The following is a 115343-nucleotide window of genomic DNA, read 5'->3' on the forward strand; positions in this document are numbered from 1 at the left end:
CCGGACGTCTCGTACTTCAGGGTCGCAAAATCCGTCATCATCGGTCCTGTCGACAGAGCGCGCCTCGCTCGGAACGAGTTGCGCTAGTTCTGGGTGAGGAGCAGGCGAACGACGCCTGCCCATTGACTGATCGAACGACGCGCAGACGCGTCGCTCTTCTGCACTGCCCGGGACAGCGCCAAACCACGGAGCATCAGCACCGTCAGATCTGCAATCTGCGAATAGTTCTCGGAAGCAACAATTTCGGGACCGAAAGCGTCGTGGACAACTCGCCGCAGATCCCGTCCGGCGATTCGCTCCGATTCCCGGAGCACCTCGGCCAACACCGGATCCGTCCGCGCTGCGGACCACAGTTCGAGTTCCGCTTGAAATGGCGGCTGAGTCAACGCCGAATACAGAGCGGAGATCGAGTTCTCGATCGTGTCAACCGACGAATCCTGCCGAGACATGGCAGCTCTTACCGCCACCTCGTTCCGTACGACGATGTTCGACACCAACGCCGCAGTGAGCTCCTGCATGTTCGGAAAGTGGTGCAGCAGAGCGCCCCGACTGACTCCGGCAGCGGTTTGCACCGACTGCGCCGTCAGAGATGAATAACCGTCCGCTATCAGTAAATCCGTTGCCGCATCGAGAATCCGGTGGCGCGTCGCTTCGCGCTGCGCATCGCGCAGGGTCACGGTCTCACCTCCAACTTCTCGAGTGGCATGGATCACAGTTTCACAGTCCATTCAGACTGTCAATGGCCGAAAGCCTCCGGCGTACTCTCGATGCACCGGCCCTTCGGACTGATCGGAGCAACACGTGACGACCTCACCGCCGACCGTCTCGCTGACGCTCGACCAACTTGCTTCACGCGCTGCTTCCCTGATCACCGACGACGGTCGGAGAATCCTCGGCATCACGGGCGCACCGGGAGCCGGAAAGTCGACGGTGTCACAGGCAATTGTGCGGAAATTAGGTTCTCGTTGCTCCATCGTCGAGATGGACGGTTTTCATCTTGCCAATCGGGAACTCGACCGACTCGGCAGGCATGAACGCAAAGGCGCACCGGACACCTTCGACGTCGACGGCTACGCGGCTCTACTACGCCGACTCCGAGCCTCGAACTCGACGGTCTATGCTCCGGTCTTCGATCGCGAGTTCGACGAATCAATAGGCAGCACAACGGCTGTCGATCCATGTACACCGCTGGTAGTCACCGAGGGGAACTATCTCCTCCTACCCAGTGGTGGATGGCAGGAAGTGCGAGCAGCACTCGACGAGGTCTGGTATCTCGACGTTCCGGAGGAAACTCGGACGAAGCGCTTGGTGAAACGCCACAGCCGCTTCGGAAAGAGTTCCGAAGCGGCTGCAGAGTGGGTGAAACGGGTAGATCAGCCGAACGCCGAGTTGATCAGCGCAGTCAGGCCACGCGCGGATCTGATCGTCAGAATCGAACGGTCCGAGCCTCACTGATGTCAGCTGAAAACCTAAGAACCGCCGCCGGTTCCGAGAAAAGTGGCCAGCCCGGCAACTCCGGCGATTCCGCCGAATATCGCCGCCAATGCACCGGCGACGGTGATAACGCTGTCGAGCGCTTTGAGATCGGTGTCGGATGAACCCATGGCAGTCTCCTGGAGTCAGAATTGAAAGTGGGGTTGAATGTGCGCCGAAGTGCGCAATGTTGCACACGTCACTTTACCGGCATTCGCGACCCGAATCAACGAAAATTCTCTCTAAACATGTTGCACTGCAACATATTCAAACAGCAGCTTGCAGGTCCACCGAGGCACGACGACGGCCACCGTCCCGCAGCGCGGGCAGGTGGCCGTCGTTGGATATTGCCGAGGAGTCAGACGCTCGTCACATGCATGACGTGCTTGGCCCTCGTGTACTCCGCCAGTGCGAGCTCCGACAGATCCTTGCCGTAACCCGACCCAGCGAAGCCACCGTGAGGCATCTCAGCGGCGAGCATTCCGTGGGCTCCCACCCAGACGCAGCCGAAGTCCAGTTCGGCCGTCATCCTCATCGCGGTGCCGTGGTCGGACGTCCACACGCTCGACGCGAGAGCGTACTTGGTCCCGATCGCAAGTTCGATCGCTTCAGCCTCGGTGGAGAACGACTGTACGGTGACAACCGGCCCGAATATCTCTTCCTGGACCAGTTCATCTTCCTGCTGCACCCCGGAAATAACAGTCGGCAGATAGAAAAACCCTGGTCCAGCTGGCTTTCCCCCGCCAATACATACGTTCGTATTTGCTGAGCGTCTCTCTACCAACTCCGCCACTCGATCACGGTGAGCGCGGCTGACCAGGGGGCCGAGACAATCGCCCGATTCCGGTCCGCCCAACCTCAAGTCCGCGGCCGCAGCCGTCAACTTCTCGGTGAACTCCTCCGCAACCTCCTCTTGAACGAGAATCCTCGTCGCAGCGGTGCAATCTTGACCGCTGTTGTAAAAGGCCCCGGCAACAATCCCCGCGACTGCGCCGTCGAGGTCCGCGTCGGCGAAAACAACGGCGGGTGCCTTGCCTCCGAGTTCGAGATGCAACAGCTTGACGTCTTCCGACGCGGCCTTTGCGACCGAAATACCCGCTCTCGTCGATCCCGTCAGCGCAATCATCCGAGGAACCGGATGAGCGACGAGCGCGGCTCCGGTATCGCGATCGCCGCACACTACGTTCAACACCCCGGGCGGATAGATCTGCGCTGCAAGCACTCCCAGCATCACCGCGGTTTCCGGCGTCTCCTCGGCCGGCTTGAGCACGAGGGTGTTTCCCGTCGCGAGTGCCGGCGCGATCTTCCAGACCGCCATCATCAACGGGTAGTTCCAAGGAGCGATCGCACCGATCACGCCAATGGGTTCACGTCTGACATAAGACGTAGCACCCTCCGTGTACTCCATTGCGGCAACGCCCGGCAGAGAGCGGGCAATACCCGCGAAGTACCGCAGAAAGTCAACACACTGCGGGATCTCGTCGTCTCGCACCTGCCTGAGAGGCTTGCCGGTACTGCGGCATTCGACCTCGAGGAAATATTTCGCGTTTGCTTCCAGCGCGTCCGCGAGGGCCAGCAGCAACTCCTGACGGCGCGCAGGGGTGGACCGGCGCCAGGACCGCGCAGCCTTCTCGGACGAACGGCAGGCTCGGTCGACGTCATCGGCGGAACCGACGGCAGCACGGGCGTATACATTGTCGGTCACCGGATCGACCAGCACGGAAAGTCTACCTGCCGGGCTCTCGCACGTTCCGTTGATCACGTGACCAAACGCTGCGACAGTCATCGAAGTTTCCACCGTCATGAGCGCGATCCGGGGAGCGCGACGAAGAACTTCTTCGACGGCTCAACCGTCTCCCAGGTACCGCGAAACGACTGCGGCACGAAAAATGCTTCCCCAGCGAAGAATTCGCGACGGTTTCCATCGAGGTCGATCAGCGCCACCCGGCCGCTGATCATGATGCAGACCTCGTCGTACGGATACGGGTCGCACAAGAGCGTGCCGGGCTCGCCTTCCCAACCACCGCCGAAGTATTCCCCGTTCGGATCTCCGAATGACCTCCATTCGGATTCCGACCAGTTCGGGCTCGCGTCGTCACCCCACTCCGGGATGAACCGCGTCCCCTGCCCTGGCCCGAACATTCGAATGTCGTTGACACTCATGTCATTTTTCCTTCGTGTTGGAGCTGGAAATTCGTGCAGCAAACAGATTCAGTACGTTTGCAGTTATTCGTTCGGTGAACGGATCGTGATGGATCAGCCCGTTCACCCATTCGGTGGAACCTGCGTTGAACACGGAGCCGAGACCTCGCTTGTGACAGGCGACCATTCCCGATCCGTATTCGAGATCACGAAGGTGATCTGGAGGCTCACTGCCATAGAAGCATTCGATGATTCCCTGCACTTCGGCGAAAGGCGCACCGATCGGAACTTTCCCGTTCCATTTGTCCCGCGAACCCGAAACTGCCGGCGCCATCGCGATGATCTCCAGATCCTCGGGAGCGCCGTCGACGCCGGTCGCATACGGCTGGCCCTTCCGGAACGTGAAATCCACGCCGTCCATCTCGAATCCGGCAACACAGATCGGGGCGATCCCGAAGTTGTCTCCGTAGTACAGGTCGGTTCCGTTCAACGCCCAATGATCCGGCCGGTATACCGTGAAACCGCCCGAAGACCTGGGAGTTGTTGCACCGTAACGATTGTAGACACCGGCCATGCCGGTCAATCCCATCGTCCACGCCCCCGGTCGGGCAACCTCGGGCGAATCCCACGCCGTCGTCACCCGGGTCGGGTCGACTTCTCGCATCGGATCGTCGAACGGATTCTTGTAACAGACTTGTGCGTCGTTTTCGAGGCGTACCTGCCACAGGAAGTTCCCGCCGAATCGCGCCAGACCACCACCCTCTTCGACGAAATCATCTATGCGGTCACGCATCTCCCAGGACCAGTACTCGTCGTGACCGACGACAACTGCGCATGAATATCCATGCAGCGCTGACGGATCGTTATGCAGATCGTGTTGTGTCACGTGGTGGACGCGGAACCCCTGCTCTTCCGCCCAGACCGTGAACGGCCTCTCGTAAGTGGCCCAGAAGGCGTCCGCATGGTGACGCGAGTAGCCGTTCACCCACGCCCATTCGTACGGCGGGTGACGGGGTATCCATCCGATTCCCGGTGTGTCGGTGTGGATGTTGCGTGCTGCGCCCTCGGGTTTGCGCAACATCCCCCGCGCGACGGGACGCTGCGTCGAGGAAATCGGTGTCGGCACATCGCCGGAGCCGTCCGGAACACCTCGGTAGTGGTTTGCCCCACCCCAGTCGTTGTAGGCCAACATCGTGCTGGTGGTGTGAATGAGTACGAAGTCGGCATGCTCGGGTTCGCGCGCCTTGACGACGAAGAAGCCCTCCCGCTCAATAGTCACCCCTTCGTGGAGCATCCGGACCAGAACCAAGTACATGCCGGACGTCCACTTCGGATCTATCTCGACGGCAAGGGATTCCGACCAGTCGCAGCCCACTGCGTACGCGTCGGCAGGCGTCTGCTGCTGCTTGCCCGGCAGACCGACGTATTGCGCGACCTGTTGCGGCCGGGCGCCGTCTCGAACAATTTCGAGGTCGTATTCTTCTGCGGTGGTATGCACTCGGATCGAGACGGTGTCACCACCGAAGTACGAGAACCTGTCCGCATAGACCCATATCTCGGGAGCGCCCGGAACAATTCCGGGACGTTCGACCAACCCTCCGGGGACCGACCATGCGTATTCGCTCATGCCGACAACTCCTCGACCGAGTGTTCACGTACGCGCATCCCGCGTCCCACGCCGAATGCGAAAGCCAACAGCAATGGCACTGCCAACAAGAAGTTTTGCGCGGTGGTCAACCCGGTCAGGTCACTCATGTTCATCAAGAGGTATCCGAGCGCGACGATCAACGCCACTGCAGCGAGCGAGGGTGCAATCAACCTCTGCCACAGACCTTCACCGCGAGAATCCTGCGAGAAGAACCTGAGCACGGCGACGGAAGTGAGAACCTGCAACACCAGCACACCGATGATCGTTGGTGTATTCGTCCACACGACTACTTGGGTGTACGGGTCTGCGGGCGTCAGCGCAAAGCCGGCGATTGCCGCGAATACCAGTGCGCCTTGTGTGATTCCGGCGACGCTCGGCGTTCCAGTGGTCGGCGAAACCCGTGCAAGCGCGGCAGGAAAGACTTTCGCGCGCCCCATGGTGAGCAGATAGCGACTGCAAGCATTGTGGAGGGCAAGGCAACCCGCGAAGAAGCTCGTGACGATCAACAGATGCATCACGTCGGTCATCATGGAGCCGGCAAATTCATTGTTGAGATCGAAGATCAGCTCGGACGGGTCACCGCCGAGTAGGTCGCCCATCCGACTCGGGCCGACGGCCTGCACGATCACCCAAGCACAGAATGCGTAGACCACGGCCAGAACAGTGACTGCTGTGTAGGTCGCACGCGACACTGTGCGTTTGGAATCGACAACTTCCTCGCTGTAGATCGCCGTCTGCTCGAAACCGACGAAGGAGGTGAAGGTCAACACGAAGACGCTCGCCAGTCCGGCTGTCATGAAGGTCGACGGCGAAAAACTGTCGAGCGACAGTCCTTCGTGGCCGCCTTTCAACAGAACCGCCACACAGAAGACTGCGAGGACGCCGAGCTCGAGCGCCATCAAAACGGCCAGCACCTTCGCGCCGATATCGACCCTGCGATATCCCACCACCACGACCAGAACTGCGACCGCCAATGCGCAGGTGTAGACGGAAACGGTTACTCCCAAGAACAACTCGATCGTCGACGAGAGAAAGATGCCGCAAGCGACGACGAATCCGATCTGGCCACCGAGATAGCCGATGTAAGCCAGCACAGAGGCGCCTGCGCCGACTGTTTTTCCGAGCCCTTCGGTGATGTAGGCGTAGAACGCGCCCGCGCCGCGGATATGCCTGCTCATCGCTGTGAAGCCGACGGCGAACAGTAGATAGACGATCCCGGGAACGACGTACCCCACCGGAAGCGCAGCGCCGGAAACCATCAGGCCCAGTGGCGCGAATCCCACCAGGATCGTCAGTGGCGCCGCTGCGGCGATGACGAAGAAGACCAGATGACGGCTGTTGATAGTTCCGGCGCGCAGGCCCGAGGATGACGTGGGAGAACCGGATTCAGAATGCGTTCCTGCACCGGGAGGGTCGGTTTTTTCGGTCATGGGGAGGCTCCGCGAGTTAAGGCAAGTATGCGCCTGCCTGGTCAGGTTTCCCGAGGTTCGCCCGAATTTCTCTCGACGTTCGCCCGGTGTTCCTAAGAGAGTGCCGAATCGTTTCACCAGTGTCAATACCTGCGCTGAAACGATTCGACGTTTTGTTTTGAGGTGCCCCTCACCGGTGCACGCAACATGCCGAAACGATTGATCGATAGGCTGGAGACAAACCGACCAACGAGTAGAAACGATCCGCAGTGGCTACCCCTGTTTCGCCGACGCTTCGTGATGTCGCCAACGCCGCCGGCGTCGCGGTGTCCACGGTCTCCTATGCACTCAACGGCAAGGGCCGGGTCGACGCGGCCACTCGCGCTCGGGTTCAAGAGGTTGCCGACCGCCTTGGATACCGTGCCAATCGGTCGGCCCAGAATCTCAGGTCGGGTCGGACTGCCACCCTCGGGCTGATGCTCCCCGCTCCCGACCAACTGTCATCGGCCGAGTACCTCAATTTCGACTGGTACGGGCGCGTGGCGACCGCCGCGACCCAGGCTGCATTCCACGCCGATCACTCACTCCTCCTACTACCGTCGATGAAAGATCCGAACGGACTGCGGCGCATCGAGATGGACGGCGTACTGGTCGTCGACCCGATGGTCGACGACCCGCGCGTCGAGGTTCTGCAGAAGATCGGAATCCCCTCTGTCGCAGTGGGTCCTGGACAATCCGGGCAATTCGGATACTCCACCTCACCGGACCTCGTCTCCACCACGGAGACTCTTCTGAACCACCTCGCCGAACGTGGCGCAAGGGACATTTTCGTCCTCACTCCCGGAATGCATTCGGAGTGGACCCGCGCAACGACTTTCGCTTACTTCGAGTGGTGCCGCGCCCGAGGGGTGGCACCACGCACCAGCGAGGAATTGACGTCGTTTCCGGGCGCCAGCACCGTCGGAGGCCTCATCGGGGCCGCGTATGCGGCCACCCGCGAGGCCCTCGACTCCTCGACTCCGCCTGACGCGATCCTGTCGTTGATTCTCGGTTGCGCCCCGGCAGCGGCGCGAGCGGCCCTCGATCTCGGGCTGTCGATTCCGGGTGACGTCTTGATTGCACAGGACAGTGACGAACCCGCCCTGCTGGTTTCCCAGCCCCCGATCACTGCCTTCGACTTCTTCCCCCAAGAACAGGCGGCAGCGGCCGTAGATGCACTGTTGGCTCTGGTCAACGGTGACGAACCCCCAGTTCAGAGCTATACGCGTAGCGAACTCCGCGTGCGAGCGAGCACGGCCCATTCGCTCACACCATAAATTCACCTGGCACCGATAGACTGATTTCCGAATTATCGTCCGTCGCCTGCCGAGAGGAATCAGGTCATCGCGCACCGCTCCCGCGACCGCTTGGCCGGGTATCTCGCCGTAGTGCTGGTCTGTGCACTCGCCCTCCTCGCATCTGTCAGCAGTGCGACCGGCCTCGACCGCGACGTCGCTCCGGTCCGCATCGCCTACGCCGCGGCCGCAGACACTTTCGGCGATCTGTATCTTCCAGAAGGATCGGACGGTGACCTGCCGGTCGTCGTACTCATTCACGGCGGTGGATGGGCCCAGAAGAGCAATCTCGAATACGCGGGCGCGTGGGCAAAAACCCTGACCCCGTACGGAATTGCGGTCTGGAACATCGAATACAGACGCGTCGGCGGTCAGGGTGGTTGGCCGACCACGCTCTCCGATACCGTTACGGCCACCAACGCCCTGGCCGGCATCGTTCAGGAAAAGGCCTCCGGGCGACTGGATTTGAGCCGTATACACATCGCCGGCTACTCCGCGGGTGGACAACTTGCCGCCTGGGTCGCATCGCGATCCCAACAGGGTGCAGACGCCCCGGAACCAAACCTCTCGGTGCCGGTTCGCTCGACGACGATCATGGCCGGCGTCTTCGACATGACGCTCGCCGCAACCGCGGGCAAAGATCGATTTGTTCGAAATCTTCTGGGCGGCATGCCTACCGATCATCCCGATCGCTACCGCATCGCATCACCGATCGAGCACCTCCCCACCGGCCTCCCCGTCACGGTGATCCACGGACTCGGAGACAAGGTCGTGTCGGTCGAACAGAGTCGGCGCTATGCCCGTGCCGCCCGAGCAGCAGGCGATGTGGTCGATCTGATCGAACTTCCCGGCGTCGGCCACGGCGAGTTCGGCAACCCGACGACCGACGCCTGGGCTATCACCAAGCAAGCAATAGTCGGCCACGTAAACGCCTATTGAGCAGGTAATACGGGCCACAGTGCTCTCAGCCGCTCGAAATAGAATTAGCTGAAACTCGATCGATGACGTACGGTGGGGTTATCAGAGGGCAGCCGTCAGTCAGGCAGCCGGTCGCTTCGCCCGGAACAACAGTTCCAGTATTCGTTCCAGGGGCAGACTTCCAGTTCGGTGCAAATCCGCGCCTTTGATCACTACGCACTTTCATCAGTCCCGCAGATTGTTGACCAGGCCGAAGGCTCCGACGGAGTCCGCCGCCAATCGCGTACCGACTGCACCAGTATCAACATGCGCTACACACCGCACGGGCCCAAAACCCATGTGGTTCAAAGGAATACCTTGTACAACACCATGATTCACCCCGACGACACGAACAACCAGACGAACAGTGTCCCGACAAACGGACTACGGATCCCGACTACTTCGGGCCGTCTCCGCGAACGGGCTCTCGAAATTGTCTGCACGCTCTACCGCTGCAGCACCGACGAAGCCGCTGACCTGCTGGTACGACATTCTCAGACCAACAACCTCAAGGTCACCAGCCTGATCAAGGCGCTTGTCGCCTTGATCGACGAGGACACCTCCGGCACCGGCTACGGAAGCAATAACGCGCTGGCGTCTCACTTCTGGCTTCGCGAGATCAGGAATCTCAGCCAGGCCCACCGACGCAGCGATCACTTTCACCGCCATCTCGTCGGCGCGTAACAGTCGCTGAACGACAACTGACCTGAAACGACAGCTGGGGCAGTACACGGAAATCGTGTACTGCCCCAGCTTCGTGTTTTCAGTTGTCAGGCGGAGGCCGATTCTCGGCAGTCAGGCGGAAGCCGATTCTCGGCAGTCAAGCCGAGGCCGATTCCTTGTTCAGGCCCTGCGGAGCACCGTCGGTATCTGTCGCCTCGTCCACATGCTGCGGAGCGAAGAGCAGGCAGACGATGCTCAGGACGCACATGCCGATCAGCAGTGCGATGACCGGCCAGATGCTGCCGGTTGCCTTGTACATCAGCGTCGACACCAGCGGAGACAACCCACCGAAGATCGCGCCTGCACCCTGGTACGCCAACGAAATGCTCGTGTAGCGGGCCTGCGGCTTGAACATCTGCGACAGGACGGCGGCGATCGGGCCGTACGTGGCCGCCAGCACCAGTCGCATGACAGCGAAGGTCAGGAAGATCAGGAACACGGATCCGGACTTCAGCACCAGGAACTGCGGCGCTGCGAGAATCGCGACTGCCGCAAGGCCCCAGATGACGACGCGGACGCGTCCCACCTTGTCGCCGAGCCACGCCACGCCGAGAGTCGCGATCAATTCGACCACTGCAGCGACACTCAGCGCGTTGAGAATCAACGTCTCCGACAATCCGACATCGGGGTCGGTTGCGTATGCCGTGATGAAGGTCGTCACGAGGTAGTAGCCGCCGACTGCGACGGGCAGAATGCCGATGCCCAGGATGATCGGGCGCCAGTTGGTCACCAGCGCGTACTTGAGCGGGAGCATTTCCGGTACGTCCGCGGACTTCACCTCGGATTCGAAAACCGGGGACTCTTCGACCTTCAGGCGAACGACCAAGCCGACGAGAATCAGCAGCGCCGAGCAGAGGAACGGCAGTCGCCAAGCCCACTCGCGCAGAGCGTCGTCGCCGAAGGTGGAGAGAATGCTGAAGAAACCTGTGGCCAGGAGCGCGCCGGCCGGGTTGCCCAGCTGAGCGAAACCGCCGTAGAAGGTCTTCTTGTCCTCGGGTGCATGCTCGACGGCCATCAGGACCGCGCCGCCCCATTCGCCGCCGACGGCAAAGCCCTGGACGAAGCGGAGCAGTACCAGCAGTAACGGCGCCCAGAACCCGATGGACGCGTAAGTGGGCAACATGCCGATGAGGAACGTGCCTGCACCCATCAGCGTCAAAGTCACAACCAATGCGGTGCGTCGGCCCATCTTGTCACCGACATGGCCGAACACGATTCCGCCGAGCGGGCGAGCGAAGAAACCGACGGCGTATGTCGCGAACGCCGCCGCAACGCCGGTCAGGCGATCGGTTCCAGGTGGGAAGAAGATGTCACCGAACACCAGGGCTGCTGCCGTGGCATACACGTAGAAGTCGTACCACTCGATAGTTGTACCGACGAAGGCTGCGAATCCCGCCTTGCGGGCCTTCACGATCTGTTGCTCTCGGTTCATTACTTTTCCTCGGTGGTCGAAGTGCTCGACAATAGGTGGTTATGACCTGAATGTGCGAGTTCGCCGTCGATCCAGGTCTCTCGGACCTCGATCTGCGCAATCGCGTCGGCCGGAACCTCGAGGGGATCCGCGCCCAGAATGACGAAGTCGGCCCGCTTGCCGACCGAGATGCTGCCCAGCTCTGCTTCGCGGCCCAGCGCACGCGCACCGTTGAGGGTGTGAGCCTGCAATGCCTGGTCGGCGGTGATGCGGAGTGCATCGGAGCCGAGCTGATGGCCCTGACGCGTCACACGAGTAACGGCTGCCTGAATTGCTTCGAGCGGCTTCGGCTCTGCGACGGGGGCGTCGGAGCTGATGGTCACGGGAACTTCGGCAGCGATGAACTCGCCGAGCGGGTTGAACCGCTCGCCCGGAGTGCCGATCGCAGCGGTGACGCCCTCGCCCCAGTTGTAGTAGTGCTGTGGCTGGTTCACCGGGTAGACACCGGCCAGGTTCATCCTTGCGATCTGCTCGGCCGTCGGGAGTCCGCAATGCTCGATGCGGTGACGAGCGTCGGCGTCGGGGTGAGCCTTCTGCGCAGCTTCGATGGCATCGAGCACCATGTCGATGGCGGTCGGTGACTGAGCGTGCGTGGCGGTCTGCAGACCCACCGAATGTGCCTTGGCAATCAGCTCCGAGTAGTCCGCCGGCTCGTGGTAGAGCTGCCCGGTGCGGCACGGGTCGCCCACGTAACCGTCGGGGAAGTATGCGGTCCAGCCTCCGAGTGTGCCGTCGGCGTAGAACTTGATGCCGCCGAACGCGAGCCGCGAATTGCCGAAGGCTCCGTGCATTCCCGTGTCGATGACGTGATCGAGGAGGTGGCTGAGCATGTACATGCTGACGCGGGTCTTGAGCTGATCCTGCTCGGCCAGACGCAGGTACATGTCGAATTCACGCCGGGTCACCTGGCAGTCACCGATGGTGGTGACGCCACCGGCCAGGAACTTGTCCTGAGCGACCGACAGCTGGCGAAGGTGCTCTTCCGGCTCGTCCTCGAGATGGAAGTTGGGGCCGTGATGGCCGACCTTCACTCCGTTGACGCCGGTGAGAATGTTGCACGCGGCGTCGGAGAGCTCACCGGTGAGTTCGCCGTCTTCATCTCGGAAGAACTCGCCACCGGCCGGATTCTCGGTGCTCGCGTCGATACCGTGCTTGTCGAAAGTGAAGGAGTTGACGACGCCGCCGTGACCGCTCGCGTTCATGAGGTAGACCTCGCGATCGGTGGCCACCTGATCGAGCTCTTCCTTGAGCGGGTGACGCCCTTCGATCAGGTTGCGGTGCTCGTAGCCGTATCCGCGAATCGGGACGCCCGCAGGTGCTGTGAGCGCCGCTTCCTGAAGTAGCGCAATGATTCCGGGGATGGAATGTGCCTTCTCCGGCCCACAGTCCACCCAGCTGAGCATCTGCCCGTACATCAACGGGTGTGCATGTGGATCGACGAAGCCGGGGACGACGGTGGCGCCGTCGAGTTCGACCACCGCGGTTGTGCGAGTGCTCAGCCGACGCGCCTCGGTGCGGCATTCCTCGAGCGTTCCCACCGCTGCAAAGCGGTTTCCGAACACCAGGAACGCTTCAGCTCCCGCCGTGCTGTCGTCAACGGTGTGAATCTTGGCGCCGGTGAAGATCGTGCCGGTGGCGTCGAGAGGCGAGGCTTCGTGCGTGTGCAACTTGCGCATGGTGGTCCTTCGTCGAGATGGTGGTGCAGGTCACTGCGTGTTGAGCGAAAACTACGCCCTGACCTGGAGCTATGCAATGCATCAAAGTTTCAGACCAGGCGGTATACAACTTTTTTGTATGAGTTTTCGAGCATTTCTGCACTTATCCACATCATTCATGGCCACATGCGACTGTTCTAATAGGAAGCTCATACAGAAAAATCTCTGGAAAAGTTGGGGCAACCATGACGGTCGATCTCGATTCCAAGCTCATTGCCGCACTTCAGCGCAACGGGCGAGCGACGTACCGCGAACTGTCCGTGGCGGTCGACGCCCCACGAGCGGCGGTGTCCACCAGAGTGCAGGCGCTACTCGACTCGGGAACGGTGTCCGTAGTGGCCGTCGCGCACCCCGAACTTCTCGGGTTGAAGGCGCTTGCACACGTCTCGATCGCAGTGTCCGGACCGATGACCCCGGTACTGGACGCGTTGATCGCATCCGAGGCCGCCGTCTACATCTCGGCAGTCAGCGGGCAGTACAACGTGATTGCGGAACTTCGGGTGCCCAGTCACGACGATCTGTACCGTGCCATCGCCGAACTCCGCTCACAACGTGGCGTTCGATCCGTGAGCACGCTGGTCTACGTCGACGTCATCAAGGGAATCTTCATGCCCGAGACCGCTTTACAAGCCGATATCCGACTCGACTCGACAGATGTCGCGTTGATCGAACTGCTCGAGCGCAACGGGCGAATGCCCTTTCTCGAGCTGGCCGAACACACCGGACTGTCGCCGAGCGCCGTGCGCAACCGGGTCAATCATCTGATCGCGAGCACGGCACTGCGCGTCGGCGCTGTCGTCAAGCGGCGAGGTGGTGGCCGAACGCTCGCGATGGGCATCGGCGTCAATCTGGGCTCACGGGACGACAACGCGGTATCGGAGATCGAGTCGCTGCCCGGAATCGAATTCCTCGCCCGGACCCTCGGACGATACGACGTGATCGCGACGGTCGCCGCCAACTCGTCCAACGACCTCCATGCCCTGTCCGAGCGAATCCGGGGCATCGACGGTGTCAGCGGCTTGGAATCGTGGGCGCATCTCGAGGTCTTCAAGGAGCACTACGCCCGCAGCCTGGACGTACGCGGATAATTCCCAAGTCATTGACCCACTCGTGAGAGCACGCTAACCTCGGGCAAAGTCATTGACTCACTTACCCGAGGTGGCACACATGTCCGACTCCGGACGCAAGGTAGACATCGTCGCTGCGGCGATCGAGGAGGCGATATCGACCGGCCGATGGCCCGTCGGATCAAAACTCCCGCCGGAGACCGCATTGGTCGAGGAATTGGGAGTCGCCCGAAACACCATGCGCGAAGCGGTACGGGCGCTTGCACACGCCGGAGTTCTGTCCGTTCGTCACGGTGGCGGCGTGTACGTCATGGCGGCGTCGCCGGTCGAAGGATTACTCGGGCGCCGGCTCGCCAGAGGTGACGTTCTCGACGTACTGAGCCTGCGACGCGGACTCGAGGTCGAAGCCGCGCGACTTGCAGCGCAGCGCCACACCCCCGAAGATCTCGCGCGGATACATGCAGCCTGGAATGCCCACCCCGGTCACGTCGGCGGCTTCACTGTCGAAGCCGGCATGGCCTTGCACCTTTCGATCGTCGAGGCGTCCCACAATTCCGCACTGATCGACGTCTACCGGGGAGTCCTTGCCGCCGTGACGGATTCGCTGTCCGCCGTCAGTGTCGGTCCAGGTTTCCACGTCGACGAGCACCGACCCTTGATCGCTGCCATCGAGGAACGCAACCCCGGCGAAGCAGCGCGTGCGGCAGGCGCAGCGCTCGATACGGTCATCGACGCAGTCGAAAGGAGCTTGTCGTGAATCGGGGAAACTGGAACGGTGCGGCATATTCCCCTCTTGCCGAACAACTCTCACCTGCATCGACAGAGGCGCTGCGCTCGATCGGGCACGTGAGCACGGCGTACGACGTCTGCGCCGGAACGGGGAACTTTACGCTCCCGGCGGCCCAGTCCGGGATCGCGGTCCACGCACTCGACCTCTCCGCCAGCCAGCTGGAGGTCGCGCGCGAACGCTGGATTCCTCGCCCCGGAACTACCGAACCCACTTTCACGATCGGCGATGCACAGTCTCTGCCGTGGTCGGATTCGAGCGCCGACGCCTGTGTCAGCATCTTCGGGATCATCTTCTGTCCCGACCCCTCGATTGCCCTCGCAGAGATGATGCGGGTGACCCGGCCAGGCGGAAAGATCTGCGTCGCAACGTGGTCGGAGAACGGGTGGGCAGCAGCACTCCGCCGGGAGGCCGCCTCGGCGTGGAATGGCATCACACCACTACCGACGACATGGTCGAGCTCGAGCGAATTCGAGAAGGCAGCAGCCGGATTGGAGTCGGTGAGCTCGGCCTCCCACCTGCTCGAGTGGCAACTACCAGCCGGATCGGATCCCATCGAGGAACTGTGCGACCAGGCACCGGCGTTGAAGGACTTTCGCGAGGCCGTTCGAAGCACAGGGAATTGGGCTTCGATGTCAGCGCACCTCCGCTCGACGCTCGAGCCCTATCTCAGGTCGAGCGCGGCCGGCCCCGTCGCCACCAGCGAATACGTCCTCCACACGGGCACTGTCCCGAACTCTGACACCGCGCTCTTCCGAACGCGCGGGTAACCCTCTTTGCCGGATACGGTCTCTTCACCGTCCACCGAACCGAAGAGGCCCGCTTGATGTCTGAATCGAACTCCCTACCTGAATTGAAGCAAGCATCGCAGCAAGCATCGAAACAAACCTTGTCCATGTCCGTCCTCATGACGCCGGACATGTCAAACTTCTCGGGCAACGTGCACGGCGGAACGATTCTGAAGTTTCTCGACCAGGTTGCCTATGCGTGCGCGAGTCGATATGCCCAGACCTACGTCGTGACTCTGTCGGTGGATCGTGTGGTGTTCCGCGAGCCGGTGCATGTCGGCGAACTCGTCACGTTCAGCGCTTCCGTCAATTACACCGGGCGCACCTCGATGGAAATCGGAATTCGAGTCGAAACCGAAGACATTCTTCTCGGAAAATCTCGCCACACCAATAGTTGCTATTTCACGATGGTGGCGATGGGAAGCGACGGGAAACCGGCTGAGGTACCCCAACTCCGGCCGACCGGAACAATCGCCAGGCAGCGATTCGAGGCCGGGCGACGGCGTCGTGAACTGCGCAGAGAGAACGAGCTTCGTGAACAGTCCATCCGGGCCGCAGTTCGGGACTTAACGCCCGAACACGATGACTGAATCCAGTCATATTTAAGTTATAACCTTATGCATTAAGCTGATCGAGTGACTTCGAAGGCACGGGAAAAGTATGACGTTGTGATTGTCGGCGCGAGCATCGCGGGATGCGCGGCCGCCATCATGTACGCCCAGCAAGGTCTGCGGATAGCGCTTCTCGACGCTCGCTCCGACATCCGGGCGCACAAAGTCCTGTGCACTCACCACCTGCAACCGTGCGGTGCCCCGATCTTGCAACGACTCGGCGCCACGGAAAAACTGCTCGCCCTGGGAATGGTGGAAACCGTTCCGACATTCTGGACCCCTTGGGGAGTGATCACCCCTGACGCGGCAGAGAACTCACCGCCACCTGGGTTCAACGTCCGAAGGGAAACTCTCGACCCCCTACTGCGCCAACTCGCGAACGACTACCCGAACGTCGACCTTCTTCTCGGGTATCGCGTTTCCGGACTGCTGACCGAGAACGGCACTACTGCAGGCGTCTACGGCACCGAACAGGGTTCGGTCTTCACTGTCGAAGCACGATTGACCGTCGGAGCGGACGGCAAGGATTCGACCGTCGCACGATCCGCTCGTTGCGACTCCGTGACTGCATCCAACGGGCGTTTCAGCTATTTCGCCCAGCTCTCCGGACTCGAACGACCCGGCGGAGAAACGTCATTGTCGTGGTTCATGGATCCCGACGTCGCCTATCTGCTCCCCAACGACGGCGGAATCAGCGTGCTGGTCGTCTTCCCTGCCCTCGACAAGCTCGGCTCGTTCGCTGACGACCTGTCTACTGCTTTCCTCGAGTACGCCAACGCATTACCCGGCGCTCCGCTTGTTCGGCGAGAGCACATCGTCGGGAAGATCGTTGGTACCAAACACTTCTCCACAACCCTCACCGAACCCGTAGGTAACGGGTTCGCACTCATCGGCGACGCTGCGGCAACCAACGACCCGTTGTGGGGTATCGGATGCTCGTGGGCACTCGAGACCGCTCAGATGCTGGTCGATGCGACCGCGCACATGCTGACGGAGACGCCGGCAGACACACTCGACTCACATCGGAACGTGAACGCTGCATTGACCGAATACCGTAGCGCCAGAGCGAGTATGACGAATCACATCGACTACATGAGTGGTTACGCCGGTGGGCGAAAGTTCACCGCGATCGAACGTCTGCTCATCTCCGCGGCCACCCACGACCACGACGAAGCCCGAAGGTTCTACTTGTTCGGTTCCCGGTTGATACCGGCCGAACAGTATCTCTCGACTCGCTCGGTCGCGCGGGCAGCACAAAAACATCTCAGGCACCGTCTGCGTCGTAGATCTGTGGCCGGGACGTAATCTGACAAGCGTTTTTTCGGCGCCGGCAACGGGGAACCCTCCGATCGCAACCGAGCCGGAGGAGCGACCATGCGTGCACACATCGCCATTCCGAGTGAATCGACTTGTCACAGGTACGTAGTCGCCGTCGCCAGCTCCACCTTCGCCGAATCGGTCATCTGGTGCGACGGCCCCGCGTTCGACGCAGTACTCGTTCTGGGCAGCGAGATTCCGCAGCACAGTGGCCACCGAGCCATACTCGCCTGGAATCACTACTTCGGGTGGGCGCTCGGCGTGGAAACGACACCGGATACGTCGTTCGCCGTTGTCGAATGCCTCGGTATCGGGAGAATGCCGGATCCTGAACTGTGCGCCGACCGCGCTGTCGAGTTGATTGCCCAGGCGGGTAGTTAAGGAACTCGTCGCGCGGCGCACAATCCGGCGGGCATAAGATCGAGCGCGAGTTTCGCACGCCCGACGAAAGAGAGCCCGACATGGACCCGCTGAACAGGCCTGCCGGTCAGCTGGCTCTCGAGAACGAACCGGACGGCAGGGCGACTTTGCGGGCGCGTCAGACGCCCCGCAGTGAGCGTCGCAAGATCGGGAAAGGCCTGCGCAAGCGAGTGGCGCGATCGTCGCTCGGCGACTGGACGCCCCCACCCGATCGACGTGACCCGGTCGATCAGGTCAACACGGCACACGAGGGAAGACTCGACTGGTTGGTTCCGATCCGTGTGGGGCGAATGGTCGCTTCGCCATACGGATTCCTGCGCGGTACCGCCGGATTGATGGCAGAGGATATGGCGCAGCTGCCGTCCACCGGCATCACTCCCGTCATCTGTGGAGATGCGCACGTCGGAAACTTCGGGTTCTACGGATCTCCGGAACGCGAACTTGTCATAGACCTCAACGATTTCGACGAAGCACATCCCGGCCCCTGGGAATGGGATCTACGAAGGCTGGCTGCGAGCATCTGGGTGGCCGGTCGGCAGAACGGTCTCACCGAAGCTCAATGCGAAACAGCAACAACCTCGTGTGTGTCCGCGTATCGCCTCCACTTGGCGAAGCTGTCCGAGCGTCCACTGTTCGATCGCTCCTTCGACCGGGTCGATCTCGACGGACTCACCGACCACGTCACCGATCCTGGGTTGCTGGCCGAGATCAGGCGCGCCGCGGAGCGCGCCCGGCGGCGTACGAGTGACCATGCGGTGCCGCGGTTCACCGTCGAGGATCACGGACGGCGCCAGTTGGTCGAGAACCCGCCGCTCACAACACGACTCACGCCGCAGGACACCGACTTCCTCCTGGAGGGTCTGGACGAGTATCTCGAAACCCTTGCACCACACTGGCGCCGAGTCGTCTCGGGATACAACGTCATCGACGTCGCGCACCGGGTTGTCGGAGTCGGGAGTGTCGCTCTGCGCGCCTATGTGGCCCTGTGCGAAGGGAGCATCCCGGACGACGTCATCTTCTTGCAGCTCAAGCAGGCTCGCCGATCCGTCGTTGCGCCCTTCGTGCACGGCGACTCGGCCTGGCACGACCACCAAGGACGACGCGTCGCGGAATACCAGCAAGCTCTCCAGACGGTCAGTGATCCACTGCTCGGGTGGTGCACCGTGGACGACCGCCAGTACTACGTCCGTCAGTTCCGGAACATGAAAGGTTCTGTGGACCTGAACAATATCGATGCAGCAGCCTTGACCGACTATGTCGCGATCTGCGGTCGCCTACTGGCCAAGGGACACGCACGAACCAGTGGCGCGTCACTGATTTCCGGTTACCTGGGAACCTCGGACACGGTCGACACCGCCCTCACCCGGTTTGCTCGGCTCTACGCCGATCAAACCGAACGTGACCACGACGCTCTGTGCCGGGCGGTATCGGCCGGTACGATCGCCGCGGAGCCGGGAATCTGATCCCTCACGCCGCGACGATCCTGCCCTGCTCGAACTTCACTCCTCCCCAGATTCCGGTCTGGCCAGTGGCAGAGGCGAATTCGCGACACGATTCCGCAATCGGGCACCTGTTGCACACGTCGGTCGCGTAGTCGTATCCCTCGGACGGAAAGGGAAACCAGCGGTCCGGCTCGGGGTCTCCTCGGCATTCCGCCTGCCACCACGTCCGGTCGTCCGAGATCGGCAAAAGCTCAGCCAAATTGGAGATTTCGTCAGCGCACATCACTGGCTCCCTTCGACTGTCACGTCCGACTCAATTCACGCCAGATCTCCTGCTGCACTTTCTCGATGCGCCGAGGTGCCTTCGGCTCCCACAGCAGCCGCATACCGGCCTCGGCCGGAGTGCGATCCGCCTTGCGCTGATTGCAGGAACTGCAGCACGCCACCAGATTTCCCCACGTGTTGGGCCCGTTACGGCTCCGCGGCTGGACATGGTCGATGGTCGTTGCCCGGGCGGCGCAGTACGCACATTGACGACCGTCCCGGTCGAAGACACCGGCAAAAGTGGCCCGACTGGAATCGGTGACCGTCACCCGGTGAGCAACGTACACGTACTCGGCGAGCAGGATCGTCCTCGGAAGTGGGATTTCGACGTGCTTGGAGCGCACCGGAAATATCGGGGTCACGTCTTCGGTGGACTGCGCGGAGCCGGTGGCGATCAGGACGACCGCACGATCGGCGCTCACTTCACCGAGGTACTCGTACGTGGCGTTGAGTACCCGGACGGGGCGGTTCATCCAACTGTGAGCAAGTGCGCGGTTCGGGTTCCGCATGAGAGTTCTCAGTTCGTGTCGAGGAGTGAAACTCCTGGACACGAAGACGGGTCAGGAGCAAATGCAAGAAATGGGGAACGGCATATATCCAGCGCCGCTCTGTTCCCCGAATGCGGGATGGGAAATACCGCGGGGTGAGTGCCCGCGCAGGTGCAACGCTTGCTTCCAGTCGCGCATGCCTGTCCCCTTCCACTTCTTGTTCTCGTCACCGGCTATTGCCGACGCTCATCATCACACGGAAGGCATCCTCAGCGATATCGATTTATCAGGCCGGAAGAGCCGTCCTGGAAATACCGCGGTTTGACGCCGGAACACGCGGCTTGATCGAATGAGCCATGACTTCGTCGTACATCGACCTACGCTCGGACACCGTCACCAAGCCTGATGCGGAGATGCGGAAGGCGATGGCCGACGCCGAGGTCGGTGACGACGTCCTCGATCACGACCCGACCATGGCGGCGCTCGAGGAAGAGGTGGCGCACACTCTGGGTTTACCGGCGGCACTGTGGGTGCCGAGCGGATCGATGGGCAACCTGATTGCGCTGATGCTGCACCTTCACCGCGGCGATCAGTTCCTGGCACCGGAACACTCTCACGTCTTGGGCTCCGAATTGGGCACCGCTGCCTGGCTCGCCCAGGGAATGCCGATGGCGTTGCCGCACGACGGCGGACCCGGACGTCCCACCCCCGAGACTGTTGTGAAGGCGGCGGGCTCCCCCGGCCCGTACTTCGCGTTGAACACCACGCTGCTCTGTCTCGAGAATACTCATAACTTCGCCGGCGGTGCCGTCATGAATCAGACCGAATGGACGAAGCTGGTCGACGCAGCGCGATCACGCGGCTTGAAGATTCACCTCGACGGCGCCCGTCTCTGGAATGCCGCTGCTGCACTCGATGTTTCGCCCACCGAATTGACTTCCGGCGCCGATACCGTACAGGTGTGCCTGAGTAAGGGACTCGGTGCGCCGGTCGGCTCGATACTCGCCGCATCACCCGAATTGATCACCGAAGCCCGAAGGATCCGCAAGATGCTCGGCGGCGGCGTTCGTCAGGGCGGAGTGCTGGCCGCAGCCGGCATCGTCGCGTTGCGCTCACAAGCTCGCCTCTCCGACGATCACGACAACGCGCAGCGCCTCGCGTCGGGGCTTCGTGAACGCGGTTGGGCCGTCGACGAACCTGCCACCAACATCGTTCTGGCCGCGACAGCTGATCCGTCGGTCACCGTTGCTCAGCTCGCCGCTGTCGATGTCGGCGCGGTCACCGTTGCCGGGAAGGTTCGGTTCGTGACACATCGCGACGTGAGCACTGCCGACATCGACGCGGTTCTGTCCAGAGTAACCTTCTGAACTACGCCACCAGGGGTTGAACCTCCTGCGCGACAAAGCGAATGAACTCGCGGACATCCGGCTCGTCAACAGTCGGTTGGAGTACCACGGTGGTTGCACCTGCTGCAACCCATCGCCGTGCTGCTGCCGCGACTTCGGCCGCGTTGCCCACGGCAATCGCATCCTCCGGCGACTCGCTACCGGACGCTGCGGCCTCGGCAAGGGCGCGCTCACGACCGCCGGAACCGAAAGCACAGATGACGTAGACGACAACCTCGTGATCCGACGCCCCGATGTGAGCGATCGCCCGACGCACGCCGTCCGGGGTCGTCCCACCCGAGAGCACGGTGCCCTGCGCCAACTCGCCACTGAGTGCCAAAGTCTTTGGCCCCGTGGCGCCGACGAGCAACTGCGGCACCGTCTCCGGTGGCCACGCCAGCGTCACGTCCGTGAGATTCACGTATCGACCGGACACCGTCACCGACTCACCGCGCAGTAGCCTCTCCACCGCTCCGAACTGCTCCCGCAGGAGGGTCAACGGCGATTCGGCTTTGGCCCCGATCTGCCGCATCCAACTCTGAACGCCGTGACCGAAGCCAACCCGTAGTCGATCCGGATGAACTCTGACCAGCGCTGAAATCTCCATCGCCGTGATCGCGGTGTTGCGCATCGGGGTCGGCAGCACACCGATCGCCACACCCACGCGATCGGTCTCAGCCAATACAGTTGCAGCAGTGGCTATTCCTCCGCCGAAGAAGCAGTCTTCCCACAACCAGACCTCGTCGATACCGACTTCGTCTGCATACCTGGCATGTCGAACCAGATCTTCCGGAGATTGCTCCGGGCGCACGACGACGGCAATCCGTGCGGCGCTCATGCCGTCACCAGAAACGCGGCGATCTCGTCGGCGGTTCGACGGCCCTGTTCGCGGCCGAGTTCGGCTGCGGGGCGCCTGGTTGTCGGTGAAAGCGAGTTCGTTCCGATCGCTTCGACGACGGCGTCGTCGGCGAAGACAGGCAGCACGGGCAAGGGCGTCATCACGTCGATTTCCTCTCGTAGACTGCCGCCCAGAAGATTCGGGGCGGGGTCGGCTGCGGGTGAAAGAACCACGACCACATCGCAGTCGGCAGCCAGATGAACATTCGAGCCACTCGCCATTCCGCCGTCCATGTACCGCTCGCCCTCGATCACGACTACCGGCCACACCCCTGGTACGGCGCAACTTGCTCCGACTGCGTCGATCAGTTCTACGCCGTCAGCGTTGCCGAACACCCTCAACTCACCGGTCTGTGCGTTGATCGCCGGGATGCGCAACTCCCGGTCGGGCCACAACCGATTGGGCAGCCTCGCCTCGATGACCGCGCGACGCACGGCAGGTTCGACGGTATCGGCTCTCATCGCTGCTTCGCCGAGCAAACGGAGCTGCTCGGCCCGGTCCTGCGATCCTGCGATCGCGTCGACGAACATCTGACCGAGTACCTCGACATCGACCTTCGGGTCGAGCTCCCCGGTGGCCTCCGCTGTTTGTGCGTCGAAAAGCTCTTGCAGTGTCACGCCGCTCGCTATCTGAGCGCTCACCGTGGAACCTGCGGAAGTGCCGATCAACACGTCCGCCGTCAGCAGCGCAGCGGCAGTGTCCGGTGATTTGTCCTGAAGGCCCAACAGAAAACCTGTTTCCCAGGCGATTCCCGCAACGCCGCCACCGGCAAGTACCAACCCCAATTTCACGCCGTCCACCTCTCGTCGATCGTGATCCGTGCCCGAAGTCGACGTTAGACCTACTCTGAAGTGATGTTCATGCGCAGCGCAAAGACATTTGTTCCCGACGCACTCCGTGGGTTGATCGCATCCACCGACGACATCGCGTGGAATCCCGACCCTGGGTACCTCACACGCGCAAGGCCACTTCCCCGCGGACGGGTCGCGCTCGTCTCCGGCGGCGGTTCAGGCCATGAACCCATGCACGCCGGATTCATCGGCGAAGGAATGCTCACAGCCGTCTGCCCCGGATTGGTCTTCAGCTCACCCAATGCACTTCAGATCCACGAGGGATCCAAGGCTGCCGACGCCGGCGGCGGCGTCCTTCACATCGTGAAGAACTACACCGGCGACGTGATGAACTTCGGTATCGCCCGAGAGTTGCTACGCGAGGACAAGATCGATACGGACGTCGTCCTGGTCGACGACGACGTCGCGACCGAACGCGCAGACGGCAGTGGCCCGGGGCGACGCGGTACTGCGGCAACCATCGTGGTGGAGAAGGTCTGCGGCGCATCCGCCGCCCGCGGCGACGACCTGGCCGAGGTGACCCGGATCGGACAACACGTCGCGCACTCCGCTCGGAGCATGGCCGTCGCCCTTCGCCCATGCACATTGCCGGGGGCTGACGAGCCGTCGTTCGACTTGCCGGCGGGTCAGATGGAACTCGGTATCGGCATCCACGGCGAACGCGGCACAGAACGCGCGGACGCCCTGCCCGCACCGGAATTGGTGCGGCGGCTGACGGACCCGATCATCAAGTCCCTGAGTCTCGCCGAAGGCGACCGCGTCATCGCCGTCGTCAACGGTCTCGGCGCCACCCACCCGCTGGAGTTGCAACTTCTGTTCGCCGAACTCGGAGATTATCTGGACGAACAGGGAATTCACATCGAGCGGACACTGATCGGAACCTTCGTCACTGCATTGAACATGGCAGGCGCGTCCATCACCCTTGTTCGCACAGACAAAGAAATCCTCGAATTATGGGACGCACCAACAAAAGCGCCCGCCTGGCCGAATGCTATAGCGCGTGAGTACACCGGCATGGGCACGCGCGAATCTTTCGGTCCCACATTCACACCCGACACCTCACGCACCGCCGAAAGCAGCTTCGTCGGAAGCTGGATTGCGGACTGGGCCGAGAAGGTACTGGATCAGGAACCGGCACTGACCGATCTCGACCGACGAGCGGGCGACGGCGATTTCGGGACCAACATGGTGGCCGCACTGGATCAACTCGACATCTCGGCGATCCGTGACACGTACTCCACCGCAACGATATTCGATGCAGTCTCACAGGCGTACCTCGGCCACGCTGGTGGCACCTCCGGCGCATTGTTCGGCATCTGGTTCCGGCATTTCTTCCGCGTTGCCGCAGACTCGGCGGACTCCGAACTCGACCTCGGCGCGATCGCGGCTGCAGCGCGAGCGGGACTCGACAACATCACCTCGCTCGGCGGCGCACGCGTCGGCGACAAGACGATGGTCGACGCGATAGTTCCGGCGGTCGAGTCGTTGGAGCAATCCGTGAGCTCGGAAGCCGATCGAGATGCTGCGCTGGCGAGCGCAGCGGAAGCCGCAGCGGCCGGGGCGGAGTCGACCGAAACCATGCTCGCGAACCGCGGACGTGCAAGTTATGTGGGCGAAGCCGCTCGCGGAGTAGTCGATCCGGGAGCGCTACTCATAGCGTGGTTCTTCGCCAGTGCAGTGGGTCACTAGCGAGCACTTCGGGGCTGTGACTAATCTGGCAGCCACAGCACATCGTTTGTGACGACCCGTGGGCAAAAGCACCGGTCTCACACACCACACAGGAGCAGCCCATGCTGAGCACCATGCAAGACGCCCCCCTCTCCATTGCTCAACTTCTCCGCCACGGTGCCTCCGTTCACGGCGCCTCCGAGGTTGTCACGTGGACCGAGTCCGGCCCGCGCCGTGTGTCCTACGCTGACGTCGGCAAGCGCTGTGCTCAGCTCGCGCACGCCCTGCGCGGGCTCGGCGTCGAGGGCGACGAGCGAGTCGCCACGTTCATGTGGAACAACTCCGAGCACCTCGAGGCGTACCTGGCGATCCCCTCGATGGGCGCTGTGCTCCACACCCTGAACATTCGTCTGTTCCCCGAGCAGTTGATCCATGTCGCCAATCACGCCGAGGACCGCGTGATCATCGTCGACCCGTCCCTGATTCCGCTTCTCTCTCCGCAGCTTCCGTCGCTGACCACCGTCAAACACATCGTCGTCACCGGCTCCTCCACTGCAGGACTCGAAGCTCCCGAGGGAGTGCAGGTTCACACCTACGAGGGCTTGATCGCCGATCAGCCCACCGAGTTCGACTGGCCCGAGGTCGACGAACTGAGCGCTGCCGCAATGTGTTACACGTCCGGCACCACGGGTGACCCCAAGGGCGTCGTCTACTCCCACCGTTCGATCTACCTGCACTCCATGCAGGTCTGCATGAGCGACGGCCCCAACCTCGCGCAGGGCGATCGTGCACTCGCCGTGGTGCCTCAGTTCCACGCCATGTCGTGGGGACTTCCCTACGCCGCATTCATGATCGGTGCTTCGCTGATCATGCCCGACCGCTTCCTCCAGCCTGCCCCGTTGGCTGCGATCATCGCCAGCGAGAAGCCGACGTTCGCCGCAGCCGTCCCCACCATCTGGCAGGGCCTGCACCTCTACCTCGAGCAGAACCCGCAGGACATCTCCTCGATGCGCGAGGTTCTGATCGGTGGGTCCGCGGTACCGCCGGCCCTCATGCACGCATTCGAAGCCGATCACAACGTCTCGGTCCTGCATGCCTGGGGCATGACCGAAACCTCCCCGCTCGGATCCGTTGCCCGCCCGCCGGCCGGCGTCACCGGCGACGCAATGTGGAAGTACCGCTACTCCCAGGGGCGATTCCCGGCATCCGTCGAGGCACGTCTCATCGACGACGACGGCAAAGTTGTTGCACACGACGGCGTTTCCGTCGGCGAGCTCGAAGTGCGCGGCCCCTGGATCACCGGGTCGTACTACGGCGTCGATGCGGAAGACAAGTTCAACGACGGCTGGCTCAAGACCGGCGACGTCGGATCCATCACGGCCGACGGCTTCCTGAGCCTGTCCGACCGCTCCAAGGACATCATCAAGTCCGGCGGCGAATGGATCTCCTCGGTCGACCTCGAGAACGCCGTCATGGGTCACCCTGACGTCACCGAAGCTGCCGTCATCGGCGTGCCGGACGAGAAGTGGGACGAGCGCCCGTTGGTTGCGGTTGTCCTTCGCGCCGGTTCCGAAACCACCATGTCCGAACTGCAACAGTACCTTTCGGACAAGGTTGCCAAGTGGCAGCTGCCCGAGAACTGGGCCGTGGTTCAGGAAGTCCCGAAGACGAGCGTCGGCAAGTTCGACAAGAAACGCCTTCGCGCCGACTACCACGAGGGCGGACTCGAAGTCACGAGACTCTGACACGGAGTGAATGCCGAAGTATGAATACTGAAGGTGGGCAACAGGTTTTCGACCTGTTGCCCACCTTCGTTCACGAGCGATGCACTTTACGGCCGATAGCCGACCGTGTGAAAAGCGATGTCGACGTACTTCTGCGCCAATTGCGACGGTGACATCGGACCGCCGGTCTGGAACCAACGCGGCAGTGACTGCGCCATACCGAGTATTGCCCGGACGGTCTCTTCGGTATCGGTGACCGCGAAATCTCCCGATGCCACACCGTCGTCGACGATCCTGCGCATCAGCAACTCGAGCCGCTTACGACTGGCGGCGTATCGACTTCGGCTTTCCGGTGAGACATGCCGGATCTCGGTGTCCAACGCAGCATGCCGCGACCGGTGGGTCATATAGAGAACTATCGCCTCCACCACCAAGGCGAAGCGTCGTACCGGATTTTCGCCGGCCTCCGCTTCTGCCGCTTCGGTTCTGGTATTCAGCTCACTCATCGAGACCTCGAACAAAGCGACGAGAATTGCCTCTTTGTTCGCGTGGTGATAGTAGAGCGCGGGAACGGTTACCCCGACATGATTGGCAATCTGGCGCACCGTCGTGCCGTGGTAACCATTCTCGTCGAACAGCTCGAGCGAAGCCATCAGGATGTCGGTCATCACCAGCGGCGGGAAGGACCTCCAGTCCACTGCCACCGAGCTCACCGACTCCACCTCGCCAGTCATGTGATAGCCGAAATTACCGCGGTGCCATACGGATTGCACCGTCGAGGCGGATCGTCTCACCATTGAGCATGGGGTTGGAAACGATGTGCGCAGCAAGCGCGCCGTACTCGCTGGGATCACCCAGGCGAGAGGGGTGAGGCACCTGCTGACCCAACGACGCCTGGGCTGCTTCGGGCAGTCCGGCCAGCAACGGGGTCTTGAACAAGCCTGGTGCAATGGTGTTGACGCGGATCAGCAGCGACGCGAGGTCACGGGCGATGGGAAGCGTCATACCGACGACGCCGCCCTTCGACGCGGAGTACGCAGCCTGCCCGATCTGGCCGTCATACGCTGCGACCGAAGCGGTGTTGATGATGACGCCGCGTTCACCGTCGATCGGCTCGGTCTTCGAAATACGTTCCGCAGCAAGACGAAGGACGTTGAAGGTGCCGATCAGATTGACGTCGATGACCTTCTTGAACGCGTCGAGCGGGAAAGCGCCCTTCTTGCTGACCGTCTTGACTGCGTTGCCGATTCCGGCGCAGTTGACTGCCACGCGCAGGGGTCCGAGGGACTCGGCCACGTCGAGTGCCGCGGTGACCGCAGCCTCGTCGGTGACGTCTGCAGCCGCGAAGCGGACCCGGTCGCCAAGTTCCTTGGCGATGGCTTCACCGTTGGACGACGGAAGGTCGATAATGACGACGCTGGCACCGTCGGCAAGAAGGGCTTTGGTCGTAGCCAGGCCGAGGCCGGATGCTCCACCGGTGACGACGGCGACGCTGTCGTTGACGATCATGAGAGTTCCTTTCGAAAGGTTATGTGTTTCAGATGCGTTCGATGATTGTGGCGTTGGCCATGCCGGCGCCCTCGCACATGGTCTGCAATCCGTAGCGTCCGCCGGTGGCCTCGAGGTGGTTGACCATCGTGGTCAGCAGACGAGTACCCGAGGACCCCAGGGCATGGCCGAGTGCAATCGCGCCGCCCCACGGGTTGAGCTTTGCCGGGTCGGCGCCGAACTCGTGAGCCCAGGCGAGTGGAACGGGAGCGAAGGCTTCGTTGACCTCGTAGGTGTCGATGTCGTCGATGCTCAGACCCGCGCGAGCGAGCACCTTGTGGGTGGCTGGGATGGGTGCGGTGAGCATGAAGATCGGGTCATCGCCCGCAACGGAGAAGGAATGGAAACGAGCTCGCGGCGTCAGCCCTAGCTTCGACGCCATTTCTTCGCTCATGATCAGTGCTGCGGACGCGCCGTCGGTGAGCGGCGACGAGTTACCGGGAGTGATCGACCACTGCGCCTCGGGGAAGCGCTGCGCGTACTTCTCCGAGTAGAACGACGGCTTCAAACCGGCGAGTCCCTCGGCGGTAGTAGACGCGCGAACCGTCTCGTCGACGATATGCGAGACGGTCTCACCGGCGGCGTTGGTCACCGAGATCGGCAGAATCTCCTTGTCGAAGAGCCCCTTCGCCGCTGCCTCTGCTGCCCGCTGGTGGGACTGCGCGGAGAATGCGTCGAGAGCGTCGCGGTCAAGCTTCCACTTGGCGGCGATCAATTCTGCAGAGATTCCCTGGTTGACCAGGCCTTCGGGGTAGCGAGCCGCGACGCCCGGACCGGAAGCGTCCTTCCCCATCGTCGTGGTACCCATCGGGACACGACTCATGGATTCGACGCCTGCCGCGATCACGATGTCGTAGGCCCCGGCGATCACGCCCTGCGCCGCAAAGTGCGCAGCTTGCTGACTTGATCCGCACTGGCGATCAATCGTGGTGGCGGGTACCGACTCGGGGAACCCTGCCGACAGGACCGCGCTGCGGGTGATGTTGAGCGCCTGCTCACCGGCCTGGCCGACGCAACCGCCGATCACGTCGTCCACCAGGGCGGGGTCGAGGCCGTTTCGCGAGGTGATGGAACGCAGAACGTGGGCCATCAGTTCGACAGGGTGCGTCCCGGACAGTGCTCCGCCCGGCTTTCCCTTGCCGGACGCGATCCGGACTACATCGACGATCACTGCCTTGGTCATCTTCGTTCCCTTCGAGGACGTGCATTGCTGGGGCGGTCCGGCACCCGTGTTTCGTGGCGCCGGGTACCGGACCGAGATCGAGGGAGCACCCTGACTTAGCGCTCGCTAAAGAACTACCACCGACTTGATCCTCTCGTCAAGAGGGGGCCTCCGAACTCGAAACAAATGCGGCCGACTAAAAGCTGGGCGATCAGTGACCTCGCCTGGCCCACGCCATTCATTAGTACTTTCGAATGATAGGTTTTCAATCTTCGCCCGAAATGTCCGGAATCGGATAACCTTCCGCCACAAGCAATCCAAGCCACAGGGGATTCGGGGCGTGGCACCAATCGATGACAACCGCAGGGGGACTGACTGGGAGGTTTGGCGTGGACCTGCGATACGTTGCCTTCACGCGTGCCGACCCGCATTTCTACGACCGAATCAGAACGGTCACCCGACCAGATACATCAACTGACCAGCACTTTATCCCCGCGAAGTCGGTGGATTGGTCGCTCTGGCGGCGCGGTCCCCAAAGTGGACCGTGGAACTACTTCCAACCGCCCGACGGTCTGCTGCCAGAACAAGGATGGAAGATTCACTGCTCCGCTACCCAAGCCAACGCGCAGGAGCTGCTCGATACCGTTTCCGTGTATTGCGGTCACAATCATGTGCCGTTCAAATTTCTTCGGACGGCAGCAGACCTCATGTTGTCCAACAGCAAGCAGGCCAATCGAACTTCCAGCGGAAAATTCATCACGATCTATCCGGCGGATGGTGTTGCCACACAACGTGTCATCACCGAACTGGACAAGCTTGTCACCGGTGCCGACGGGCCGTACATCCTCAGCGATGTGCGATGGAACCGGGGACCGCTCTACTTACGGTACGGCGCGTATCTGCCCATGCAGACCTACGATTCATTCGGCGATCGCGTCCCCGCAATTCGGCGTCCTGACGGATCGCTCGAACCCGATGTGCGCGGCACTTCCTTCAGAACTCCGGACTGGGTACAAATCCCGGACTTCGTTCGCGCGCAGCAAGACAAGCTGAAATCACATGACGAATTCCCCTATTCGATCAATGAAGCCCTGCACTTCAGCAACAGCGGGGGGATCTACTCCGCGTTCGACGACGCCGGCATCGATCTGGTCATCAAAGAAGGCCGTCCCTTTACCGCCCCGGACGCCAACGGCCGGTACGCAATCGACCGCATCCGTAACGAGTACGACAAGTTGACCCACCTTGCCGACAACCCGTACGCACCTTCTGCGATCAGGTTGTTCGAGCGCGAGGGACACCACTTCCTTGTCACCGAGCGCGCTGCCGGCACTCCCCTGAATCAGGAAGTTGCGCTCCGCCACCCACTGATACGCGCGGACCAGACACTCAGTTCCCGAACGGAATACAGAACCTGGGCACTCGACATTGCACAACAGTTGACTACCTCAGTCGAGAGCTTCCACAACGCCGGAATCGTTCATGCCGATCTTCACCCTGGCAACGTCATGTGCTCACCGTCCGGTATTCGGATCATCGACTTCGAGATGGCCCACAACATCGACGAGCATCCGCCCCGGTCCACCGGAGCCCCCGGATACACAGCACCTCGACAGTTGACAGGAATCGCGGCGGATCGATACTCGTTGGGCTGCATCGAGCTGGGACTCTTTGTTCCACTTACTACATTGTTCCCTCTCGATCGCAACAAGATTCCCGAACTCATCGACTATGCGGTGTCTCGATTCGATCTTCCCCGCGCCTTCGGTGCCTCGCTCTATTCGATGCTCGACGTACAGGCGCCGGCGCCGAAGAATCGCCCGCATCGTTGGGACACGTCGTCGAACGAAACCTTGCAACGCACGGCCGCTCTATTGCGCTGCGGCATCCTCGCCTCGCTTGATCTCGCCCGCGCTGATCGACTCTTTCCCGGCGACATCGCCCAGTTCGAGGTGAACGGCTACGGCATTGCGCACGGCTCGTGCGGAAACCTGCTCGCCGATGTACTTCCCGCAGACACCTTGGAGTCAGTTCTGGAATGGACTGAACATCAAGTTGATTCGGATACTCAACCAAAGTTCGGCTTCTTCGACGGGCTCGCGGGTGCGGTGCACACCTTTCGGCATCACGGGCGACATTCGACAGCCGACAGGTGGGTCGAGACTTTGCGTCGAGCCCCACTCGACGACATCGACTCCAGCCTTTTCAGCGGCCTTTCCGGAATCGGTTGCCTCCTACTCGAGGAATCGGTTTCACGACCGACTGTGTCACCCACTCTCGCTGTCGTGACCGAGACTCTGCGCGAACGAATTTCAGCTGCTCGCTTGCATGTCCGCGACGCCGGCGGAACACCTTGGGCAGTGGCCGGCCGAGGTGGGCTGATGCGGGGACCGAGCGGACAAGCACTGTTCTGGACTCAACACTACGAACTGAGTGGTGATCCTCGATCGCTGGAACACGCACGCCAGCTCGTCGACATCGATCTGTCTGTGATGTCGATGTGCCCTGACGGGTCGATGCAGCTGAGAGAGGAGCGCCGGACGATGCCGTATCTCGGATCCGGGTCTGTCGGTGTGGGCCTGGTACTTCTTCAACTTGTTCGACATGTCGACGAGCCGCGCTACGCGTCTGCGCTACTTGCCATATCCCGCGCTGCCGCCGTCGAATTCACTGCCCAAGCCGGACTACTCAACGGGCGAGCCGGGCTGATTCTGTTTCTCAGCGAACTCTCCAAGACTCCATACGCCGGCGCCGATTGTGAACAGACGCTTGCACAGCAGTTTCAGCTTCTGGGCTTGCACAGCCTCAATCACGCAGGAGGCCTGCACTTTCCAGGTGAACAGAACCTGAGACTCTCGACAGACTGGGCAACCGGATCTGCAGGAATACTGGCGTTGCTCCGATATACCCGATCGGCAACTGCCCGACAGTCGTTTCCACTGATGTGCGCGTCGAACTGCCACATCGCCTAATTGTTCGGAAGTTATCACCCACGGCAGATTGGAGCACAGAAGTACCAGGCGAAAAACCTGGAATTAAATCAACACCGCAAGCAAACTCGATCGATCAAATCCATCGGCAAGAACGCCGATCAACAAAGGAAATGACAATGGACGCTATTCTCTCCCTTCAAGATCTGTCAGTCGCCGCCGGCAACGTCGGAGATGCCGGCCAACTCGAGCAGAACGCGGCAATCAGTTCCCTCAGTTTCTTCTGCCTCTGACCTCAGGCCGATACCTCGGAGCAAGTCCGGGGTATCGGCTTTCGGAATCCGTGCGGATCATCAGACGAACAATATTGTTTCATCATGAGACGCATCCGCACTTCACCGAGCTGTATTCGCCGATGATGTGTGCGGCCTGGCGGGCAATGCCGAGGGTAGATCGCATGGTCACTGGCGACGATATTCCTACTGATCCTGACAGCCGCACTTTCGGGCTGGTTCGTTCAGCGTTGGGGCGAGAGTTGGGACTTCAGGGACATCTGCTCGCGCTGGTACGACGGGGGGTGGCGGTTGCCGCGCCGCCACCGCCTTGACCTTCACGACGCTTTTCGTACTCCTACTTCCCTTCGCCTCAGGAATGCTGGTCGGCGTCACCACATTCGCCCGAGACTTCGAGCGGAGGGTCTGGTGGTTTGAGTTTCAATAGCTGTCAACGACAAGATGAGGGAATCGGTACCATCCGCCCCCGATGTCTTCCAGCCGGAGCTGATTGAAGGTCTTGTCGGACACACCATCGGGTGCATACACCCAGCCGGGATTGTCCAAGATGTCCAATCCATCTCGTGCGTCATAGAAATAGACGTGGGCTTCACTGCTGACGTTGGCATAGGAGATATCGAATCTGCCGATTCGTAGATCACGATGATACCCATCGGAATAGGGATCGTCAGGTTCTTGAAGTAGTTGCTGTGCAACGGTTTCGAAGTCTGCCCGATACTGATCGAAATGTGGCTGCCCCGCGGCCGCGATCCCGAGTGCGATCACCACGAGAACCGGAACAGCGACATCGGACCACAACCATGGGCGTCGCTGCCACCAGCACACTCCGAGCAGCACGATTGCAACACTCGCCGTGAGGACCCAGAGAACGACCGCACCGGCGATCGAGAGTGCACTATCCGCAGGTTCGGGCCAGGTGAGATGGCATTTCGCTGCGACATACATCGCCGACGCCGACGCTGCGATAAGTGCGTTTACCAAAACAACCCAACGAAGAGCACCGGACCTTCTCGTTGCCTGCGAGTTCGACACTGCCTGATCCATTCGATGAGAATAGCGAGCTGTTTGTCGCGGACTAGCAGTAACCACTTCCCCGATCTCACGATCGATTGTTTCTCGGCACGGAGAAAGTGTCCACGGTGCTATCTTTGCTGACTATGGGAGGCAGGGCTGCGAGGATGGTCGATTTGAACTACCGATGTCAGGAGAGCTCGGCGACTCCCAAAGTCGACAGGTCAATTTTGAGCACGGCTGGATTCGGTGGATCGCAGCAACCAATACCATCGTCACCTCATGATGACGTGACTGTTGCGGGCGAGTCGTGAAGATTCGATTATTACGAGCAAGCCAAGCGTCTTTAGCAATATCGCTGATCGCACTAACCTTGGTCTATTTGTTGGACGCATTTTCTTTGCGCCTCCAACATCAGCCCAGCTGGTGCATTGATCACTATGGAATCCCATCACGATTCAATTATCTCCTTCCCGACCGGGCGGAGAGGGTAGCGGCAGGAATTACAGACTTCTGGGGATGGTTCCCTCCAGGCATAAGCTGTACATTCACTGATGCAGTGACCAAAGAAAGCGAAACGGTGGCACCGGCCGCGGACAGGTCGCACATCGTCGTCGTTCTTGTGGCGCTGATCATGATCTCGGCTGTCGGCGTATTGTTCGGCCGCCGGAAGCGCTGAAGATTGGTTTTGGCTCGGGACTGCAGATGCGCACTCGACACCAGACCGATGAGTAATAAATCGGTGTCCGTCGTGTCCGGCGCTTCCACTACTCGTCGATCTTCGCGAATCCACCAGCCTTGTTCGAGGGCATTTCTTGCGGGTCCTGGTGGTCTTCGTTCCCATCACGCTGGCGATGACACTCCTGGGCCTGGTGCTCGGCTGGACCCATGCGCTTGCCGGGGACAGGCGGCAACATGATCGACGCCGATTACACAATGTGCTGGGGCTCAGACAATTCCGACGTGATGCTGTTGTGCTCCGGGTTGATGGTGGCGCTCGCACTCGTCGGCGCACGTGGACGACGTCGGCGACCCGCCTATAACCGACTGTCCGAAATGTCGAAATCGATTTGATAGCAGCAATTTTCGATCCACATTCTCTTGTGTTCGAAACTTTGTTCGATTATGCTTTCGGCATGGACAGTCGGGATGCGTGGCAGCTGGATGGCGAGGGCCTCAAGGAGGAGGTTCTGGATCTGGTGCGTGTCCGGCACGAGTTGCAGTCGCGGTTGGTGTTGCTGATCGTGGAGATGTTTTCCCGTGAGGTTCTCGGCGGGAAGGGTTTTCGGGCGATCGCGCAGTGGTTGCATGGTTCAACGAATTTGGAGATCGGTGAGTGCAGTCTGCTGGTCGGGTTGGCGCGGTTGTTGATGCTCGAACCTGTTGTCGCGGATGCGTTTCATCGCGGTGACGTGGATGCGTTGAAAGCCCGGCAGGTGGCGTCGTTCTGTCAGCATCCACCGAAGAACATGACCCCGGCGGATGTGGACAAGGCCCGCGGGATCCTGCTTGGCCTGGCGTCGCAGAACATCGCCGATTGTGATGCAGCGCGGGCAGCGATCCGCCGAATCGAGAAGCAGTACGGCAAGCGCGAGGACGGCGTCCCGGTCGGCGAGGATTCCGAACGTAACGAGTTCTACGCCTCGAAAGGCTTGTACGGGCGGGTCACTGTGAAGGGGGATCTGGATGCGATCAACGGGGCCCGGTTGATCACGTTGTTGTCGAGTCTGTCGGCTCCGACGCCGGAGAAGGACGGCGTGAAGGACACCCGTACGCCGGCATTACGACGGGCGGACGGGTTCTGCGAATTGTTGCGGCGGTACGAGCGGGCGGGGTTGGGTCCGATCGAGGGCGGGGTGAAACCGCACATCACGGTGACTGCGTCCGCGAAAGACATGACGGACCTGCAAGCGTTGAAAGACCTCTTGCCGTCGACTCAGGAACTGGGTTTCGCGTGGACGGATTGGGTGGGCCCCATCAGTATCGATACCGCGCGGATGTTGGCGTGCGACTGCACCGTGACGCGAATTTTGTTGGATGAGAACGGTGTTCCGCTCGACTGCGGCAAGGAAGCGAGAACAGCGACGGTTCCGCAAAGGCGAGCACTGGCCGTCCGGGATGGCGGGTGCGCGTTTCCGGCGTGCGGGACTCCGTCGGGGTGGTGCGATGCCCATCATATTGTTCACTGGAACGATGGTGGCCCAACAGATCTCGACAACCTGGTTCTGTTGTGCGGTCATCACCATCGGACGCTGCACCACACGGAGTGGCGGGTGGAGATCGGCCCGGATCGAAAGACGGTGTTCTATCCACCGATGTCGATCGATCCGTATCAACAGCCGATCGGCGGGAACAGCCCACCCACAGCAGCCTGAACCGCGACAATCGAATACATCAGCACCGGGGACGAACCATGCCCCGGTGCTGGTGCACGTTTCTGGTCAGATCCCAACCCCTCAAATCCCAACCCCTCAAATCCCAGCCCCTCAGATCCCGGCCCTTCGCACGAGAGCGTCAGTGGCAGAAGGGGATACAACGTCAATCGCTCGTAACAGCCCCGCGTACCGCGGATACAGCTCGACGGGACGCGTATTGATCGCCCTCAAGATCCACGATGCAGCTTGATCGGCCGTCAGCGCCGGCTGGCTCACGTAATCCGCCGTCGGCGCGATCATCGGTGTTCGTATGAGTGGGAATTGCACTGTGGTGACATCGACACCGGTGCCGTGACATTCCGCGCCGAGGCTTCGGCCGAATGCACTGAGAGCAGACTTCGACGCGTGATAGGCGCTGAACCTGGGCATCACGCCCGCAGTGACTCCCCAGGTTCCGACGTTGATGATGTGTCCGGACTTCGCCTCGAGCATCGCGGGCAGTAGCCGCAGCGTCAGTCTTGTCGGCCCGAAGTAGTTCAGCGCCATGGTGCGCTCGTAGTCATGGAATCGGTCGACCGAATCCAACGCGGTACGCCGGATCGAGCGACCCGCATTGTTGACGAGGATGTCGACCGACCCGAATCGATCCGCGATCGTCTCCGCGAGTTCGTCGACGGCTTCACCGCTGGAGAGGTCCGCAGGCACGATGTGTGCCCATCCTCCCCTGCGGTGAATCTCGTCCCGTACGTGTTCGAGGTTTTCCTCACCGCGCGCGACCAGGATCATCTCGGCTCCCCGACGAGCCAATAGATGAGCTGTCGCCTCACCGATCCCCGACGAGGCTCCCGTCAGGACGATGGTCTTGTCGGAAAGCGTGACGCCGCGAGACGGAACAAGGGAGCGCAGACGCGTCGGCGGTCTCAATGCAAGATTGCTGAGAATCGATCTGATCACGTCGGCCTCGGTTCGATCTTCGCGTGCGATTCGGTGCGAACCCGTCCCTGAACAGCCCACTTCGGACGCACCGCGGAAATTACTCAAAAGTAAGTTATGGCGCCGTTTCGGCCGTGTCAAGAATTCGTCGGGATTCAGGAGTATCTGCCACTAGCTTTTCCTGATACCTCGGGTTACATTAAATCCAGACCGAGTGCCAGCGATCACACAACCGGCCCTCGATTCCACCGAACACCGCGAGAAATACCAGCGGTGACCGAAACGAAGAGGAGACGCCATGACGCTCACATCGCCGCTCGACAAGCGCGGAGAAGCATCCGACGACTCGTACAACGAGACGCTTCGACTCCTGTCCGAGGGCTCGGTGCACAAGCACTTCGACCCGTACCTCGACATCGACTGGGACTCCCCCGAGTTTGCCGTCGTCCCGAACGATCGCCGCTGGATCCTCCCGGCCGAGACTGACCCGCTGGGTGCACACCCGTGGTACCAGTCGCAGTCCGAGGCCAGGCAGATCGAAATCGGCATGTGGCGCCAGGCCAATGTCGCGAAGGTCGGTCTCCAGTTCGAGAACATTCTGATCCGCGGCATGATGCAGTACGTCTTCTCACTACCCAACGATTCGGCCGAGGCGCGCTACTGCACGCACGAGTCGGTCGAAGAGTGCAACCACACGATGATGTTCCAGGAGATGGTCAACCGCATCGGTGCCGACGCTCCCGGGATGAGCCGTCCGATGAAGATGCTTGCACCCTTCATCCCCCTCGCTGCGGGTCCGTTCCCCGAACTGTTCTTCGTCGGTGTCCTCGCAGGTGAAGAGCCGATCGACCACATTCAGAAGAGCATCCTGCGCGCCGGCGGCCAGATCCACCCGATCATGCAGTCGGTCATGGCCATCCACGTAGCCGAGGAAGCGCGTCATATCTCGTTCGCGCACAAGCTTCTGAGCCGTCGCATCCCGCTGATGTCACGCCCGAACCGGTTCGTCCTCTCGCTGCTGTTCCCGATCGTCATGCGCATTCTCTGTGACGCCATCGTCATCCCGCCGAAGTCCTTCTGGAAGCAGTTCGACATCCCGAAGTCCGTGAAGAAGGACCTGTTCTGGGATCTGCCCGAGTCGCGCCAGACCCTGCGCAACTACTTCGGTGACGTCCGCATGCTGGCCACCGACACCGGTCTGATGAACCGTGCCTCGCGCCTGGTGTGGAAGGCCTGCAAGATGGACGGCCGCGCATCACGCTTCCGTAGCGAACCTCACCGCAGCTCGCACAACGCCGCCGCGTAGCTCCCGGACAGTCGAGATCGGACTCATAGCGCCATGCCACACGTAGTCACGCAGTCCTGTTGCAGCGACGCCTCGTGCGTCTACGCCTGCCCGGTCAACTGCATCCATCCGACGCCGGACGAGCCGGACTTCCTCACCGCCGAGATGCTGCACATCGATCCGCAGGCCTGCGTCGACTGTGGCGCATGCGTCTCGGCCTGCCCGGTCGACGCCATCGTCCCCGAGTCGAAGCTGACCGACCCGCAGCGAGTCTTCCTGTCCATCAATGCGGACTTCTACAAGGAAGAGCGACCCAGGCCGCTTCTCGCCAAGGTCATCCCGGCAGCCCACGTCGACAAGGGCCGACCGCCGTTGCGCGTTGCGATCGTCGGTTCCGGACCGTCGGCGATGTACGCCGCGGACGAGTTGCTGACTCAGCCTGACGTGCAGGTCAACGTCTTCGATCGCCTTCCTGTGCCTTACGGCTTGGTTCGCGCCGGCGTTGCTCCGGACCATCAGAAGACCAAGCAGGTCACTCGCTTGTTCGACAAGATCGCCGCACAAAAGGGTTTCGAGTTCTACCTCAACGTCGAGATCGGCAAGCACATCTCGCACAGCGAACTGCTCGAAAATCACCATGCGGTGCTCTACGCAGTCGGCGCTTCGTCCGACCGTGGTCTCGGCATTCCGGGCGCTGATCTGCCTGGCACGGCCTCGGCCACCGACTTCGTAGCCTGGTACAACGGCCACCCCGATCACGCCGACGACGTCTTCGACCTCTCACATCGCCGCGCGGTCATCATCGGAAACGGAAATGTCGCGCTCGACGTCGCTCGCATTCTGACGGCCGATCCCGAGAAGTTGGCCGGTACCGACATCTCCGCTCACGCACTCGCCGCTCTGCGGAAGAGTCGCGTCGAAGAAGTTGTCATCGTGGGTCGACGCGGAATCGCGCAGTCCGCGTTCACGGTCCCCGAGTTCACCGGCCTGATGGCACTGCCGGACATCGAACTCTCTGTCGGACCCGACGACATGGTTCTCGACTCGGCCACCGAAGAACTGGCAAAACGCGGCGAACTCCCGCATGCCGTCGAGCAGAAGTTGCGTCTCCTCGAAGCCCTGAAGAACCGCGATCACGTCGACGTCGGCAACAAGCGCATCACGTTGCGCTACCTGCTCACGCCGACCTCGATCACCGGCGACGATCAGGTCAGCGGAATCGAGTTCGCTCGCAACGCTCTTGTCGACGCAAACGGAACCGTGCAGATCGAAGCAACCGGCGATACTGAGACCATCGATACCGGCTTGGTCCTCACCTCGATCGGCTACCGCGGAGTGCCCATCCCCGGCGTCCCGTTCGACGAGCGTGCGTCGGTCATTCCGAACGAGAACGGCCGAGTCCTCGAAGCTCCGAACGGTGATCCCGCCACCGGGGTCTACGCGACCGGTTGGATCAAGCGCGGACCGAGTGGGTTCATCGGCACCAACAAGTCCTGCGCGCAGGAAACGATCAGGATGCTCGTCGACGACTTCAACGACGGACGCCTGACCAACCCGGTCGCCGACGACTCCGCAGTCGATCGTCTGGTCCGGGCGCGACAGTCCGACGTCGTCGACCGCGAGGGCTGGCATGCCATCGACAAGGCGGAACTGGAACGCGGCGCTGCGCACGACCGTGTCCGCGAAAAGGTTCTGGATCAGGTCGAGATCACCTCCATCCTCGACGCTGCGGCCCGGGTGAAACCGACGCGTCGATTCGGTCGACCCGTTCGCGCTCGCTGATCCGCTACAGGTAAACAGCTACTTTCACGCACACGGCCCCGCCTGCAGACTCGTCTGCCCGGCGGGGCCGTCTGCGTTCCGGCAGCGTCCCACTCAGCGAAAATTTTTGCCCGTCAGCGGCCGAAATCGTGTAATACTGCAACCTGTTCCAGTAAGCGGCACAGCGGGCCCACGATCCCCCCGGATCAGGCTCGCCAACCAGATGAGGATTGCATGAGCGAGACTGCAACGCCGGCGCCGAACGGGAGTGTGACGCCTGCAGTAGAGGGTTGGTTCACCACCGGCGACGAACCTGCTCTGATCGGCACGAAGTGCCAATCCTGCGGCACCATTTCCTTCCCTCGTGAGGCGACGTTCTGCAAGAACCCGAGCTGCTTCAGCGAGGAGTTCGACGACGTGGAACTCTCCCGCCGCGGCACTGTCTGGTCGTACACCGACGCGCAGTACCAGCCCCCGCCGCCGTACATCCCGCGCTCGGATCCGTACGAGCCTTTTGCTCTCGCAGCAGTCGAACTGCCCGAGGGCATCGTCATCCTCGGCCAGGTGGCCGACGGATTCGGCGTCGACGATCTCAAGGTCGGCAATACCGTCGAATTGGTTGTCGAGCCGCTGTACACGGACGAAACCGGAGTACGTACGACGTGGCGCTGGAAGCCTGTCGCCGCCGATCAGGAGTTGCAGTCATGAGCAAGGACGTCGCAGTACTCGGTGTCGGTATGCACCCCTGGGGCAAGTGGGGGCAGTCGTTCGTGAAATACGGCGTTGCGGCCGCTCGCGCCGCGCTCGCCGATTCGGGTGTGAATTGGCAGGATGTCGACTTCATCGTCGGCGGCGAGACCGTCCGCAACGGGTACGGCGGATACGTCGCCGGAGCCACCTTCGCCCAGGCACTCGGCTGGAACGGCGCTCGCGTCGCCACGTCGTACGCCGCGTGTGCGACGGGAGCCCAGGCACTCGACACCGCTCGCGCACGAATCCTGGCCGGCCTCAGCGAAGTTGCCCTGGTCGTCGGCGCCGACACCACGCCGAAGGGCTTCCTCGCTCCCGTCGCCGGTGAGCGTTGGGACGACCCGGACTGGCTGCGCTTCCGCCTCATGGGTATGACCAACCCGGCGTACTTCGCGCTCAACGCGCGTCGTCGCATCGACCTCTACGGCGCCACCGCGGAGGACTTCGCCAACGTGAAGGTCAAGAACGCCAAGCACGGACTCAATAATCCGAATGCGCGCTACCGCAAGGAAGTCACCGTCGAGAACGTGTTGGCCTCCCCCGTGGTGTCCAATCCCCTTCACCTGCTCGACATCTGCGCGACGTCCGACGGCGGCGCCGCAATCTTGCTGACGTCGATGGAATACGCCCGCAAGATGGGCATCGCGGAACCTGTTCGCATCAAGGCTATTTCGACGGTCACGCCGACGTTCCCCCAGACGATCATGGACATGCCGAACTTCTCCACCGATTCCAGCTCCGCCGTTCCCGCTCCGGAGCGCACGTTCAAGGAATCCATCGGCTACGCCGCATACGAAGAGGCCGGGATCTCTCCCGAGGACGTCGACGTCGCCGAAGTCTACGACCTCGCTACCTCCGTGGAACTGGACTGGATCGAAGACCTTGCCCTCTGCAAGCGGGGCGAGGCCGAGCACCTCCTGCGTGCGGGTGACACCAGTATTGGAGGCCGCATCCCGGTCAATCCGTCCGGCGGTCTCGCGTGCTTCGGCGAAGCCGTTCCCGCACAGGCACTTGCGCAGGTGTGCGAGCTCACTTGGCAGCTTCGTGGACAGGCCGAAGGCCGTCAGGTCGAAGGCGCCCGCATCGGTATCACCGCCAACCAAGGTCTGTTCGGACACGGCTCCTCGGTAATCGTTTCCGCCTGACCCTGTTCTACTTTCGTGGCGGTCGCACACTCACCCGTGAGCGGCCGCCACGATCACGTCTGCCACTGCCCCTGGCCGGGAAACCAGCGATGCGTGCGAGGTCGGGAGTTCGCTGGTGTTCGCGCCCATCCGGTTTGCCATGAACCGCTGCGCCGATGCTGGGATCACGCGATCCTCACCGGCAACCAGATACCAGCTCGGTGTGTTCGCCCACGACGGTGGCCCGCCGAGCTCGAGGTTCGCCCACAAAGCCGCAGACTTCTGATGCGCCAACATCGTTGCCGCTGTCTCGTCGGAAACATCCTGAGCGAAGACGGAATGGAAATACTCGTCCGTGACGTAGCCGTCGACGTTCTTCCCGCCGATCGCGTGAGGATCGTCGACGATCTTCAATCCCAGAGCCGGAGGAAGCAATTGGCTGCCAGGAAACCTGATGGGATCGATCGTGATCTGCACCGGCTCACCCTGAACCGGAGCAAACGCCGCGATGTACACCAACGACTGCACCTTCGGGTCGTGAACATTGGTGATCACCGCGCCGCCGTACGAGTGTCCGACGAGCACGACAGGTCCGTCGATGTCCGCAACCGTCTTCTCGATCACGGACGCGTCGTAAGCGGGCCCGCGTAGAGGATTGTCCGGCGCCATGACGCGATAGCCACGCGAACGTAGGTCGGCGGCAACGCCGTCCCAACTGGTCGCGTCGGCAAAAGCGCCGTGGACGAGAACGACGGTTGGCTTGGGGCTCGCCACCGCAGCGCCGGAGCCGAAGATCACTCCAGCCGCGACTGTCATGAGTAACGCCAGAACTGCGGTGAATACACGTGAGATCTTCATGCGTTTCCTTCACTCTCGTCGAAAAGCGAGAAACTGCGGTAGGCCGGGACACGCCCGTTTCGATCCTAGAAATACCTGCTGCGACGGACGTGACTGTCCGTGCAGACTTTTGAGCTCACACTGCAGAACTTCTGGTTGAGCGTCCGCATCGCGGGGTATCAGGGCTGCATGGCTTTGCTCCTGGATACTTCCGTGTTGGAGCCTGACCAACGCGCGGACGCCTTTGTCGACGCGATGGGTCGTGCCTCGGTCCCGTGTGCAATCCACTTGGAGAACCCGGAACGGGTGAGCGCGAGAATGAACGTGTGGAACCTCGGTGCAGCATCACTGTTCCGCTCCGAGTCGACCGGTATGCGGTTGACCCGAACACCACGTCACGTCCGGTCCGCGTCGATGCCCGTCCTTGCGATTGCCCTGCAGGAGATCGGGATCGGCCATCTAGATCAGCACGACGAACAACGCAGAGTGCCCGCCGGTGAGCTGTTGATGACGGACCTGACGTCGACCTACGATTTCTCCTGGCCGGGAACGGGCGCTTCCCAGTGCCTCTACGTTCCGATGGATCGGCTGGGACTGCCGATCGACACCGTGCGGGACGCAGCTACCCGGCCTCATCACAGCAATCTGTACCCCGTGATGATCGCGCACGTTCGTGAATTGTTCCGCAGCGCCGCTCTGTTGGAGACCGATCCTGCCGCCGAACAATTGGGCGAGGCCTCGATCGAACTCGCACGTGCTTTGGTCGCTTCGATCGCACATGCGAATCCTGACGCATCCGCTCCGAGATCGGCCCTTGCCATGACTTCGATCCGTCGATACATCCGTGAACACCTTCACGATCCGACACTGAATCCCGCACGAATTGCTCACGCCCACAACATCTCACTGCGACAGCTGTACAAGATCTGCTCGGACAACGGCTTTCGGATCGAACAGTGGATCATCACCCAGCGCCTGCAGAAGGCTCGGGACGAACTGGCTCGACCCGCTACCGTCGATCTGCCGATCGCGACCGTTGCGCACCGGGCGGGGTTTGTCGACGCCGGACACTTCAGCCGACGCTTTCGACAGGCCTACGGGCTGAGCCCGACTCGTTGGCGTCAGCTCCGCGATTGAAGCAGCGCCACAACGTCTGACTGACCACGACTTTCGGCATTGTCCAACGCGGTCTTCCCCGATGCATCCCGGATCGAGGGATCTGCCCCCGCGTCGAGAAGCTGAGTGATCACGTCGATATAGCGCGCCGAACCATCGCCGTACACAACGGCTTCGAGTAGCGCCGTCCACCCGGGATCGTTGACGTGATTGACCGGAACCCCGGCAGCAATCAGCATCCGGACGGTCTCGACATGCGCGTGTTCACTCGCGGGAATCAGCGCCGTACCGCCGTAACGGTTCACGCTGTCGACGTCCGCGCCGTGGGCGAGCGTGAGCGCCAGAATCTCGTTCAAACCCTCGGCTCCGGAATACAGGAAGGCCGAATCCTGCATGGAATCCTTCGCGTTCACGTCTGCTCCGGCAAGAATCAACGTAGAAGCCGCAGCGACGGCGTTGTTCTTGGTGGCCTCGACGAGTGGAGTCCGTTCGCCCTCGCCGCGCGCTTCGATGTTCGCGCCGGCAGTCAGGGCAGCGGTAACAGCTGCGGGATCATTGCGGTCCACAGCATCGAAGAGCGCGCGTTCGGATTCCGGCGTCGATGGTGGATTTACACCCGTAGGCGGTACAGCTGCCGTTGTTGGTGCTGACGCCGCGGTTGTCGGCGTCAGCGGGGTGTCGGACGAACTGCAGCCGGCCAACGCCCCGGTCACTGATACCGCGAGGATAACGCAGACGAGGACAGACCTACCCGGAAGCGCCGTCACAGCGGATTACTTTCTTGGACAAGAGTTTCAAGCGTCATCCTGACGGCGTCCAGATGTTCGGCCATCGCCCTGGAGGCGTGGTCGTAACTGCCGGATGCGATTCCTTCGACTATTCGTTCGTGTTCCTCGTTCGACCTTTCCTGGCGACCGGCAACAAGATTGAGTGTCTCGGACTGCCTTGTCAACGCTTCACGAATATCGACGATTACCGACTCGAAGACCCGATTCCTACTGGCTTTCGCGATCAGTCCGTGGAACTGCGCATCGAGTGCGACCCATACGAGCGGATCATCCTCGTCACGCATCTGCTGGACCAGTCCGCGGAGGGCCGTCAACTCCTCCCCTGTGTGCCGTTGGGCAGCCCATCCTGCGGCCGGAATTTCGACATGCGGCCGCGCTTCGACCAACTCGTTGGCCGCGTAGCTGCCGAAGTCGAGGTCTCGCGCTATCGAATCGCTGACGACGAAGGTGCCGAGCCCGGATTTCGTCTCGGTGAGCCCGAGGGCATGGCACGAGCGCAGGGCTTCACGGATGACCGATCGACTGACCCCGTGTCTTTCGGCCAGGGACGCCTCGGACGGGAGACGCTCTCCGACTGCCAGTTCGCCGGAGGTTATTGCGGCACGGAGGTCGGCGAGAACCGCCTCGGCAGCACTCACCCGCGAGGCGACGGGTCGCCTGGTGGCCCAGCTGTCTGACAGGTTCATGCCGTCATTGTTGCGACTGTCGAAGACCCGCGTCAAACATCGCACCTGATGAAGGGTTGACGTGCCGGAGTGAGCGAGGTAACAATTACACCTGTCAGACAGCCTGATAGCCCGATAGCTGGGCGGGACTATAACTCGACCGTCAGCGCTGCGATCCCGAAATACACCCACCGCGCAGAGTGATGCTTGCGCGAAGAGACACGAGGAATTGATCAAGTGCTCGAAACGCGAACAGAACACGATCTGCTCGGCGATCGCGAGGTTCCAGCCGATTCGTACTGGGGTATCCACACCTTGCGCGCAATGGAGAACTTCCCGATCACTGGTCGAACAATCTCCACGAACCCGCATCTGATCCGCGGCATCGCTTACGTCAAGTGGGCCGCAGCCAGCGCAAACGAAAAGCTGGGCATCCTCGACCGCCCGCGCGCGGAGGCCATCTCACAGGCATGCAAGGAGATCGTGGACGGGCGGTGGCACGAACAGTTCGTGGTGGACGTCATCCAGGGTGGCGCCGGCACGTCGACGAACATGAATGCGAACGAGGTCATCGCCAATCGCGCGTTGGAAATCCTCGGCCACCAGCGCGGCGACTACGAACGGCTTCACCCCAATGAACACGTGAACCTGAGCCAATCGACCAACGACGTCTACCCCACGGCCGTGAATATCTCGACGATCTTCGCGATCGATGACCTGCTGGATGCACTTCTTACACTCCAGAACGCATTCACGACCAAATCTCTTCAGTTCGCCGACACAGTGAAGATGGGACGCACCCAACTGCAGGACGCCGTGCCGATGACTCTGGGTCAGGAGTTCGGCACCTACGCGGTCATGATCGAGGAGGATCGGGCGCGTCTGGCTGAGGCCGCTCTTCTCGTTCACGAGATCAACCTCGGCGCGACTGCTATCGGCACTGGCCTCAACGCACCCGCCGGCTACGCCGAGGTGGCCTGTTCCGACCTGGGCGCACTGACCGGACTGCCGCTGGTGTTGGCAACGGATCTGGTCGAAGCGACCCAAGACGTGGGCCAGTTCGTCCACCTCTCCGGCGTCCTCAAGCGGGTCGCTGTGAAGTTGTCCAAGGTGTGCAACGATCTCCGACTGCTCTCTTCGGGCCCGCGAGCGGGATTGAACGAGATCAATCTTCCACCGGTGCAGGCAGGTTCGTCGATCATGCCGGGCAAGGTCAACCCTGTCATTCCCGAAGTCCTCAATCAGGTCGCGTACGAAGTCATCGGCAACGACGTGACGATCACGATGGCTGCGGAATCCGGTCAGCTCCAACTCAACGCTTTCGAGCCGATCATCGTGCACTCACTGTCCGAAGGAATGCGACACCTCGGTGCGGCTTGCCGCATTTTGGCGGACCGGTGCGTACTCGGCATCACGGCTAACACCGAACTGCTGCGCGCCCGAGTCGAAGACTCCATCGGCCTCGTCACCGCGCTCAACCCCTACATCGGATATACCGCGTCCACTCGGATCGCCCAGGAGGCGTTGATTTCCGGGCGTCGCGTCGCCGATCTCGTAATCGAAGCCGGCCTGCTCGACCGCGAGGAACTCGATCGGTTGCTCAGCCCCGAACATCTCGCCAATCTCCGCGTTTCGGGGGAGAAGCCTCATGCCACCGCTGTTGCGGAGGAGGTTTGATGACCGTCGAACGGGAAGAGACAGGCCGCGCCGAAGTTGCCACTGAGGAGGATCTCGGATATCAGAAGGCGCTCGGCCCCAGACAAATTCAGATGATCGCGATCGGTGGCGCGATCGGAACCGGCCTTTTCATGGGGGCGGGAGGGCGACTGCAACAGGCGGGCCCGGCCTTGGTTCTCGTGTACGCGCTGTGCGGATTCTTCGCGTTCCTGATCCTGAGGGCGCTCGGCGAACTGGTGATGCACCGACCGACTTCCGGATCCTTCGTTTCCTACGCACGCGAATTCTTCGGCGAAAAGATGGCTTTCGCTGCGGGCTGGTTGTACTGGATGAACTGGGCAATGACTGCCGTGGTCGACGTCACGGCTGTGGCGTTGTACATGAACTTCTTCAAAAAGTACTGGGCGCCACTGGGACACATCGATCAGTGGATGTTCGCTCTGATCGCGGTGTTGCTGGTTCTCGGACTGAATCTCGTGTCCGTGAAAGTCTTCGGAGAGTTGGAGTTCTGGTTCGCGTTGATCAAGGTCGTGGCCTTGACCGCATTCCTCGGGTTCGGTGTCTATTTCGTACTCTTCGGCACGCCCATCGAAGGGCATTCCTCCGGATTCAGCCTGATCGCCGACAACGGTGGGCTGTTCCCCAACGGAATACTGCCGGCAGTCGTGGTGATTCAGGGCGTCGTGTTCGCCTACGCTTCAATTGAACTCGTGGGGACCACGGCTGGAGAGACCGAAAATCCCCGGAAGGTGATACCCAAGGCGATCAACACAGTGATCATTCGGATCCTCGTCTTCTACGTGGGGTCGGTCCTGCTGCTCTCACTGTTGCTCCCGTACACCGAATACCACGCCGGTGAAAGTCCATTCGTCACATTCTTCGGTTCGATCAACATCCAAGGCGCAGATGCGATCATGAATCTGGTCGTTCTCACGGCGGCGTTGTCTTCCCTCAATGCCGGATTGTATTCGACCGGACGAATACTCCATTCGATGGCGACGGCCGGTTCGGCGCCTGCCTTCGCTGCCAGAATGAACAAAGCCGGAGTGCCATACGGGGGAATCGCACTCACCGGCGTGGTCATCCTGTTCGGCGTCGGGCTCAATGCTGTTGTCCCAGCGCAGGCCTTCGAAATAGTCCTCAATCTTGCGGCACTGGGCATCATCAGTGCATGGGCGGTAATTGTGCTGTGCCAGTTGAGGCTCTGGCAACTTGCGAAACAAGGCAAAGTCACTCGCCCTTCCTTCCGCATATTCGGCGCACCGTACACCGGGATCGCGACACTGGTCTTTCTTGCGGTCGTTATCGTGTTGATGGCATTCGACAACCCTGTTGGAACGTGGACCGTCGGATCCATCGCGATCATCGCACCGCTCTTGATGATTGGTTGGTACGCCGCCAGGAATCGTATTCGCGAGTTGGCCATCCACCACCCCGCAGCTTGACGTGAAAGGACCACAGTGTCGAAAGTCGCAGTTGTCACTACCGGTGGCACCATCGCCAGCACCCGGGATGCGCATGGAATCAGCCGGCCCGCAATCACCGGTGCAGATCTGGTCGGCAACGAGCAGACCGACATCGAGCTTCGAGTCGTCGACGTGATGTCGAAGGACAGCTCGAGCATGACCTTCGCGGACATGGATCGTGTTCGCGACGCCGTAGCCGATCAATTGAAAGATCCCGGACTCGACTCGGTGGTCGTGCTTCACGGCACCGACACGATGGAGGAAACTGCGTTCTTGTTGGACCTGCACCACGACGACCAACGCCCGGTGGTCTTCACCGGCGCGCAGCGCACTTTCGACCATCCCGAATCCGACGCTCGTTCGAATCTCGCCGCGGCGATCTCAGCCGGACTGGACATCTCGTCACACGGGCGTGGTGTCCTCATCGCCTTCGGCGGTTCGGTCCATCCAGCCGCAGGTACGCGAAAGTCCGATACGACGGCACTCGATGCCTTCCGCCGCGTGCACATCGATCAGCTCCTGCTGCGTACTCCCGAACCATTGCCGTGGCATCCGATTTCGGATACCCGCGTCGACATCATCGCCGTATATCCCGGGGCAGACCGCGTACAGATCGACGCCTGCGTGCACGCCGGGGCGCAGGGACTTGTTCTCGACGGACTCGGTTCGGGAAATGCCAATCCGACGATAGTCGAGGCCGTACGAGACTGCGTAGGCGCTCACATTCCGGTAGCCGTGACAACTCGGGTGCCCTCGGGGCCAATCTCCCCGGTTTACGGTGGCGGTGGTGGCGGGCACGACTTGATCGCCGCAGGCGCTGTATTTTCCACCGATCTTCGAGCCGGGCAGGCACGTGTACTTCTGGCAGCCTTGTTGTCAGATCCGGATCTCGTGGGCCTGGAAAAGGTATTCGACCGCTATTCGAGGTTTGCTCGCACCCCGCCGTTCGGGCGGTAGAACTGGCGACACCATTCATTGTTCGAAATTCACTCCGCTAAATCAGGGACTTTGGTCCGAATATTCGACTTGGACGCTTATTTGGTGTCCGAATTGGGTAGTTTCACATCATCTAACTCGTTCAAAATTTCGATCCAGCGGTCACGTCCAGTGCAGCCAGTCGAACAGGAGTCGGATGAGCAGCCCATTTCGTGATGCCGCTGCAGTAACGCTCGACGCGTCTCACCGCGTCGGGCAAGCGCACGTGCCAGGCGCCGCACTCAACGGTCGTTTTCACCCGCCAACTGCCGTGAAAGGACTGGTGGCGCGTCCGCGCCTGCACCGCAAACTCACCGCATCCACTGCCACCAAAGGCTCAGGCCCCGGGCCTGTCGGGTTGCTCTCGGCTCCGGCCGGTGCGGGGAAGACCCTACTTCTGGCCGATTGGGCTCGCGAATATTCCCGAGCCTCCCCTGATGTTGCGCTGGCCTGGCTGACGTTGGCCGAGCGCGACAACAACGTGTCGATACTGTGTGAATACCTCGCCGAGGCGATCGCGACCTCCGTCGATGCGGCCCGCCAGAGGCTCCCCGTGCAGACCGGATCCAGGCCGCCCGTCGAGCAGTGGCTCGCGCACTTTGCGGAAACCCTCGAAACGCACGAGCGCCGAACAACGTTGATCCTCGACGACGTTCACACCCTCCACGATCCGATGTCGATCGGTCTCCTCGACCGGATACTCACACAGACCCCGGGCAACCTGTCGATTATCGTTGCCGCCCGCTACGAACCACCGCTCACGTGGCATCGTCTGGCTCTCGACGGCCGACTCACCCGCTTTGCATCCACCGATCTCGCTTTCGATCGCTCCGAGATCACCGCGATATTCGGCGAGTACGACATCACGCTGCGCGACGACGAACTCGCAATCGTCGAGAACTTCACCAAGGGGTGGGGCGCCGTCGTTCGCCTGACCGCCGCGTTTCTGGCCGGCCGCAGTGACATCGGCGATGCACTGAACGAGTTCACGCACACACCCCGCCCGATCGCCGACTTTCTCGTCGACGAGGTACTGACGTCCTTGCCCGAACATGTCACCTCGTTCATGTTGCGAACATCGGTGGTCGATTCTTTCTCCGCCCAACTGGCGGAAACTCTGACGGACTCGAACGCTCTATCCGAGATCGACTCGCTGATTCAGTTCAACTTCCCCGTGACCCGTACCGATTCCGCCGACCACACAACGTGGTTCAGCTATCACCCTCTCTTGCGCGAGCACCTTCGGGCAGAGTTCCGTCGCGTCGATCACGTCGAGAGAAACCGCGTACACCTGCGAGCAGCAAGCTGGTTCGAAAGCAATCACTTCGAACTCGAGGCGCTCGAACTCGAGGTGTCGATCGGAGACCCACACCGCATTCTCGCGTTTCTCGAACGCTGCGGGCTGGGCCTCGTACTCGACGGGCACTGCGGGGACGTCGTGCGAGTCCTGGAATCGGTGTCGACGCAGGTTTCGGAATCCCCGATCACCCGACTGGTGCTGGCGGCGGCCGCCCTCCACTCCGGTGACGTGACCTCGGCGACCACGTGCCTCGATCTTCTCGAGGCAACTCATCCACCGATTGCAGAAGATCCATTGTTCCTGGCGATGAGCCTGGAAATCTCCTGCGTTACGGCGACTTCCGACAACGAGCCGCTGGCGGCACGTCTGGAGCGGCGTCAGAAAAGCACCCACTCCGACATCGAAGCCTACGCACACATGGAATTGGCGACGGCACACTTACTGCGACGTGAGTTCGACAGGGCGACTGTCGAATACACTCAAGCCGTCGCACTCGGGACAATACGGGGCAGGGCGCGATTCGTCTTGAAGTCGCTGACCGGACTGGGCTACGTAGCTTCTCTCAGCGGAGACATCGGGGCGATGAGGGCTCACTCCGTCTACGCTCTCGACTACGCGGTCGAACATCGCATCACGACGACTGCGGAGTACGAGTTGTCCGCGTCGGTGGCCGCCTTTGCCACATATCTCTGCGCTTCGAGCGAACTCCCGTACCGCATCCCGACAATCGGAAACTACCGGAGCACAGACGTTCTCGGCGCCAGCGCGCCGGTGTTCGGGTGGCACTCCGTCGTAACCTTCGGCCTTCACAGTCTCGACGGCTCGACCGACCGACGCTCGACCGCCGCCGATGTCCGCGACGCGATGCTCAGCGCGATCGAATTACGTACCTTTGCGTTCGCGACCTTGGCTCTTCTACCACCCGTCGTCCACGCATGCCTTTCCGTCGGCGAAGTGGAATGGGCAGCGAGACTCGTGCGTGACGCAGCCGATCAATTCGGAGAAACGTCGGAGATACATCTCGCACGGGGTGCCGTCGCCTTCTCGTCCAACAAGTTCGCGGAAGCACTCGTCGAAGTTTCCGAAGCTCTCGGGTCCTCCGAAATCCCGTTGCTCGCACATCACGTCTACGCCTGGACACTCGAAGCCGGGATCCACGCTGCAACAGGTCACGAGCGCAAGTCGTTTCGCTCCCTCCACAAAGCGCTGCGCGCCTCGGAAGCCGGTAGCCTGCTACGCCCCTTCCTCGACTACGGCGCATCCCTGCGGCCGGTGTTCGACGAGTTCAGTGGACATTTCGGCGATCAGGAAGCATTTGCCGAACAGGTACGTAGCCGCATTCGCCCACAAGAATTGGTGAGTGCACCGATCCTCACGCCAGGCGAATACACCGTGCTCCGTGAACTGGCTTCCGGAGACACCACCGAGTCCATTGCCGACACGCTGTTCCTTTCCGTCAACACCATCAAGACGCATCTTCGCGGGATCTATCGCAAGTTGGAAGTGAGCAACCGACGCGACGCGCTCAAGGCTGCGCGACGCGGCGGACTCATCTGAGCAAGACTGCTTCCATGCCCCCGAAGCTGTATTCCGATACGCGCGATCGATTGACCGTGTGGGCGAGACGTACACCCAGTCGACGGTTGGCGACTGATGCAACCATCGGGGTCTTCGAAGTCGGGCTCGTGGACAGCGCCATGACTTTGGCGGCCCAGGCCTTTACGTCATTGCTCCCGGTCATGATTGCAGCGTCGACCTTGGAGAAGCTGAAGCCGTTGGCTGATGCCGCCAAAGACGAGCTCGGCGTCCAACTCCCCGACACCGTATTGACCAGTACCTCTACCGCGGCAGCGTTCGGGATTGTCGGCTTGCTCATGCTGCTGATCAGTTCCACGTCCTACGCTCGCGCTCTCGGCCGGATGTACGGACGGATCTGGAGGGTGCCGACGGCGACACTCCGTCAGGCGTGGCGGTGGTTCGCGGTAGTGTGCGTCGTGGCCGCGTCGGTGGTCGGTGCGGCCCTGTGCCGTGAACTGAATGGTGTTCCGGGAGTAGGCAGAGTCCTGGAGTTCACAGCGGTCTACGTCGTGTGGGCACTCGTGTGGACAGCCGTGCCCATGCTGCTGACGGCCAATCGCATGACCACTCGAATGTGCGTCGGGTCAGGATTGCTCACCGCGACGGGCCTGACCGGACTGCACGTGGCCGGCACTCTTTTCCTCCCCCGAATGACAAAGACGTCGCAGGACGAGTTCGGTCTTCTGGGCGTGATGTTCACCGTCATCGGCTGGCTGTTCATCTTCTCGGCCATCGTGGTTGTCGCGTCGTCGATCGTCGGATCAGTGGCCAAAGATTCCGGTCCCCTGGGAATCTGGCTACGGACATCACGCTGAGGTGTTGTCTCGACCTGCAAGCGCTTTCGAGACGGTCGGATAGACGTCGACCTTCAGCGCGCCCTGGTCGGCACCGGACAGAACGTCGCGGAACTGCCCGATGTCGCGTGCCACTCGGAAGCTCACATTTCTGCGTGCCAACGAATCTCGAAGCTGAGCCAACATCTGCGCAGCGCTGACGTCGATGAACGGTGACGTCTCGGCGTCGAGAACGACCATGGTGGTGCCGGCGGTCACCAGACCGGTGATCTGATCACGCACGTGATCGGCATTGGCGAAGAACATCCCCGCTTCGACCCTGACCACTACGACGCCGTCGAGTGTCTTCAGATCAGGATGCCCACTGATGTCGACCCAGCGCGTGCCGTCCTTGGCCAGAGCGGCCACGTGCGGTTTGGAGACCCGATACAGGAGCAGCAACATCGAGACGGCGATTCCGATGATCAGACCGGGCAACGTGTCGAAGAGGAGAACCCCGAACATCGCCGCGATCGCCGCCGCGAAATCGGCCCGGGCAGCGTGCCCGTAGATACTGCCCAACCTCTTCGTCCACACCCGGTACAGCGCTGCGAGGGAGGCGAAATCGACCAGTTCGATCACTGCTGCGATGACCACAGCCGAGAGCGTCGCCTCTGGCAACTTCTCGAACAGGCCGGTGAGAAACAGCAGTGTCACCAGCGTCAGCGCCGCGACCACCAGTCCGCTGACCTGAGATTTGGCGCCCGCTCCTCCGTTGACGGCGGTCTTCGACAGGCTGCCGTTGACCACCATTCCCGAGCAGAGACCCGATCCGAGATTGGCCGCACCCAGTCCTGCCAGTTCACGATTGGCGTCGATGGTGTAGCCGGCTTTGGCCGCGTATGTCTTTGCAGCGCCAAGACCTTCGGCGAAACCGATGAGCAGAACGCCGACCGCAGGTCCGACCAGGTCGAGGTAGTCCTCGGCTCCCACACCACTCGGCAGACCCATCGACGGCAGGCCCGAGTCGATGTGTCCGACAATGTCGATGCCACGATCGTCGAGGCCGAACAACGCTACTGCGGTAATGCCCAGCAGCACGACGAGGAGCGAACCCGGTACGAGCGGAAGCCATCGCTTGACGCCCAGGACCATTGCCAGGCTGAGCAATCCGATGATCACGGTCGGTAGGTCGACCTCACCCAGTTCCTTCACCACTGTCCACGTCTGGACGAAGAAGTTTCCCTCCCCCTTGTCCACGCCCAGGAGTTTGGGTACTTGACCGATGATGATCGTGAGCGCCAGACCGACGATGAATCCCTTGAGAACCGGCTCGGAGATGAAGGACGCGATGAATCCGAGGCGCATGAATCCTGCGAGCAGTCCGACGAGCCCGGTCACGATCGCCAATGCCGCCGACAGCGCGATGAATCGGCCGTCGTTTCCTGAAGCCAATGGCGCAATCATCGCCGCGGACAACGCTGCGGTCGCCGACATCGGCCCGACGATCAGATGGCGCGAACTGCCGGCTGCTGCATACAGAATCAATGACGGAACCGCAGCATAAAGCCCGACCACCGGCGGAACTCCGGCGATGGTGGCGTACGCGAGCGCTTCCGGAACAAGGACAGCCCACACCGTAAGGCCCGCAATGATGTCGGGGCGAAGCCAAGCGCGTTGATAGTCGGACAACGACCCGAAGACCCACCAGGTCCGCGTGTGCGGAGCACTCATAGTCCTTGCACCCCTTTACTGATCTGCATCGCCGCGATCAGGACGAGGAGCCCGACGTTCAGCAAGTGCGTGTTGGTGGCTATCCAGGTGCGGATCTTCAGCAGCGGTTCGGTTGCCTCGTCCTTCTTGATCAGCAGGAGGGCAACAGGTACCGCGACCGAGGTCACGGACACCAGCGAGAAGATCACGGCCGAGACGATCTGCGACGTCGGTGCCACGGTGCTGAGACGAAGGTTCATCGCTGCTGCGATGGCACACGACATGTCGATGGGGTTGAGAACGAACAGCGCGAAACCGAGCACACCGGATCGCATTGGTTGGAAGTGCTCAACCGATTGCAGCATCTTCGGCAGCTGAGGGGCCGCAGCCACAACGTCGCCAGGGGCAACTGCAGCCGCCATCGCCTGAACCCCGCGACGACTGCGTGAGTAGACGAACCAGGCACCCGCCAGCAGAGTTGCCCCGAGAACGAGATGGATGATGGGCACCCACAGCGGAGGGTGTGTGCGCTGATGAACCTGGAGTGCGGTCAAGATGACGTACGAACCGGCCAGCGCGACAACTATTCCGAGATACCACCCGATCAGGTACGCAATGCTGTTGATACGCGCTCGTTCGGAAAACAGTACGGCCACAACGGCGACAACCGCCAGCGGGCTCATGATGATCCCGAGCGCCAGCGGGATCTGTTGCAGTAGCAGCGATCCCATAACTACCTCCAGTTGTCAGAGACCGCCGATGCCCTTGCCGATGAGAACAACACCGATAACCAGGATCAACACACTCATCACCGTGGCGTTGTTTTCCTGCAACCACACCTTCAGCTTGGCCAGCGGACCACGCAGTCGCTCCGCGGCAACGAGGTAGCCGATCACGGGCACGCACACTGTGCAGGCCGCGATGATCGTGAAAACCAGAATGGCGACAACAACTTCTCCGGAGCCCAATGACGCGGATCCGATCGAGATTCCGGCCGCGATACACATCATCAGATTCTTCGGATTGATCGCAGCCAGAGCGAAGCCCAAGCCGAGGCCTTTGACAGCGGTCATGTCATCGATGGCGTGCATCCACTTCGGGGTTTCGTGCTCGCCTCCGCGTCCGCGCCATTGCTTGACTCCGAACGCAAGAAGCAATACACCCAACGCCAGCTTGATCCACGACACTGTCGCTGACGGATCACCTTCGGAGTCACCGAGCTTGCTGGACAGAAGCACGAAGATCACGGTGGCGACGACGATTCCCAGTATCCAGCCCAGCGCGAACCCGACGCTCGTGCTGCCGGCACGCTTGGACAACAACATCAAGATTGCCGCGATGATCGGGATCGGCGATACCGCAACGCCGACCGCGAGGGGTAACAGATCCCCGATGACAGATCCCATGCCGACCTCTTCTCTCTCCCGGTCGACACTAGGGGTGGCGACTCTACGGAGCCTCACACAAAAGGGATGAACGGACCCGCGACGACATTCACCCGTAGGGGATGACGCCCCGAGCGCGTACGGGAGTAAGACTGGATCCCACGGATGCGGAGTCCTGGATCGGGCAGCGACGCCGATTGCACTTGACGACATGCGATTTCGAGGCTCGGAGCGCTGCCTTCTCGAACCTCATGGCCCTACGAAATGGAGCGGATACTGATGAATGCTCCCACTCGGTATCAATTCCTCATCGACGGCGAAGTGTCGGACCGCGTCAAGGCCGCATTTCCTGAACTCAGTGTCGCCAGTGCGGCCGGCGGGTTCACCAGTTTGTACGGACCCGTCGCGGACCACACGGCTATGCGGAGCATCATGGCCCGTCTCGATTCCCTCGGCCTGACCGTCGCCGAAATGCGTCGACTCCCAGACTGATCCGAGCCACACCCTGTCGAAATGTCCCACGCACGAGCGATGGTCCCGACCGAGTCGACTCGGTCGGGACCAACTGCTCTCGGGTTGTTCGGTGCCTAGACTCTGTCCCTGTCCCAGGTCGCGACCGCCCAGATCACAACGACATCGAGCGCGATGACCAGGATCGACCACAGTGGGTAATACGGCATCCACAAGAAGTTGGCGATGATCGAGAGCGACGCAATGACGATTGCCGCCGCCCTGGCCCACACTGCACCGGTGAAGAGGCCGAGGGCCACCACGATCCCGATGATGCCCAAGATGATGTGGATCCAACCCCACGTCGTGATGTCGAACTTGTACGTATAGTTGATACCCACGACAAACAGATTGTTGTCGGCAACGGCCGCGATGCCCTGAAGCAGAGCGACAATGCCTGCGGTGAGCAGCAGAATTGCTGCTGCAAACGTCGTACCTACCGCGAAACCCTGCCGGACAGGGTGATTCGCGGGTTCCCGCGGTGGAGCAGTCATCAGCGTTCCTTTCGACAGAATGCACTTCCCTTACTCAGTCTCGAGGGGCTGGAAGGCGAAAACATCACCCGTCGCGGATGAACCGCAGGTCACCGACCCGTACCCGCTTGCCGGGATCGCAAACCAGGCTTGACACCCTTTTCCTCGACTGAACACAGGCTGTGGCGTACTTGTGGGGGTGTTCACTCAGCTGAACCTGTGCCCACTCAGCAGTAGTCGCACTCGTCATCGCTCTCCGACACGTCTTCGACGTTCAGCCGGGTGGGTGGACGCGGATGCATGACCGCTTCACGGTTACGGCCCCCTTCGGGGCGCTCGGACACCTGGCACTGAGGTTGGCTGTCGGCCCGTATCTGCGGCGCCTTCTCGAGCAACGCGCCGCGCACATCAAGGGCCGCGCAGAAGTCGGCACGCCTTTCATCGAGTGAACACCCGCTCTGACGCACCGCAGCGAGTGCTCACTCGACAAAACCTGTGTTCACTCAGCAGCAGTCGCACTCGTCACCGCTCTCGGGCACAGCCACAACCGGGCAGCACGGATCACCCTTCCACGCGTTGATGCCTTCTTTCACCGCGATGACGGCGATGACCAGTGCAGCAATCGGATCCGCCCACGACCAGCCGAGCAGCGAGTTGAGCAGCAAACCGACCAACAAGACAGCAGAGAGGTAAGTGCAGAGCAGCGTCTGCTTCGAATCCCCGACCGCCGACAGCGAACCCAACTCCCGACCCGCTCGGCGTTGCGCATAGGACAGGGCCGGCATGATCACCAAACTCACCGCAGCCAAGAGTATTCCGACGCTCGTGTGCTGAGCTTCCCCCAGACCGAACAGCGACCGAATCGCGTCGAACGAGACGTACGCAGCGAGCCCGAAGAACGAGAATGCGATCACTCGCAGTGCCGCCTTCTCACGGCTCGTCGGATCCGGCGCCGAGAACTGCCAGGCAACAGCTGCCGCCGAGGACACTTCGATCACCGAATCGAGGCCGAAACCGAACAGTGCTGCGGACGACACTCGTGTGCCCTCCGCCAGCGCGATGATCGCTTCGACGACGTTGTAGCTGATCGTGATCGCCACGAAGATGCGAATTCTTCTCGACAAGAGCGCACGCCGGTCAGTCGAGAGCCCGACACCGTCAACGGGCGCAACCATCAGCAGCACCCCTCTGATTCGCTGTCCGGGCAGTACGACGGATCCACCGCGAGTACGACCCCGAGCAGGTCGTCGAGAGCCTGACCGATATGTGCGTCGGCGAGTTCGTATCTGGTCCGGCGCCCTTCCGGGACGGCCACCACCAAGCCGCAACCGCGCAGGCACGCCAGATGGTTGGACAGCTTCTGCCTGGTCACAGCAAGTGTTTCAGCGAGGTCGGACGGATACCGCGGGGCGGTCTTCAGTTCGAGCAGTATCCGTGTCCGAGTCTCGTCGGACAGTGCATGCCCGAACCTCGCAAGCACCGCCACGTTGGTCACCACATCTACGCCCTCGATATCCATACATGCGACAGTACATCGAAAACTGGATTCAGAAAACGATGAACTCCGATGGTTCAAGATCCCACCATCGGGTAACGCAAGCGTGAAGCCACCCAACCAAGCGAACACCGGGAGCCCACATCCGATGAACCGTACAAAAGTCGACGACCACGTAGCGCTGGCCGAACTACCGACAACCGGAAGCATCTTCCAGGCCTCGTGGCCGGTGCGTACGGGTGACATCCACACCGACAAACAACTGCGCCTCGACGCGATCGCGCGCTACCTCCAAGACGCGGGCTTCGATAATCTCGTCGACCGCGGCGCCATGGATACACACCCGCTGTGGATGGTACGAAGAACGGTGATCGATGTACTCGAACCGGTCGTCTGGCCGGATCGAGTTCACCTGCAGCGCTGGTGTTCAGGCCTGTCGAACAAGTGGTGTTCGATGCGAGTTCGCATCAGATCCGATGGCGGCGGGTTGATCGAAACCGAGGCGTTCTGGATCAACATCGACCCGAAGACGGGAATGCCGGCATCCATCAGTGAGAAGTTCACCGCTGCCCTGGCATCAACGGCCGTGGACCAGCATCTTCACTGGCGTCGGTGGATCGACCCGACCCCGGACACGACGCCGTCAGCGGATACGCCGTTCCCGTTGCGCTCGAGCGATTTCGACCCCTTCGATCACGTGAACAACGCAATCTACTGGCAGCCCGTGGAAGATGCGCTGCCCGACAGATTACGAAGCGGGCCCTTTCGCGCGATCCTCGAGTACACCCAGCCCATCAAGAGAGGTGAGCAGGTGAGCGTGCGAACCGGCACGAACACGCTGCACATCGACGCAGGCGACGAGGCACGTGCGTCGGCGCGGTGGTTCGCCTTGTCTCCGAAGAGCAACGATCAGGGGTGAAGTTTTCCGAATCCCACGACGGCAGAGTCGGATTGCCAGTCCAGATCATGAACCCGCACCTTGCCGAACTCGTTGCCGCCAACCGTGACCGCAGAGTTGCCGTCCACTGCCACAACGATGTTGGTGTGCTGACCGACCCATCTCGAACTGTCGTAGATCACCACATCACCCACATTCGGGGTGTACCCGCTGCCGTTCTCGGCGTACGCGCCGATCCCTTGGTAATACTCCTGCAAGGTGTACACCCCCGGGATGCGCCAACTTCCGGAGTTCGGGTTGGACAACGGTCGACCCGCTTCCCTCATGATCCAGCTGACAAAGTCGGCGCACCACTCTTCGTCGATGCCGTCGGAATAGAAGGTGCCCGGACGGTCCTGCTCATGCTCGGATTGCAGTAGCTCGAGCACCCGACCTTGATCAGACGTGAGCGCACTCGCGTCCACCGCCGGGAACTCAGCCGTGTCCCAGGGCAGGTACCGCGATGGTGCGATCGCGACGACCACCACCCCAACCACGATCACGACGCCGAGCACCCCGGCAATCCAGAGCACGATGCGGCGTCGGCGGTTCGATTCGGCAGGACTCACCCTTACGAGTGTGCCAGCCTGCCGCGGACCGAATCGCCAACCACCCCGATGACCTGGCAATTCTCACCAAATTCACACGAATGTGCCACCAAACTATTGCGGTGGCACCAAAGTGGTGCCATAGTGATGCCATGGACTTGACACCGTACGTAGACAACCTTCGCCACGAACTCGCGGTGGCGGCCGAAGCAGGCGGAGAAGACGCAAAGGCACTCGCCGATCGTTTGACCGCACCGCTGGAATCAGCAGTGCGACTCACCCTTCTCGACGCATTGTCTGCGGCAGCCGCCGAGATCACGCGTGACCTCGCCCCGGGTTCGGTGGACCTGCGCCTGCGGGGACGCGAACCCGAATTCGTGGTGGCACCAGCCATCAGTGAACCGGTTCCAGCCCCCGTCGAAGAGGACCCGACTCCGGCACCGCGCCCCGTCACGGAGTCCGACGACGCCTCGATGACTCGAATCAACCTGCGGCTGGGGCAAGACCTCAAAGACCGGATCGAGGCGGCGGCCCGGGAAGCCGGGATCTCCGTCAACGCGTGGCTGGTTCGCTCGGCTGCAACGGCTCTGGAAGGCGGCGCGAACAGAAGCACTCCGAGACAGCGCACGTCCCAAGGTTCCGAAAGCTTCAGCGGCTGGGTGCACTGACACCGGCTTCATCTTTCGCACCACCCTCTTTCATCAACCGAGACAACCTCATCGGGAGTATCACCATGCCTACATTCAGCACACCTGACCCCATCACCTTGAACTTCGACGTGGCAGTCGGACACATCCGGATCACGGCGAGCAGCCGCAACGACACTGTCGTGGAAGTGTTGCCCAGCAACTCGTCTCGCGAGGTCGACGTTCGAGTCGCCGAACAAACACGCGTCGAATTCGCAGGTGGCCGGCTGCAGATCAAGACTCCGAAACAGCGCGGCCTCGGCATCTTCGGGAAGACAGGATCTGTGGACATCTCCGTTCAGCTTCCCTCCGGCTCGGAACTCGAAGGCACTGCCGCAGTTGCCAACCTCCGTAGCGAAGGCACTCTCGGACGATCACGGGTGAAGGTTTCCGCGGGCGATTGCACACTGGAAACCACCGGGCCGCTCAACGTCAGCACCGGGGCCGGCGCGATCATCGTCGAGCACGTGGCCGGTGACATCGACACGAGCACCGGGTCCGGAAGCATCCGCATCGGCCGCGTCGACGGCAACGCGGAGGTCAAGAACTCCAACGGCGACATCAACATCGGCACGATCACCGGCGCACTGAAGGCGAAGACCGCCAACGGAAGCGTCGCCGTCGAGCATGCCGAATCCGATGCGAGCGCCGCAACCGCCAACGGCGACATCCGCTTCGAGGCCATCGAGAGTGGAGTCGTATCCGCCAAGACGGCCGCCGGACGAATCCATATCGGTGTTCGATCCGGAACCGCCGCGCGATTCGACGCTCATACGTCCTTCGGCCGCGTCGACAACCAGATGAATGCCACGCACGGTCCGGCTTCCACTGAACGCCGGGTAGACGTCCGGGCACACACCAGTTACGGCGACATCGTCATTCGACGTTCGGAGCCTCGAGAAGAATCCAACAAGAAGATCTAGCGAAAGGAACGCTGATGTCCCGTAAACCAGCCATCACCGCGACGGGCCTGAAGAAGGCCTACGACGACAAGACGGTACTGGACGGAATCGACATCTCCGTCGACCGCGGAACCGTCTTTGCACTCCTCGGCCCCAACGGCGCCGGCAAGACCACCATCGTGGAAATCCTCTCGACCCTCGTTCCCGCAGACGGCGGCGACATCCGCATCGCCGGGTACAACCCTTCCGACGATCCCGACGCGGTGCGTTCGCGCATCGGCGTCACCGGGCAGTTCTCAGCAGTCGACGACTATCTGTCCGGTGAGGAAAACCTTCTCCTCATGGCCGACCTGCACCATCTCGGCAAGGACGAACGTCGAACGCGCACTGAAGAACTCCTGAAGAAGTTCGATCTGATCGACTCCGCGGACAAGCTGGCGTCGACCTACTCGGGCGGCATGCGTCGACGGCTCGACCTGGCAATGACGTTGATCGGACGACCGGAGATCATCTTCCTGGACGAGCCCACCACCGGCCTCGACCCCCGGAGCCGACGCACCATGTGGCAGATCATCCGGGAGTTGGTCGAGGGCGGTGTCACCATCTTCCTCACGACCCAGTACCTCGAGGAAGCTGATCAACTGGCCGACCACATCGCCGTCCTCGATCAGGGACGGATCGTCGCCCAAGGTACGGCAGCGGAACTCAAACGGCACATCCCCGGCGGCCACATTCGTCTTCACTTCTTCGACCGAGATCAGCTCGATTCTGCTGCAGCTGTTTTCGACGAATCTTCACGTGACGATGCCGCCTATGTCCTCCAGGTCCCCAGCGACGGGGGTGTCCGCTCGCTGCGCTCTCTTCTCGACCAACTCGACGCTCACTCGATCGACGTCAAGGAACTCTCCGTGCACACACCCGACCTGGACGACGTGTTCCTGACTCTGACCGCCACCGAAAGGACCGACGCGCGATGACCACCATGACGCTTGCCTATCAGGACTCGAAAACCATGCTGCGTCGCAGTATTCGACACATCCTTCGATATCCGTCGATGACGGTGATGCTCGTCGGAATGCCAGTCGTTTTCCTACTGCTGTTCGTCTACGTGCTCGGCGGAACGCTCGGGAACGGCCTCGGCCCCGGCGGTGGCGGTCGAGCCGAGTACGTCAATTACGTTGCACCGGCGATCATTCTGATGACCGTGGCATCAGCGGCACAAGGTACTGCCATCTCCGTCGCAACCGATATGACCGCCGGGATCATTGCACGATTCCGAACGATGGCGATCACGCGCACGTCCGTCCTGACCGGTCACGTTCTCGGCAGCCTCCTTCAGACGATCGTGAGCCTCGTTGTCGTCATCGCCGTAGCGATAGCCGTCGGCTTCCGGCCCACTGCAGGCTTCGTGGAGTGGGCCGCGACGTTTGCACTCCTCGTCCTGGTCTCCATCGCCATGATCTGGTTGTCGGTCGCCTTCGGCCTCGTCAGCAAGAGTGTCGAGACGGCCAGCAACCTTCCAATGGTGTTGATCCTCTTGCCGTTCCTGGGAAGCGGCTTTGTCCCCACCGACTCGATGCCGACCGTGTTGCGATGGTTCGCCGAGTATCAGCCGTTCACTCCGATCATCGAGACTCTTCGAGGACTTCTTCTCGGCGAAGCCATCGGAAACAACGCGATACTCGCGATCGGATGGTGCGTCGCAATCACCTTCCTCTCCTACCTCTGGGCACGGAGTTTGTTCAACCGACGCCCGGTGCGCTGACCTCGAAACACACGATCTTCGAGAACAGGTACGGTGTCGCTGTCGTCGAGTTCCGAGGCGATGGCGACGTCGTGTGGAAACCCCATGGCGATCAACTCACGTCCTGAGGCACAGTCCCGCAGGCGGTCCTCGTACGAATCCGCCACCGCCGCCCACGCATCCGCCGCCATCCGAGCCTCGGGCGATACGTGGCCGTCCCAACCAGCAGCGGTCAGCGCCGTGACAACTGCACCGGCGCCCCACAGATCCTCCACCGCCGGGCGCAACTCTCCACCGGGCCACTTCTCCCCGGATGCGACTATCGCAACCCGCGATCCCGGACCATGTTCGTGCACAATCCAATCCGCGACGGCATAAGCGTTCCTCAAGGAAGCGCCGACACACACCGCAACCTCGGACGCCAACGCAAACGCGATAGTCGACCCGTTCGGAGACGGCAGCACCAGCCGACTTGGCGCCTCGGTCTCGCGAATCGTCTTGGGAGACAGACTGATCTGACCCTCTCTGGCCACACTTCGCCGTACAGCCAGAACCGCATCGGCATCACGCGCGTAGTCGACCGCACTCTCGTCATTCCAGGAAAAGGGAAGTACGTCGATTCCCGCGTCGGCGGCGACGCTCAGCGTGGTCGTGAACGAGAGGACGTCGACCACGACGGCTACATCGACGCCCGCCGCGATCGCCTCGGCGCCGCGCAACCCCCAGTCGAATCGAAGTCCGTAATCGAGTTGGCGATGCTCCGGATTCATCGCACCAGCATCTCAGAAACGAATCAGCTTGTCCGGCACGCGCAAGTCATCGTGCTCGTACAGTGCTCGCACGGCAACGGGATCGTCGCCGGCGCACACCGCGGCGATATCGTCGAGCAGTAGGTCGTAGTCGGCGCCGGTCTTTCCGTCGTAGGCGTCCGTCATACGACCCCACTCGTCCCACGGCAGGGTTTCGACCTTGTTCATCGCGGCGAGCTCCTTCACTGCGTTGCCGCGGATCTCGGCAGGCCCCCAGTTCTCGGTGCCGTACACCCCGAACTGGGACGCGTCGATCTCGCCGCGTCGATATGCCAGCCACGCCTCACCACCACTGAGGAATTCTCCCGGCTGCAGATCATGGGCGTGAGGAAGGACGTTCTGTCCGAGGATCTCCGAATCGATGCGGATCCACCGCTTGCCCGCGTCGTCCCAGTACTCGGTGATCCAGTGGTCCACGCCCTGTCCCGGTTGAAAGTAGGTGGCGAAACCACAACGGACCCGGGCGGCAAAACCGCGGTAGCGCAGAAACGCACAACTCAAAACTGCAAAGTGCCGACAGGTTCCGACGAGCCGCTTGTCGGGTTCACGGGCGGAGGTCACCGGTGCCGGATCGAGCGCAAGCAGGTGTTGGAGCAGAACGCTTGCCGGCCGGATCTGGTTTTCGTCGAATCGGTCGGCAGGCAGATTCAGCGACTGAGCATCGGTGGGTTGGACCACCAGGTACGGCACTACCCGGCATATTTTCACGGGGTCGGTGGAGAGCGACTCGAGGGCGAGCATGTCCACCCCGTCGATGCGGGTGAACGGTCCTGCTGATGTGTAGTCGAGAACCGCCGTCATGGGCGGAGGTTAACAAACACTGCCGACACAGCAACTCCACTATGGTTAGGGTCCCATAACCATGAAACCCGAGGTTGCCGTGAACCCTATGTTGAGCCGCCGTGCCATGCTGTCCGTCACTTTCGCAACAGCAGCCGGTTTCGCCCTTGCTGCCTGTGGCGACAGCGCGAAGGACGAATCCACTCCCGGCACCGAAGGTGCTCACGCCGAGGCCAACGCCTTCCCGGTGACGATCGACCACAAGTTCGGCTCCACCACCATCGGGCAGGCACCCAGCCGCATCGCAGCGGTCGGTATCGGCGACGCAGACGTTTTGCTTTCCCTCGGGCTGACGCCCGTCCTGGTCCCGGTGTGGAAGGGATCGACCGACGACGGAATCGGCGTCTGGGCCGACTCTGCAGTCCAGGGCGCCGAGCCGACGCCATTGGCCAACGCCACCACCGATTTCGACATCGAAACGATCGTGGCTGCAGCGCCTGACTTGATCATCGCCGTCAACAACGCGATCGACGAGGATCTGTACAAGCAGCTCAGCGCCATCGCGCCGACGGTGCTGCACGCCGCCGATCAGACGGATTGGGTTCTGCCCTGGCAGGAAGTCACGACTCGTATCGGTACGGCTGTGGGCGTTCCCGCGCAGGCAAAGCAGGAGGTCCAGGAAGTCGAAGACCTCATCGTTCGCACCCGCGCGGAGAACCCCCAGTTCGAAGGCAAGACAGCAGCTCTCGTCATTCGCTGGAGCGATGGAAATCTTCGAGCGTTCAGCCCCGAGGCTGCGCGCGCTCAGCTGCTCACGCAACTGGGATTCACGGCTCCTGCCGCATTGAAGGATCGGTTCGCGGGCAAGCTGAACTACGAGATCTCCGCCGAGAACTACGACCTCCTCGAGTGCGACTACCTGCTCTTCGACAACTACGAGAAGGCTCGCGCCGAGATGGAGTCGCAGCCGGCGTTCACCAATCTGAACGTGGTCGAGACCGGAGGCCTGATCAGCTTGGACCCCATCGTCAGTGACGCGGTGTCCATGCCGAACCCGCTCACCATTCCGTTTGTGCTGGAAGATTTCGTCGCAAAGATCAATCAGACGATCGCGGGTCGATAACTTTCGTTCGGCCTGACCACACCCACAACACCACAGCCGACACGGCCACGCAGAGCGCAACGATCACCCATGGTGACGCCGGCGCTGCGTGGCCGTTGTCGACGAGGTCGTACACGAATCCGACTCCCACGGTTCCCAGGAGCGCGAGCAGACCGCCGATCGTGTTGAGCATGCCGAAGTGCGCTCCGAGGTTGCTTTCACGACCGAGGATCGCGATGGTGTCTCGCATCGGCGGCACCATCAACATCTGTCCCAGGTGCAGCAGCCCGATCCACACCGCCAGACCGACTATCTGCGTCGACGCCGAAGCTGCGGAGTCGACGCCGGTGACCAGCGGAACCAGGAACGACACCGAAATGAGCACAAGCCCGAAGGTGATCGCGCGCCGATGCCCGATGCGGTGGGCAACCGCGACCGTCGGTCCCTGCCCGACGATCACCAACACCGCCGCGCCCACGTAGAACCATCCCAGCGCCGACTGCGAACCGATTCCGCGCTCGAGCTGTTCCGGAAGCATCAGGTACAGCTGGCTGTACGCAACCAGCTGAAAACTGCAGAGCGTCGCGAAGAGCAGAAAGTTGTTGTTGGTCAGGACACTTCGCCAGACGTCGCGCAGCGTATAGGTCGACACCGGGCCGTCGTGGGCATCGCCCGGTCGGGGGAACCAGATGAAGAACCCGACCCACATGATCGCGAAGAGCAACGCGGCGCTCGACGCCGTCCACGAGAACGGAAACATCAGGAGAGCAGCTCCCAGCGCCGGGCCGATCACGGTTCCCAGGCGGCTGCACATCTGTTCCACTGCAAACAAATCGGTACGACGCATAACTCCGGCGGACTCGAGTTCGCGTCCGTACTCTGCGTTGGCCGACTCCACTGCGGGCGCGAAGAGCGCGGCAGCAAAGCCGACCAGGAGCACGCCGACGATCACCGCGCTCATGCTTTCTGCCAGACCGAGCATCAGAAAACCGACCACACGAACCGCTATGCCCAGCAGGATGATCGGACGCTTGCCGAACCTGTCGGCGAGGCTTCCACCGATGAAGAACATGCCCTGCTGACTGAACATCCGCAATCCGAGGACGAGGCCGACAATCCAGGCTGCAAATCCGAGGTCCTCCGAAAGGTGCACCGCCAGAAAGGGGACAACCAGATAGAACCCGATGTTGAACAGCACCATCGAGAGGAGGAGCAGCTTCACCACCGGCGGCAGGACACGAACCTTCGCGAAGGTCTTGTTACCGGGGAAACGCTCACTGAGTACCACGATCAGAAGACTATTGCCCGCACGGCGTTCTGTGGAAATCTGCCATTTTGCAATTGGTTAACTGTCCGTTTAGGTAGCGATGGTAATCATCTTCCGGGGGTTCGAGCACACGACAACGAGAGCCGGGATTTGATGAATGGATTGACGCGCCGCCAGATGGTCAAGGCGATGGCGGTAGCCGCGGGCACAGTCACCGCGAGCGCATTTACATTGGGTGCCAATACCTCCGTCGCGGGGGCGAGCCCCGCGCAGGAGATCAAAGTGCTCTCCCTCAACACCTGGCACGGCGGAACCAAGATCAACGGTGGCCTGCAGCTGATCGCCGACATGATCATCTCGACACAGGCGTCGATAGTTCTCCTGTCGGAAGCCGGCACTGCGACAACTGCATTGGCCGACATGCTGACCAAATCAGGAACCACCTTCTACGGAGCAGCGTCCTCCGACGTGGGGATTCTCTCCAAGTTTCCGATCGAGGAAACAGCCGACCTGAACTCGATGATCAAGGCAGTCGTGACGGTCGACGGCAAACAAATCGCTGCGTACTCGGCACATCTGGCCTACACGTCCTACGCGACGTATCTACCGCGCGGATACGGCGCGGGTGTTCCCAAGCCCGGAGAGTTCTCCGAGTTCGGCTGGAACAAGATGTCGTCCGGTCCGGTCACGGACCCCGAGACGGTTCAGCGCGTGAACATCAATTCGGGACGACCCAAGGCAATTTCGACGTTCGTCGACGATGCGGCACAAGAACGGGCCAAGGGCAGATCCGTCATCCTCGGTGGCGATTTCAACGAACCCTCGGCCCTGGATTGGACCGACGGCACGCGAAATCTGTTCGACCACAACGGTGTAGTCGTTCCTTGGGAATCCACCCGCCTGCTCGACCAAGCCGGATTCGTCGACGCTTACCGCAGTAAGTACCCGAACCCGGCCACACACCCGGGCTTCACCTGGCCGTCCGACAATCCCGACGTCGACACCTCACAGCTCACCTGGGCACCCGAGGCAGACGAACGCGATCGGATCGACTACATCTTCGCCGACCGCGCTTCCGACCTGAAGCTGGGATCCGTCGGGATCATCGGCCCGCGAAAGACGATCGTGCACAACAAAAGAGTGGAGGAGAACTCCCAGGACAACTTCATCGCTTCACCGACGCCGTGGCCGACCGATCACAAGGCCGTTCTTGCGACGTATCGTTTTGCCAGCTTCGGCGGCGGATCATCGACCGGTTCGTGGAGCGGTTCCTGACAGGGCATCTCGTAGCCACTCGATCATCATCGGCGTCAACTCGGGCAGCTTGGTCACTGCGCAGTGCCCCGCATCCGGGATGACGTGTACCTGCGTGTTCGGGCGCTCCTCGAAGAGAGTGGTGTCGGAGAGCGGGATGTGAACGTCGTCGGCCCCGTTGACCACAAGCATCGGGGTCCGGCCGTCGTCGGCGGTCATCAAGACACTGCGATCGAAAGCACGCAGACCCTGTACCAGCGCCTCTTTGGTTGCCGGTGCATCGAAACCCAGTGCGTTTCCGACGATGTCACCCATGCCGTAGACCAGGCGCTCCGCGTTCGCGGTCTCGAACGCGCCCTTGACCGGGGCGCCGATGTTGATCACGGCATCGACGGCGCCGGTCAACCCCGACCGCACGGCGAAGTTGCCACCGAAGGAGACTCCCAGGTGTGCCACCTGGCCATTGCCGAGGGCGCGAGCCGTCGCCACCAGTCCGTCGATCACCTCGTCACCGAAAGCGTCGAGAGGAACCGGTGATTCACCAGTTCCCGGCTGGTCGAAGGCAACAACAGTCACTCCGGCGTTCTTCGCGAACGCACTGACCAACGGATGCATGTCCATCTTCCAGCCGTCGACGCCGCCGCTGAGCAACAGGACGGGTGCATCCTCGTACCTCCCGTCCACGGAGAGAATGTGCACCGGTAGCTCGATCTCGCCGGATCGGTAGGGCAGGGACAGGATTCGACGCTCGAACTCGAGCCCGAATCCCGGTGCTGCCTTGACGTATTCGTCCACCTGATTCTGCAGGGCCCGGCGCCGCGAATCGTTGGCCAGGACGGGGAACTTGGCGATTCCGTAGATCATCGCCGCGAGTGAATGATTGCCGGCCGCGGAGTACTTTGCTGCCAACGCCGACCACTCGTACGACCAACCACCCGGCGCGTCGGCCCAGGTCGAGTGGATGGACGCGCGCAGTTCCTCGAGATCCGAGACGGGGAGCCCGAAGCTCAGAAACTGTCCTGTGCGCTCTTCGAAGAGGCCTCGGTGATCGACAGGAAATTCGTATGACATGGGAAACACCCCTCAATTCATCTCTAATGCAACGATCAGTTGCATTAGCTCAGTGAACCACGTGCCTCCAGCTAACACAACACCTTGTTGCGATAAGGTTGACTCATGACTTCGACACCACAACGGCCCGGAGGGCGTAGTGCCAGGGTGCGCGAGGCCGTCCTGGCAGCCACGGCGGCCGAATTGTCCGAACGCGGATTCGCCGCGATGACCATCGAGGACATAGCCACCCGCTCCGGAGTCCACAAGACCACGATCTACCGGCGATGGAGCACGCTGTCCCAACTGGTGGCCGACGCGGCGATCGAGGTATCGGCAACCACCGTTCCCATCCCGGATACCGGTTCCATCGAATCCGATCTGCGCGAGATGGCCAGATCGATAGTCGCACTGGTGACCAGCGAGTCAGGCGGCGCGTTGGTGGCTGCACTGTTCTCCGATGCGGTCCGCACGCCCGAGGTCGCGAGACTCAAGCGCGAGTTCTATTCCGCACGTTACGAACTGGCAGACATCGTCGTTCGCCGAGCAGTCGAGCGCGGGGAGATCTCCGAGAAGGTCTCGGCCGCGGATCTTCTGGCGGCCGTCGCCGCACCCATCTACTATCGCCTGCTGGTCGCCGATCTACCCGTCGACCAGTCGGTTGCCGATCGTGCTGCTGCCGGCGCGCTCGCCGCGGCCCGCGCCGGGGCACTCGATCAGATCGAATGAGCCAGTGAATTCAGAGCTTCCACGATTGCCTCGTTGAATCCGCCACCGCCATGCCCGGCGTCGTCGAGCACCACCAACTCACTACCCGGCCACCGCTGGTGGATCGCCCAGGCAGTGTCGAGTGGCCCGGAAATGTCATACCGTCCGTGCACGAGAATCGCGGGAATCTCAGCGAGGCGGTCCATTCCGTCCAAGATCTGATTCGGCGCCAGGAAGCAGTCGTTACCCCAGTAATGCGTGACCAGCCTGGTCATCACCCGGCGGAAGTCCGGATTCTGGTATCGAACACTCGGAGTCCACCCCGGCATCAGCGAGACGTGCACATCCTCCCAACGGCACCACTGCAACGCGGCATTCTCGCGCACAACAGGATCCGGATCGGCAAGCAGTCGCGCGTACGCCGCGGGGAGGTTTCCGTCACGCTCGTCCACCGGCAACGGCGCCACGAACTCTTCCCATTCACGCGGAAATACCCGGCCCATGGCACGGGTGATCCACTCGATTTCGACCCTCGTCCCGCCGGTGATCGCGCCCAGGGCCATCGCTTGCACCCGCGCGGGAAACGCCTGCGCGTACACCAGACCCAAACTCACGCCCCAGGAAAGTCCCGTGACGATCCATCGCTCGATACCGAGATGCTCACGAAGACGCTCGATGTCTTCCACAATGTGCGCCGTGGTGTTCACGGTCAGATCGACGTCCGGACTGCTCGCTAGCGGAAGACTGCGCCCACAGCCTCGCCGATCGAACAGAACTGCGCGAAAGACTTCGGGATCGAAGAAACGCCTGGCGCCGACAGTGCATCCCGAACCGGGACCGCCGTGGAGGTAGAGAACCGGAATGCCCGCAGGATTGCCGACTGTCTCCCAGTACAGACTCTGACCATCCGCCACTTCCAACAGACCGGACTCGTACGGTTCGACGGGCGGGTACAGGACAGCAGTCATAGGCGGTGATTCTTCCATCAAGCTGCCTACTCGAGTAGGCAGCACGCGGCCGAGCAATGGCCTAGCGTGGACAGGACACCACTGCGACGGGAGTACACCAGATGCGTGATGGGTTCAGGTTGCCGGGATACGGCGGCGCCGCAGTCTTCCTTCGCAGTCATGCGGTTCCCGCCACTGTCTTCGAATCCGACGTGCCCACACTCGTTTTCGACGTCGGACTGCTCAGCCCCGACCGCTTCAATCAGTATCTCAGCCGACATACGGACGACGGATTCGTCGAACGGCTGGCGGCGTTCTTCTTTCACGCGGCCGCAGACTTCCATCCCGAGAAATCGCTTCCGGCGTTCACCGACGAACGACTCGGGCTGATGATCTCGGTCTGTTCCAGCACCGATCGAGAGGTGGAACTCGACTTCTCACTCGCCGAGGATCCCGAATCGGAGGACACCGAACGCGACGAGATGACCTTCGAGACAAGCCGAGTCGTCCTCGCGACATCGGCGCAGACGGTTTCTCGACTGACCGGTGGAGTAACCACCCACTTCGACGGGGAGTTGTAGAGACATGGGTTTCCTCTTCGAGGTTCTCGATTTTCCCGAAGGCAGTCGGATGACCGATCTGTGGAACAACACATGGGCTGAGCCGGCAATGGGCGAGGAGATTGCCTCCGGCCACTTCATTCATCTGGGCGACGATCAACACGTCGACGTGGAGACCGATTTTCTCAGTAGCCACTTACCGTTCAACGTGGCAGGCTTCGGTGGAGTCTTTCCCGACGGCAAACCTTGGATGTTCGTCATGCAGAAGGCGCCGGCGGACCTCGCGACCAAGCTTCGCGGCGAGGACGATCCGCACTCACTTCTGCGCGGATCACTCGACCGCGCCATGTCTTTCAACCCTGATGCACTGGTGGCCGAGGAATTGTCCTGGAGGCACGCCGATCTGGTGAAGGTGTACGACGAAGAGGGAATCCCTGCGGTATCCGTCGCGGGCTGGTCGGTTGCGGATCTCCTGCGTGGCCTCTTGGCGCAGTGTTGCAACGTCGAACTTGCCGCCGTCGTCGCCGGATACCCAGAGTGCGCCTATCCCGAATCGGCGCATGCGTGCGAAGCGGACGTGTTCTCAGACGTGTTCGCCGGTTGGGTCAGCGGACTGCGGTGATGTGACGGAGGAGACTCCACCCTCCCGACATTTCGGAGTAGACTCATTTATGAGCGTGATCCGAAATGGAACGAGGTGAGCGGGATGACGAAGCCGGACCAAGAGCTGGGCCGTCGCGAACGCAACAAACTCGAGAAGCAGACACGCATCTTCGACGCCGCTGCCGAACTGTTCGCGGAAAAGGGCTACAGCGCAGTCACAACTCAAGAAATTGCCGACCGCGCCGATGTAGCCGGCGGCACTCTCTTTCGTTACGCCGCAAGCAAAGCCGAGTTGCTGCTCATGGTGTACAACGCGGAGTACCGCAAGCAGATCGAATTGGGAGAAGAGCGTGAAGCCAAGTCGACCGGCACAGAAGATCGTGTGCTCGAGCTGGTTTCACCCCTGCTGATCGCAAGTCGCCGAAACGACGAGAACACCGGCATCTACCAACGCGAGGTGTTGTTCGGTGAGCCCAGCGAGTGTTTCCGGGCCGAAGGCCTGGAACTCTCGCAGCGCCTGCAAACGCGGATTGCGCAAATCTTGCACGAGGCACACCCCAACCACACCACCCGAACCACCACTGCAGCGCGAACGATTTCCAACGTGCTGCACTTCGAAATAGCCCGCGCGGCATTGGACCGGATCACGGCTGACGAACTCACGAACATCGTTGCCGCACAGGTCCGATTGACGCTTGCCGGACTACCCACCGAATAGGATTGAGGATCGAAAATGACTGAACTGAAGCAGATCACCGTTCTGGGTACCGGAGTTCTCGGCTCACAGATCGCCTATCAGACCGCCTATCACGGCTTCGACGTCGTCGCGTACGACATCAACGTCGAGGTCATCGAAAAGGCCAAGGCTCGGTTCGACTCGTTGGCCGCGGCCTACAAGGCCGAGAACGTCGAGGGCGCCAAGGAAGGCAAGGCTGACGAAGCGCTGCAACGTATTACGTACTCGTACGATCTAGCCGAAGCCGTCGCCAAGGCCGACCTGGTCATCGAGGCAATTCCCGAGGACATCGCCATCAAGCGCGACACCTACGAGAAGCTTGCCACGGTTGCTCCGGAGCACACGGTGTTCGCCACAAACTCCTCGACGCTTCTGCCGAGCGATCTCAAGGAGTTCACCGGCCGCCCCGAGAAGTTCCTCGCACTGCACTTCGCAAATCACGTGTGGGTCAACAACACTGCCGAGATCATGGGCACCGAGTCCACCGACCCCACCGTGTACCGCGAGGTCGTCGAGTTCGCGAAGAACATCGGCATGGTGCCGATCGAACTCAAGAAGGAGAAGGCGGGCTACGTACTCAACTCGCTCCTGGTCCCGCTCCTCAACGCGGCCTCCGACCTGCTGATCGACGGCATCGCCGATCCCGACATGGTCGACAAGACGTGGCGTATCGGCACCGGAGCCCCGTTCGGCCCCTTCCAGATCATGGACGTCGTCGGGTTGACCACCGTCTACAACATCTCCTCCCAGGGCGGCGAGAAGCAGCGCGAATTCGCCGACTACATCAAGAAGAACTACATCGACGAGGGCAAGCTCGGCGTTGCTGTCGGCGAGGGCTTCTACAACTACAAGGGCTGACCGACTTACCGGCTCACCGCGCGGTGGTTACGACGTGAATTCACGTGGTAGCCACCGCGCGGACGTCTGTTGTCAGTAAGTCCGAAACCACCCTGAGCGATTGTGACGCAAGCTTCTTCACGTGCGAACCCATCATCAGGAGAGATCCCCACATGCGTCGTTCCGCCATCTCGGCACTCACAACACTGGCACTGCTCGGCGCCGGAACATTGGTCAGCACACCCGCTGTCGCCGCTCCCCTCGCGTGTGGCGGAATCTCCACCGGTTCGTTCTCAGGCTCCACCGGCGGATCGGAGTACCTGTGCGCCAAGGAAGGTGATCTCCTGGACGTGCGCATCGGCGACGTTCACGCGACACAACCGTCCCTCGGCTACGACGAGGTGTACTACAAGCTCGGGCGATACACGCTCGGAAAAGACACGATAAACAAGAAGTTCGACGACTGGTGTGAGGCGAACGGCCAGATCCAGGCCGCGACCGCTACTGCGGCGTCGACGCTGAAGGACCCGTCGTCCTTCACCTGCCAGCTCCCGGTGGGTCAGGAAACCGCGGAGAGCATCGCGCCCATGAAGACCGTGGTCGTCGGTCCCCGCGGCGATCTCTATCTGACCGACGGTCACCACACCCTCACGTCCTTCATCGAGACGGCCGACGGCGGTCCCGACCTTCACGTGCGACTGCGGGTTCTCGGCAACCTCAGCGGCTTGAGTGAAGGTGCCTTCTGGACCGAGATGGAGAAGAACAAGTGGGTCTGGTCGCGTGACGTCGACGGAAACCAGGTACCGGTCCAGGCTCTGCCGAAGAGCGTCGGCCTGGCCAACTTCGCCGACGACAAGTACCGCAGCTTGATGTACTTCTCCCGCGACATCGGATTCGCCGCGGGCACGATTCCGTTCCAGGAGTTCTACTGGGGCGCCTGGGTCCGCGACACCGCGCCCGTCGACCTCACCAACTGGAATCGCGATGATCTCTCCAGCTACCTGGGCACCGTGAAGTCGGTGACCAAAGCACAGACAGCGTTGACGGGCGATGCCGTCGTCGACAGCGGATTCACTGCCACCGATCTTGGCGTCCTGTCGGCCTGGAACGACGGCAAAGCCGAGTCCAAGGGCGAGTTCGCAAAGCTGTCCAAGCCGTACACAGACGACAAGCCGGGCAAGATCGCCTACGCACTTGCCTACAAAGCAACCCTCTGACCTGCTCAGATCCAAGTCACACCAAGTAGACTTGACTAAGGTAAGCCTCTACTCAGTAGTCTGAACCCATTCGGGTGCCGCTTCATCGAAGCAGCGACGCCCTGCCCTGACGGAATACATGCCGTCGTATCTGCCCGGTCGAACAATCTCCGGGCAACCAGGACAGGGAGAAGGTTGCTGCAGTGAGCACGTCCATCGTCGGTTTGTACGACCCCGCAGATGACAAGAGCAGTTGCGGGGTCGGGTTCATCACGCGCAAGGACGGCGTGCAGACCCACGATGTCCTGATCAAGGGGCGAGAAGCACTCTGCTCGGTACCGCACCGCGGCGGTATGTCTTCCGAGGGCGTCGGCGACGGCGGCGGTGTCTCGGTTGACCTCTCCCTCCGGTTCTTCCGCAAGGTCACCGGGCGCTCAGATCTCCGCGCCGGCCGCTTCTGCGTCGGCAACTTCTTCCTTCCGGACAACGATGCTCAGCATGCTCGTGCAGCCGCTCTGGTGGAACGCGAACTTCTGGACCGAGGCTTCACCACCCTCGCTGTGCGCAACGTGCCGGTCGACGACTCGGCGATTCGGCCGGCAGCCATCGCGCATCAGCTTCCGATCAGGCAGTGGATTTTCGAGGTCCCCACTCCGCGTCCCGAGCCTGCGGTTGTCGATCGCCTCGTGCACGAAGCTCTGCTCGCCATCGAAGCCATCGCGTACAACACCCCTGCACTACGCGGGTTGTACCCACTCTCGCTCAGCGCGCGAACTCAGGTTCTCAAGGGTCGCTTGAACTCCGACGAAGTGATCCCGTACTTCCGCGACCTGGTCGACCCCGATCACGCCGTGCACACGATGTACTTCCATACGCGGTTCTCGACCAACACGGACCCGCATCCCACGATGGCGCAGCCGTTCCGGTTCATGGCTCACAACGGAGAACTGAACACGGACAAGAAGAATCGGCTCTCCGAAGCTGCTGTCGCCAGTGCAAAACGACGTGCGATCGTCCGTCCGCCCGGCCAGTCCGACAGTTGCCGACTCGATCAGACCCTGGAAGCACGCGTCATCGAGGACAGTGTCGACCTGGTGACGGCTGTGGTCTCGATGATGCCGCCTGCCTGGGAAAACGACACCACCCTCTCCCCCGCAGTGCGTGCGATGTTCGAGTACTTCTCGCTGTACGAGGAGAAGAACGACGGACCGGCAGCGCTGGTGTTCGGCGACGGCACCATCATCGGTGCGCGCCTGGATCGCCTCGGTCTGCGTCCACTACGCACGATCGAGACACACGACTACGTGTGCGCATTCTCCGAAGCCGGACAGATCGCGTTCGCACCCGAGACGGTGATTCACCGTGGCCGCGTCGAGGCCGGCGGAATGTTGTACTTCGATCATCGCGATCGCCATACCTACACTGCCCGCGAAGCTCTGGAAAAGATTGCCGCTCAGCGCGACTACCAGTCGTTGCTGGAGCAATCGCGAATCCTGATCGAAGACATTCCCGCCGTGCCAGCGGAGAAAGTCAGCTCCCCGACCCGTTACAACGGCACCTTCGAGGTTCATCAGCGCTACATGGCGTACTCCCTGGATCAGGAAAGTTTCAAATTCCTGATGGATCCGATGCTCACGCACGGAGCCGAAAAGGTCTCCGCCATGGGTTACGGCAACGCCATCAACGCATTCAGCGACCGCGAAGGCGGTGTGGCACGTTACTTTTCGCAGCGATTCGCCCAGGTAACCAACCCTCCCCTCGACAGCATCCGTGAAGCGGACGGTATGACCCTCCGGGTCGCATTGGGTGCGAAGATGTCCCCCGGACAGGGCAAGCAGATCGTCATCGCCTCGCCGATCCTCGGGCACCTGGACATGCTCAAGATCCGCGAACAGAACCACACTCCGCACCGCCGCTTCGAAATGCTCTACCCCGCCGAGGGTGACGCGCAGGCAATGGTCGACGCGATGACCGCGCTCGGCGACGCTGTTGTAACCTTCGCGGCCGAACAGGGCGGAATCGCAGTCCTGACCGACCGCCACGTATCTCACGAGCGCGCAACACTTCCCGCGATCATGGTCGTCGGAGCATTGAACCAACGCCTCATCGACGCGGGCCTGCGATTGCGCGTCTCTCTCATCGTGGAGAGCGGCCAGATCGAGTCCTCCCACCACGTTGCGGCCGCACTCGGTTTCGGCGCTTCCGCCGTCTACCCGCTGTCCGTTCAGTTGCGAGCCGAGGAGAAGTTCGCCGCTGACCCGGATGCCGCGTTCCGACGCTTCGCGAAGGCCGCCGAGAAGTCCCTGATGAAGACGATGGGACGCGTCGGTCTGTGCACCGTCGAAAGCTACATCGGCGGAGAATTTTTCGAACCCAACTTCCTCGATACGTCCGACCCTGTTCTGCGCCAGTGGTTCCCCAACATGAAGTCACCGGTGGGTGGCGTCGGTTTCGAGACCGTCGCGGTGACCTCGAAGCAGTGGCACGAGCGTGCGAGCGCAGTCGGGGGCGAGAAGGATCTGCCACTGCTCGGCCTGTTCAAGGAGCGTGCAGACGGCGCAGGGCATTCGTTCGGTACCACCGCGGTCCGTAAGTACGTCGAACTCACCGAAGAGAAGATCGCGTTCGACAGTCCCTCCGGAACAGAACAATTCGAGGCTCTACGTCTACTGCCGCTCGGACGGCTCGACGACGCCTTCCGCCTCGACGCCGGGGCATACCGGGCGACGAGCTTCGACCGGTTGACCACCGAGCAGATCGACGACTACGACATCACCGCCGGGTACCGGGACTTTTCCACTGTCATGGCTGCGGAACGATCGCGTCGTCCCGCCGCGTTGCGCGATGTCATCTCCGTGCCCGGTGATGTCACATTTGCGGTGACGACAGCCGAGTTCACCGACCAGATCAGCCGATTCTCGGTGCGCGGCAATAAGACGATCGTGATGCGTGGAATCCGGTGTGAATCTGCCGCGGACGGCCGGTACACACTTAGCCTGGACGGTCCACTGGCCGACGACACCGCTCGGGTGGTAGCACTCGGCGATGCTCTTTCCGTCGCCTTTGCCGACGACGTCACCATCGAGGCCACCGACCCGGATCTGGTGCTGAATGCAACCGGTATTGCGGCAGAGTTCCTGTCCAAGCTGAGGGTCGCACCGGCAGGTGTACCTCTCTCCGAGGTACAGAGTGCAAGCGACATCACCCCGAAGTTGGCGTCGGGTGCCATGAGCCATGGCGCACTGAACGCTCCGGCGCACGAAGCCGTCGCGCACGGCACGAACATGGTCGGTGCGATGTCCAACAGCGGCGAAGGCGGCGAACACCTTTCGCGCTACGACACGATTCGTGCATCGCGCATCAAGCAGTTTGCATCCGGACGCTTCGGAATCTGGGCGGGCTACCTCGCCGATCCGATGCTCGAAGAGATCGAGATCAAACTCGGCCAAGGCGCAAAACCCGGTGAGGGCGGGCAGCTTCCGGCCGCCAAGGTCACCGTCGACATCGCTGCCGCCCGCGGCGGAACGCCCGGGGTCGAACTGGTTTCGCCGCCGCCTCACCACGACACGTACTCCATCGAGGACCTCGCTCAGCTCATCCACGACTGCAAGGCAGCTCGCATTCGGGTGATCGTGAAGTTGGTGTCCTCGGAAGGAATCGGCACCATCGCCGTCGGTGTCGCCAAGGCCGGCGCCGACGTCATCAACGTCGCCGGAAATACCGGTGGCACCGGCGCCGCTTCGGTGACCAGCCTCAAGTACGCGGGCCGTGCGGCCGAGGTCGGTATCGCCGAGGTCCATCAAGCTCTGTGTGCCAACGGCCTTCGCCAGAAAGTCGTTCTGCGATGCTCGGGCGCGCATCAGACCGGCAGCGACATCATCACTTCCGCCCTACTCGGCGCAGACAGCTTCGAGTTCGGTACGTCGGCGCTGATGATGATGGGCTGCGTCATGGCCAAGAACTGCAACATCAAGTGCCCCGCCGGTCTGACCACCAACCCGGAACTGTTCGACGGCGATCCCCGCGCGATGGCGCAGTACCTTCTCAACATCGCTCACGAAACTCGGGAACTGCTCGCGAATCTGGGAATGCGGTCCCTTCAGGAAGCGCGGGGTCGAACGGATCTCCTGCATCTGCTCGATCACCCGTCTATTGTCGGCAATCTGAAGCTGGACGCGATGTTCGAGTCCGCCCCGGACATCACCATCGACAATCCTGTGTACCTCGAACGTGAGTACGCGCTCGACGAGAAGATCATGGACGAGGTTCGTACGGTGTTCTTCAACCGTGGCGAGGCCTCGGTCGCCGTGTCCGGACCTGAATTCGCCGAAGGTGCACTGCACCTGGGTAACCGGAACAAGAGCGTCGGTGGTCAGTTGGCGATCGACCTCGAACGCGAACTCAACTACGGAGCGGCCGGCCTTCTCGCTCCGGGAGTACTGACCGACGAGCGTGGGCGACGCTACCTGGCGCCGGGCAGCGTGCGCGTCCTGACGACCGGATCTGCGGGCCTGTCGTTCGGCGCATTCTGCAACGACGGCATGCACCTGGAACACACCGGGACATGTAACGACGGCGTAGGAAAGAGCATGAGCGGCGGCGTGATTGCCGTGCGCAGCCCAGGCGGCGGCTCCAGTGACGCCGGTGGAAACGTGTTGATCGGCAACTTCGCGCTCTTCGGCGCCACCGGTGGACGAGTGTTCGTCGAAGGTGAAGCAGGCGATCGCTTCGCAGTTCGCAACTCCGGCGCCAGTGCTGTCGTCGAAGGTGTCGGAGACTTCGCCGGGGAGTACATGACTAACGGTGCTGTCGTGAATCTCGGCGAGTTCGGCAAGGGTGTCGGCAACGGCATGAGTGGTGGCTTCTTCTACCAGTACGACCCTCGTGGCGAATTGGCACTGCGAGCAAGTACCGATTCCGTACTGCTGGGTTCGATCACCGCTGCGACCGACCCTCTTGCCGCCGTCCACAACCACGCAGTACAACTCCTGCTCGAACTGCATGTGGAGGCAACGGGATCCGCGCTCGGCACCCGACTGCTCGAGAACTGGGAAGTCGAACAGCACTCGTTCGTCTACGCGATGCCCAAGGCACTGATGCTCTACCAGGACAGTGATGCAATCCTGGCTGCGAAGTCGCACAAAGAGCTCCTCGAAGAATTGGCGTCCGCCATCGCAGCACGTCAGGTCCGCACCTTCAAACTCGCAGTGCGCGACGGGCGCCCCGCACTGAACGGAGCAGTCCCTGCCTACGGCGAGACCGATACGGCGACGATGTATGCGCTGCTCAGTGAGTACACCGTGCTTCACTTCGCGCAACAACTCGCCACCGCCCGCACGCCGGGTGCGTCCGGACCCGACGATCCAGCAGTGCAGAAGGCGGCCCGAAACCTGGTGCTGACCGAGGACTTCGCCCTCGTCCAGCACTTGGTCAAGTACTCGAAAGAGATTCTCGCCGGCTACGACGACGAACAGTTGGCTGCGTTGATTGCAGCCAAGCGCGTCGACGACTACAAACAGGCGCTGAGCCTACGCAACGTGTTGGCCATGGACAGCCCGGCGACGTACGGGTGGATTCTGTTTCAAGACAACAAGAATCGGGACAAGCTCGGATCACTGCCGAACTTCGACGAACTGTTCGCTTCGCGCACGATCCCCGACCTGGTGTCCTGACCTCCTCCCCCGAACGTAGGTGAGCTTCAAAATGGAAATCCCGTACATCCCCGAATACGCACCGTTCAACGGCGACCAACGCGCGTGGCTTTCCGGATTCCTGGCCGGTCTACACTCACGAACTGTCATGCCCGGTCAAACCGGTGCTGCAACAGCGACAGTGGAGAGAACTGCCGGCGCAGCAGTGCACATCCTCTACGGAAGCCAGACCGGCAACGCGGAGTCCGTGGCCGAAGACGCGGCCGCAGCTGCTCGTGCCCACGGTCTCGAACCACTTGTCGCGGGTCTGGACACCGTGGATATCAATGCACTTTCCGCCATGCGCCGGGTGCTCGTCATCACCTCCACCTACGGCGAGGGCGAGATGCCCGACAACGCGCAGCTGTTCTGGGATGCAGTCGAATCCGAGAGTGCGCCCCGGCTGGAGGGTCTCTACTTCGGAGTACTCGCACTCGGTGACACCAGCTACGACGGGTACTGCCAGTCGGGAAAGAACATCGACGCCCGCTTCGAAGCGCTCGGCGGGACCCGGGTTGTCGACCGCACCGATTGCGACGTCGACTACGAGGATCCGGCGGCCGAGTGGATCGTTCGGGCCGTCGCTGCGGTGGCCGGTGTCGACGGTGATGCGGGGGCCGCTGCCTCGCCGGTTGCGCCCGCTCAGACGAAGACCAAGTCCCAGTGGACTCGCAAGAACCCCTATCCTGCAACCGTCCTCGCCAACCGGCTGTTGTCCGGCGAGGACTCAGCCAAGGAAGTCCGCCACTTCACCTTTGCGCTCAGCGAGGACGGTCTGGACTACGAGGCCGGAGATGGATTGGGCATCCGCCCGATCAACGACCCCGCCCTCGTCGAGGCGATCATCCATCAGCTCGGTGTCAGCGGCGATTACGTGGTTACCGCGAAAGACGGCTCGTCCGCACCGTTGGACCAGGTGTTGACCAGCGACTACGAGATCTCCATTCCCTCGCGCGATTTGATCGAAGACATCGCCCGACGCAGCGGCGACGCCGAACTGCAGCATATTCTCGACACGGAAGATCGGGAAGCGCTCGATGCGTGGCTGTGGGGCAAGGACGTTCTCGATCTCCTCCAGTTGGACAACAGCATTCGCCTGAATCCCGAGGATCTGCTTACACTTCTTCGCCCGCTGCAACATCGGGTCTATTCGATCTCCTCCAGCCCGCTGGCCCACGACGGCACCGTCCATCTGACGGTAGCGAGTGTGCGCTACCGCTCGGGCGAGCGGGACCGCGGCGGCGTCTGCTCGACGTACCTGGCGGACCGCGTAGGCGAGGGCGATCGGGTCGGAGTTTTTGTCTCAAAGAACAATTCGTTCCGCCTACCAGCCGATGACGCTGTTCCCGTCGTGATGATCGGCCCCGGAACCGGCATCGCACCCTTCCGCGCTTTCCTGCACGAGCGTCGCGCGCGCAACGCGTCGGGGCAGAATTGGCTCTTCTTCGGCGATCAGCATCAGTCGAGCGACTTCATCTACGAGGACGAGTTGAACGGGCTGACCCGTGACGGTGTCCTGACTCGCCTCGATCTGGCCTTCTCGCGCGATCAGTCCGAGAAGATCTACGTCCAGACTCGTATGCGCGAGCAGGGCCGAGACTTGTTCGACTGGCTCGAAAACGGTGCGCACGTGTACGTCTGCGGCGACGCCACTCGGATGGCAAAGGACGTCGACGACGCATTGCACGAGGTCGTCGCCGAGCACGGTGGGTTGGATGCGGACGCCGCCGAGGATTACGTCAACAACCTCAAACGATCGAAGCGGTACCTAAGGGATGTCTACTGAGATGTGCCCGCACCATGGCGAATGTCGTTGCGCAGCTTTGGCACGCATGTCGGACCTGGACGCACTGCTTGCGCGTCCAGGATTCCGCGGCGGACTGATCGACACCGCACCTGAGGTAGTCGGCAAAATGCTGCCACTCTTGGACGACGCCGTAGCAATCACCGTTGCAGGTCCGGTGGCTGTCAACGACTCGGGCAAGTACTCCGTTCCGACATTTCCCGGCGATCCGTTGGTCTGCGCGCCCGGGCTCGTCTCTCTACGTTTGAACGTTGCCTCCCTCGGCTCGGTGGTGACCACTGAAGCAGGGCAGCACCTACCGCCGACGCTCCGCATGTTCGACATCCACGGATCAAGTTCACACACCACGTATTTGACCCCGGCCTCGGATCGTCTCGCCTTCGAAGCGATGCGAACTGCGCCGAGCACTGCGAGGGAAACAAGCCCTCCCATCCAGACATCGAATACGCCCGCATTCTGGGCCGAAGCCGATCAGCTGACACAGCTCGACTTCATCCTCGCGGACGGCGGCAGCGAACGTCGTAGCGGCCTGGTCGCTCTGGGCGCCCTCGGTTACCGGCGAGTCGATCCTCACCTCATGGCTGCCGGGATGGAGCACCTGTCCTACCACCAACTGCCCGTCACGACCGTCGTCGCCGGGAACGGATGCCTGCAGATCCACCGTGGTGACCTCGACGCCGCAGCCATGTTCGGGGGGACGCTGACTTTGGCGTCCGACACCTGCCGGACGATGATCGACCTGAATGGTGTCTCGGAGTGCTGGCTGACCCGCACCCACGGCGTTCACGGCCTGACCAGCTCGATCGAGATGTACGACTTCCGCCGCAAATGCGTGGCAGTCTTCACCCAAACGGGTCCAACCGAACCCGCAGTCATGGGCGTGTGGGAAGACGTCATGAGTTCCATCTCGGCCGCATCCTGACACCGACGGATGCTGGGCAAGTGTAAGAAATCGGCGTACGGCGATAACCACATGGAGCCATCGACCCCTAACCTTAGGTCTCGGTCATTTGTCGTGCCTGCACTCTGACGCTGATTCAAGGAGTTATCCATGCCCCGCCCTCTCGTCGAACCGTCGCTGGTCCCGGCCTTGCGCCCGGCGCTGCCTGCATTGGCTGCCGGGGTCGTCGCGGCCGCAGCGTCGGGGGTCGCGATGCTCGGGGCGCTCTGGTACGTCGTGCAACTCATCGGTGAACCGTCGATGAGCTGGGAAGGGTGGGCATGTGGGCTGTGGCTCACCGGGGTAACGCTCGCGGCCACGTCGTCGTGGCTCTCGCATCACGCCGAGTCACTCTTCGAGGCCAGGCTTCGACGCCAGCTCGCAGCCCACCTCGTTCGCCTACCGGCAAGCACGCTGTCCCGCTACAGCGGAGACGCACTGCGGAGGCTCGTTTCGGACGACATCTCGGCGCTGCACCATATGACTGCGCACCTACCGGCCGAGTTCGCCACACTCATCGTGGTCCCCGCGGTCACGATCGCGGCGTTGGTTGCCTCAGCCGGCCCCGTGGCGCTTCTCGCTCTGGCTCCCGGCATCGTGGCAGCTCTGTTCTACCTGGTCGTGATCCCCCGAATGGCCGCTCGGCACAGCACCGAAAGTGCAGATGTCATGGGCGACATCGTGACTGCCGTGGACGACTATGCCCGCGGCATCCGCGTCTGCCGGATCTACGGCGCGCAGACCGGCGCTGCCGCCGACTATGCAGAATCGACAGCACGGTTCACCCGGGGAATGCAGGAGCGCGTTCGACTCGTGGCTACCCCTGCGGCCGTCGCCGTTGCCCTCATGCAGGCGACGGCGACGTTCGCGATCGCCTATGCCGTCGGATATCACTGGGATGCAACGACGTTGGCCGCCACCATTCTCTTCAGCCTCGCAATCGTGACACCGGCCCTGCGACTCGGGCACGGCCTCGACTACGTCGCGGCTGGACGCTCTGCTGCGGGCCGGCTCGCCGCTGCCCTGGACGAACCCACCCTCCCTGCCGGTGAAGCGCCAACCGTTCCGGCCTCGAGTCCCTCCGATCGACTGGAGATCGTCAACCTGACTGTCACGATCGCGGACCGCAGAGTCGTCGACGACGTCACGCATGCATTCCGCCCAGCCACGATCACTGCGATCACGGGACCGAGTGGAGCAGGCAAGACGACGCTCCTGAAAGCGTTGGCCGGCTTCGAGATCCCGGAACTGGGTACCGTCCGCTACGCAGGTCGTAGCATCACCGCGATCGACGAGAACCTGCGGCCACAGTCCGTTCTGCTCACACCCCAGGGCGCAGACGTGTTACCTGCCACGGTGCGCGAGAACATCGCGCTGGCCGCCCCCGATGCAACGGACGCGGAATACACCGCCGCACTACGCCGGGCACAGATCGACGTCAGCCTCGACGCCCACGCCACTTCACTCTCCGGAGGAGAACGTCAGCGCGTCGGGCTTGCTCGGGTGTTCCTCTCGCCCGCAGCAGTACTGCTGCTCGACGAGCCGACCAGTGCACTCGACGATCGCACGGCCGCCGAACTGCTGAAGGAATTGCGACACCTCGCACATGACGAAGGAAAGACGATTGTGATCGTCACCCACGACCCCGCTCTTGCAGACGATGCCGACGATCGACTCGACCTCGGCGGTCGAAACGTGAACGACGCTGCCTCGCACAGTGCAGCCCTGACTGGAGCCGAATAATGAACAGCGCCAATGTAGCCCGACGACGCTTGATCACCATCGGACTCGGTTGGGTGTCCGTCGCTGTCCTCGAGGCGATCGCGTACACCACCCTCGCGCTCTCGATCGCTGATCACCGGTCGCCGGTTCTCGTCCTGGCCACGGCCACCATCGCTCTATTCGTGACCGTCCTGGTCTCGCGGGGCGGTTACTTCACCGGGGCTCGACTCGTCGGCGATCTCTACGACGCTCTCGGCGATGCCTTCGCCCGTGCGAAACTGTCCTGGTTCACCGACGACAACCGGGCACTGCTCGCCACCGTCGCCGGGCGCGGAATCCCGTCGCTGATGAGTGTTCCCGCGCACCAACTTCAGACCTTCCTGGTTGCACCGCTGATCCCGCTGCTCCTGCTTCCTGGGATCGCGGTCGTCGCGGGGACAGGTGTCATGCTGCTCGTCGGTGGACTGCTCGCCGTGTCGCTCGTCGCTCAGACGCTGGCCCAACGTGCGCTCAGCCGAGCGGACGAGCGCCGACACGAAGCCGAGCTCGCAGCAACTCAGTCGACACTCGAGCTCACCGACCACCTCGAATTACTGCGTACGGCAGCCGGTCCCACACGTTCCGTCGAACGAATCGAGCGAAGCTGGCGGAATCAGGAAGCCGCGCTTGCACGGACCAATCTCGCCGCGGCACCAGCGACATTCATCTCGGCGATCGCCACCATTGTGCCGCTGGCAGGTGCAGTGATTTTCCTCGCCGCCACCGGATTCGACGATCCCGCAGCCGCTCTCGCGCTCGTCATCCTCACCGCTCGCGCCGCTGCGCCGCTCGACGAACTCGCTCTGGCCGGAATCGGAGTCAATGAACTGCGTGCAACGGTTCGCGATTATCGGGCCGCGACTTCGGCTCCCGCACTACCCGAGCCCGCGTCCCAGGACGCCGCGCGCCCTGTTGGAACTGGCATCAAGGTCGTAGGAGTGGACCACGCTCCGGTTCTGCGCGGTATCAACGCGGAGATCCCCGCCGGGGAGCGTGTTCTCGTCGCAGGGCGCTCAGGTACGGGGAAGAGCACCCTTCTCGGGCTGCTCATGCGCTTCGACGACCCGGACGAAGGCAGCGTCACTCTGGGCGGAGTTTCATTGCGCGACTTGCCCTACGACGCTCTGGCGGCACATATCGGCTACGTGCCGCAGGACCCACTCGTGTTCTCGGGCACCCTCGGCGAGAACATCGGACTGGGGAGACCGGGCGCTACCGAAATCGAGATCGAGGACGCCGCCAGGCGCGCTGCCCTCGGTGCCGTTCTCGACCGCTCGACGCTCGGCATTCATCAGGACATCGGACACCAGGGTGCCGCTCTCTCCGGTGGCGAACGTCAGCGGGTGGCGATCGCTCGCGCCTTCCTCAAAGACGCTCCCGTCCTGGTTCTCGACGAAGCCACCTCGGCCCTCGACGAGGCCACCGAGCGCCGCATCGCCGGCGCCGTGCGGGAATTGGCGGCCACCGTCTTCGTCGTCACCCACCGCGACCCCGCCATCTGGGAGCCCACCCGCACGATCACCCTCTGACATCGCTTGTCTTACACGCGTGGATACATTGCCGGTCCCGTCGCACCCAGGTGATGACCGCAGTCGGCGATTTCAGCTCAGCCGCTCGATGATGGTGACGTTCGCGGTCCCGCCACCCTCACACATGGTTTGGAGTCCGTACCGTCCATCAATGCGGTCCAACTCGTGCAACATCGTGGCGAACAACTTGGTGCCAGTGGCCCCAAGAGGGTGGCCCAATGCGATTCCACCACCGTTGGGATTGACCCGGGAGGGATCTGCACCCGTCTCGATCAACCAGCTCAGAACTACCGAAGCGAATGCCTCGTTCATTTCTACGGTATCCATCTGGCCGATCGCCATGCCGGATTTCGCCAGTGCATACTTCGTCGCGGGTATCGGCGCCGAGAGCTGCAGCATCGGATCGTCGCCGCGCACGCTCATATGATGAATGCGCGCACGTGGCTTCAATCCATGAACCTCGAGCGCCTTCTCGGAGACGATCAGGGCCGCTGATGCGCCGTCACAGATCTGCGAAGCCACAGCAGCCGTCAGCAACGAGCCATCCCTCAATGCGGGCAGTGCAGCCATCTGCTCCATGGATGTCTCTCGTGGGCATTCGTCAACGACGCATTGGCCCAATGACACTGTCTCACGCTCGAATCGGCCGTCTGTGATGGCAGCACGGGCACGCTGATGCGATTGCAGTGCCCATTCCTCCATGTCTTCACGGCTGATACCCCATTTCTTGGCAATCAGGTCGGCGCCGACGAACTGTGAGATTTCGGCCTCGCCGAATCGTGCTGCCCACCCCCGGGACCTACTGAAGGGCGTGTCGAATCCGTACTCGTTGCCGGCACGCATCGCCGCCGAGATAGGAATCGAGGACATGTTCTGCACACCGCCGACAAGCACCACATCTTGGGTCCCGCTCATGACCGCTTGCGCTGCGAAGTGGACGGCTTGCTGTGAAGATCCGCATTGTCTGTCGACTGTCGTTCCTGGGATGTCCAAGGGTAGGCCTGCTGAAAGCCAGGCGGTGCGGGCAATGTTGCCCGATTGCGGCCCGATAGCGTCGACACAACCGAAGATCACATCGTCGACGGCCATCGGGTCCAGTCGAGTGCGGTCGAGAATCGATGTGATCACGTGGGCCCCATGTCCGCTGGGTGCTCTCCTGCGAGCGAGCCGTGCCGTTTACCCACCGGAGTGCGGAGCGCATCGACGACATAAGCCTGAGGTGCAACCATACGAACTCCTTCGAAATCGAGCTTCGTCGAGCTTTCGATGTCGCACACACTTTAGCGATCAAGCATTTGTTTGGTAGATGAAACGTGATTTCGAGACCCGCAGCTACCGACACAGGATTGGTCTCCGCACTTCTATCCAACGAAATCCACTGCTGTCGCAATCATTCGACAGTTCGATGCTCGACCCCCCAAACGCGGCTTGTCTGCCCACGCCGCAGACCCCTCACGCCAGCGTGAAACGGCGAAAGATGCGAGAACAGCTGCGGGAGTGCATCTTCGAGCGGAACGAGCGCATCATCCATATCCATTGCCTTCCCTGAGAAATCGTTCGGCCCGCCTTGCGAACAACACCAGCTTTGTCGAGCTACACCGCAAGCCGGCTGGCCGATGGCTGGAAAGTTAGTACTTTCGGTGGAGCCCAGCATGATTGGGCTATTCACCGCCCAATACAGGCTTCGTATACCGATACGCGTTGCAGGACAACGATTCTACAAACGGTCACGCACTCAGCGATTCACGAACCGCCGCTGGCTCGAAAACTGGATCCCCTTGCGGTAATTGCGCTCCGGGTAGAGCATGGGCACCACACCGTCTTCGATTACCGGAGGTTACCGTGACGAATCTCGTACGCCGACTATCTGCCTGCGTATCCATAGTGGCCGTATCGGTTCTCGCGCCCGCAGCCGTTGCCTCCGCTGCGGTCACCGTTCCGTTCCAAATCAACCCGGCGCCGTTCGGGAACCCAAACGGCAGCTTCGACGCACCCCCTGTCCACTGTGTGGCGGTAGTCGGCGAACAACCTGGCACGGTGACGATCACCGGCGCCAAAGACGAGCGGTGGGGTTGCATGCTTTCGACGGAAGTGCGCTGGATGAACCTCTCGACAGGAGCCTCCGGCACCGGTCGGCTTTCTGGCGACAACCAAGGAACCCCGGGAGAGGCAACCCTGCAGACTGGAGCCGGGCAAGTTGCCGTCGCCATATTGCCTGCCGCCGGACCTGTCACCCCGGGTTTCGCAACCTTCTTCGTCCCATAGGCAACCCTCAAACCCGGGACACCTGCTGTACGAACGACCCGTCGCCACACAATCGTGTGGCGACGGGTGAGGGCTTTCCGTTCTCCAGTTGTACGCCTACAGCTTCGCGCTGATGAGCGGCACGATATGTTCAGCCGCCCACATCGTTCCGATCGGGCCACCGCTCGTGATTGCCCACAGAACGTCGCCACCGTCGGCGGTGCGAGGAGGCAGAGCGACCCAACGACCGGAGGACACCGCTCCCAGCGCTTGGAAGAGCTTCCCGCCGGTCAGCTTGTCGAAATCCTCCTCGCTGCCGGCGGCACTGCGGCCGATCAGCAGGAAGTCCGCATCGATGTTCTCGAGAAGTTCCTCGCCGACAGTGCTTTGGGTGACGAACTCCTGTGCACGCGGGTTCTCGGCAAAACCGAGCTCGCCCAAGAAAGTTGCCGGAGCCGAATCGGGCGCTGAAAGGTACTGCAGCCCATTGCCGGTTCCGTAGAAGATCGCCCAGGTTGCGGTCAGGCCAGTGAGTTCAGGGTTCTCCTGACGCACCTTCGCAAAATACCGATCATGGTCCGCCACGATCTTTTCGGCTGCCTTCGAGAGGTCGAGTGTCTCGCCGAGTACGCGGATCGATTCCTTCCACGGCACGAGCATCCGCGACTTCGTGTCGGGGCTCGTCACCACCGGTGCGATTGAGGACAAACGTTCGTAGTAATCGCCCATCGACAAACCACCCAGGCCGTCGGCCCAGCCGACGGCGACGATGAGGTCAGGTTCGCTCGCGGCGATCGCTTCGACGGGAAGTGTGCCGCCCATCGCGAACTCGAAGGTGTCGAGATCCTCTGCGCCGTAAGGCAGCAAGTACGACTGGGAAGCCGACTCCTTGACCATCGACGAGGAGAGGACGGGTTTGACGCCGAGCGCGAGGAGCATTTCCGTGTCGACGGCATTGGGGACGATTGCGGCAACCCGCTCCGGGCGCTTCTCGAGAATACTTGTACCGTATGGCGATTCCAGGGTCAGCGGGTAAGTAGTCGTTCCTTCCGCAGCGGGAAGGGCGTTCCCCTCCGAACCGGGAGTGGACGCCGTTTTCGAGTCTTCGGCCGAGGCCGAGCACCCGGACACAAGGAGCGCTGCGGCGAGCGCGGCCCCGATCAGTCCGATGATCCGTGATCGTCTGGTGCGCAGGACTGTCATTTCTGCCTTTCGGTGTTATCGAGCGCTTCGGTCTTACCGAGCGATGGAGCCGGGTCAGGAATCTGTGCGCACTGTGTCGCTGCGTTTCCAGTAGCCGGTGAAATCGATGTCGGTCTTCGCAATTCCTCGATCACGAATCAAATGACGCCGAAGCGAGCGAATCGTCGCCTGTTCGCCTGCAAGCCAAGCGAATACGCGTCCGTCAGGCCATTCGACTGCACTGACCGCGTCGAGCAACAAAGAAGTAGTGCCGGGCTCCGCCCCCTCGCGTGGCAACCACGTGACACTCACCCCGGGCAACTCGCGCACCGATTGAATGTGAGCCGAGTCCGCAATTTCGACGAAAACATGCCCCCTGGCATCGGCAGGCAATTCCTCGAGCAGACGTGCGATCGCAGGTAGCGCCGTCTCGTCACCGACGACGAGCAGATACTCGCAATCTTCCGGGAGTCCCTGCGATACAGAGGGACCCGCGATGTGCATTCGGTCGCCAGGGCCGGCGTCGCGCGCCCAGGTGGTAGCAACTCCACCGCCGTGAACGACGAAATCGACGTCGAGTTCCCTTGTTCGCGGATCGTAACGGCGCACGGTGTACGCGCGGGCAAGTGGACGGCGTCCCGCTGCGAAAGTCACAGTGCCGTCGACTATCACCGGCAAGACCGGATCGGTTTCGCCAGGATAGGCGAACAACAATCGGAGGTCGTCGTCGAAGCCGGTGCTGACGAAGGCGGGCTCGGCAAAGCCGTCGGCGTTTGTGAAGGTGTCGAGCTGCGCTCCGGTGAGCGTCACTCTCCGCATGCCCGGCGTCACGTCTGTCACCCGACGTACCTCGAGTTCACGCAAGGTGACTGAGTACGCTGTTGTCGGACGGGTGTTTCGGGGCACGGAAAGACTCCTCGGAAGCGCACAGATGGGGGGGTTCGACCCACGCTCGATCACGGCGGGAGGGCCTTGAATAAAGCTAGCCTGCCCTAATCGGTTACGGTTATCCGTGCGTGCCGACTTCTTACACTCATCGGTGGCTGCGTGAGAAAGCATCTGAATCGGGAGGGCATACGTGGGACCACGGTTGGTGTTCTCCGCGGGCGAAGTCCCCGAGATCCCCGCGTCCCGACTCTCCTCGATCGCGAATGCACGTGAGCCACTGCTCTTCTGGGTACACACCGGACACGCGGAACTACAGATCGGCGACCGCACCCGCAGCGTGACCGCTGGGGCGGCAACCTGGGTGCCCGCGGGAATCGCCTACAGCATCCGAGTCGACCCGGGAGCGGTCGCGTTTCCCATTCCGATGCCCGCTGCCGACCTGCCGCCCACGTTGAACCGGATCATCGATTTCGAGATCCCGGCAGCCTGGCAGGACTGGCTCGTCCACCAGTTCGCGCACAACTTGGGATTTCTGCGCGGTGGGGCGACTGTGGGGGCCGGACTACTCGAGCTTGTCGCGGGGGCCCATTCCAACGACGCCGACGCTTCGGTGTCGTACGCCCCACCGAATTTGCCACGCTCGGCCGAGACCCTCGAGATCGCTCGCACGCTTCTACGGACGCCAGCCGACGACACGGAGCTTTCCCAGTTCGCCCGGCAACTCAAGATCGGCGTCCGCACCCTGCAGCGCCGATTCACGGAGGAGACGGGGTTGCCTTTCGCGCGTTGGCGCACCTCGGCCCGGATCGCGGCAGCAATCGCATACCTGAACTCCGGCCGCGAAATCGGATGGACGGGTGGGCAGGTCGGATTCGCGACGCCCGCGGGTTTCACCCGTGCCTTCCGTGAACACACCGGTGTGACACCCAGTGACTACACACGTGCAAACCAAGGCTCAGCGCCGATCCATGAGAACGAGACCTTGGCACAGAGCGTCGTACTCTTGTCCGAGGAAGGCGCCCACTCAGGCTCGGCGCCGATACCGCCGACGATTCCCGCAAGCGGAACGTGGGCCAGGGTCAACAACTTTCACGTCGTCGTCTGGATCTACCGAGGCTCCGCCCGGGTCACTTTCGGCGACCGAACCTGGAATCTGAGGCGGGGCGACGCGATGTGGCTTCCCGCGGGAGTACGCAACAGCGTCGAGATCGCGGAGGGTTCGCTTCTACTTCCGCTCGGATCCCAGCCTGGCGACTCTCCCGTCACTGCACCGCCGCCACGAGTGCTGCACTTCGCGCGCGAAGCGGAGGCGTATCTGTTGCACACGGTCGTTGCGAATTACACCCTTCTGCGCCCCGAAATCCATGACCCAGCGAGGATCTCGAGGCTGATCCGAAACAGCGCGGCGACGCGGACACCCGGCGGCCGAACCGATCCTGTCGAAACGATCCTTACCGCACTCCGCGCGGACCCCACCGATTCGCGCACGCTGCCGGAGTGGAGCGCTCGACTCGGCGTCGACGAGGGCCTGCTCCACAAACGCTTCGTAGCGGCCACCGGCCAGAGCTTCCCGCGCTGGCGCGGTCAGTTGCGGATGACCCTCGCCCGCGCTTATCTCGAGGAGGGCTTCTCGGCCGGAGAGACCGCCCGTCGACTCGGCTACGCGCACGCGTCCGGATTCACCAAGGTCTTCATCGGTGCCCACGGCATGTCGCCCCGGGACTACCAGCGCCGCGGATGGCGGGGAACGGTCGAAGGACTCATCGACTCGTGACCTTCCGACGGATGAGTCCTTCGATCCGTCGTGTCGCCCGCCGAAACGGTCTCGAACTGGCACTACTTCCTTGACTAAATTTTCAGTCAAGGTTTACGCTCCATGCAAGCAGGACGCGGACCGGGCGCGCACGCACACAGCACAAGGAGTCACCGCAATGCAAAGACGTCGGTTCATTCAGGCAGGCGCCGCTGCGCTCAGTGGCCTCTTTTTGGCAGGCTGCGGCGATTCCGACTCAGCCTCGCGCGGGAGCAATGGAGACGACGATCTTCGCGAGTGGGTGATGCCGGAAGAGGGGGATCCGCACAAGCGCACCTGGATGGCGTTCGGTGCCAGCGAAGCGATCTGGGGAGCAGCCCTCCTGCCCGAGGTCCAGCGCAACCTCGCGACTATCGCGCAGACCATCGCGCAGTTCGAGCCCGTCTCGATGCTTGTTCGTTCCGAGGAACTGGACTTGGCTCGCTCCCTCGTCGGCCCATCGGTCGAACTGATCGCCGCGCCTCTCGACGACCTCTGGATGCGCGACACCGGCCCTGTATTCGTGAAAGGCAACGGGACCAAAGCGGGTATCGATTTCAACTTCAACGGTTGGGGCGAGAAGCAGGATTTCGATAAGGACGGCCAGGTCGCAGCTTTCGTTGCCGCCCGTGCGGGAGTCGAATCATTGCCTACCGACCTGATCCTCGAAGGCGGCGGCATCGAGGTCGACGGCGAAGGCACAGCAATCATCACCGAAAGCTGTGTACTCAACAACAACCGCAACCCGGGATGGTCGAAGTCGGACGTCGAGGCCGAACTCGGCCCCCTGCTCGGTCTCGACAAGATCATCTGGCTACCGGGAATCGCCGGCAAGGACATCACGGACGGCCACACGGACTTCTACGCCCGTTTCGCACGCCCAGGTGTCGTGGTCGCAGGCCTCGACACAGACCCGGAGTCGTTCGACCACGACGTGACCGCACGTCACCTCGAGATTCTCCAGAACGCGACCGACGCACAGGGACGGAAGCTGGAAGTGGTTGTCCTCGAGGCGCCGGTCGCGATCAGGCCCGACTTCGAATCGGACGATTTCGCAGCCGGATATATCAACTTCTACGTATGCAATGGGGCGGTCATCGCACCCGAGTTCGGTGACCCCGAGGCCGACCAGGCCGCCAGAAGTGAATTGGAGCGCCTCTTCCCCGACCGCCGTGTCGTGCAGATCAACATCGACGCCATCGCCGCGGGTGGTGGCGGCATTCACTGCACCACCCAGCAGGAACCCGCGGACTAGAAACCTGTCCCGACCACCCTCGTAGAATTCGGACTCGTGTCGAACCGCCAAACGCAAATCTTGGAAGCAGCAGTCCGCGTCATTGCCCAACACGGCGTACGCGGGCTGAGGGTGGAGACGCTCGCTGCCGAGGCCGGAGTGTCGACGGCACTCATCTACTACCACTTCCAAAACCGCGCAGGTGTGCTGCGCCGGGCCCTCGATCACATCAACGATCGCGCCGCGCTGTACACCGAAAGTGCCTTCACGGAGATAGACCCTCGTGCGCAGCTCGAGCAGATGCTCCTGCTGGAGTTTCAGAATTCCCCGAAGATTCGGGAGAACAGCATCGCCTGGGGTGAACTCCGAGCAAGCGCAGTCTTCGCCGACGAGCTGCGCGAAAAGCTACGCACCACGACGCAAGAGTGGGCAGACGACGTCGAATCCTTGATCCGCCAAGCGCAGGATGCCGGGCTCGCTGATCCGAAGGCAAGCCCGGCCGACGCCGCCGAACGACTCACCGCCCTGGTCGAGGGTCTGAGCGAACGCTGGCTGAGCGGCTCGATCCCCATCGAACGAGCCAGAGAACTGCTCACCGGTGCGATCGGCGTGGAGATCGATCCGAGCTAGCCTCTACCGCTCGTCGATGCCCTTCGATTCCGGCGACAGAGCCGGGAACCAGATGTCGGTCAGAACCTCGGCGGCCTGAACCCGTGTCACGTCGATCGTCCCCTGCACGGCCCAGCGTGTGAAGAATCGCTCCAACTGACTCACGAGCAGTTCGACGCGCAACCGTGCCTCGTCGTGCTGTTCCGCCGGCCAACGGCCCAGGTACTTGGGCATGGCATTCGGTAGTTGGGTCATACCGTCTCGCGCTGTCTCGCGGAACTCCGGTTCGAGTGCCACGGCCTCGTCCCAGGCCGGCAGCAGGCGTTTGTTCTCGTCGAACCAGTCGAAGGCACGCTCCAGCCAAGCCGTGAATTCCACGCGAGAGTTCGTGTCGAGAACCCGATCGAGATCGATGTAGAAAGCGAACGCACTCGCCGCCATCCCGGCCGCGCCGATCGTTTTGAGCATCTCCACCTTGCTGGCGAAATGCACGTAGAACGTGGCTCGACTGCATCCGACGACCGAGGCGATGTCGTCGACCGTGACAGCCGCGTATCCCCGTTCCTCGAACAGAGTGCGTGCGGCGTCCACGAGTTTGGCCCGCGTCGCGCGTTTCTGCTCGTCGCGAAGTGTTCCCCGCCTGTTCTTCGGGCCGTCCGTAGTCGTGCTCACGTCGCCCACCTTGCTCGCATTTCAACCTCCTGGCAAATCACCGACTCGCCGTCACCAAAAAACATTGCGTCATTCATTGACACAACGTCAGCGAATGGCGCACTATGACTCAAGTCACTTCTCGGGCTTCGATTCTTCTTCTCGCACGCCCGAGACAGAACAGAAAGCGATGGCGAATGAGCCCCTCCCCCTTGCCGAGCGTGTGCATCATCGGCGCCGGGCCTACCGGAATCACGACGGCCACGCGAATGAAGGAATTCGGAATACCCTTCGACTGCTACGAAGCGTCCGACGAGGTCGGCGGAAACTGGTACTACAAGAATCCCAACGGGATGTCGGCCTGCTACCAGAGCCTGCATATCGACACGTCGAAGTGGCGCTTGGCATTCGAGGACTTCCCGGTCTCCGCTGACCTTCCCGACTTCCCGCACCACTCCGAACTCTTCCAGTACTTCAAGGACTACGTCGAGCACTTCGGACTGCGTGAGTCGATCATCTTCAACACCAGTGTTGTTGCAGCAGAACGTGATACAGACGGGCTGTGGACCATCACGCGCTCGGACGGCGAAGTTCGCACCTACGACGTCCTGATGGTCTGCAACGGACATCATTGGGATCCCAACATCCCGGACTACCCAGGTGAGTTCGACGGGGTCCTCATGCACAGCCACAGCTACAACGACCCGTTCGACCCGGTCGACATGCGCGGCAAAAAGGTAGTCGTGGTCGGAATGGGCAACTCCGGCTTGGATATTGCCTCCGAACTGGGCCAGAGATACCTCGCCGACAAGCTCATCGTGTCGGCTCGCCGTGGAGTCTGGGTACTGCCGAAATATCTCGGCGGTGTACCCGGCGACAAACTGATCACCCCGCCCTGGATGCCGCGTGGTCTACGACTGTTCCTGAGTCGTCGATTCCTCGGCAAGAATCTGGGAACGATGGAAGGCTACGGTCTGCCGAAGCCGGACCACCGCCCCTTCGAGGCCCACCCGTCGGCCAGCGGCGAGTTCCTCGGACGCGCCGGGTCAGGCGACATAACCTTCAAGCCTGCCATCACCAAACTCGACGGAAAGCAGGTTCACTTCGCGGACGGCACCGCCGAGGACGTCGACGTGGTCATCTGCGCCACCGGCTACAACATCAGCTTCCCCTTCTTCAGCGATCCGAATCTGCTGCCGGACAAAGACAACCGATTCCCACTGTTCAAACGAATGATGAAGCCCGGCATCGACAACCTCTTCTTCATGGGACTGGCGCAGCCCATGCCGACACTCGTCAACTTCGCCGAGCAGCAGAGCAAACTCGTCGCGGCCTACCTGACCGGCAAATACCAACTGCCGTCCGCGAACGAGATGCAGGAGATCACCAAAGCCGACGAGGCGTACTTCCTCGCCCCCTATTACAAGTCGCCGCGGCACACCATCCAGCTCGAGTTCGATCCCTACGTCCGCAACATGAACAAGGAAATCGCCAAGGGCACCAAGCGTGCTGCGGCCTCCGGAAACAAGCTACCTGTTGCCGCGCGTGCAGCAGCACACGAACTCGAGAAGGCGGATCGCGCATGAGTCTGGTGAACGGTCACTGCGACAACGAGTTCGACGCCGTCCGAGCGGCTTTCGAGGCTCAACTCGAATCCGGTGAAGAACTCGGCGGCTCCGTTGCCATCACCGTCGACGGAGAATCCGTGGTCGATCTCTGGGGCGGGTACGCCGACGAATCCCGTACCACTCCTTGGGGCAGCGACACCATCGTCAACACGTTCTCCATCACCAAGACCATGACGGCCCTGTGTGCGCTCCTGCTGGTCGAACGCGGCCAATTGGACGTGTACCAGAAAGTTGCTCACTACTGGCCCGAATTTGCGGCAAACGGTAAGGAAGACATCGAAGTTCGCCACCTCCTGTCGCATACGTCTGGCGTCTCCGGTTGGGAGCGCCCGATCGAACTGACGGACATCTACGACCTCGAGGCGTCCACCGCTCGCCTCGCTACCCAGAAGCCTTGGTGGACCCCGGGTACGGCGTCGGGCTATCACGCGATCAACTACGGCCATCTCGTCGGTGAGGTCATTCGTCGCATCGACGGGCGAACTCTCGGCAGGTTCTTTGCCGAAGAGCTTTCCGGTCCACTGGGAGCCGACTTCCATATCGGCACGTCCGCAGAGCATTTCGGTCGAATCGCCACCATGGTTCCGCCGCCCGCGTTGGAGTTCGACCTGTCCACGCTCGACCAGGACAGCATCTTCATCAAGACCCTGACCTGCCCACTGCTCGACTACCCCGAGGTCAACACCGCACCCTGGCGGGAAGCCGAGATCGGCGCAGTCAACGGCCACGGCAACGCACGTTCTATCGCTCGGGTCCAATCCCTGATCTCGAACGGTGGTGTGCTCGACGGCCGGAAGCTGCTCTCGCAGAGCACCATCGACCTGATTTTCGAGATCCAAGCCGACGGTATCGATCTCGGGATCATGACACCACTCAAGTTCGGCATCGGCTACGGACTGCCACATCCGGTTACCGCGCCACTGATTCCCGACGGACGCACCTGCTGGTGGGCAGGTATCGGCGGCTCGATGCTGGTCAACGATCTGGACCGACGGATGACCTTCGCCTACGTCATGAACAAGATGGCACCGGGTCTGATCGGATCCGACCGCAGCAACGCGTACCTGAGCGCCGCATACAACTCCGAGGTCAGCGAGGTCAGCTCATGAAGGCAGCCCAGCTCATGGGGCCCGGGCTCCTGGAAATCAACGACGTGCCGGTCCCGGAGATCGGCCCGTCGGAACTACTGATTCGGGTGGGCGCAGCGGGAATCTGCCACTCCGATCTCCATCTCCTGCACTTTCCGTACAAGATGCGCGAAGAACCGCTGACTATCGGCCACGAAATTGCCGGCACGATCGAAGCCGTCGGGAGTGGCGTCGACGGCCGTTCCGTCGGAGAGCGTGGCGTCGTCTACCTCTGTTGGTCATGTGGACAGTGCCGAGAATGCATGAGCGGCAACGAGAATATGTGCCTCGCCGCTGGACGCACCGCGATGCCGCCCTGCCCCGGGCTTGGTCCCGAAGGCGGGATGGCCGAGTACGTCAAGATCCCGGCTCGCTCATTCGTACCCATCGGAGACCTCGACTTCCTGCAGGCCGCACCTCTCGCCGATGCGGCACTGACGAGCTACCACGCCATTCGCGGTGCCCGCGAACATCTCCAGCCCGGTACCACCGCCGTCGTGATCGGCGTCGGCGGACTCGGTCACGTTGCAGTACAGATACTTCGCGCAATCAGTGCCGTGCGCATCATCGCCGTCGATGTCGGACAGGATCAACTCGATCTCGCCAAACGTTGCGGCGCCGACATCACGCTCGAATCGGGACCGGACACCGCGCAGCACATCCTCGACCTCACGTCGGCCAGAGGCGCAGAAGTCATCTTCGACTTCGTCGGTATCGACGCAACTGCACAGATGTCCGTTCAAGCGGTTGCGCCGAACGGCGCGTATCGAATGGTGGGCCTCGGAGGCGGAAACCCCGGAATCACCGCCGAAGCTGCCGGCGGACCGGGCTGGCCGTGGGGCGCATCGATCCGGAAGTCCTACGGCGGCACCAGAAACGACCTCGTCGATTCCATCGCCCTGGCACAGGCCGGTCTGGTAACGGTAGAAGTAGCCCGCTTCGACCTCGCTGATGCCCGCGACGCACTCGACCGTCTCGAACACGGCAAGGTCACCGGACGCGCAGTGCTCGTACCCTAATCTTCGAAAGGCACTTCACGTGACTACTTCCGCTGATACACAAGCATTCATCGCGTCCGTCATGGCTGGGCTGACCGGCCCCGGTGGTCCTTTCGAGATGCAAGTCGAGGATGTACTGGGCAGTTCGATGCCCGTCATGAAGAACCGTGACAAGGCACTCGGCGACGTGCTCGCTGCATCCTTCGACTACGGATCACGCGACTACCTGGTGACCAAGGACCGACGCTTCAGCTACCTCGAGCACGGCGAGGCCGTAGCAGCATTGGCGACGGCGCTGCGCGAGCGGTACGGCGTCCGCAAGGGTGATCGGGTCGGCATACTTGCTGCCAATACGCCGGAATGGGTGATGACCTTCTGGGCGGCTCAGTCCCTCGGTGCCATCGCCGTCGGATTCAACTCGTGGTGGGTGGCCCGCGAGGTGGCGTACGGCATCGATCACACCACCCCCACAGTGGTGATCGCCGACGCCAAACGCGCGCAGATTCTTTCCGAACTGAACACCGATGTTCCCGTACTCACGATGGAAGAAGATCTACCTACCTTGATGGAGAAGTATTCGGGATCGACACTGCCCCGTACTTCCGTCAACGAGGACGATCCGGCCGTCATCCTGTACACGAGCGGAACCAGCGGCCGCCCCAAGGGGGCTGTTCACAGTCACCGAAACGTGTTGGCCGTCATCGACTACCACCGCTACAGCGATCGCCTCGCTGCGGCGTTCACCGGCAAACCCAGCGACGGCCGACCGAGTGACTTGCGGTATCTGCTGACCGCGCCGCTGTTTCACATTGCAAGCCTGCATAACCTGGCGATCCCACGACTCGCGACGGGCGGAGCGGTGGTCATCCATCAGGGCGCCTTCGACGTCGACGAAGTCCTTTCCCTCGTCGAACGCGAGAAGGTCACAAACTGGGCGGTGGTCCCCACCATGGCAACCCGTCTCCTCGAGTACGGCAGTCTCGAGAAGTACGACCTGACCTCACTGAGCGCCTTTGCGCTCGCGTCTGCGCCGTCATCTCCGGCCTTGCAGGACCGACTGCGCGCACGACTGCCTTTTGCGCAGCACACCTTGGTCGACAGCTACGGGCTCACCGAATCCTCCACCGGCATTTCAGTTGCCACACCACCGGAACTTGCCGCGTTCCCCGGAACTCTCGGCCGGCCGATCATCGGGGTGAGCGTGGAGGTGCGCGACCCCTTCGGTGTTGCAGTCCCCGACGGCGAGGAAGGTGAGATCTGTGCGCGCAGCGCCTATGTGATGTTGGGGTACTGGAACGACGAGACCGCGACTGCAGCCGCTATCGGTCCTGATCGATGGCTCCGAACCGGCGACTTCGGAGTATTCGAGGACGGCCGACTCCGCCTGACGGGTCGCCGATCCGACCTGATCCTGCGCGGCGGCGAGAACGTCTACCCTCTCGAAATCGAGCAGACCATCGACGAGCATCCCGCCGTACTCGAATGCGCTGTGATCGGCATTGATTCGGCAGACCTCGGCCAAGAAGTTGCAGCCGTCGTCGTTTTGCGGAGTGAGGGAGCCGCCAGCGAAGAAGAACTACGCGACTACGTCGCCGAACGACTGGCTTACTTCAAGGTGCCGGTGAAGTGGAAACTGAGCACAACTCCTCTGCCCCGCAATGCAACCGGAAAAACGATACGTGCAAAGGTGGTTCTCTCATGACCTACGACGCCGTGATCAACAACGGTCTGTGGTTCGACGGCACCGGGGCCAAACCAGCTGTCCGCAATCTGGGTATCCGCGATGGGTTGGTTACTGCCATCTCCCTCGATCCACTCGACGAAACCGACTGTCCCCGTCTCATCGACGCCAGGCGCAAGTGGGTGATCCCGGGCATCGTGGACATCCACACTCACTACGACGTCGAGATCCTCGAAGGCCCGGCGCTGAGCGAATCTCTCAGACACGGGGTCACGTCGATCTTTGTCGGATCGTGTTCCCTGTCCACCATTCACGCCAGCCCCTCCGACGCGGGTGATCTCTTCGGCAGAGTAGAGGCAATTCCGCGTAAGCACGTCGTCGACGCACTCAACCGTGCCAAGACCTGGAACTCTGCGAGCGAGTATGTTGCTGCACTAGAGGCGCTTCCGCTAGGTCCCAACGTTGCAGCCTTCATCGGACACTCCGATATGCGGGCCGCCGAGATGGGACTGGATCGTGCTACCAGGAAGGACGTCCATCCCACAGACGCCGAACTCGCGTCGATGGAAGCACAGTTGACCGAAGCTCTCGACGCAGGATTCGTCGGGATGTCCAGTCAGCAATTGTTGTTCGACAAACTCGACGGCGAGACCTGCCGCTCACGCACGCTGCCGTCGACGTATGCAACCACGAAAGAACGACGCCGACTCAATGCGATCCTGCGCCGTCGGGGACGGGTATTTCAGGCCGGACCTGACCTCTCCAACCCGATGAGTACCGGAGCGATGGCGTTCTCCAGCGCGGGTATCTGGCGTAAGCGACTCAAGACGAGCATGCTTTCGGCGGCCGACATCAAGTCCAACAAGTTGGCCGTGGTGATACTCGGCCCACTGGCACACTTGGTCAATCGACTCGGCGGCGACCTGCGCTGGCAGCACCTGCCAGTTCCCTTCGAGGTATATGCCGACGGCATCGACCTGGTTGTCTTCGAGGAGTTCGGATCCGGCGCTGCAGCACTGCATCTGACCGACGAGATGGAACGCAACGTCCTCATGCAGAGCGAGGATTACCGTCGACAATTCCGCAAGGACTACGACCAGAAGTTCGGTGTCAAAGTTTGGCATCGCGATTTCTTCGACGCCGAGATCGTGTCCTGCCCCGACGAATCCCTGGTCGGCAAGAGCTTCGGGCAGGTCGGCGTCGAACGTGGCGGCCTCCACCCTGTCGATGCATTCCTGGATCTGGTCCTCGAACACGGCACGAAAGTGCGTTGGCGCACAACCATCTCGAACCACCGGCCGGAGGTTCTGGACAAGTTCGCCCAGGACAATGGTGTCCAACTCGGGTTCTCCGACGCCGGAGCGCATTTGCGCAACATGGCGTTCTACAACTTCGGCTTACGCCTACTACGACGTGTCTACGATGCCCAAAAGGTCGGCCGTCCGTTCATGACCATCGAGGCAGCGGTGCATCGTCTCACCGGTGAACTCGCCGAGTGGTACGACATCGATGCCGGGCACCTTCGATTAGGTGATCGCGCCGACCTGGTTGTGATCGATCCCGCTCATCTCGACGATTCGCTCGACGCGTACGCGGAAAGCCCGGTTGTGGAGTACGACAACCTCTCCCGCATGGTCAATCGCAACGACCAGACCGTCACCGCAGTGTTCGTCGGCGGCGAGTACGTCTTCGGCGACGGAGAAGCAGCACCCGTTCTCGGCAACCGCCGAACCGGAAAGTTCTTGAAAGCAGGTGCCCATTAACACGTCCAGATTTGCCGGGAAAACAGCAGTCGTCACTGGAGCAGCATCAGGTATCGGTGCAGCTATCGCACTAAGGCTTATCGACGAAGGCGCACAGGTAGCTGGAATCGACATCGCTGCAGAGGGTTTGAATGAGATAGCCTCCCAGCACGGCGGGGCCTTCCTCGCCGTTCCCACTGACGTCACCAAGGAATCCGATGTTGCCGAGGCCCTTGCCGCGGCGGCGGCGGAATTCGGCGGTATCGATCTGGCTTTCAACGTTGCCGGTGCGTCGAGGGTGGGGCAGATCGTCGACCTCGACGAGGCCGACTGGGACTTCACCATCGACCTGGTGCAGAAGGGCGTCTTCCTCTGCACCAAACATGAAGCGCGGCATATCCGAGAGCACGGTCGCGGTGGTGCGATAGTCAACGTGTCCTCATTGAACGCGCACGTGCCGAGCCCCTACGGGAGCGCATACGCGACAGGCAAAGCCGGAGTCGAGATGTTCAGCAAGAATGCCGCGATCGAACTGGCTGCGTCGGGGATCCGGGTCAATGCCGTTCTACCCGGCCTGGTCGACACGCCACTGGTCGCGCCGGTCATGAACTACGAACCCGCCCGCGACATGTTTCTCAGCCGAATCCCCATGTCCCGAGCGGCAACTCCCGACGAGATCGCGGGCCCCTGCCTCTATCTCGCCAGCGACGACGCCTCGTACATCACCGGAACCAGTCTGGTCGTCGACGGCGGCTGGGAGGTCTCGAACTACCCGGATCTGACGACGCTGGGCAACTAGTTCAGTTGCCGGGCAACACACATTGAGTATCGAGGCCGAGGACGTGGTTGAGCCTGCCGAAGGCCAACCACGATCCGAGGCACATGCTCAACTCGACGATTTCTCGCTGGGAGTAGTGAGCGGTCATACGTTCCCAGAACTCGTCGTCGAGCCCGTGGTGGTCGAGGGCGTATCTCTCGGCGTATTCGGCAGCGAGGCGCGTCCTGTCGTCGAAGGCATCGGTGGTGCGCCAGTCGGTGACAGACTGATCGAACGTCGACTCCACAGTCTCGCCGTCACGCTCGGTGCGCCAGTCCTGACAGAAGATGCACCCGTTGATCTGAGCGATCCGAAGCCTGGCCGCCTCGAACTCGCGGAGTCCGAGAGTGCCGTCCGTGTAGACCTTTTGGGAGAACCCGGCGGCCGCGGGTCCGATGCCGGGGACCATCTCTCCCCACACGTAGCCGATCGGATTCTTGCCTTCGGGTATGTCGATATTCATGTGAGTACCTCCGAGTTTCGGGCACCGAGCTTGCCGACGCCGGGTGTGAGCGGAACGTCCAGCGCGTCGTAGAGACCGGGTTCAGCCTGACGTAGCCAGGGAATTGCGTTGACGAGACGTCCTACGGCCGTGGCATTTCCACCGGCCGCGCGATTTCCACCTTCATCGGTGGCTTCGACGTTGATCTCGATTCGTGGTCGTCCTTCGACGATCACCTTGTGCGCGCCGTCGCCGCCGTCGGGCGGGAGCGGCCAGTCGCGGGCACAAGACGGATGAATACGCGTGACGTGTTCGATCACGATCAGGGGTTCCCCGCCGACGATTCCCTGAACCTCGAATCGCAGTGCGCCTTGGGTGCCGGCCGCGAACTCCCCCATATGTTCGGTCGACACGGTTTCCTCGAGCGGGCGACGCAGCAAGGTCTCGCGGATCTCGTCGAGTTCCACCCCGAGTGCCCGCGCGATGAGCCGAATCTGCCCGCCCCAGACCATGGTGGGTACGGTCGGCGCGACCATGGGAGGTTCGTAGTCCATCGGCTGACCCATCCCGATCAGGTAGCGGACAGAATCCGGCTGTTCGTAGGTCGTGTAGTCGAAGATTTCCTGACACCGGATCTGGTCGATTGTCCCCGCGAGCCCGCTGACGAGAATCGGCAGGATGTCGTTGCCCCAGCCTGGGTCGATACCGGAGACGAACAGAGCGCCGCCGCCCGCCTTGGCAGCAGCTTCGACGGGATCACGAAGTTCGGGAGGCGCAGATTTCGGGTCGTACAGCGCATATACGGACGGCGTGACCACCACAGCTCCGGCGGCCAGTACCCGCGTGATGTCGGCAACCGCGTCGTCGGGCCGAATGTCGCCGGACGCCGCGTAGACCACCGCGCCGGGAGACGCTGCGAGCACGGCATCGGCGTCGTCGGTAGCCGCGACGCCCAGGTGCACTCCCAGATCGGCGAGGTCACCGGCGTCGCGCCCGACCTTCTCGGGGTTCGCAACGATGACGCCGACAAGTTCGAGGGCCGGATTGGCTGTCACAGCGCGAATCGATGCACGCCCGACGTTGCCGGTACCCCACACGACAGTCGGAATCTTGGACTCGGCTTCATTCGAAACTGCACCCATCAATCGGACATTACCCAGCTCAGCGCGTCAGGTCAGCAGAACTGCAAGAATTCGTTTCACTTCATCCGGTCAAAAATGCCATTGCCTGCGCAGTCAGTGCGCCGTCACCCCGCCTCCGGTACGTCTCGGCGGGTCGGCCGTTACCTGGTCTGCTCATCTCGCCGGTACTTTCGAGCGCGTCGAACACCTGCCGGCGGAAGCTGTCCTTCTGGAACGGACGATCGAAGATCACCTCGTAGAGTCCCCGAAGTTCGGCGACGGTGAACGTCCCGCCCGACAATCCGTCCGGATCCACGTACGACGCATACCTCGTGCGTAGGTCCGTGACCGCGAGTCGCACCATGTCGGCGTGATCGAATGCGAGTCCGCTCACTGCCTCGTCGTCGTACACATCGACGAGAAGCGCCGAATCGGGCAGTACCGATTCCGGTAGGCAAGCCGTGTGTGCGACCGACAAAACCCATCCACGGTCGTCGCGGTCCGGTCGGTCGAAGATCGCCAACTGGTGGAAGCTCGTCTGGGCCAACTCTGCCTTGACCGACAGGGCACGATCGGCTGCGGCCGTGAGCAATTCGCGTTCGTGCAGAAATGTCCCCGGTAGCGCCAGCGCACCGAGACGGTGCCGAACCACCAGAACTTTCAGAGATCCACCGCTGTACGTCAGCACCGCGACGTCCACTGCCACAGACGGACGCGGATAGTCCGTCAATCCCTTGCCGCTCGTGCCTGTCCATTTATTCACCCTTGCATGTTATCTCAAACATGATCTATGGTTAGCGCAAAGTTGATCAAACGATCATCGCGAACCGAAGAGGTGGCTATGAAACTCACCGCACAGCAGTCCGATCGAGCGGCCGGCGTTCTGCTCGGCACCGCAGCAGGAGACGCGCTCGGCGCCGGCTACGAATTCACCTACCCGAAGGCCGAGGTCACGATCGACATGATCGGTGGCGGCCCGTTCGACTGGGCGCCGGGAGAATGGACCGACGACACCTCGATGGCAGTTGCGATCGCCGAGGTGGCCGCTACCGGAATCGACATCGGAAGCGCTGACGGTCTCGATGCCATTGCAGCACAGTTCATCCGGTGGTACGACTCGAAGCCCGCGGACATCGGCAACCAGACGCGAGCAGTGTTGTCCGTCCGCTCCGAAAGCGCAGCGGCGATGGCGGATCGTGCGCGGGCGATCAGCGGCCGCAAAGCCGGCAACGGCTCGCTCATGCGGACTGCTCCCGTCGCCCTCTCCTACTTGGACGATGCAGAAGGTGCCAGGTCGGCAGCGCACCGGATCAGTTCACTCACTCACGACGACCCGCGTGCCGGACAGGCGTGCGAGTTGTGGACCCATGCCATCCGCCATGCCGTTGTCGCCGGCAACTTCGACGGTGTTCGCGGCTTCCTCTCCGTTGCCGATCAGGACGTCGCCGAATACTGGGGCCCGCTGCTCGATCAGGCCGAAACCGGGAACCCGCAGGACTTCTCCAAGAACGGTTGGGTGGTGCATGCACTTCAGACTGTTTGGTGGGCAATCACTTCCACGGACAATGGCGATGCACGCCACCTCCAGTACGCATTGGAAGCAGCAGTAAGAGCCGGCGGGGACACCGACACGACGGCGGCCATCGCGGGTGGCCTCCTCGGCGCCCGCTGGGGAGCGTCGGCGGTTCCCGCCCGTTGGCGCCGAATCATGCATGGCTGGCCGGGATACCGTTCCTCCGATCTGATTCGCCTGGCAATAAAGACTGCTCGCGGCGGTACCGACGACAAGAACGGATGGCCGTCGACGGCAGAACTCGACTACTCGAGGTTTCGCGGAACCCACCACCTGACGACGCACCCGCACGACGACGGCGTCATGCTCGGCGGCGTCGATGCGGTGTCCACTGCAGACTACGACGCCGTGGTCAGCCTGTGCCGCATGGGAACACGACAGGTCGCCCCTGATCACGTCGAGTTCTGGTTGGTCGACGACGGTCACGATTCCAACGCCAACCTCGAGTTCGTTCTCGACGACGCAGCGCGCACCGTCCAGGCGTTGCGGGCCGAGGGAAAGCGCGTACTCCTCCATTGCGTTCAGGCGCACAGTCGCACGCCGTCGGTTGCAGCGCGATACTCGATGTTGATCGGACGTGATCCCTACGACGTACGCTCGGCTATGCCGTGGGCTCGCCCGAAGCGTGAACTCTGGAACACGGCAGTCGGAAACGCGTCCGTCGGACACACAGCCGTCGGATACACAGGAGGATCCATGCCCGCTATTACAGTCGTCGAAGGTGACATCACGACGCTGACCGTCGACGCCATCGTCAATGCGGTCAACTCTAGGCTCCTCGGCGGCGGCGGTGTCGACGGCGCGATCCACCGTGCCGGGGGACCGGAGATCCTGAAGGCTTGCGAGGTATTGCGCAACACCAGCCTTCCCGACGGTCTGCCGGTGGGTGCGGCCGTAGCCACCACCGCCGGAAAGCTGCACGCCAAGGCCGTGATTCACACCGTCGGCCCGAGGTATTCGCGCTCCGAGGACCGTTCCGGTCTGCTTCGGTCGGCATACACCCGCAGCCTCGCCGTGGCCGACTCGATCGGCGCCCGTACCGTCGCCTTTCCGTTGATCTCGGCAGGGGTCTACGGCTGGCCGAAGGAAGATGCCGTCCGACAGGCCGTTTCAGCGATTCGCGCGGCGAAGACCGAGGTCGAGACGGTCACACTGGTCGCATTCAACAAGGAGACGGCAGACCTGATGCGCCGCGCGATCGCCTGACCGTTTACCGGGCCCACTTCACGCCACGTTAAAGCAGTGCAGAGCGGTCGGAGACGTGGAGAAATTTCACCGGTTGGACGTTTGTCCAACAATTTGTCCGAATCGCATATTCTGCGGCTCGCTCTGTGTTCTACTCCTCTCCAGGGTTTGAGCTGGTGGTGAGCAAACGACGAGACGTATTCGATTCTCTGTCAGCTCGAGGCCGGTTCCCGGACCCGGCTTCAAGCCGAGAGCTCGATCTTGTCGAGCGCTACTCAAGGAGAATGTGAATGGTGTCGACGTTGATGCGCCGAGGAGTGGGGGTGGCCGCGTCGTTGACCGGATGCGTTGCCCTCGTGATCGGCGGAGCCGGAGTCTCGTCCGCCGCTGATGTGGACCTTCCGTTCACGGCATCGTGCCACGGGTGGCAGTTCCCCGGACCGATCACGCACAACGAGACGCGTGATTCCGGCGTCACGATCAGTGCGCCGGCCGTGGTCCCGCCGAACTCCACCTTCACATACCGCCTCGCGCCCAAGCCGATGACGGTCCCCAAGGACGGTTACGACCTCAGGTCCGTCGTGAACTGGACGCGTCTCAAGTTCGATTTCGACATCCCTGCATGCACCTCCTACGTGGGGGCGCAGATCGTGGCCGGCACCAGCTCGAATCTGGGTGGGGTCGCCCCGACGATCACGCGGGTGAACGATGCCGGTTCACCCGATCCGAATGGGGCGCATCTTCGTATCTCCGGCAACAACATCACGGCGGGCAACGGACCCAACACCGACGACAACGGCGGCGGCGGAATCGAGGTCGGTGGAGGAAAGACGTTCCAGCTCCCGGCAGTCGACGTCACCGTCACGTCAGGGGCTGTGGGAACCCAGATCAAGCCCATGCTCCGCGTGTCCGACACCAACTCCGGTTCCTACGACAGTGCCGCCAACTACCTGACCTTCCTGCAACAGGAAACCCTGCTCGGCGGCGTCAAATACTGGCTGACCACCAATTGCTCACCACGCGACAATCGTTCGGCCGGATTGAACGCCGGCGGCCGGCCGCTCGCCGTGATCAACGTCGACTCCAGCCTCGCTCAGACACAGACGCGAATCGACGCACCCGGTAAAGCTGTCGTCGGTGACTCCGTGGAATTGACGGCAACGGTCACTCCGTGGCCGTCGGGAGGAACAGTGCAGTTCCGCGACGGAGGGGTTGACCTCGGCGCTCCGGTGGCCGTCGTCAACGGCGTCGCGAAGGCCAACCGCACGATGACAACAGCGGGCGACCACAACATCACGGCGTACTACACGGGATCGGCCGGTTTCATGGAGTCGATGTCGGGCGCCGTGACGATCAACGTCGTCGAACCATCCGAGCCCGAGCCTGGCACCGGTAACCTCGGCAGCCTTGGTACCCCCGGATTCGGGTCGTGAAAACTGTGAACAGAAACCAGGATTCGACGATGAACTCGAAACTCCTACGCGGCTCTGCGATTGCAACCGTCTCGGTACTGGCCGGCGGCTTGTTCTCCATCGTCGGCGGCGGGATCGCCTCGGCTGCCCCCGAGACCAAGAGCGTGGCCTTCACAACTGCATGCCATGTGCGCGAGATGGACGGTGTGGCAAGCCCGATCACGTTCAACGAGACACTCGGCTCGGGAGTCACCATCACCGCGCCGACCACCGCGGCACCAGGTGAGACCGTCACCTACCGCGTGCAGCCGAACGAGATGAAGACAAACAGCGGCGGCCATGCCAGCCGTGGAGTCGTGCATTGGGCCCGGATCAAGTACGACTTCGACATCCCGTCCGGCGTCGAATTCGTGAGTTCCCAGCTTGTGGCGGACAGTGCGTACGGCCTCGGATCCGACAGTGCCACTCCGACAGTCACACGGATCGACGACGGCGGTAATCCATCGGCATCCGGTACGCACCTGCGTATCTCCGGATCGAATCGAACCACCGGAAACGGTCCGTCCTCCGCAGTTCGATCGAGTGACGGCATCATCGTCGGTGCCAACACCAAGTTCCGACTCCCCGCAGTCGACGTCACGGTCAAAGCTGGTGCGGCCGGTACCGAGATCAAGCCTTCGCTGAGGGTTTCCGATCCCGGTTCCGCCAACTACGATGACGACCGAAATGCGCTCACATTCGTCCAGCGCGAAAAGGACGTCTTCGGAGTCAACTACTGGGAGCGCTACAACTGCTCCCCGCGGGACAACAGGAACTCCGGCCTCAACGCCGGCGGGCAGGCCCTGACCACCATCTACGTCAGCCAACCGACAACCACCACAATCCAGATGCCCGGCTCGATCCAAGCCAGCACACCGACCGAGCTTGTCGCAAAGGTGGATCCGGCTCCGGTCAACGGAAACGTGCAGTTCAGGGTGGACGGCGCCGACGTCGGTACACCGGTCACTCCGGGCGCCGACGGCACTGCCCGGCTACCGCATACCTTCTTCACCGCCGGAACCGCGCGGGTCTCCGCAACGTTCCAGGGCGTCAACGGATTCCAGAGTTCCAACTCGACCGAGGCGATGGTGACGGTGACTGCCGCACCTGTCGTCAAGCAGACCGACACGGCCGTGAACGTTCCCACCGATGCTAAGACGGGCGTGTCGGTGTCGCTGAGGGCGCAGGTCACGCCGACACCCACCGGTGGCACTCTCCAGTTCAAGGACGGCGCTGCAGATATCGGCGCTCCGGTCCCGGTGGGCACTGACGGCAAAGCCACTCTGGAACATGCCTTCACTTCGGCTGGATCTCATGCCGTCTCGGCCTACTACTCCGGCGCAACAGGATTCAAGCTGTCGATGGCACCCGCTCAAACGGTCACCGTGTCTGATCCCGCACCGTCCGATGTCACCACCTCGACCTCACTGGCAGCTCCCGCGACGACCAAGCAGAATGTCACGGCAGAACTGTCCGCGACTGTCACCCCCAACCCCGGCGGGGGCTCGGTTCAGTTCTACGACGGCGACCAACCCATCGGACAGCCCGTTGTCGTCGGAGTCGATGGAGTGGCGCGACTGACGCACACTTTCGCATCGACGGGCGATCATCGGATCAAGGCGGCATACGCCGGGCGAAGTGGATTCACACAGTCCGCGTCGGACGAATCCGTCGTCAAGGTTTCTGCTGCGCCTGACGACGGCGGGAACGGCGGTTCGGGCAGCCTCGGTTCACTGGGCGGTCTCTTCGGTTCCTGATCGAATTCTTCTCGACGCTGTTGCCGCTGCACCGATTCGGAGCAGCGGCAGCAGCCTATTGCGGCCGTGGTCATAGAACTGATTGATTTATCGATGGAGCACAAGTGTCCAGGAATTCTCTTTCTCGACGGTCGTTTCTCGCCGCCGGGGTCGGTGCAACTGCAGTCGCCGCTACTTCCCTTCTGCCGCCGTCGCTTCAACGTGTACTGGCGACACCCGCAAACTCCGGCGGGCTCGATTCGATCGAGCATGTAGTCCTCGTCATGCAGGAGAACCGATCTTTCGACCACTACTACGGCGCGCTGAGGGGTGTTCGCGGCTTCGGTGATCCGAATGCGTTGCGTCTACGCAGCGGCCACAGCGTCTTCGAACAACCCGGTCCTACCGGTCCTGTGCTCCCCTTCCCCATCCGCGATTCCGCTGCGGCACAACGCATGGACACCCAGAACGTGACCGGACTCGACCACAGCTGGGCGGGCGGACATGCCGCACTCGCCGACGGCTGGCACGACGGTTGGATCGCGGCAAAAACCAGTACGACAATGGCGTACTACGACCGGCAAGACATCCCGTTCCATTACGAACTGGCGGACGCGTTCACGATCTGCGACGCCTACCACTGCTCCGTACCGACATCGACGAGCCCCAACCGGAACTATTGGGTCTCTGGATACACCGGATACGAGCCACTTTCGCCTAATCCGACCGAGTCGGTCTTGCCTTCGGATCCGCCCGGCCCCGAGGGAAGAGCTGTAACCAATGCGGCCTACAACCCCTGGCACGCCGGCTACGGATGGACGACGGTTCCCGAGCGGTTGCAGTCCGCCGGCATTTCCTGGAAGACCTACCAGGAGTGGGACAACTTCGGAGACAACAACCTCGAATACTTCACTGCCTTCAAGAAAGTGGCGGCAGGACTGCTTGGTCGGCCAAGCCTGCTCCCCTACGAACTGCAGACCTTGGCCGGGTTCTATCTCGCCCTGCCGTCGATGCCGGCGCCGGTCCAGGACGCAGCGGTACTGGCCCTCGAGAATGCTGCAGACCAACTGTCGCCTGCTGATCGCCAACTCTACGATCGCGCACTGTACCGATCCCGGCCCGGCACACTGGCCGCCGAGTTCAGGAAGGACGTCGAGTCGGGCCGACTGCCGCAAGTCAGTTATCTCGTTCCGTCCGAGGTGGATTCGGAGCATCCATCGGGTTCGTCACCTGCGGCGAGCGCAACACTGCTCTATCGAGTACTCGACGCCATCGCGTCCGATCCGGATCTGTGGGCGAAGACGGCCGTGATCGTCAACTTCGACGAGAACGACGGGTACTTCGACCATGTACCGCCACCTCGACCGCCGCGCTCGGTCGAAGCCGAATGGGTCGGCAATCAGCCGCTCGGTCTCGGCCCGCGGGTGCCGATGACGATTATCTCGCCGTGGACTGTTGGCGGTTTCGTTTGTTCACAAGTATTCGACCACACGTCCGTCACGCAGTTCCTGGAGACGCGGTTCGGAATCACGCAAACGGAAATCGACCCGTGGCGACGCACGGTGAGTGGCGACCTGACGTCGGCGTTCGACTTCGCCAACCCGCGTAGCCGGCCGACGTTGGCGCGCCCGCAACCCACACCGCCGCTGGAACCGCGATGGACGCCAACACCTCCCACCGAACAGAGAATGCCCCTGCAGGAAAGCGGCACTCGACCAGCACGGGCCCTTCCCTATCAGCCCGACGCCTACACGACGGTGAACCCGGAAACCGGCTCGTTGACGGTCCATCTGGTCAATGCCGGTGCCGCATCAACTCACCTGGCCTTGTACCCGTACGCAGGTGAGTTCGACGAGCCACGGCATTACGACCTCCTGGGCGAGGTCGATGACACCGTTGCGCTCAGTGATCGCGTCTACAGCCTGACCCTGTTGGGTCCCAATGGTTTCAGGCGCGAGTTCAGTGGAGCTACAGACAGTGCGGCAGCCTCGCTCGACGTCTCGACAACCATCGACGCAGGGACGCGCGCGCTTGTACTGACCGCGAACAATTCCGGAAGTCGTGCACTCTCCGTCGACGTCGACGGAGACCGACGGAAGCTCGCTGCCGGCGCACGCGGCCGGTGGGCGGTTGCGTCGGTGGACGGCTGGTATCAGGCCATCGTGACGGTCGACGAAGATCCTGAATTCAAGCGCGTGCTCGTCGGACACATCGAAAACGGGCGGACCAGTGTAAGCCAACCGACGTGAATCGACACCGAGCGTTCAAGCCCAGGGCCGAATCCCCATTCGGACAAGTCAATCCATCCACACACCCAGAAGGAGTTTCCGTGCGTCGTATCCCGCTCTCAGCACTGATAGTCGCGGGCTCACTGATACTGGGCGGCGGAATTGCCGCGGCTCAGGGCAGCCTGCCCACGTCGGGGAGCGCCGATGGCACGTCGGTGCCACCGTCGTACCTGACCGACGACGCCGGGCGCTCCTTGATCCTGCGAGGGTTCAACACGGCGTCGAGCGCAAAGAGCGCACCCGACGGCATGCCGAAGTTCACCGAAGCCGATCTCGAGCGCGAACATGCCGACATGGGAACAAATTTCGTGCGTTTCCTGATCTCCTGGCGTTCGGTGGAGCCAGAGCCGGGACAGTACGACCAGGAATATCTGGACCGCGTCGAGGACCGAGTCAGCTGGTACGCCGAGCGCGGCTACAAGGTCATGCTCGACATGCATCAGGACGTCTACTCCGGCGCGATCACACCAGAGGGCAACAGTGGCAACGGCGCCGGCAACATCGGCAACGGCGCGCCGGCCTGGGCGACCTACATGGACGGCCTTCCAGTCAGCCCTCAAGACCGGTGGGAGCTGTACTACGTCCAACCCGGTGTGATGCGTGCATTCGACAACTTCTGGAACACCACCGGCCAACATCCCGAACTGGTCGAGCACTACGCGAACGCCTGGCAGGTGGTGGCCGAACGTTTTGCAGGCAATGACACCGTCGTGGCATACGACCTGATGAACGAGCCGTGGGGCGGTTCCCTCCAAGGCCCCGCCTTCGAAGGTGGGCCCCTCGCTGCCCTGTATCAGCGAACCACCAACGCCATCAGGGAAGTTGATCAGGACAGCTGGGTGTGTGTGGCCCCGCAGGCCGTCGGCGTCAACCAAGGTGTCCCCAGCGGGCTCACGAAGATCAACGACCCACGAGCCGGCGAACAGCGAATCGCCTACTGCCCACACCTGTACCCGCTGCCCCTCGACCTCGGTGACGGATACTCCGGTCTCTCACGCACACTCACCGACGCGACCATCGACACCTGGCGCGACAGCGTCGAACACATCGCAGGCAACGTACTCGGCGGCGTTCCGATCATTCTCGGCGAATTCGGGCTCGACACAACACTGCCCGGCGCAACCGACTACATCGACCGCGTCTACACGACCGCCCGAGAACTCGGCGCGGGTGTCTCCTACTGGTCCAGTGATCCAGGTCCTTGGGGCCCGTACCTGCCGGACGGATCGCAGACACTCCTCGTCGACACCCTGAACAAGCCGTATCCGCGTGCCGTCGCGGGCACACCCACCGAATGGTCCTCGACCGTTGACCGCCTTCAGCTGACGTTCACCCCGAACCCCGCGGTAACGGCACCGACCGAGATCTACCTACCCGAAAGCGGCTTTCCCGGCGGCGTCGACGTCGCGGGCGCCGACATCGTGAACTGGAACCCCCAAAGCCGTCTTCTCACAGTGGAAACCGCGGACGACGCGGGCCCCGTCACAGTCACGGTGACGCCGGCAAGCTGATCGCGAGCGCCGAGATTCCTGGATATTTGTCCGGTTCTTTCGTAACGTACAAGCGACGGGTGATCGGCCGACGGAAGGCGAGTATGTCCACGGAGAAGATGTCTGTCCAAGATCGTTTTGCGCGGGTGGTGCTCGATGTCGTCGGCGCCTTACCGACCGGCGCGCAGCGCATTCTCGGTGGCAAGCCGAAGGAGATCGACGGGCAGACTCTGCACCCCGAGATCCAGCTTGCGCTGAGATTGCTCTCAGCGGTCGAAGGTACGAGCTTCGAGCATCTTCCGGTCGAAGAGGGACGGGCTCAGATCGACGCCGAATCGCGACTGTTCGGCGGTACGCCCATCGACATCGAGACGGTACGTGACCTCGAGATCCCGGCCGGGGATCACGCGATTCCGGCTCGGCTGTATCGCCCGGCCGGAGTCTCAACGCCCGCTCCACTTTTGGTGTACTTCCACGGCGGCGGGTTCGTCCTCGGCAGCCTCGAGAGC

General features: G+C 62.0%; 102 protein-coding genes and 1 pseudogene (2 of these 103 cut by a window edge). 63 read left to right on the forward strand and 40 right to left on the reverse strand.

The features are described from left to right. Nucleotides 1–38, reverse strand: the beginning of a protein-coding gene (locus A0W34_RS27080; RefSeq protein ID WP_223304467.1) for a crotonase/enoyl-CoA hydratase family protein. The gene continues 841 nt to the left of window position 1, outside the view; the window shows 38 of its 879 coding nt (coding positions 1–38); it begins with the start codon at nucleotides 36–38; its stop codon lies beyond the left edge, outside the window. Nucleotides 39–83: 45 nt separating this feature from the next. Next, entirely contained in the window at nucleotides 84–677 is a 594-nt protein-coding gene (locus A0W34_RS27085; RefSeq protein WP_007730510.1) for a TetR/AcrR family transcriptional regulator, read from the reverse strand. A gap of 124 nt (nucleotides 678–801) precedes the next feature. Here A0W34_RS27085 and A0W34_RS27090 point away from each other — a divergent pair, with 124 nt between their 5' ends. After that, nucleotides 802–1455 carry a nucleoside/nucleotide kinase family protein gene (locus A0W34_RS27090; RefSeq protein ID WP_064687876.1) on the forward strand — a complete coding sequence of 218 codons (654 nt, stop codon included), beginning with the start codon at nucleotides 802–804 and terminating at the stop codon, nucleotides 1453–1455. A 14-nt stretch (nucleotides 1456–1469) separates the two neighbouring features. On the opposite strand, the gene A0W34_RS33680 is transcribed toward A0W34_RS27090, so the two are convergent. From A0W34_RS33680 to A0W34_RS27110, 5 genes are all read right to left on the reverse strand, one after another. Continuing rightward, nucleotides 1470–1604: a hypothetical protein gene (locus tag A0W34_RS33680; protein ID WP_003942853.1), complete on the reverse strand. Its 135-nt coding sequence runs from the start codon at nucleotides 1602–1604 to the stop codon at nucleotides 1470–1472. A 227-nt stretch (nucleotides 1605–1831) separates the two neighbouring features. Further along, the gene (locus A0W34_RS27095; RefSeq protein WP_081558571.1) at nucleotides 1832–3277 is read right to left on the reverse strand and encodes an aminobutyraldehyde dehydrogenase; all 1446 of its coding nucleotides are present in this window, start codon (nucleotides 3275–3277) and stop codon (nucleotides 1832–1834) included. Then, the gene (locus A0W34_RS27100) at nucleotides 3274–3636 is read right to left on the reverse strand and encodes a cupin domain-containing protein (protein ID WP_081558572.1); all 363 of its coding nucleotides are present in this window, start codon (nucleotides 3634–3636) and stop codon (nucleotides 3274–3276) included. The genes A0W34_RS27095 and A0W34_RS27100 overlap by 4 nt, the downstream gene beginning before the upstream one ends. Before the next feature lies 1 nt (nucleotide 3637). Beyond that, the gene (locus A0W34_RS27105; protein ID WP_007730498.1) at nucleotides 3638–5242 is read right to left on the reverse strand and encodes a N,N-dimethylformamidase beta subunit family domain-containing protein; all 1605 of its coding nucleotides are present in this window, start codon (nucleotides 5240–5242) and stop codon (nucleotides 3638–3640) included. Continuing rightward, nucleotides 5239–6693, reverse strand: coding sequence for an APC family permease (locus A0W34_RS27110; RefSeq protein WP_007730482.1), 1455 nt, complete (start codon nucleotides 6691–6693; stop codon nucleotides 5239–5241). Before A0W34_RS27110 ends, A0W34_RS27105 begins: the two co-directional genes overlap by 4 nt. A 248-nt stretch (nucleotides 6694–6941) precedes the next feature. On the opposite strand from A0W34_RS27110, the gene A0W34_RS27115 reads away from it, so the two are divergent. The 3 genes from A0W34_RS27115 (at nucleotide 6942) to A0W34_RS27125 (ending at nucleotide 9647) form a co-directional block, all read left to right on the forward strand. Further along, entirely contained in the window at nucleotides 6942–7988 is a 1047-nt protein-coding gene (locus A0W34_RS27115; RefSeq protein ID WP_007730477.1) for a LacI family DNA-binding transcriptional regulator, read from the forward strand. A 90-nt stretch (nucleotides 7989–8078) separates the two neighbouring features. Then, nucleotides 8079–8945, forward strand: a complete 867-nt coding sequence (locus A0W34_RS27120) for an alpha/beta hydrolase family protein (protein ID WP_232329938.1) — start codon at nucleotides 8079–8081, stop codon at nucleotides 8943–8945. A 336-nt stretch (nucleotides 8946–9281) separates the two neighbouring features. After that, entirely contained in the window at nucleotides 9282–9647 is a 366-nt protein-coding gene (locus A0W34_RS27125; protein ID WP_024487573.1) for an ANTAR domain-containing protein, read from the forward strand. Between the two features lie 136 nt (nucleotides 9648–9783). Here A0W34_RS27125 and A0W34_RS27130 read toward each other — a convergent pair whose 3' ends face one another. Both A0W34_RS27130 and A0W34_RS27135 read right to left on the reverse strand, forming a co-directional pair. Next, nucleotides 9784–11118 (reverse strand): MFS transporter, encoded by a 1335-nt coding sequence (locus tag A0W34_RS27130; protein WP_003942898.1) that lies wholly within the window; start codon nucleotides 11116–11118, stop codon nucleotides 9784–9786. Further along, nucleotides 11118–12833, reverse strand: coding sequence for an amidohydrolase (locus A0W34_RS27135; protein WP_065455047.1), 1716 nt, complete (start codon nucleotides 12831–12833; stop codon nucleotides 11118–11120). The genes A0W34_RS27130 and A0W34_RS27135 overlap by 1 nt, the downstream gene beginning before the upstream one ends. A 224-nt stretch (nucleotides 12834–13057) precedes the next feature. On the opposite strand from A0W34_RS27135, the gene A0W34_RS27140 reads away from it, so the two are divergent. From A0W34_RS27140 to A0W34_RS27170, 7 genes are all read left to right on the forward strand, one after another. After that, nucleotides 13058–13960: an Lrp/AsnC family transcriptional regulator gene (locus A0W34_RS27140; protein WP_042921480.1), complete on the forward strand. Its 903-nt coding sequence runs from the start codon at nucleotides 13058–13060 to the stop codon at nucleotides 13958–13960. A gap of 79 nt (nucleotides 13961–14039) precedes the next feature. Further along, nucleotides 14040–14696: a FadR/GntR family transcriptional regulator gene (locus A0W34_RS27145; protein WP_050656993.1), complete on the forward strand. Its 657-nt coding sequence runs from the start codon at nucleotides 14040–14042 to the stop codon at nucleotides 14694–14696. Continuing rightward, nucleotides 14693–15496, forward strand: coding sequence for a class I SAM-dependent methyltransferase (locus A0W34_RS27150; RefSeq protein ID WP_081558574.1), 804 nt, complete (start codon nucleotides 14693–14695; stop codon nucleotides 15494–15496). Before A0W34_RS27145 ends, A0W34_RS27150 begins: the two co-directional genes overlap by 4 nt. Before the next feature lie 56 nt (nucleotides 15497–15552). Continuing rightward, on the forward strand, nucleotides 15553–16104 hold the full coding sequence (locus tag A0W34_RS27155) for an acyl-CoA thioesterase (RefSeq protein ID WP_042451572.1): 552 nt from the start codon (nucleotides 15553–15555) through the stop codon (nucleotides 16102–16104). A 45-nt stretch (nucleotides 16105–16149) separates the two neighbouring features. After that, nucleotides 16150–17430: an NAD(P)/FAD-dependent oxidoreductase gene (locus A0W34_RS27160; RefSeq protein ID WP_232329939.1), complete on the forward strand. Its 1281-nt coding sequence runs from the start codon at nucleotides 16150–16152 to the stop codon at nucleotides 17428–17430. A gap of 69 nt (nucleotides 17431–17499) precedes the next feature. Next, entirely contained in the window at nucleotides 17500–17823 is a 324-nt protein-coding gene (locus A0W34_RS27165) for a DUF6292 family protein (protein WP_081558575.1), read from the forward strand. 80 nt (nucleotides 17824–17903) lie between these two features. After that, a complete protein-coding gene (locus A0W34_RS27170) occupies nucleotides 17904–19325 on the forward strand; it encodes a DUF2252 domain-containing protein (RefSeq protein ID WP_073513461.1) in 1422 nt (473 codons plus the stop codon). 4 nt (nucleotides 19326–19329) lie between these two features. Here the strand turns inward: A0W34_RS27170 and A0W34_RS27175 are convergent, their stop codons facing one another. Together A0W34_RS27175 and A0W34_RS27180 are read right to left on the reverse strand one after the other, a co-directional pair. Then, nucleotides 19330–19587, reverse strand: coding sequence for a WhiB family transcriptional regulator (locus A0W34_RS27175; RefSeq protein ID WP_003943196.1), 258 nt, complete (start codon nucleotides 19585–19587; stop codon nucleotides 19330–19332). A 19-nt stretch (nucleotides 19588–19606) separates the two neighbouring features. After that, a complete protein-coding gene (locus A0W34_RS27180; protein WP_099697175.1) occupies nucleotides 19607–20137 on the reverse strand; it encodes an HNH endonuclease in 531 nt (176 codons plus the stop codon). A 335-nt stretch (nucleotides 20138–20472) separates the two neighbouring features. Here A0W34_RS27180 and A0W34_RS27185 point away from each other — a divergent pair, with 335 nt between their 5' ends. Beyond that, complete coding sequence (locus tag A0W34_RS27185; protein WP_064113627.1) at nucleotides 20473–21483, forward strand: threonine aldolase family protein; 1011 nt, start codon at nucleotides 20473–20475, stop codon at nucleotides 21481–21483. 1 nt (nucleotide 21484) lies between these two features. Here A0W34_RS27185 and A0W34_RS27190 read toward each other — a convergent pair whose 3' ends face one another. Together A0W34_RS27190 and A0W34_RS27195 are read right to left on the reverse strand one after the other, a co-directional pair. Beyond that, a complete protein-coding gene (locus A0W34_RS27190) occupies nucleotides 21485–22339 on the reverse strand; it encodes an LLM class flavin-dependent oxidoreductase (RefSeq protein WP_081558576.1) in 855 nt (284 codons plus the stop codon). After that, nucleotides 22336–23199, reverse strand: a complete 864-nt coding sequence (locus A0W34_RS27195) for a patatin-like phospholipase family protein (protein WP_058038372.1) — start codon at nucleotides 23197–23199, stop codon at nucleotides 22336–22338. The genes A0W34_RS27190 and A0W34_RS27195 overlap by 4 nt, the downstream gene beginning before the upstream one ends. A gap of 54 nt (nucleotides 23200–23253) precedes the next feature. On the opposite strand from A0W34_RS27195, the gene A0W34_RS27200 reads away from it, so the two are divergent. Together A0W34_RS27200 and A0W34_RS27205 are read left to right on the forward strand one after the other, a co-directional pair. Further along, the gene (locus tag A0W34_RS27200) at nucleotides 23254–24939 is read left to right on the forward strand and encodes a dihydroxyacetone kinase family protein (RefSeq protein ID WP_198035670.1); all 1686 of its coding nucleotides are present in this window, start codon (nucleotides 23254–23256) and stop codon (nucleotides 24937–24939) included. A gap of 101 nt (nucleotides 24940–25040) precedes the next feature. Continuing rightward, entirely contained in the window at nucleotides 25041–26663 is a 1623-nt protein-coding gene (locus A0W34_RS27205; RefSeq protein ID WP_003943212.1) for a long-chain fatty acid--CoA ligase, read from the forward strand. 86 nt (nucleotides 26664–26749) lie between these two features. Here A0W34_RS27205 and A0W34_RS27210 read toward each other — a convergent pair whose 3' ends face one another. The 3 genes from A0W34_RS27210 to A0W34_RS27220 are packed head-to-tail and all read right to left on the reverse strand — an operon-like array spanning nucleotide 26750 to nucleotide 29373. After that, nucleotides 26750–27376, reverse strand: a complete 627-nt coding sequence (locus A0W34_RS27210; RefSeq protein ID WP_081558578.1) for a TetR/AcrR family transcriptional regulator — start codon at nucleotides 27374–27376, stop codon at nucleotides 26750–26752. 13 nt (nucleotides 27377–27389) lie between these two features. Beyond that, complete coding sequence (locus A0W34_RS27215; protein ID WP_003942978.1) at nucleotides 27390–28151, reverse strand: 3-hydroxyacyl-CoA dehydrogenase; 762 nt, start codon at nucleotides 28149–28151, stop codon at nucleotides 27390–27392. A 28-nt stretch (nucleotides 28152–28179) separates the two neighbouring features. Continuing rightward, a complete protein-coding gene (locus tag A0W34_RS27220) occupies nucleotides 28180–29373 on the reverse strand; it encodes a thiolase family protein (protein ID WP_030536138.1) in 1194 nt (397 codons plus the stop codon). Nucleotides 29374–29741: 368 nt separating this feature from the next. Here A0W34_RS27220 and lanKC point away from each other — a divergent pair, with 368 nt between their 5' ends. Next, a complete protein-coding gene (lanKC, locus tag A0W34_RS27225; protein WP_081558579.1) occupies nucleotides 29742–32324 on the forward strand; it encodes a class III lanthionine synthetase LanKC in 2583 nt (860 codons plus the stop codon). Nucleotides 32325–32995: 671 nt separating this feature from the next. Here lanKC and A0W34_RS27230 read toward each other — a convergent pair. Further along, nucleotides 32996–33619, reverse strand: a complete 624-nt coding sequence (locus tag A0W34_RS27230; RefSeq protein ID WP_063315512.1) for a hypothetical protein — start codon at nucleotides 33617–33619, stop codon at nucleotides 32996–32998. Between the two features lie 526 nt (nucleotides 33620–34145). On the opposite strand from A0W34_RS27230, the gene A0W34_RS32855 reads away from it, so the two are divergent. Then, complete coding sequence (locus A0W34_RS32855) at nucleotides 34146–34265, forward strand: LPXTG cell wall anchor domain-containing protein (RefSeq protein WP_117435002.1); 120 nt, start codon at nucleotides 34146–34148, stop codon at nucleotides 34263–34265. Nucleotides 34266–34722: 457 nt separating this feature from the next. Next, nucleotides 34723–35961, forward strand: coding sequence for an HNH endonuclease signature motif containing protein (locus tag A0W34_RS27235; RefSeq protein WP_081558881.1), 1239 nt, complete (start codon nucleotides 34723–34725; stop codon nucleotides 35959–35961). A gap of 111 nt (nucleotides 35962–36072) precedes the next feature. Here the strand turns inward: A0W34_RS27235 and A0W34_RS27240 are convergent, their stop codons facing one another. Beyond that, a complete protein-coding gene (locus A0W34_RS27240; protein ID WP_371713755.1) occupies nucleotides 36073–36915 on the reverse strand; it encodes an SDR family oxidoreductase in 843 nt (280 codons plus the stop codon). A gap of 277 nt (nucleotides 36916–37192) precedes the next feature. On the opposite strand from A0W34_RS27240, the gene A0W34_RS27245 reads away from it, so the two are divergent. From A0W34_RS27245 to A0W34_RS27260, 4 genes are all read left to right on the forward strand, one after another. Continuing rightward, nucleotides 37193–38200 (forward strand): AurF N-oxygenase family protein, encoded by a 1008-nt coding sequence (locus A0W34_RS27245; protein WP_003943163.1) that lies wholly within the window; start codon nucleotides 37193–37195, stop codon nucleotides 38198–38200. A 33-nt stretch (nucleotides 38201–38233) separates the two neighbouring features. After that, on the forward strand, nucleotides 38234–39961 hold the full coding sequence (locus tag A0W34_RS27250; protein WP_042921466.1) for an FAD-dependent oxidoreductase: 1728 nt from the start codon (nucleotides 38234–38236) through the stop codon (nucleotides 39959–39961). A 213-nt stretch (nucleotides 39962–40174) separates the two neighbouring features. After that, nucleotides 40175–40648 carry a Zn-ribbon domain-containing OB-fold protein gene (locus A0W34_RS27255; RefSeq protein WP_007730419.1) on the forward strand — a complete coding sequence of 158 codons (474 nt, stop codon included), beginning with the start codon at nucleotides 40175–40177 and terminating at the stop codon, nucleotides 40646–40648. Then, on the forward strand, nucleotides 40645–41835 hold the full coding sequence (locus A0W34_RS27260) for a lipid-transfer protein (RefSeq protein ID WP_020909545.1): 1191 nt from the start codon (nucleotides 40645–40647) through the stop codon (nucleotides 41833–41835). Before A0W34_RS27255 ends, A0W34_RS27260 begins: the two co-directional genes overlap by 4 nt. 30 nt (nucleotides 41836–41865) lie before the next feature. Here the strand turns inward: A0W34_RS27260 and A0W34_RS27265 are convergent, their stop codons facing one another. After that, on the reverse strand, nucleotides 41866–42672 hold the full coding sequence (locus A0W34_RS27265) for an alpha/beta hydrolase (protein ID WP_081558581.1): 807 nt from the start codon (nucleotides 42670–42672) through the stop codon (nucleotides 41866–41868). Nucleotides 42673–42771: 99 nt separating this feature from the next. Here A0W34_RS27265 and A0W34_RS27270 point away from each other — a divergent pair, with 99 nt between their 5' ends. Further along, a complete protein-coding gene (locus tag A0W34_RS27270; protein WP_223304470.1) occupies nucleotides 42772–43788 on the forward strand; it encodes a helix-turn-helix domain-containing protein in 1017 nt (338 codons plus the stop codon). On the opposite strand, the gene A0W34_RS27275 is transcribed toward A0W34_RS27270, so the two are convergent. Together A0W34_RS27275 and A0W34_RS27280 are read right to left on the reverse strand one after the other, a co-directional pair. Next, nucleotides 43773–44480: an ankyrin repeat domain-containing protein gene (locus A0W34_RS27275; protein WP_232329940.1), complete on the reverse strand. Its 708-nt coding sequence runs from the start codon at nucleotides 44478–44480 to the stop codon at nucleotides 43773–43775. The genes A0W34_RS27270 and A0W34_RS27275 overlap by 16 nt on opposite strands. A 50-nt stretch (nucleotides 44481–44530) precedes the next feature. Beyond that, nucleotides 44531–45241 (reverse strand): FadR/GntR family transcriptional regulator, encoded by a 711-nt coding sequence (locus A0W34_RS27280; RefSeq protein ID WP_047272293.1) that lies wholly within the window; start codon nucleotides 45239–45241, stop codon nucleotides 44531–44533. Nucleotides 45242–45457: 216 nt separating this feature from the next. Between A0W34_RS27280 and A0W34_RS27285 the strand changes: the two genes are divergently transcribed. The 5 genes from A0W34_RS27285 (at nucleotide 45458) to A0W34_RS27305 (ending at nucleotide 53031) form a co-directional block, all read left to right on the forward strand. Beyond that, nucleotides 45458–46897, forward strand: coding sequence for an aspartate ammonia-lyase (locus A0W34_RS27285; protein WP_058038379.1), 1440 nt, complete (start codon nucleotides 45458–45460; stop codon nucleotides 46895–46897). Beyond that, the gene (locus A0W34_RS27290; protein WP_007730398.1) at nucleotides 46897–48342 is read left to right on the forward strand and encodes an amino acid permease; all 1446 of its coding nucleotides are present in this window, start codon (nucleotides 46897–46899) and stop codon (nucleotides 48340–48342) included. The genes A0W34_RS27285 and A0W34_RS27290 overlap by 1 nt, the downstream gene beginning before the upstream one ends. A 15-nt stretch (nucleotides 48343–48357) precedes the next feature. Beyond that, on the forward strand, nucleotides 48358–49320 hold the full coding sequence (locus A0W34_RS27295; RefSeq protein ID WP_081558582.1) for an asparaginase: 963 nt from the start codon (nucleotides 48358–48360) through the stop codon (nucleotides 49318–49320). Between the two features lie 175 nt (nucleotides 49321–49495). After that, entirely contained in the window at nucleotides 49496–52195 is a 2700-nt protein-coding gene (locus A0W34_RS27300) for a helix-turn-helix transcriptional regulator (protein ID WP_081558583.1), read from the forward strand. A 14-nt stretch (nucleotides 52196–52209) separates the two neighbouring features. Then, nucleotides 52210–53031 carry a hypothetical protein gene (locus A0W34_RS27305; RefSeq protein ID WP_081558584.1) on the forward strand — a complete coding sequence of 274 codons (822 nt, stop codon included), beginning with the start codon at nucleotides 52210–52212 and terminating at the stop codon, nucleotides 53029–53031. Here A0W34_RS27305 and A0W34_RS27310 read toward each other — a convergent pair. Genes A0W34_RS27310 through A0W34_RS27320 form a run of 3 tightly spaced genes read right to left on the reverse strand, consistent with a single transcriptional unit; the run spans nucleotide 53023 to nucleotide 56108 of the window. Further along, nucleotides 53023–54723: a SulP family inorganic anion transporter gene (locus A0W34_RS27310; RefSeq protein WP_081558585.1), complete on the reverse strand. Its 1701-nt coding sequence runs from the start codon at nucleotides 54721–54723 to the stop codon at nucleotides 53023–53025. The two genes, A0W34_RS27305 and A0W34_RS27310, sit on opposite strands and share 9 nt — an antisense overlap. After that, nucleotides 54720–55433, reverse strand: a complete 714-nt coding sequence (locus A0W34_RS27315; RefSeq protein WP_042451601.1) for a GAP family protein — start codon at nucleotides 55431–55433, stop codon at nucleotides 54720–54722. Before A0W34_RS27315 ends, A0W34_RS27310 begins: the two co-directional genes overlap by 4 nt. Before the next feature lie 15 nt (nucleotides 55434–55448). After that, entirely contained in the window at nucleotides 55449–56108 is a 660-nt protein-coding gene (locus tag A0W34_RS27320; protein WP_007730384.1) for a GAP family protein, read from the reverse strand. Nucleotides 56109–56366: 258 nt separating this feature from the next. Here A0W34_RS27320 and A0W34_RS27325 point away from each other — a divergent pair, with 258 nt between their 5' ends. After that, complete coding sequence (locus A0W34_RS27325) at nucleotides 56367–56579, forward strand: hypothetical protein (protein ID WP_003943015.1); 213 nt, start codon at nucleotides 56367–56369, stop codon at nucleotides 56577–56579. A 95-nt stretch (nucleotides 56580–56674) separates the two neighbouring features. Here A0W34_RS27325 and A0W34_RS27330 read toward each other — a convergent pair whose 3' ends face one another. Beyond that, nucleotides 56675–57091 carry a DUF7144 family membrane protein gene (locus A0W34_RS27330; RefSeq protein WP_003943077.1) on the reverse strand — a complete coding sequence of 139 codons (417 nt, stop codon included), beginning with the start codon at nucleotides 57089–57091 and terminating at the stop codon, nucleotides 56675–56677. A 275-nt stretch (nucleotides 57092–57366) separates the two neighbouring features. Between A0W34_RS27330 and A0W34_RS27335 the strand changes: the two genes are divergently transcribed. Beyond that, nucleotides 57367–57519 (forward strand): hypothetical protein, encoded by a 153-nt coding sequence (locus A0W34_RS27335; RefSeq protein ID WP_007730382.1) that lies wholly within the window; start codon nucleotides 57367–57369, stop codon nucleotides 57517–57519. Between the two features lie 54 nt (nucleotides 57520–57573). Here the strand turns inward: A0W34_RS27335 and A0W34_RS27340 are convergent, their stop codons facing one another. Next, complete coding sequence (locus tag A0W34_RS27340) at nucleotides 57574–58245, reverse strand: cation transporter (protein ID WP_232329941.1); 672 nt, start codon at nucleotides 58243–58245, stop codon at nucleotides 57574–57576. Continuing rightward, nucleotides 58245–58589, reverse strand: coding sequence for an ArsR/SmtB family transcription factor (locus A0W34_RS27345; RefSeq protein WP_003943224.1), 345 nt, complete (start codon nucleotides 58587–58589; stop codon nucleotides 58245–58247). Before A0W34_RS27345 ends, A0W34_RS27340 begins: the two co-directional genes overlap by 1 nt. Nucleotides 58590–58713: 124 nt before the next feature. Between A0W34_RS27345 and A0W34_RS27350 the strand changes: the two genes are divergently transcribed. Continuing rightward, entirely contained in the window at nucleotides 58714–59484 is a 771-nt protein-coding gene (locus tag A0W34_RS27350; protein WP_007730372.1) for an acyl-[acyl-carrier-protein] thioesterase, read from the forward strand. On the opposite strand, the gene A0W34_RS27355 is transcribed toward A0W34_RS27350, so the two are convergent. Then, nucleotides 59475–60071 carry a CHAP domain-containing protein gene (locus A0W34_RS27355; RefSeq protein ID WP_039973153.1) on the reverse strand — a complete coding sequence of 199 codons (597 nt, stop codon included), beginning with the start codon at nucleotides 60069–60071 and terminating at the stop codon, nucleotides 59475–59477. The genes A0W34_RS27350 and A0W34_RS27355 overlap by 10 nt on opposite strands. A gap of 131 nt (nucleotides 60072–60202) precedes the next feature. Here A0W34_RS27355 and A0W34_RS27360 point away from each other — a divergent pair, with 131 nt between their 5' ends. The 4 genes from A0W34_RS27360 (at nucleotide 60203) to A0W34_RS27375 (ending at nucleotide 63403) form a co-directional block, all read left to right on the forward strand. After that, nucleotides 60203–60718: a toxin-antitoxin system HicB family antitoxin gene (locus tag A0W34_RS27360; protein ID WP_007730367.1), complete on the forward strand. Its 516-nt coding sequence runs from the start codon at nucleotides 60203–60205 to the stop codon at nucleotides 60716–60718. Nucleotides 60719–60783: 65 nt separating this feature from the next. Beyond that, the gene (locus A0W34_RS27365; RefSeq protein WP_064113610.1) at nucleotides 60784–61659 is read left to right on the forward strand and encodes a DUF4097 family beta strand repeat-containing protein; all 876 of its coding nucleotides are present in this window, start codon (nucleotides 60784–60786) and stop codon (nucleotides 61657–61659) included. A 14-nt stretch (nucleotides 61660–61673) separates the two neighbouring features. After that, nucleotides 61674–62615, forward strand: coding sequence for an ATP-binding cassette domain-containing protein (locus tag A0W34_RS27370; protein WP_064443578.1), 942 nt, complete (start codon nucleotides 61674–61676; stop codon nucleotides 62613–62615). Beyond that, complete coding sequence (locus tag A0W34_RS27375; RefSeq protein WP_054780764.1) at nucleotides 62612–63403, forward strand: ABC transporter permease; 792 nt, start codon at nucleotides 62612–62614, stop codon at nucleotides 63401–63403. The genes A0W34_RS27370 and A0W34_RS27375 overlap by 4 nt, the downstream gene beginning before the upstream one ends. Here A0W34_RS27375 and A0W34_RS27380 read toward each other — a convergent pair. Together A0W34_RS27380 and A0W34_RS27385 are read right to left on the reverse strand one after the other, a co-directional pair. After that, nucleotides 63358–64152: a 2-phosphosulfolactate phosphatase gene (locus A0W34_RS27380; protein ID WP_054780763.1), complete on the reverse strand. Its 795-nt coding sequence runs from the start codon at nucleotides 64150–64152 to the stop codon at nucleotides 63358–63360. The genes A0W34_RS27375 and A0W34_RS27380 overlap by 46 nt on opposite strands. Nucleotides 64153–64164: 12 nt before the next feature. Further along, entirely contained in the window at nucleotides 64165–64992 is an 828-nt protein-coding gene (locus A0W34_RS27385; protein ID WP_081558587.1) for a transglutaminase domain-containing protein, read from the reverse strand. Nucleotides 64993–65080: 88 nt separating this feature from the next. Between A0W34_RS27385 and A0W34_RS27390 the strand changes: the two genes are divergently transcribed. Then, the gene (locus A0W34_RS27390) at nucleotides 65081–66094 is read left to right on the forward strand and encodes an ABC transporter substrate-binding protein (protein ID WP_232329942.1); all 1014 of its coding nucleotides are present in this window, start codon (nucleotides 65081–65083) and stop codon (nucleotides 66092–66094) included. Here A0W34_RS27390 and A0W34_RS27395 read toward each other — a convergent pair. Then, on the reverse strand, nucleotides 66069–67361 hold the full coding sequence (locus A0W34_RS27395; RefSeq protein ID WP_050655011.1) for an MFS transporter: 1293 nt from the start codon (nucleotides 67359–67361) through the stop codon (nucleotides 66069–66071). The two genes, A0W34_RS27390 and A0W34_RS27395, sit on opposite strands and share 26 nt — an antisense overlap. A gap of 132 nt (nucleotides 67362–67493) precedes the next feature. Between A0W34_RS27395 and A0W34_RS27400 the strand changes: the two genes are divergently transcribed. Then, nucleotides 67494–68615 (forward strand): endonuclease/exonuclease/phosphatase family protein, encoded by a 1122-nt coding sequence (locus A0W34_RS27400; protein ID WP_081558589.1) that lies wholly within the window; start codon nucleotides 67494–67496, stop codon nucleotides 68613–68615. On the opposite strand, the gene A0W34_RS27405 is transcribed toward A0W34_RS27400, so the two are convergent. Then, nucleotides 68586–69665, reverse strand: coding sequence for an alpha/beta fold hydrolase (locus A0W34_RS27405; protein ID WP_063315498.1), 1080 nt, complete (start codon nucleotides 69663–69665; stop codon nucleotides 68586–68588). The two genes, A0W34_RS27400 and A0W34_RS27405, sit on opposite strands and share 30 nt — an antisense overlap. A gap of 105 nt (nucleotides 69666–69770) precedes the next feature. Here A0W34_RS27405 and A0W34_RS27410 point away from each other — a divergent pair, with 105 nt between their 5' ends. Next, the gene (locus A0W34_RS27410; RefSeq protein ID WP_232329943.1) at nucleotides 69771–70373 is read left to right on the forward strand and encodes a TetR/AcrR family transcriptional regulator; all 603 of its coding nucleotides are present in this window, start codon (nucleotides 69771–69773) and stop codon (nucleotides 70371–70373) included. Here A0W34_RS27410 and pip read toward each other — a convergent pair. Beyond that, nucleotides 70361–71320 (reverse strand): prolyl aminopeptidase, encoded by a 960-nt coding sequence (gene pip / locus A0W34_RS27415; RefSeq protein WP_081558591.1) that lies wholly within the window; start codon nucleotides 71318–71320, stop codon nucleotides 70361–70363. The two genes, A0W34_RS27410 and pip, sit on opposite strands and share 13 nt — an antisense overlap. Nucleotides 71321–71421: 101 nt before the next feature. Between pip and A0W34_RS27420 the strand changes: the two genes are divergently transcribed. From A0W34_RS27420 to A0W34_RS27465, 10 genes are all read left to right on the forward strand, one after another. Further along, nucleotides 71422–71880, forward strand: coding sequence for a hypothetical protein (locus tag A0W34_RS27420; protein ID WP_003942982.1), 459 nt, complete (start codon nucleotides 71422–71424; stop codon nucleotides 71878–71880). A gap of 4 nt (nucleotides 71881–71884) precedes the next feature. Then, complete coding sequence (locus tag A0W34_RS27425) at nucleotides 71885–72481, forward strand: hypothetical protein (RefSeq protein ID WP_063315497.1); 597 nt, start codon at nucleotides 71885–71887, stop codon at nucleotides 72479–72481. Between the two features lie 84 nt (nucleotides 72482–72565). Next, entirely contained in the window at nucleotides 72566–73180 is a 615-nt protein-coding gene (locus A0W34_RS27430; protein ID WP_030536169.1) for a TetR/AcrR family transcriptional regulator, read from the forward strand. Nucleotides 73181–73195: 15 nt separating this feature from the next. Beyond that, the gene (locus A0W34_RS27435) at nucleotides 73196–74056 is read left to right on the forward strand and encodes a 3-hydroxyacyl-CoA dehydrogenase (RefSeq protein WP_081558592.1); all 861 of its coding nucleotides are present in this window, start codon (nucleotides 73196–73198) and stop codon (nucleotides 74054–74056) included. Nucleotides 74057–74208: 152 nt separating this feature from the next. Beyond that, nucleotides 74209–75252 carry a ParB/Srx family N-terminal domain-containing protein gene (locus tag A0W34_RS27440; RefSeq protein WP_081558593.1) on the forward strand — a complete coding sequence of 348 codons (1044 nt, stop codon included), beginning with the start codon at nucleotides 74209–74211 and terminating at the stop codon, nucleotides 75250–75252. A 182-nt stretch (nucleotides 75253–75434) separates the two neighbouring features. Then, nucleotides 75435–80903, forward strand: coding sequence for a glutamate synthase-related protein (locus tag A0W34_RS27445; RefSeq protein WP_081558594.1), 5469 nt, complete (start codon nucleotides 75435–75437; stop codon nucleotides 80901–80903). A 31-nt stretch (nucleotides 80904–80934) separates the two neighbouring features. Beyond that, entirely contained in the window at nucleotides 80935–82707 is a 1773-nt protein-coding gene (locus A0W34_RS27450) for a sulfite reductase subunit alpha (protein ID WP_081558595.1), read from the forward strand. Nucleotides 82708–82753: 46 nt separating this feature from the next. Continuing rightward, nucleotides 82754–83647, forward strand: a complete 894-nt coding sequence (locus A0W34_RS27455; RefSeq protein ID WP_054188368.1) for a hypothetical protein — start codon at nucleotides 82754–82756, stop codon at nucleotides 83645–83647. Nucleotides 83648–83776: 129 nt separating this feature from the next. Beyond that, a complete protein-coding gene (locus A0W34_RS27460) occupies nucleotides 83777–85408 on the forward strand; it encodes an ATP-binding cassette domain-containing protein (protein ID WP_081558596.1) in 1632 nt (543 codons plus the stop codon). Then, nucleotides 85408–86955, forward strand: coding sequence for an ABC transporter ATP-binding protein (locus tag A0W34_RS27465; RefSeq protein WP_081558597.1), 1548 nt, complete (start codon nucleotides 85408–85410; stop codon nucleotides 86953–86955). The genes A0W34_RS27460 and A0W34_RS27465 overlap by 1 nt, the downstream gene beginning before the upstream one ends. A 72-nt stretch (nucleotides 86956–87027) precedes the next feature. Here the strand turns inward: A0W34_RS27465 and A0W34_RS27470 are convergent. Beyond that, nucleotides 87028–88184: pseudogene (locus A0W34_RS27470) on the reverse strand (acetyl-CoA C-acetyltransferase). 655 nt (nucleotides 88185–88839) lie between these two features. On the opposite strand from A0W34_RS27470, the gene A0W34_RS27475 reads away from it, so the two are divergent. Further along, entirely contained in the window at nucleotides 88840–89220 is a 381-nt protein-coding gene (locus A0W34_RS27475; protein ID WP_003943006.1) for a hypothetical protein, read from the forward strand. Nucleotides 89221–89316: 96 nt separating this feature from the next. Here the strand turns inward: A0W34_RS27475 and A0W34_RS27480 are convergent, their stop codons facing one another. Together A0W34_RS27480 and A0W34_RS27485 are read right to left on the reverse strand one after the other, a co-directional pair. After that, nucleotides 89317–90402, reverse strand: a complete 1086-nt coding sequence (locus A0W34_RS27480; RefSeq protein ID WP_081558598.1) for an ABC transporter substrate-binding protein — start codon at nucleotides 90400–90402, stop codon at nucleotides 89317–89319. Between the two features lie 54 nt (nucleotides 90403–90456). After that, nucleotides 90457–91287, reverse strand: coding sequence for a siderophore-interacting protein (locus A0W34_RS27485; protein WP_007730297.1), 831 nt, complete (start codon nucleotides 91285–91287; stop codon nucleotides 90457–90459). Nucleotides 91288–91459: 172 nt separating this feature from the next. On the opposite strand from A0W34_RS27485, the gene A0W34_RS27490 reads away from it, so the two are divergent. From A0W34_RS27490 to A0W34_RS27500, 3 genes are all read left to right on the forward strand, one after another. Further along, nucleotides 91460–93043: a helix-turn-helix transcriptional regulator gene (locus tag A0W34_RS27490; RefSeq protein WP_081558599.1), complete on the forward strand. Its 1584-nt coding sequence runs from the start codon at nucleotides 91460–91462 to the stop codon at nucleotides 93041–93043. A 157-nt stretch (nucleotides 93044–93200) separates the two neighbouring features. Beyond that, complete coding sequence (locus tag A0W34_RS27495; protein ID WP_081558600.1) at nucleotides 93201–94316, forward strand: agmatine deiminase family protein; 1116 nt, start codon at nucleotides 93201–93203, stop codon at nucleotides 94314–94316. 36 nt (nucleotides 94317–94352) lie between these two features. Continuing rightward, nucleotides 94353–94925 carry a TetR/AcrR family transcriptional regulator gene (locus tag A0W34_RS27500; protein ID WP_081558601.1) on the forward strand — a complete coding sequence of 191 codons (573 nt, stop codon included), beginning with the start codon at nucleotides 94353–94355 and terminating at the stop codon, nucleotides 94923–94925. Nucleotides 94926–94928: 3 nt separating this feature from the next. Here A0W34_RS27500 and A0W34_RS27505 read toward each other — a convergent pair whose 3' ends face one another. Then, on the reverse strand, nucleotides 94929–95585 hold the full coding sequence (locus A0W34_RS27505) for a TetR/AcrR family transcriptional regulator (RefSeq protein WP_081558602.1): 657 nt from the start codon (nucleotides 95583–95585) through the stop codon (nucleotides 94929–94931). A gap of 167 nt (nucleotides 95586–95752) precedes the next feature. On the opposite strand from A0W34_RS27505, the gene A0W34_RS27510 reads away from it, so the two are divergent. Genes A0W34_RS27510 through A0W34_RS27535 form a run of 6 tightly spaced genes read left to right on the forward strand, consistent with a single transcriptional unit; the run spans nucleotide 95753 to nucleotide 103530 of the window. Beyond that, nucleotides 95753–97141: a flavin-containing monooxygenase gene (locus A0W34_RS27510; RefSeq protein ID WP_198035671.1), complete on the forward strand. Its 1389-nt coding sequence runs from the start codon at nucleotides 95753–95755 to the stop codon at nucleotides 97139–97141. After that, nucleotides 97138–98292, forward strand: a complete 1155-nt coding sequence (locus A0W34_RS27515) for a serine hydrolase domain-containing protein (protein ID WP_007730288.1) — start codon at nucleotides 97138–97140, stop codon at nucleotides 98290–98292. The genes A0W34_RS27510 and A0W34_RS27515 overlap by 4 nt, the downstream gene beginning before the upstream one ends. Further along, entirely contained in the window at nucleotides 98289–99329 is a 1041-nt protein-coding gene (locus A0W34_RS27520; RefSeq protein WP_081558604.1) for an NAD(P)-dependent alcohol dehydrogenase, read from the forward strand. The genes A0W34_RS27515 and A0W34_RS27520 overlap by 4 nt, the downstream gene beginning before the upstream one ends. 19 nt (nucleotides 99330–99348) lie before the next feature. Beyond that, nucleotides 99349–101010, forward strand: a complete 1662-nt coding sequence (locus A0W34_RS27525; protein WP_064687915.1) for a class I adenylate-forming enzyme family protein — start codon at nucleotides 99349–99351, stop codon at nucleotides 101008–101010. Beyond that, on the forward strand, nucleotides 101007–102752 hold the full coding sequence (locus tag A0W34_RS27530) for an N-acyl-D-amino-acid deacylase family protein (protein ID WP_064687916.1): 1746 nt from the start codon (nucleotides 101007–101009) through the stop codon (nucleotides 102750–102752). Before A0W34_RS27525 ends, A0W34_RS27530 begins: the two co-directional genes overlap by 4 nt. Further along, nucleotides 102742–103530: an SDR family NAD(P)-dependent oxidoreductase gene (locus tag A0W34_RS27535; RefSeq protein ID WP_064687917.1), complete on the forward strand. Its 789-nt coding sequence runs from the start codon at nucleotides 102742–102744 to the stop codon at nucleotides 103528–103530. The genes A0W34_RS27530 and A0W34_RS27535 overlap by 11 nt, the downstream gene beginning before the upstream one ends. A gap of 1 nt (nucleotide 103531) precedes the next feature. Here A0W34_RS27535 and A0W34_RS27540 read toward each other — a convergent pair whose 3' ends face one another. The 3 genes from A0W34_RS27540 to A0W34_RS27550 form a co-directional block, all read right to left on the reverse strand. Further along, nucleotides 103532–104011 (reverse strand): carboxymuconolactone decarboxylase family protein, encoded by a 480-nt coding sequence (locus tag A0W34_RS27540; protein WP_003943220.1) that lies wholly within the window; start codon nucleotides 104009–104011, stop codon nucleotides 103532–103534. Continuing rightward, nucleotides 104008–105132, reverse strand: coding sequence for an NAD(P)H-dependent amine dehydrogenase family protein (locus tag A0W34_RS27545; protein ID WP_054826742.1), 1125 nt, complete (start codon nucleotides 105130–105132; stop codon nucleotides 104008–104010). Before A0W34_RS27545 ends, A0W34_RS27540 begins: the two co-directional genes overlap by 4 nt. 61 nt (nucleotides 105133–105193) lie before the next feature. Further along, nucleotides 105194–105874, reverse strand: a complete 681-nt coding sequence (locus A0W34_RS27550; RefSeq protein ID WP_064687918.1) for an NUDIX hydrolase — start codon at nucleotides 105872–105874, stop codon at nucleotides 105194–105196. A gap of 78 nt (nucleotides 105875–105952) precedes the next feature. Between A0W34_RS27550 and A0W34_RS27555 the strand changes: the two genes are divergently transcribed. The 6 genes from A0W34_RS27555 to A0W34_RS27580 all read left to right on the forward strand — a co-directional run. Then, the gene (locus A0W34_RS27555; RefSeq protein WP_081558605.1) at nucleotides 105953–107890 is read left to right on the forward strand and encodes an O-acetyl-ADP-ribose deacetylase; all 1938 of its coding nucleotides are present in this window, start codon (nucleotides 105953–105955) and stop codon (nucleotides 107888–107890) included. Between the two features lie 269 nt (nucleotides 107891–108159). Further along, nucleotides 108160–109302 carry an Ig-like domain-containing protein gene (locus A0W34_RS27560; protein ID WP_081558606.1) on the forward strand — a complete coding sequence of 381 codons (1143 nt, stop codon included), beginning with the start codon at nucleotides 108160–108162 and terminating at the stop codon, nucleotides 109300–109302. Between the two features lie 29 nt (nucleotides 109303–109331). Further along, a complete protein-coding gene (locus A0W34_RS27565; protein WP_232329944.1) occupies nucleotides 109332–111077 on the forward strand; it encodes an Ig-like domain-containing protein in 1746 nt (581 codons plus the stop codon). 104 nt (nucleotides 111078–111181) lie between these two features. Next, the gene (locus A0W34_RS27570; protein ID WP_081558608.1) at nucleotides 111182–113305 is read left to right on the forward strand and encodes a phosphocholine-specific phospholipase C; all 2124 of its coding nucleotides are present in this window, start codon (nucleotides 111182–111184) and stop codon (nucleotides 113303–113305) included. Nucleotides 113306–113385: 80 nt separating this feature from the next. Next, entirely contained in the window at nucleotides 113386–114855 is a 1470-nt protein-coding gene (locus A0W34_RS27575) for a cellulase family glycosylhydrolase (RefSeq protein WP_081558883.1), read from the forward strand. Nucleotides 114856–114938: 83 nt separating this feature from the next. After that, nucleotides 114939–115343, forward strand: partial view of an alpha/beta hydrolase gene (locus tag A0W34_RS27580; protein ID WP_081558884.1) — the start only. 657 nt of this gene lie beyond the right edge of the window; the window shows 405 of its 1062 coding nt (coding positions 1–405); it begins with the start codon at nucleotides 114939–114941; its stop codon lies off the right edge, out of view.

The sequence above is a fragment of the Rhodococcus sp. BH4 genome, assembly GCF_002079265.1.
Classification (GTDB): Bacteria; Actinomycetota; Actinomycetes; order Mycobacteriales; family Mycobacteriaceae; genus Rhodococcus_F; species Rhodococcus_F qingshengii.

Excerpts from the sequence above, each read along its gene's own strand:
- A0W34_RS33680 (WP_003942853.1), bottom strand. The coding sequence starts at position 1,604 with ATGGGTTCATCCGACACCGATCTCAAAGCGCTCGACAGCGTTATCACC.
- A0W34_RS27095 (WP_081558571.1), bottom strand. The coding sequence starts at position 3,277 with ATGACGGTGGAAACTTCGATGACTGTCGCAGCGTTTGGTCACGTGATC.
- A0W34_RS27100 (WP_081558572.1), bottom strand. The coding sequence starts at position 3,636 with ATGAGTGTCAACGACATTCGAATGTTCGGGCCAGGGCAGGGGACGCGG.
- A0W34_RS27105 (WP_007730498.1), bottom strand. The coding sequence starts at position 5,242 with ATGAGCGAATACGCATGGTCGGTCCCCGGAGGGTTGGTCGAACGTCCC.
- A0W34_RS27110 (WP_007730482.1), bottom strand. The coding sequence starts at position 6,693 with ATGACCGAAAAAACCGACCCTCCCGGTGCAGGAACGCATTCTGAATCC.
- A0W34_RS27130 (WP_003942898.1), bottom strand. The coding sequence starts at position 11,118 with ATGAACCGAGAGCAACAGATCGTGAAGGCCCGCAAGGCGGGATTCGCA.
- A0W34_RS27135 (WP_065455047.1), bottom strand. The coding sequence starts at position 12,833 with ATGCGCAAGTTGCACACGCACGAAGCCTCGCCTCTCGACGCCACCGGC.
- A0W34_RS27140 (WP_042921480.1), top strand. The coding sequence starts at position 13,058 with ATGACGGTCGATCTCGATTCCAAGCTCATTGCCGCACTTCAGCGCAAC.
- A0W34_RS27145 (WP_050656993.1), top strand. The coding sequence starts at position 14,040 with ATGTCCGACTCCGGACGCAAGGTAGACATCGTCGCTGCGGCGATCGAG.
- A0W34_RS27155 (WP_042451572.1), top strand. The coding sequence starts at position 15,553 with ATGTCTGAATCGAACTCCCTACCTGAATTGAAGCAAGCATCGCAGCAA.
- A0W34_RS27165 (WP_081558575.1), top strand. The coding sequence starts at position 17,500 with ATGCGTGCACACATCGCCATTCCGAGTGAATCGACTTGTCACAGGTAC.
- A0W34_RS27170 (WP_073513461.1), top strand. The coding sequence starts at position 17,904 with ATGGACCCGCTGAACAGGCCTGCCGGTCAGCTGGCTCTCGAGAACGAA.
- A0W34_RS27175 (WP_003943196.1), bottom strand. The coding sequence starts at position 19,587 with ATGTGCGCTGACGAAATCTCCAATTTGGCTGAGCTTTTGCCGATCTCG.
- A0W34_RS27180 (WP_099697175.1), bottom strand. The coding sequence starts at position 20,137 with ATGCGGAACCCGAACCGCGCACTTGCTCACAGTTGGATGAACCGCCCC.
- A0W34_RS27185 (WP_064113627.1), top strand. The coding sequence starts at position 20,473 with ATGACTTCGTCGTACATCGACCTACGCTCGGACACCGTCACCAAGCCT.
- A0W34_RS27190 (WP_081558576.1), bottom strand. The coding sequence starts at position 22,339 with ATGAGCGCCGCACGGATTGCCGTCGTCGTGCGCCCGGAGCAATCTCCG.
- A0W34_RS27200 (WP_198035670.1), top strand. The coding sequence starts at position 23,254 with ATGTTCATGCGCAGCGCAAAGACATTTGTTCCCGACGCACTCCGTGGG.
- A0W34_RS27205 (WP_003943212.1), top strand. The coding sequence starts at position 25,041 with ATGCTGAGCACCATGCAAGACGCCCCCCTCTCCATTGCTCAACTTCTC.
- A0W34_RS27210 (WP_081558578.1), bottom strand. The coding sequence starts at position 27,376 with ATGACTGGCGAGGTGGAGTCGGTGAGCTCGGTGGCAGTGGACTGGAGG.
- A0W34_RS27215 (WP_003942978.1), bottom strand. The coding sequence starts at position 28,151 with ATGATCGTCAACGACAGCGTCGCCGTCGTCACCGGTGGAGCATCCGGC.
- A0W34_RS27220 (WP_030536138.1), bottom strand. The coding sequence starts at position 29,373 with ATGACCAAGGCAGTGATCGTCGATGTAGTCCGGATCGCGTCCGGCAAG.
- A0W34_RS27230 (WP_063315512.1), bottom strand. The coding sequence starts at position 33,619 with ATGGATCAGGCAGTGTCGAACTCGCAGGCAACGAGAAGGTCCGGTGCT.
- A0W34_RS27235 (WP_081558881.1), top strand. The coding sequence starts at position 34,723 with ATGGACAGTCGGGATGCGTGGCAGCTGGATGGCGAGGGCCTCAAGGAG.
- A0W34_RS27245 (WP_003943163.1), top strand. The coding sequence starts at position 37,193 with ATGACGCTCACATCGCCGCTCGACAAGCGCGGAGAAGCATCCGACGAC.
- A0W34_RS27250 (WP_042921466.1), top strand. The coding sequence starts at position 38,234 with ATGCCACACGTAGTCACGCAGTCCTGTTGCAGCGACGCCTCGTGCGTC.
- A0W34_RS27255 (WP_007730419.1), top strand. The coding sequence starts at position 40,175 with ATGAGCGAGACTGCAACGCCGGCGCCGAACGGGAGTGTGACGCCTGCA.
- A0W34_RS27260 (WP_020909545.1), top strand. The coding sequence starts at position 40,645 with ATGAGCAAGGACGTCGCAGTACTCGGTGTCGGTATGCACCCCTGGGGC.
- A0W34_RS27265 (WP_081558581.1), bottom strand. The coding sequence starts at position 42,672 with ATGAAGATCTCACGTGTATTCACCGCAGTTCTGGCGTTACTCATGACA.
- A0W34_RS27280 (WP_047272293.1), bottom strand. The coding sequence starts at position 45,241 with ATGAACCTGTCAGACAGCTGGGCCACCAGGCGACCCGTCGCCTCGCGG.
- A0W34_RS27290 (WP_007730398.1), top strand. The coding sequence starts at position 46,897 with ATGACCGTCGAACGGGAAGAGACAGGCCGCGCCGAAGTTGCCACTGAG.
- A0W34_RS27300 (WP_081558583.1), top strand. The coding sequence starts at position 49,496 with ATGAGCAGCCCATTTCGTGATGCCGCTGCAGTAACGCTCGACGCGTCT.
- A0W34_RS27305 (WP_081558584.1), top strand. The coding sequence starts at position 52,210 with ATGCCCCCGAAGCTGTATTCCGATACGCGCGATCGATTGACCGTGTGG.
- A0W34_RS27310 (WP_081558585.1), bottom strand. The coding sequence starts at position 54,723 with ATGAGTGCTCCGCACACGCGGACCTGGTGGGTCTTCGGGTCGTTGTCC.
- A0W34_RS27315 (WP_042451601.1), bottom strand. The coding sequence starts at position 55,433 with ATGGGATCGCTGCTACTGCAACAGATCCCGCTGGCGCTCGGGATCATC.
- A0W34_RS27320 (WP_007730384.1), bottom strand. The coding sequence starts at position 56,108 with ATGGGATCTGTCATCGGGGATCTGTTACCCCTCGCGGTCGGCGTTGCG.
- A0W34_RS27325 (WP_003943015.1), top strand. The coding sequence starts at position 56,367 with ATGAATGCTCCCACTCGGTATCAATTCCTCATCGACGGCGAAGTGTCG.
- A0W34_RS27330 (WP_003943077.1), bottom strand. The coding sequence starts at position 57,091 with ATGACTGCTCCACCGCGGGAACCCGCGAATCACCCTGTCCGGCAGGGT.
- A0W34_RS27335 (WP_007730382.1), top strand. The coding sequence starts at position 57,367 with ATGCATGACCGCTTCACGGTTACGGCCCCCTTCGGGGCGCTCGGACAC.
- A0W34_RS27340 (WP_232329941.1), bottom strand. The coding sequence starts at position 58,245 with ATGGTTGCGCCCGTTGACGGTGTCGGGCTCTCGACTGACCGGCGTGCG.
- A0W34_RS27345 (WP_003943224.1), bottom strand. The coding sequence starts at position 58,589 with ATGGATATCGAGGGCGTAGATGTGGTGACCAACGTGGCGGTGCTTGCG.
- A0W34_RS27350 (WP_007730372.1), top strand. The coding sequence starts at position 58,714 with ATGAACCGTACAAAAGTCGACGACCACGTAGCGCTGGCCGAACTACCG.
- A0W34_RS27360 (WP_007730367.1), top strand. The coding sequence starts at position 60,203 with ATGGACTTGACACCGTACGTAGACAACCTTCGCCACGAACTCGCGGTG.
- A0W34_RS27365 (WP_064113610.1), top strand. The coding sequence starts at position 60,784 with ATGCCTACATTCAGCACACCTGACCCCATCACCTTGAACTTCGACGTG.
- A0W34_RS27370 (WP_064443578.1), top strand. The coding sequence starts at position 61,674 with ATGTCCCGTAAACCAGCCATCACCGCGACGGGCCTGAAGAAGGCCTAC.
- A0W34_RS27375 (WP_054780764.1), top strand. The coding sequence starts at position 62,612 with ATGACCACCATGACGCTTGCCTATCAGGACTCGAAAACCATGCTGCGT.
- A0W34_RS27380 (WP_054780763.1), bottom strand. The coding sequence starts at position 64,152 with ATGAATCCGGAGCATCGCCAACTCGATTACGGACTTCGATTCGACTGG.
- A0W34_RS27385 (WP_081558587.1), bottom strand. The coding sequence starts at position 64,992 with ATGACGGCGGTTCTCGACTACACATCAGCAGGACCGTTCACCCGCATC.
- A0W34_RS27390 (WP_232329942.1), top strand. The coding sequence starts at position 65,081 with ATGTTGAGCCGCCGTGCCATGCTGTCCGTCACTTTCGCAACAGCAGCC.
- A0W34_RS27400 (WP_081558589.1), top strand. The coding sequence starts at position 67,494 with ATGAATGGATTGACGCGCCGCCAGATGGTCAAGGCGATGGCGGTAGCC.
- A0W34_RS27405 (WP_063315498.1), bottom strand. The coding sequence starts at position 69,665 with ATGTCATACGAATTTCCTGTCGATCACCGAGGCCTCTTCGAAGAGCGC.
- A0W34_RS27410 (WP_232329943.1), top strand. The coding sequence starts at position 69,771 with ATGACTTCGACACCACAACGGCCCGGAGGGCGTAGTGCCAGGGTGCGC.
- pip (WP_081558591.1), bottom strand. The coding sequence starts at position 71,320 with ATGACTGCTGTCCTGTACCCGCCCGTCGAACCGTACGAGTCCGGTCTG.
- A0W34_RS27420 (WP_003942982.1), top strand. The coding sequence starts at position 71,422 with ATGCGTGATGGGTTCAGGTTGCCGGGATACGGCGGCGCCGCAGTCTTC.
- A0W34_RS27425 (WP_063315497.1), top strand. The coding sequence starts at position 71,885 with ATGGGTTTCCTCTTCGAGGTTCTCGATTTTCCCGAAGGCAGTCGGATG.
- A0W34_RS27430 (WP_030536169.1), top strand. The coding sequence starts at position 72,566 with ATGACGAAGCCGGACCAAGAGCTGGGCCGTCGCGAACGCAACAAACTC.
- A0W34_RS27435 (WP_081558592.1), top strand. The coding sequence starts at position 73,196 with ATGACTGAACTGAAGCAGATCACCGTTCTGGGTACCGGAGTTCTCGGC.
- A0W34_RS27440 (WP_081558593.1), top strand. The coding sequence starts at position 74,209 with ATGCGTCGTTCCGCCATCTCGGCACTCACAACACTGGCACTGCTCGGC.
- A0W34_RS27450 (WP_081558595.1), top strand. The coding sequence starts at position 80,935 with ATGGAAATCCCGTACATCCCCGAATACGCACCGTTCAACGGCGACCAA.
- A0W34_RS27455 (WP_054188368.1), top strand. The coding sequence starts at position 82,754 with ATGTCGGACCTGGACGCACTGCTTGCGCGTCCAGGATTCCGCGGCGGA.
- A0W34_RS27460 (WP_081558596.1), top strand. The coding sequence starts at position 83,777 with ATGCCCCGCCCTCTCGTCGAACCGTCGCTGGTCCCGGCCTTGCGCCCG.
- A0W34_RS27465 (WP_081558597.1), top strand. The coding sequence starts at position 85,408 with ATGAACAGCGCCAATGTAGCCCGACGACGCTTGATCACCATCGGACTC.
- A0W34_RS27480 (WP_081558598.1), bottom strand. The coding sequence starts at position 90,402 with ATGACAGTCCTGCGCACCAGACGATCACGGATCATCGGACTGATCGGG.
- A0W34_RS27495 (WP_081558600.1), top strand. The coding sequence starts at position 93,201 with ATGCAAAGACGTCGGTTCATTCAGGCAGGCGCCGCTGCGCTCAGTGGC.
- A0W34_RS27510 (WP_198035671.1), top strand. The coding sequence starts at position 95,753 with ATGAGCCCCTCCCCCTTGCCGAGCGTGTGCATCATCGGCGCCGGGCCT.
- A0W34_RS27515 (WP_007730288.1), top strand. The coding sequence starts at position 97,138 with ATGAGTCTGGTGAACGGTCACTGCGACAACGAGTTCGACGCCGTCCGA.
- A0W34_RS27520 (WP_081558604.1), top strand. The coding sequence starts at position 98,289 with ATGAAGGCAGCCCAGCTCATGGGGCCCGGGCTCCTGGAAATCAACGAC.
- A0W34_RS27530 (WP_064687916.1), top strand. The coding sequence starts at position 101,007 with ATGACCTACGACGCCGTGATCAACAACGGTCTGTGGTTCGACGGCACC.
- A0W34_RS27540 (WP_003943220.1), bottom strand. The coding sequence starts at position 104,011 with ATGAATATCGACATACCCGAAGGCAAGAATCCGATCGGCTACGTGTGG.
- A0W34_RS27545 (WP_054826742.1), bottom strand. The coding sequence starts at position 105,132 with ATGGGTGCAGTTTCGAATGAAGCCGAGTCCAAGATTCCGACTGTCGTG.
- A0W34_RS27555 (WP_081558605.1), top strand. The coding sequence starts at position 105,953 with ATGAAACTCACCGCACAGCAGTCCGATCGAGCGGCCGGCGTTCTGCTC.
- A0W34_RS27560 (WP_081558606.1), top strand. The coding sequence starts at position 108,160 with ATGGTGTCGACGTTGATGCGCCGAGGAGTGGGGGTGGCCGCGTCGTTG.
- A0W34_RS27565 (WP_232329944.1), top strand. The coding sequence starts at position 109,332 with ATGAACTCGAAACTCCTACGCGGCTCTGCGATTGCAACCGTCTCGGTA.